General features: G+C 57.4%; 85 protein-coding genes, 1 tRNA gene and 1 pseudogene (1 of these 87 cut by a window edge). 39 read left to right on the top strand and 48 right to left on the bottom strand.

Annotation, left to right across the window (positions count from 1 at the left end):
* The coding region (locus BJ917_RS30275) for an RHS repeat domain-containing protein (protein WP_147432596.1) at nt 1-1204 on the top strand (1204 nt) is incomplete at its 5' end.
* Complete coding sequence (locus tag BJ917_RS30270) at nt 1204-1620, top strand: hypothetical protein (RefSeq protein ID WP_121105949.1); 417 nt, start codon at nt 1204-1206, stop codon at nt 1618-1620. The genes BJ917_RS30275 and BJ917_RS30270, both read left to right, overlap by 1 nt.
* A 389-nt stretch (nt 1621-2009) precedes the next feature.
* Here BJ917_RS30270 and BJ917_RS30265 read toward each other — a convergent pair whose 3' ends face one another.
* Together BJ917_RS30265 and BJ917_RS30260 are read right to left on the bottom strand one after the other, a co-directional pair.
* Nucleotides 2010-3800, bottom strand: a complete 1791-nt coding sequence (locus BJ917_RS30265) for a bifunctional diguanylate cyclase/phosphodiesterase (RefSeq protein ID WP_096509689.1) — start codon at nt 3798-3800, stop codon at nt 2010-2012.
* Nucleotides 3801-3946: 146 nt separating this feature from the next.
* Nucleotides 3947-6028 (bottom strand): carboxy terminal-processing peptidase, encoded by a 2082-nt coding sequence (locus tag BJ917_RS30260; protein ID WP_177435624.1) that lies wholly within the window; start codon nt 6026-6028, stop codon nt 3947-3949.
* A 138-nt stretch (nt 6029-6166) separates the two neighbouring features.
* Here BJ917_RS30260 and BJ917_RS30255 point away from each other — a divergent pair, with 138 nt between their 5' ends.
* The gene (locus BJ917_RS30255) at nt 6167-7129 is read left to right on the top strand and encodes an NAD(P)H-quinone oxidoreductase (RefSeq protein ID WP_121105945.1); all 963 of its coding nucleotides are present in this window, start codon (nt 6167-6169) and stop codon (nt 7127-7129) included.
* Between the two features lie 112 nt (nt 7130-7241).
* Here the strand turns inward: BJ917_RS30255 and BJ917_RS30250 are convergent, their stop codons facing one another.
* The 6 genes from BJ917_RS30250 to BJ917_RS30225 form a co-directional block, all read right to left on the bottom strand.
* Nucleotides 7242-7895: an HAD family phosphatase gene (locus BJ917_RS30250; protein WP_096509692.1), complete on the bottom strand. Its 654-nt coding sequence runs from the start codon at nt 7893-7895 to the stop codon at nt 7242-7244.
* A 34-nt stretch (nt 7896-7929) separates the two neighbouring features.
* The gene (locus tag BJ917_RS30245) at nt 7930-8919 is read right to left on the bottom strand and encodes an ABC transporter ATP-binding protein (protein ID WP_096509693.1); all 990 of its coding nucleotides are present in this window, start codon (nt 8917-8919) and stop codon (nt 7930-7932) included.
* Entirely contained in the window at nt 8916-9716 is an 801-nt protein-coding gene (locus BJ917_RS30240; protein WP_096509694.1) for an ABC transporter permease, read from the bottom strand. The genes BJ917_RS30245 and BJ917_RS30240 overlap by 4 nt, the downstream gene beginning before the upstream one ends.
* Nucleotides 9703-10539: an ABC transporter permease subunit gene (locus BJ917_RS30235; protein WP_177435625.1), complete on the bottom strand. Its 837-nt coding sequence runs from the start codon at nt 10537-10539 to the stop codon at nt 9703-9705. The genes BJ917_RS30240 and BJ917_RS30235 overlap by 14 nt, the downstream gene beginning before the upstream one ends.
* A 5-nt stretch (nt 10540-10544) precedes the next feature.
* Complete coding sequence (locus BJ917_RS30230; RefSeq protein ID WP_121105941.1) at nt 10545-11351, bottom strand: alkaline phosphatase family protein; 807 nt, start codon at nt 11349-11351, stop codon at nt 10545-10547.
* A 138-nt stretch (nt 11352-11489) separates the two neighbouring features.
* Nucleotides 11490-12554, bottom strand: a complete 1065-nt coding sequence (locus BJ917_RS30225; RefSeq protein ID WP_121105939.1) for an ABC transporter substrate-binding protein — start codon at nt 12552-12554, stop codon at nt 11490-11492.
* A 361-nt stretch (nt 12555-12915) separates the two neighbouring features.
* Here BJ917_RS30225 and BJ917_RS30220 point away from each other — a divergent pair, with 361 nt between their 5' ends.
* Complete coding sequence (locus BJ917_RS30220; RefSeq protein WP_096509698.1) at nt 12916-13629, top strand: UTRA domain-containing protein; 714 nt, start codon at nt 12916-12918, stop codon at nt 13627-13629.
* Nucleotides 13630-13742: 113 nt separating this feature from the next.
* On the opposite strand, the gene BJ917_RS30215 is transcribed toward BJ917_RS30220, so the two are convergent.
* From BJ917_RS30215 to minC, 7 genes are all read right to left on the bottom strand, one after another.
* Nucleotides 13743-15899: a mechanosensitive ion channel family protein gene (locus BJ917_RS30215; protein ID WP_096509699.1), complete on the bottom strand. Its 2157-nt coding sequence runs from the start codon at nt 15897-15899 to the stop codon at nt 13743-13745.
* 76 nt (nt 15900-15975) lie between these two features.
* Entirely contained in the window at nt 15976-16152 is a 177-nt protein-coding gene (locus BJ917_RS32055) for a hypothetical protein (RefSeq protein ID WP_172901572.1), read from the bottom strand.
* A 192-nt stretch (nt 16153-16344) separates the two neighbouring features.
* A complete protein-coding gene (locus BJ917_RS30210) occupies nt 16345-17634 on the bottom strand; it encodes a M18 family aminopeptidase (RefSeq protein WP_096509700.1) in 1290 nt (429 codons plus the stop codon).
* Nucleotides 17635-17848: 214 nt separating this feature from the next.
* Nucleotides 17849-18484, bottom strand: coding sequence for an RluA family pseudouridine synthase (locus BJ917_RS30205; RefSeq protein WP_121105937.1), 636 nt, complete (start codon nt 18482-18484; stop codon nt 17849-17851).
* 116 nt (nt 18485-18600) lie between these two features.
* Nucleotides 18601-18855 (bottom strand): cell division topological specificity factor MinE, encoded by a 255-nt coding sequence (minE, locus tag BJ917_RS30200; protein WP_007974947.1) that lies wholly within the window; start codon nt 18853-18855, stop codon nt 18601-18603.
* 3 nt (nt 18856-18858) lie between these two features.
* Nucleotides 18859-19671, bottom strand: a complete 813-nt coding sequence (gene minD / locus BJ917_RS30195) for a septum site-determining protein MinD (RefSeq protein ID WP_060541535.1) — start codon at nt 19669-19671, stop codon at nt 18859-18861.
* A 200-nt stretch (nt 19672-19871) separates the two neighbouring features.
* Nucleotides 19872-20609 (bottom strand): septum site-determining protein MinC, encoded by a 738-nt coding sequence (minC, locus tag BJ917_RS30190; protein WP_121105961.1) that lies wholly within the window; start codon nt 20607-20609, stop codon nt 19872-19874.
* Between the two features lie 118 nt (nt 20610-20727).
* Here minC and BJ917_RS30185 point away from each other — a divergent pair, with 118 nt between their 5' ends.
* Together BJ917_RS30185 and BJ917_RS30180 are read left to right on the top strand one after the other, a co-directional pair.
* Entirely contained in the window at nt 20728-21660 is a 933-nt protein-coding gene (locus BJ917_RS30185; RefSeq protein ID WP_096509701.1) for a lipid A biosynthesis lauroyl acyltransferase, read from the top strand.
* A gap of 150 nt (nt 21661-21810) precedes the next feature.
* Nucleotides 21811-22974: a patatin-like phospholipase family protein gene (locus BJ917_RS30180; RefSeq protein ID WP_121105935.1), complete on the top strand. Its 1164-nt coding sequence runs from the start codon at nt 21811-21813 to the stop codon at nt 22972-22974.
* Between the two features lie 131 nt (nt 22975-23105).
* On the opposite strand, the gene BJ917_RS30175 is transcribed toward BJ917_RS30180, so the two are convergent.
* From BJ917_RS30175 to puuE, 9 genes are all read right to left on the bottom strand, one after another.
* Nucleotides 23106-23891, bottom strand: a complete 786-nt coding sequence (locus tag BJ917_RS30175) for an outer membrane protein OmpK (RefSeq protein ID WP_096509703.1) — start codon at nt 23889-23891, stop codon at nt 23106-23108.
* A gap of 26 nt (nt 23892-23917) precedes the next feature.
* Nucleotides 23918-24265: a hypothetical protein gene (locus BJ917_RS31830; RefSeq protein WP_147432593.1), complete on the bottom strand. Its 348-nt coding sequence runs from the start codon at nt 24263-24265 to the stop codon at nt 23918-23920.
* Nucleotide 24266: 1 nt separating this feature from the next.
* The gene (locus BJ917_RS30170; protein WP_121105933.1) at nt 24267-25052 is read right to left on the bottom strand and encodes an outer membrane protein OmpK; all 786 of its coding nucleotides are present in this window, start codon (nt 25050-25052) and stop codon (nt 24267-24269) included.
* A gap of 161 nt (nt 25053-25213) precedes the next feature.
* A complete protein-coding gene (locus BJ917_RS30165; RefSeq protein ID WP_096509705.1) occupies nt 25214-26563 on the bottom strand; it encodes a nucleobase:cation symporter-2 family protein in 1350 nt (449 codons plus the stop codon).
* Between the two features lie 154 nt (nt 26564-26717).
* The gene (locus BJ917_RS30160; RefSeq protein WP_121105931.1) at nt 26718-28019 is read right to left on the bottom strand and encodes a urate hydroxylase PuuD; all 1302 of its coding nucleotides are present in this window, start codon (nt 28017-28019) and stop codon (nt 26718-26720) included.
* A gap of 50 nt (nt 28020-28069) precedes the next feature.
* A complete protein-coding gene (locus tag BJ917_RS30155) occupies nt 28070-28573 on the bottom strand; it encodes an ureidoglycolate lyase (protein WP_007988150.1) in 504 nt (167 codons plus the stop codon).
* A gap of 117 nt (nt 28574-28690) precedes the next feature.
* Nucleotides 28691-29686 carry an allantoicase gene (gene alc / locus BJ917_RS30150; protein WP_121105929.1) on the bottom strand — a complete coding sequence of 332 codons (996 nt, stop codon included), beginning with the start codon at nt 29684-29686 and terminating at the stop codon, nt 28691-28693.
* Between the two features lie 90 nt (nt 29687-29776).
* Complete coding sequence (gene uraD / locus BJ917_RS30145) at nt 29777-30292, bottom strand: 2-oxo-4-hydroxy-4-carboxy-5-ureidoimidazoline decarboxylase (protein ID WP_096509708.1); 516 nt, start codon at nt 30290-30292, stop codon at nt 29777-29779.
* Entirely contained in the window at nt 30289-31215 is a 927-nt protein-coding gene (gene puuE, locus BJ917_RS30140; protein ID WP_096509709.1) for an allantoinase PuuE, read from the bottom strand. The genes uraD and puuE overlap by 4 nt, the downstream gene beginning before the upstream one ends.
* A 431-nt stretch (nt 31216-31646) precedes the next feature.
* On the opposite strand from puuE, the gene uraH reads away from it, so the two are divergent.
* Entirely contained in the window at nt 31647-32000 is a 354-nt protein-coding gene (gene uraH / locus BJ917_RS30135) for a hydroxyisourate hydrolase (RefSeq protein ID WP_121105928.1), read from the top strand.
* Nucleotides 32001-32095: 95 nt separating this feature from the next.
* On the opposite strand, the gene BJ917_RS30130 is transcribed toward uraH, so the two are convergent.
* The 10 genes from BJ917_RS30130 to BJ917_RS30085 all read right to left on the bottom strand — a co-directional run bounded on the left by BJ917_RS30130 (nt 32096) and on the right by BJ917_RS30085 (nt 44243).
* On the bottom strand, nt 32096-33715 hold the full coding sequence (locus BJ917_RS30130) for a hypothetical protein (protein ID WP_121105926.1): 1620 nt from the start codon (nt 33713-33715) through the stop codon (nt 32096-32098).
* 88 nt (nt 33716-33803) lie between these two features.
* The gene (locus BJ917_RS30125; protein ID WP_121105924.1) at nt 33804-35069 is read right to left on the bottom strand and encodes a hypothetical protein; all 1266 of its coding nucleotides are present in this window, start codon (nt 35067-35069) and stop codon (nt 33804-33806) included.
* Between the two features lie 514 nt (nt 35070-35583).
* Nucleotides 35584-38838 carry a calcium-binding protein gene (locus BJ917_RS30120; protein WP_121105922.1) on the bottom strand — a complete coding sequence of 1085 codons (3255 nt, stop codon included), beginning with the start codon at nt 38836-38838 and terminating at the stop codon, nt 35584-35586.
* 186 nt (nt 38839-39024) lie between these two features.
* Complete coding sequence (locus tag BJ917_RS30115; protein WP_096509714.1) at nt 39025-39654, bottom strand: LysE family translocator; 630 nt, start codon at nt 39652-39654, stop codon at nt 39025-39027.
* A 67-nt stretch (nt 39655-39721) separates the two neighbouring features.
* Entirely contained in the window at nt 39722-41071 is a 1350-nt protein-coding gene (locus tag BJ917_RS30110) for an NCS2 family permease (RefSeq protein WP_096509715.1), read from the bottom strand.
* Nucleotides 41072-41468: 397 nt separating this feature from the next.
* Nucleotides 41469-41840, bottom strand: coding sequence for a glutathione S-transferase N-terminal domain-containing protein (locus BJ917_RS30105; RefSeq protein WP_096509716.1), 372 nt, complete (start codon nt 41838-41840; stop codon nt 41469-41471).
* 103 nt (nt 41841-41943) lie between these two features.
* On the bottom strand, nt 41944-42489 hold the full coding sequence (gene folE, locus BJ917_RS30100) for a GTP cyclohydrolase I FolE (RefSeq protein ID WP_007988130.1): 546 nt from the start codon (nt 42487-42489) through the stop codon (nt 41944-41946).
* Between the two features lie 77 nt (nt 42490-42566).
* Nucleotides 42567-43124 carry a Smr/MutS family protein gene (locus BJ917_RS30095; RefSeq protein WP_121105921.1) on the bottom strand — a complete coding sequence of 186 codons (558 nt, stop codon included), beginning with the start codon at nt 43122-43124 and terminating at the stop codon, nt 42567-42569.
* Nucleotides 43125-43200: 76 nt separating this feature from the next.
* Nucleotides 43201-43521, bottom strand: a complete 321-nt coding sequence (locus BJ917_RS30090) for a hypothetical protein (protein WP_096509718.1) — start codon at nt 43519-43521, stop codon at nt 43201-43203.
* A 131-nt stretch (nt 43522-43652) separates the two neighbouring features.
* On the bottom strand, nt 43653-44243 hold the full coding sequence (locus BJ917_RS30085; RefSeq protein ID WP_096509719.1) for a cysteine hydrolase family protein: 591 nt from the start codon (nt 44241-44243) through the stop codon (nt 43653-43655).
* A gap of 239 nt (nt 44244-44482) precedes the next feature.
* Between BJ917_RS30085 and prmB the strand changes: the two genes are divergently transcribed.
* The gene (gene prmB, locus BJ917_RS30080; RefSeq protein WP_096509720.1) at nt 44483-45391 is read left to right on the top strand and encodes a 50S ribosomal protein L3 N(5)-glutamine methyltransferase; all 909 of its coding nucleotides are present in this window, start codon (nt 44483-44485) and stop codon (nt 45389-45391) included.
* 110 nt (nt 45392-45501) lie between these two features.
* Here the strand turns inward: prmB and BJ917_RS30075 are convergent, their stop codons facing one another.
* Entirely contained in the window at nt 45502-46293 is a 792-nt protein-coding gene (locus tag BJ917_RS30075; RefSeq protein WP_121105919.1) for a hypothetical protein, read from the bottom strand.
* A gap of 98 nt (nt 46294-46391) precedes the next feature.
* Nucleotides 46392-47390 carry an alpha/beta hydrolase gene (locus BJ917_RS30070; RefSeq protein ID WP_096509722.1) on the bottom strand — a complete coding sequence of 333 codons (999 nt, stop codon included), beginning with the start codon at nt 47388-47390 and terminating at the stop codon, nt 46392-46394.
* An 84-nt stretch (nt 47391-47474) separates the two neighbouring features.
* Between BJ917_RS30070 and aroC the strand changes: the two genes are divergently transcribed.
* Genes aroC through mtnC form a run of 5 tightly spaced genes read left to right on the top strand, consistent with a single transcriptional unit; the run spans nt 47475 to nt 51607 of the window.
* Complete coding sequence (gene aroC / locus BJ917_RS30065) at nt 47475-48566, top strand: chorismate synthase (RefSeq protein ID WP_121105917.1); 1092 nt, start codon at nt 47475-47477, stop codon at nt 48564-48566.
* A 29-nt stretch (nt 48567-48595) separates the two neighbouring features.
* On the top strand, nt 48596-49744 hold the full coding sequence (locus tag BJ917_RS30060) for an MFS transporter (protein ID WP_121105915.1): 1149 nt from the start codon (nt 48596-48598) through the stop codon (nt 49742-49744).
* Nucleotides 49741-50361: a methylthioribulose 1-phosphate dehydratase gene (locus BJ917_RS30055; RefSeq protein WP_121105913.1), complete on the top strand. Its 621-nt coding sequence runs from the start codon at nt 49741-49743 to the stop codon at nt 50359-50361. Before BJ917_RS30060 ends, BJ917_RS30055 begins: the two co-directional genes overlap by 4 nt.
* Before the next feature lie 12 nt (nt 50362-50373).
* Nucleotides 50374-50919, top strand: a complete 546-nt coding sequence (locus BJ917_RS30050) for an acireductone dioxygenase (protein ID WP_121105911.1) — start codon at nt 50374-50376, stop codon at nt 50917-50919.
* Between the two features lie 4 nt (nt 50920-50923).
* Entirely contained in the window at nt 50924-51607 is a 684-nt protein-coding gene (mtnC, locus tag BJ917_RS30045; RefSeq protein ID WP_121105909.1) for an acireductone synthase, read from the top strand.
* 86 nt (nt 51608-51693) lie between these two features.
* Here mtnC and BJ917_RS30040 read toward each other — a convergent pair whose 3' ends face one another.
* Nucleotides 51694-51969 carry a DUF3509 domain-containing protein gene (locus tag BJ917_RS30040; protein WP_095196811.1) on the bottom strand — a complete coding sequence of 92 codons (276 nt, stop codon included), beginning with the start codon at nt 51967-51969 and terminating at the stop codon, nt 51694-51696.
* A 343-nt stretch (nt 51970-52312) separates the two neighbouring features.
* On the opposite strand from BJ917_RS30040, the gene BJ917_RS30035 reads away from it, so the two are divergent.
* The 10 genes from BJ917_RS30035 to BJ917_RS29985 all read left to right on the top strand — a co-directional run bounded on the left by BJ917_RS30035 (nt 52313) and on the right by BJ917_RS29985 (nt 61423).
* Nucleotides 52313-54151, top strand: a complete 1839-nt coding sequence (locus tag BJ917_RS30035) for a long-chain-acyl-CoA synthetase (protein WP_121105907.1) — start codon at nt 52313-52315, stop codon at nt 54149-54151.
* A 96-nt stretch (nt 54152-54247) separates the two neighbouring features.
* Nucleotides 54248-54766 carry an ankyrin repeat domain-containing protein gene (locus BJ917_RS30030; RefSeq protein ID WP_095196809.1) on the top strand — a complete coding sequence of 173 codons (519 nt, stop codon included), beginning with the start codon at nt 54248-54250 and terminating at the stop codon, nt 54764-54766.
* 170 nt (nt 54767-54936) lie between these two features.
* Complete coding sequence (locus BJ917_RS30025) at nt 54937-55467, top strand: hypothetical protein (protein ID WP_121105905.1); 531 nt, start codon at nt 54937-54939, stop codon at nt 55465-55467.
* Nucleotides 55468-55548: 81 nt separating this feature from the next.
* Entirely contained in the window at nt 55549-55740 is a 192-nt protein-coding gene (locus BJ917_RS30020; RefSeq protein WP_077044645.1) for a PLDc N-terminal domain-containing protein, read from the top strand.
* A gap of 265 nt (nt 55741-56005) precedes the next feature.
* Nucleotides 56006-56881 (top strand): polyamine aminopropyltransferase, encoded by an 876-nt coding sequence (gene speE / locus BJ917_RS30015; RefSeq protein ID WP_096509730.1) that lies wholly within the window; start codon nt 56006-56008, stop codon nt 56879-56881.
* A 214-nt stretch (nt 56882-57095) separates the two neighbouring features.
* Nucleotides 57096-57329, top strand: coding sequence for a hypothetical protein (locus BJ917_RS30010; protein WP_096509731.1), 234 nt, complete (start codon nt 57096-57098; stop codon nt 57327-57329).
* A 212-nt stretch (nt 57330-57541) separates the two neighbouring features.
* A complete protein-coding gene (locus BJ917_RS30005) occupies nt 57542-57886 on the top strand; it encodes a ribonuclease E inhibitor RraB (RefSeq protein WP_053157306.1) in 345 nt (114 codons plus the stop codon).
* Between the two features lie 358 nt (nt 57887-58244).
* A complete protein-coding gene (locus BJ917_RS29995; protein WP_096509732.1) occupies nt 58245-59654 on the top strand; it encodes a circularly permuted type 2 ATP-grasp protein in 1410 nt (469 codons plus the stop codon).
* A 12-nt stretch (nt 59655-59666) separates the two neighbouring features.
* Entirely contained in the window at nt 59667-60617 is a 951-nt protein-coding gene (locus BJ917_RS29990; protein ID WP_008061804.1) for an alpha-E domain-containing protein, read from the top strand.
* Complete coding sequence (locus BJ917_RS29985; protein ID WP_096509733.1) at nt 60614-61423, top strand: transglutaminase family protein; 810 nt, start codon at nt 60614-60616, stop codon at nt 61421-61423. The genes BJ917_RS29990 and BJ917_RS29985 overlap by 4 nt, the downstream gene beginning before the upstream one ends.
* Nucleotides 61424-61539: 116 nt before the next feature.
* Here BJ917_RS29985 and BJ917_RS29980 read toward each other — a convergent pair whose 3' ends face one another.
* Nucleotides 61540-62361, bottom strand: a complete 822-nt coding sequence (locus BJ917_RS29980; RefSeq protein WP_121105903.1) for a cytochrome c — start codon at nt 62359-62361, stop codon at nt 61540-61542.
* Between the two features lie 603 nt (nt 62362-62964).
* Here BJ917_RS29980 and BJ917_RS29975 point away from each other — a divergent pair.
* From BJ917_RS29975 to BJ917_RS29965, 3 genes are all read left to right on the top strand, one after another.
* Nucleotides 62965-64170 carry an acetyl-CoA C-acetyltransferase gene (locus BJ917_RS29975; protein WP_121105959.1) on the top strand — a complete coding sequence of 402 codons (1206 nt, stop codon included), beginning with the start codon at nt 62965-62967 and terminating at the stop codon, nt 64168-64170.
* Between the two features lie 24 nt (nt 64171-64194).
* The gene (locus tag BJ917_RS29970; protein ID WP_121105901.1) at nt 64195-66339 is read left to right on the top strand and encodes a 3-hydroxyacyl-CoA dehydrogenase NAD-binding domain-containing protein; all 2145 of its coding nucleotides are present in this window, start codon (nt 64195-64197) and stop codon (nt 66337-66339) included.
* Between the two features lie 94 nt (nt 66340-66433).
* The gene (locus BJ917_RS29965) at nt 66434-67162 is read left to right on the top strand and encodes an amidotransferase (protein WP_096509737.1); all 729 of its coding nucleotides are present in this window, start codon (nt 66434-66436) and stop codon (nt 67160-67162) included.
* A gap of 103 nt (nt 67163-67265) precedes the next feature.
* Here BJ917_RS29965 and BJ917_RS29960 read toward each other — a convergent pair whose 3' ends face one another.
* The 3 genes from BJ917_RS29960 to BJ917_RS29950 all read right to left on the bottom strand — a co-directional run bounded on the left by BJ917_RS29960 (nt 67266) and on the right by BJ917_RS29950 (nt 70007).
* Nucleotides 67266-68237, bottom strand: coding sequence for a magnesium and cobalt transport protein CorA (locus tag BJ917_RS29960; RefSeq protein ID WP_096509738.1), 972 nt, complete (start codon nt 68235-68237; stop codon nt 67266-67268).
* 143 nt (nt 68238-68380) lie between these two features.
* Nucleotides 68381-69103: a 1-acyl-sn-glycerol-3-phosphate acyltransferase gene (locus BJ917_RS29955; RefSeq protein WP_096509739.1), complete on the bottom strand. Its 723-nt coding sequence runs from the start codon at nt 69101-69103 to the stop codon at nt 68381-68383.
* A gap of 214 nt (nt 69104-69317) precedes the next feature.
* Nucleotides 69318-70007, bottom strand: a complete 690-nt coding sequence (locus BJ917_RS29950) for a crotonase/enoyl-CoA hydratase family protein (RefSeq protein ID WP_096509740.1) — start codon at nt 70005-70007, stop codon at nt 69318-69320.
* Between the two features lie 307 nt (nt 70008-70314).
* On the opposite strand from BJ917_RS29950, the gene BJ917_RS29945 reads away from it, so the two are divergent.
* From BJ917_RS29945 to BJ917_RS32460, 7 genes and pseudogenes are all read left to right on the top strand, one after another.
* Nucleotides 70315-70404: transfer RNA gene (locus tag BJ917_RS29945), tRNA-Ser, on the top strand.
* 581 nt (nt 70405-70985) lie between these two features.
* A complete protein-coding gene (locus BJ917_RS29940) occupies nt 70986-71708 on the top strand; it encodes a hypothetical protein (RefSeq protein WP_121105899.1) in 723 nt (240 codons plus the stop codon).
* 984 nt (nt 71709-72692) lie between these two features.
* Nucleotides 72693-73034 (top strand): annotated as a pseudogene (locus BJ917_RS32470) (cell envelope integrity protein TolA); the annotation flags it as partial.
* 197 nt (nt 73035-73231) lie between these two features.
* Nucleotides 73232-73447, top strand: coding sequence for a hypothetical protein (locus BJ917_RS29930; protein WP_121105897.1), 216 nt, complete (start codon nt 73232-73234; stop codon nt 73445-73447).
* A 132-nt stretch (nt 73448-73579) separates the two neighbouring features.
* On the top strand, nt 73580-74200 hold the full coding sequence (locus tag BJ917_RS29925; protein WP_121105895.1) for a recombinase family protein: 621 nt from the start codon (nt 73580-73582) through the stop codon (nt 74198-74200).
* A gap of 182 nt (nt 74201-74382) precedes the next feature.
* Nucleotides 74383-75561, top strand: coding sequence for a hypothetical protein (locus BJ917_RS32465; protein ID WP_256658586.1), 1179 nt, complete (start codon nt 74383-74385; stop codon nt 75559-75561).
* A complete protein-coding gene (locus BJ917_RS32460) occupies nt 75513-76889 on the top strand; it encodes a hypothetical protein (RefSeq protein WP_256658585.1) in 1377 nt (458 codons plus the stop codon). Before BJ917_RS32465 ends, BJ917_RS32460 begins: the two co-directional genes overlap by 49 nt.
* Nucleotides 76890-77414: 525 nt before the next feature.
* On the opposite strand, the gene BJ917_RS29915 is transcribed toward BJ917_RS32460, so the two are convergent.
* The 5 genes from BJ917_RS29915 to phbB all read right to left on the bottom strand — a co-directional run bounded on the left by BJ917_RS29915 (nt 77415) and on the right by phbB (nt 83317).
* A complete protein-coding gene (locus BJ917_RS29915; RefSeq protein ID WP_121105894.1) occupies nt 77415-78899 on the bottom strand; it encodes a site-specific integrase in 1485 nt (494 codons plus the stop codon).
* Between the two features lie 239 nt (nt 78900-79138).
* Nucleotides 79139-79405, bottom strand: a complete 267-nt coding sequence (locus BJ917_RS29910; protein WP_096509741.1) for a hypothetical protein — start codon at nt 79403-79405, stop codon at nt 79139-79141.
* Nucleotides 79406-79464: 59 nt separating this feature from the next.
* Nucleotides 79465-81168, bottom strand: a complete 1704-nt coding sequence (gene phaC / locus BJ917_RS29905) for a class I poly(R)-hydroxyalkanoic acid synthase (protein ID WP_096509742.1) — start codon at nt 81166-81168, stop codon at nt 79465-79467.
* Nucleotides 81169-81328: 160 nt separating this feature from the next.
* Complete coding sequence (locus BJ917_RS29900; RefSeq protein WP_096509743.1) at nt 81329-82507, bottom strand: acetyl-CoA C-acetyltransferase; 1179 nt, start codon at nt 82505-82507, stop codon at nt 81329-81331.
* A 63-nt stretch (nt 82508-82570) separates the two neighbouring features.
* On the bottom strand, nt 82571-83317 hold the full coding sequence (phbB, locus tag BJ917_RS29895; protein WP_096509744.1) for an acetoacetyl-CoA reductase: 747 nt from the start codon (nt 83315-83317) through the stop codon (nt 82571-82573).
* 270 nt (nt 83318-83587) lie between these two features.
* Here phbB and BJ917_RS29890 point away from each other — a divergent pair, with 270 nt between their 5' ends.
* Nucleotides 83588-84715, top strand: coding sequence for an AraC family transcriptional regulator (locus BJ917_RS29890; protein WP_096509745.1), 1128 nt, complete (start codon nt 83588-83590; stop codon nt 84713-84715).
* Between the two features lie 14 nt (nt 84716-84729).
* Here BJ917_RS29890 and BJ917_RS29885 read toward each other — a convergent pair whose 3' ends face one another.
* Nucleotides 84730-87108 (bottom strand): DUF3141 domain-containing protein, encoded by a 2379-nt coding sequence (locus tag BJ917_RS29885; RefSeq protein ID WP_121105892.1) that lies wholly within the window; start codon nt 87106-87108, stop codon nt 84730-84732.
* A gap of 251 nt (nt 87109-87359) precedes the next feature.
* On the opposite strand from BJ917_RS29885, the gene phaP reads away from it, so the two are divergent.
* Nucleotides 87360-87923, top strand: a complete 564-nt coding sequence (gene phaP, locus BJ917_RS29880) for a TIGR01841 family phasin (protein WP_096509747.1) — start codon at nt 87360-87362, stop codon at nt 87921-87923.
* 34 nt (nt 87924-87957) lie between these two features.
* Here phaP and phaR read toward each other — a convergent pair whose 3' ends face one another.
* Complete coding sequence (gene phaR, locus BJ917_RS29875; protein ID WP_121105890.1) at nt 87958-88479, bottom strand: polyhydroxyalkanoate synthesis repressor PhaR; 522 nt, start codon at nt 88477-88479, stop codon at nt 87958-87960.
* A 403-nt stretch (nt 88480-88882) separates the two neighbouring features.
* On the opposite strand from phaR, the gene BJ917_RS29870 reads away from it, so the two are divergent.
* From BJ917_RS29870 to BJ917_RS29855, 4 genes are all read left to right on the top strand, one after another.
* Nucleotides 88883-89236 carry a YbjQ family protein gene (locus BJ917_RS29870; RefSeq protein WP_121105888.1) on the top strand — a complete coding sequence of 118 codons (354 nt, stop codon included), beginning with the start codon at nt 88883-88885 and terminating at the stop codon, nt 89234-89236.
* Nucleotides 89237-89350: 114 nt separating this feature from the next.
* Complete coding sequence (locus BJ917_RS32455) at nt 89351-89539, top strand: hypothetical protein (RefSeq protein ID WP_096515244.1); 189 nt, start codon at nt 89351-89353, stop codon at nt 89537-89539.
* Nucleotides 89540-89877: 338 nt separating this feature from the next.
* The gene (locus BJ917_RS29860; RefSeq protein ID WP_096509750.1) at nt 89878-90246 is read left to right on the top strand and encodes a bacteriocin; all 369 of its coding nucleotides are present in this window, start codon (nt 89878-89880) and stop codon (nt 90244-90246) included.
* Between the two features lie 356 nt (nt 90247-90602).
* Nucleotides 90603-90834: the 5' portion of a hypothetical protein gene (locus BJ917_RS29855; RefSeq protein WP_096509751.1), read on the top strand. It continues 77 nt past the right edge of the window; only the first 232 of its 309 coding nucleotides appear in the window; the start codon lies at nt 90603-90605; the stop codon falls past the right edge of the window.

Genomic DNA, 90834 nt, shown 5'->3' with positions numbered 1-90834 from the left:
CGCCTACGACGCCTTCGGCAACCTGAGCCGCGAACGGCGGGGCGACCGCGTCACCGAGTACCGCTACGACAGCCAGCACCGCCTGATCGGCATCACCCTGCCGGACGGCCGCCACGCGGCCTACCGCTACGACGCCTTCGGCCGCCGCATCAGCAAGACCGTCGACGGCCACACCACCAGCTTCTTCTGGCAAGGCGACCAGCTCGTCGCCGAAAGCAGCCCGAGCCACTACCGCAGCTACCTCTACGAACCCGGCAGCTTCCGCCCGCTGGCCCTGCTCGACGGTAAAGGCCCGACAAAAACCTGCCCGTTCTACTACCAACTCGACCACCTCGGCACCCCGCAGGAACTCACCGACTACGGCGGCGAAATCGTCTGGTCGGCCCGCTACACGGCCTACGGCAAACTGCGCCAACTGACCCACGGCGGCGGCGAACAGCTCGAGCAACCACTGCGCTTCCAGGGCCAGTACTTCGATGCTGAGAGCGGGCTGCACTACAACCGCCATCGTTATTACCAGCCGGATAGTGGCCGTTATCTGACGCCGGATCCCGTGAAGCTGGCGGGTGGCTTGAATGCCTATCGCTATGTGCCGAACCCGACGGGGTGGGTGGATCCGTTGGGGTTGAGTGGGACTTGTCCGGGGGCGAATAAGGCAGGTTGCTTGGTGCCGGATGGTGTAGTTGATGCCGTAGTCGACCACGGTGAGCCGCAGTTGCCGAAAGTGACGAGGACGCAGCGGAGGGAGAAAATTGATGAGCTAGCGGAGGCGAATGCTAAGCGCCGAGTTCTTGAATATGAGAAAAAATACAAAATGCACACGGTTGAAAAGCACAGCTCAGAAATATCTGATGTTGCTCTCAAACAAAGGGCTATAAACGGAGCTAATCCTCACACGGGTAAAGTTCCGAAAGGCGCAAGCGGGAGTTTAAGTTCGCAGTTCAGCAATTGGCGTGTTCATTTAAATGCGTTGAATAAGGCAATGACTAGGGAAGGGTTGGGATTGAGTCCGCATACAGGGAAAGACCATAACAAGGATCCAATTGTAAGAATGGAGCTCCCAGGTGCTGGCCGAGGCTACCGACCGAACAAAAAAGACTCGAATAATCCGAAGTTGAACGAAGATCTGAATTGGTTTGAAGTAAAGTTCGATCAAGAAAATACAAAACGTCCCTATACAGGTTTTCCAGCGGAGAGAAGGTAATGTTGAGAGATCCGTTCGTAGACGAGGAATTTGAACCTGATTTGATGTGGTTTATTGGAGCATTTAATGTTTATGACCGTGAAGAAACACGGGGCATAGAGTTGGAGGTTTACGATCCTAATGACAAAAAAGACAGAGCAGAGCTAATTGGGAAGTACAGTTTGAATCTCGGGTGTTTGTCCTATAGGCATAAGCTTGTGCTGGTGGAGTCGTTAGCGGATAAATTGACTGATAAGAGCTTCGACTTCCAACGTCTGTTTGAAATCGACGAGGACCAAGCATCGAGTTGGCCTCGTAGTGAATGGTATGAGTTGGAGAACCCTCGAGAGTTTCTTCAAGACGTATATACATTGGCCCAGGAATTTTGGAAAGAAGACCTGCTCAAAGCAAGCCTTGAAGATCGGTCTACTTGGTAAAACCGCCGAAAAACAGCAAAATTTCCGGGCAAAGCCCTAGAAGACCTTCTTCAAGCTCTAGCGGTTTGCATGAACAGGTGCAAAGTGAGTTCCATGGTCTGGCCATTCGTAGTTCGATCGAGTGTGAATCTTTCATTCTCAGTGATTTTGCCTTGCTGTGCGCCATTCCGTTGCGGGATGGGTGTGATGTGTTGGATGTGGTTGGGCGGCGGTTGCGGGGGCTGTCCTCAGGGGTTTAGTGACGGATCAATGATGTCGGACATTTGAGTTGTCTGAGCGGGCGTCATCGCGGGCAAGCCATGCTCCCACAGGGGGACATGTCGTTCACAAAAATGACGTGCGACACGGACCTGTGGGAGCGTGGCTTGCCCGCGATGGCGTCAGCTCAGTCAGCGTTGTCCCGTCAGCCAGGCCCCTTCAGGCTCAGGCACCGCCAGGCTATCAATCACATGCACGCTGTAGCCCGGCACATTTTTCGCGTGGTGCTTGGCTTGTGACGCCATTTCTGCCAACTGGCTGGCATCGATTTCCCCACAGGCCTCGGGATGCAAATGGACCACGCCGATGGACAGGGACAGCAACGGGAATTCCTGGCGCACGCCCTGGCGGTTGGGGGCGATGAAGCAGCCGGCTTCCAGGTGTTCGCTGCGGTAAAAGCGTCGGCATTGGCTCTGGAAGTCGTCCAGTAGCTGGTTCAAACGTTTGCCCCAGTCTTCCGGACCGAGCACCATCAGGAAATCGTCGCCGCCGATATGGCCGACGAAGTCGCGGGACGGGTCGACGCGGTCGTTCAGGCATTGCGCCAGGCAGAGAAGGACTTCGTCGCCCCGGCCGTAGCCGTAGATGTCATTGAAGGGTTTGAAGCTGTCGATGTCGACGTAGCAGATCACCGATTCGCGCTTCTGTTGCAGTAGCCGCGTGAGGCATTGCTGGATCGGCACGTTGCCGGGCAGCAGGGTCAGCGGGTTGGCGTAGCGGGCTTGCTGGATTTTCAGTTCGGTAATCAGTTTCAGCACATCGATTACCCGGCCCAGGCCCAGATAGCTGCCGTTGAGGGTGATGATGAAATCTTCTTCGATGCGTTGCCGGGCGCGGCTGGTGATCAGGCGGCTGACCTGTTGCAGCGATTGGCTCATCTCGACGGCCAGGAAATCATCGTTCATCAGGCGGCTGATGGGCTTGCGGGCAAACAGGTCGGTGGCAAACGGCTTGAGCAAGGCGTCCGAAAGCGAATGCCGATGGACGATGCCACACGGCTGGCCTTGCTCGTCCAGCACCGCCAGTGAGTTGAGGTTGGCCTGACGGCGGAAAGCCTCGAGGACGTTAGCGGTCGGGGTATCGCGGCCCATCGCGGGCTGGTCGTTGAGCAGGGCACTGAGGTCGCTGGCTTCATCGTTCAGTACAACGGCGGTACTGTCCTGCCTCGGCATCAGGGTCCGGGCATCCCGGGGTGGATGTTCCTGAGGGCGGCAGAGCAGATAGCCCTGGACCAGATCGACGCCCATTTCCGTCAACACCGCCAGCTCTTCCGGCAACTCGATGCCTTCGGCGATCACCTGCGCCCGAGACGCCTTGGCGATCTGCAGAATCGAGCCGACGAATTCGCGCTTGAGGGCATCCTGGTGGATGCCATCGATGAAATGCCGGTCGATCTTCACGTAGTCCGGACGCAACTCGGACCACAGGCGCAGGCTCGAATAGCCCGCACCGAGGTCATCCAGGGCAATGGAAAACCCCATCGCCCGATAGTGATGCAGGGCGGTTTGCAACAACTGGAAGTCGTCGATCGGCGTTTGCTCGGTGAGTTCGATCACCACCTGGCTCGGCGGGATGCCGAAGTCCTGCAACAGTTGCAGGGTGCGGCCCGGCTGGTGCGCAGCTTCGAGCAGGGATTCCGGGGAAACGTTGAGAAACAGCTTGCCGGGTAGTTGCTGCTCGTTGAAACGTCGGCATGCGCTCTGCCGGCAGGCGATTTCCAGTTCACTCAAGCGGCTGGCCTGGCGGGCCACGGCGAACAACGCGATGGGGGAGTGCAGCGGACTATTGGATGGGCCACGGCTGAGGGCTTCGTAGCCAAGAATACGGCGTTCGGAGAGGCTGATGATCGGCTGGAACAAGCTGTGCAAACCGCCTTGAGTCAGGATTGAACTCAACGCACTCAGCTGTTCGGTTGTGGTCATGGCGATCTCTGGCGATAAAAAAAGGACTGGGCGGGCTCTTGGTAAAAGAGCACGCCCAGTCCTTTATTTCACGACAGAATGATGACTGTTTGATGAAGCTCCGGGGAGCATCAGCATTAAATTGCCATCATCTGGCTTGTAACCTCTTAGTGCTTGGCCACCGCGGTGTTGAGCTTGAGGTAGTCCAGCAGAATGCGCCCGGTCTCGCTCAGGTAGGCATCGTCTTCCGGCTTGGTCTTGTCCGGCTCGGCCGCCAGCGTGTCTTCGTCTTCTTTCTTCAGCTCTTTGAGTGGCTCTTCGCCCTTGGCCTTGCGACGGATGTTCTCCATGGCCAGTTGCTTGGCTTCGATGTCGGCGTGTTGGGCACGACGGTCGGCCTCGTTGAGGCTGACGGTTTTCTCCGTCATCAGCTTCTGCGCCAGGGCCAGTTTGTCGCGGATGAACACGAACTCCGCGTCTTTGGCCGTGCGCACGTCATGCTCGGACTTGAGCTGGGTGATGTATGGCTTGAACGGATCGAGCGCAGGCTTGATGGCCGCTTTGATGGTGTCCCACGGCATGGCTTCCGGCAGGGCACTTTCGCCGATTTCCTTGGTGTCGATGATCGACGGGTAATCGATGTCCGGCAGTACGCCCTGGTGCTGGGTGCTCTGGCCGGAAACCCGGTAGAACTTGGCCAGGGTCAGTTTCAGTTCGCCATGGTTCAGCGGCTGAATGGTCTGCACGGTGCCTTTGCCGAAGGTCTGGCCACCGATGATCAGTGCGCGGTGGTAGTCCTGCATGGCGCCGGCAAAAATCTCCGAAGCCGAGGCGGACAAGCGGTTCACCAGCAATGCCATCGGGCCTTTGTAGAACGCGCCCGGGTTTTCATCTTCCAGTACATCGACACGGCCATCGGCGTTACGCACGAGCACGGTCGGCCCTTTGTCGATGAACAGGCTGGTCAGCTCGGTGGCTTCCTGCAAGGAGCCGCCGCCATTGTTGCGCAGGTCGATGACTACGCCGTCGACCTTGTCTTTCTGCAACTCGGTCAGCAACTTCTTGACGTCACGGGTGGTGCTCTTGTAATCCGGGTCGCCGGCTCGGAACGCCTTGAAGTCCAGATAGAAGGCCGGGATCTCGATGATGCCGAGCTTGTAGTCCTTGCCATCCTGCTTGAGGTTGAGCACCGACTTCTTCACGGCCTGGTCTTCAAGCTTCACCGCTTCGCGGGTGATCGGCACGATCTTGCTGGTCTGGTCGTTCGGCGCATTGCTGGCCGGGATCACTTCCAGGCGCACCACGGTGCCTTTCGGGCCGCGGATCAGCTTGACCACTTCGTCCAGGCGCCAGCCCACCACGTCGACCATCTCTTTGTTGCCCTGGGCAACGCCGATGATCTTGTCGGCCGGAGCGACCTGCTTGGTCTTGTCCGCCGGGCCTGCCGGCACCAGGCGCACGACTTTCACCTGATCGTTATCGCTCTGCAACACGGCGCCGATGCCCTCCAGGGACAGGCTCATGTTGATGTCGAAGTTTTCCGCGTTATCCGGCGACAGGTAGTTGGTGTGCGGGTCGTAGGACATGGCGAAGGTGTTGATGTACGCCTGGAAGATGTCTTCCGCGCGGGTCTGGTCCAGACGCACCAACTGGTTCTTGTAACGCTTGGTCAGGGTTTCCTGGATTTGCTTGGAATCCTTGCCAGCGATCTTCATCCGCAGGACTTCATCCTTGACGCGCTTGCGCCACAGGTCGTCGAGTTCCGCGGTGGATTTGAGCCAAGGGGCGTCCTTGCGATCGATCAGCAAGGTTTCCTTGGTGGTGAAGTCGATTTTGTCGACGCCCTTGTTCAGCTCGGCAAGGGCGAAGTCCAGACGCGCCTTGACGCGGTCCAGGTAGCGCTTGTAGATGGTGAACCCGGCGTTGAGGTCGCCGCTTTTGAGGAAGTCGTCGAACTGGGTCTTCCACTTGTCGAATTCGGCAATGTCGCTGGCCATGAAGTAGCTGCGCGACGGGTCGAGCAGCTTGAGGTAGCTGTCGTAGATGATCACCGAGCGCGCGTCATCGAGCGGTGGTTTGCTGTAGTGGTGGCGCTTGAGCAACTCCACGACATTCAGACTGGCGATGACTTCGTCGCGATCGGGTTGAAGCTTGTCCCAGCTATTGGCTGCGAATGAACTGCCGGACAGCGGCAAAAGGCCGATACCGATGAAAAGGGTGAGGGCGGTGCTGGGGAACAAACGCTTCATGTTGATTCGACGCGGGGACAATTGATAACGCATATTAGGCCGTCTTTGAAGTCGCCGGTTCCACAAGGGCCGGTCGCATAATGCAAAAAGCCCGGCGCTACCGCTTCGGGCTCAGTCCAGACTCACTATGGAGGCACTGTGAAAGCATTGCAAGGCGTTGACGGTCAAGTGGAGTGGGTTGAAGAGCCGAGTCCTGCTTGTGATGTAGGACAAGTTCGCATTCGCGTGGCGGCTGCGGGCCTCAATCGCGCCGATTTGTTGCAGAAAGCCGGTCTTTATCCACCGCCGCCGGGGGCCAGCCAAGTGCTCGGTCTAGAGTGCTCCGGGGTGATCAGCGAGGTCGGTCCGGGCGCTTCGTGGAAGGTAGGGGATCGGGTTTGCGCCTTGCTGGCCGGGGGCGGGATGGCCCAAGAGGTGGTTGTCGACGGACGGCATGTGTTGCCGGTACCCGACGAAATGTCGTTGGCCGAAGCCGCCGCGCTGCCGGAAGTGTATGCCACTGTCTGGTTGAATTTGTTTCAACTCGCTGCGCTCAAGCCGGGTGAGAAAGTTCTGTTGCACGCCGGCGCAAGTGGAATCGGTTCAGCGGCCATTCAGCTGTGCAAGGCGTTTGGTAACCCGTGCTGGGTCAGCGTCGGCTCCGCCGAGCGCCTGGCCTACTGCGAAGCGCTCGGAGCCCAGGGCGGGGTGGTGCGCACCGACGATCTGGAGAGCCTGAGCGATCTGGGGCCGTTCGATGTCATCCTCGATCCGGTGGGTGGCAACTATGCGGCGCTGAACCTGAAACTGCTGGCCGGTGACGGTCGTTGGGTGTTGATCGGCCTGATGGGCGGCCGCGAGGCCAGGCTGGACCTGGCACAGGTGTTGGCCAAGCGTGTGCAATTGCTGGGTTCGACCTTGCGTAGCCGTGACGATCAATTCAAGGCGGATCTGTTCAGCGATCTGAGCCAGCATGTCTGGCCGCTGTTTGCCGAAAAACGCCTGAGCCCGCAACTGGCCAAGGCCTTTCCGATCAAGGATGCCGAAGCGGCGTTTGCGGAGTTGGCGAGTAACAAAGTGGCAGGGAAACTGGTGCTCTTGATCGACGAAAGCCTGACCTGACAACGCAAAACCTGTGGGAGCGAGCCTGCTCGCGAAGGCGGATTTTCAGCAACAGATGTGTTGAATGATACACCGCTTTCGCGAGCAGGCTCGCTCCCACAGGGGATCTGGGTTATTTCCAGAGATGGATCGGCCAGCCGGCCTTTTCGGCCTGCTCACGTAACACCGGATCCGGGTTGACCACATGCGGGAAATCCACCTTCAGCAACAACGGCAGATCATTGCGCGAGTCTGAATAGAAACTCGCGCCCTCCAGGTTTTCCTCTTCGGCATCCAGCCACTCCAGCAATCGGGTGATCTTGCCTTCGCGGTAGGTCAGGGTGCCGACGGTGTTGCCGGTATAAACCCCGTGCGCCACTTCCAGTTCGATCCCGAGAATCTCGTCGATGCCCAGGCGCTCGGCAATCGGTCCGACCAGGTGCGTGCCCGAGGCGGAGATCACCAGAATGCGGTCGCCCGCCTTGCGGTGGGCGGCGATGGCTTTGGTGGCGTCGCTGAAGATGATCGGTTCGATGAAGTCTTCTACCCACGGACCGACCAGGTGATCGACTTCGGCCGGCGTACGACCGATCAACGGTTCGAGGCTGAATGCCATGTAATCCTCCATGGCCAGATGGCCCCTGCCGTAGGCGTCCATCAATTCCTTGTCGCGTCGCAGGAAGGATTCGCCATCGACCCAGCCGAGGCGGACCATTTGCTCACTCCACAGCGAGGCGCAATCGCCGTGGATCAGGGTTTCGTCCAGATCAAAAATTGCCAGGGCCATCAGTGCAGTTCTCTCTTCAACATCAGCAAGGGCATCAGGCTACCTCACACAGGGCAGTCGGATCGATGGAAAGTGCCAGGCGCTGACCATCGGGGTGCAGATCGCTGGCCGAGCGGTTGAGTACGTCCACCACCAATTCCACGCCCCGGGCTTCGATCCGGTAACGAATCACGTTGCCCAGCAGGCTGTGGCTGCGCACTTGTGCATCGAGTTCGCCGTTCAGGCTCAATTCGATGGCCTCCGGTCGAATCGCAATACGATGATTGACCGGCCGCTGCAGCAGTTTCGTCGCGCTCTCGGCGTCCAGCAGGTTGTAATTACCAATGAATCCGGCGGCGAACACATCCACGGGGGCGGTGTACAAGGTTTCGGCGTCACCGCTCTGTACGATTTTTCCCTGATTCATCAGGAAAATCCGGTCAGACATGGTCAGGGCTTCTTCCTGATCGTGTGTGACGAAAATGGTGGTCAGGCCCAGTTCGCGCTGGATCTGACGGATCTGTTCACGCAGGTGCTTGCGGATTCGCGCATCGAGGGCCGACAGCGGTTCATCCAGCAACAATAGGCGTGGTCGGGTCACCAGCGAACGGGCGAGGGCAACACGCTGGCATTGGCCGCCTGACAGTTGATGCGGATAGCGGGCGGCAAAATCATGCAGCTCCACCAGTTTCAGCACTTCGGCGACACGTTTCTGACTATCGTCGGCGTTGACCTTCTGCATGCGCAGGCCGAAAGCGACGTTCTGCTCGACGGTCATATTGGGGAACAACGCGTAACTCTGGAACACCATGCCGATCCCGCGTTTCTGCGGGCTCAACGGCACGATATCGGCATCATCGAGCAGGATCTTGCCGCCATCCACCGAGGTCAGGCCGGCGATGCAACGCAGCAGCGTGGATTTGCCGCAACCGGACGGGCCGAGCAAGGTGACGAACTCACCCTTTTGAATTTCGCAATTGATGTCGCTGAACACCGTGGTGCCCGCGTAGTCCTTTTTAAGATGTTGGACGCTGACATAGCTCATTCGCTTTTGTCCTTGTTCAAGATATTGGCCGCCCAGGTCAGAACCAGCACGAAAAAGAAGTAGGAAATCACCAGCGCACTGGTGAAGTGGCCGCTGCTGTTGCGCATGTTGTTGAGGTAGACCTGCAAGGTTTCGTAGCGGGTGCCGACGAGGATGTTGGCGAACACGAACTCGCCGAACAGGAACGAGAACGACAGCAGCAAGGCCACCATCAAGCCCTTGCGCAGGTTCGGCAGCACCACCAGGAGCGCTGCCTGGAAGGTGCTGGCACCGAGCAGTTGGGCGGCGTCCATCAGGTCGCGCAGGTTGATCGCTTGCAGGTTGTTGGTGATCGCCCGGTACATGAACGGCAGCGCCACGGTGAAGTAGCAACCGATCAGGATCCACGGCGTGCCGACCATGGCGAACGGCCCGGATCCGTAGAGTTGCAACAGCCCCACCGACGACACCACCGGCGGTACGGCGAAGGGCAGCAGGATCAGGATGTTCATCAGCGCATCGAGTTTCGGGAAGTGGTAATGCACCACGAACAGCAACGGCAGAATCAGCACCACCGACAGTATCAGCGCGCCGATGCAAACCACTAGAGATTGGCCAAAAGCGCTCAGGAAGCGCGGATCGCTCCAGAGTTGCAAGTACCATTTGGTGCTGAAACCGCTGGGCAGGATGGTGGCCGACCAACTGCTGGAAATCGAGTAGATAAAGGTGCCGAGCAACGGCAATAACAGGATGGCAAACAGCAGATAGACCACTACCCGATGGTAGATACCGGCGGGCCCCAATTCAGCGCGAGACATGGTAGCTCCTCTTCAACAGCAGCTGATGCACGATGGTCACCAGGGTCATCAACGCCACCAGCACCACAGCCAGGGCGCTGGCCAGGTTCGGGTCCAGGGAAATGTCACCCGAAACCATCGCCGCGATGCGGATTGGCATCACGTTGAAGTTGCCGGTGGTCAGGGCATACACCGTGGCGTAGGCGCCGAGTGCGTTGGCCAGAAGGATCACGAAGGTGCCAAGCAGGGCCGGGGTCAGCACCGGCAGACCGATGTGGCGCCAGAACTGCCAGCCGTTGGCGCCGAGCAGCGCGGCTGACTCGCGCCAGTCTTCGCGCAAGGCATCAAAGGCCGGGTAAAGCAGCAACACGCCCAGGGGAATCTGGAAGTAGGTGTAGAGAATGATCACTCCGGTTTTCGAATACAGGTTGAAGTCCTGAATGATCCCGGCCTGCTTGAGCATGATGGTGAAGGTGCCGTTGAAGCCCAGCAAAATGATGAACGCAAAGGCCAGGGGCACGCCGGCGAAGTTGCTGGTCATGTTGGCGAAGGCGTTGACGAAGTTGCGCAGTTTCGAGTCGACCCGGCGCAGGGAGTAGGCACCGAGCACGGCAATGATGATGCCGAACACGCTCGACCAGAAACTGATCTCGAGGCTGTACTGGATCGCCTGGAGATAGAACTTCGAATTGAAGATCCTGGTGAAGTTCGCCAGGCCCCAGCCGAACTCTTCCGATTCCAGGCTGTTGATCATCACCCACACCAGCGGGGCGATTTCGAACACGATAAAGAATAGGGCGAAGGGTACCAGGCACAAGGCTGCCAGCCATTTGCCGCGCGTCATGGAGGTCACTTGAGCAGCTCCCGGCATACGGGTTTGTCGTGGGGTACGCCCAATAACTCGCAGACGGTGCCGCAGATTTCGATCTGTTTCGGTGCGGCGCCGGCATTGAAGCTGAAGGCATCGCCGAGCACGAACAGCGGCACTTCGCGTTCTTCGGGCAGCAGGCCGTTATGGGAGCGGTCGTTGTTCATGCCATGGTCGGCGGTCACCAGCACCTGATAACCGGCGTCGAGCCAGCCTTGCAGGTAGTCGGCGAGGATGATGTCCGCCGAGCGGGCGCTGTTGCGGTATTGCGGGGTGTCGAGACCGTGCTTGTGCCCGGCGTCGTCGATGTTCATGGGGTGCACCAGCAGGAAATTCGGTGCATGGCGCAGGCGCAGGTTTTCGGCGTCGGCGAACAGGTGCGAGTCGGGGTAGTGATCGCTCCAGTAGAAATGCCCGTGCTGGATTGGCAGGGCAGGGTCGTCGGTGTGACGATCCCGGGCCGCCACGAATGGCGAGCGGTTGTACAACTCACTGACCCAGTGATACGCCGCTGCCGCGGTCTTCAGGCCGGCGTCGGTGGCGTAGTGGTAGATGCTGCGCTGGTTGGACAGGCGCGAGACGTTGTTATGAACGATGCCGCTGTCGATCGGCGTGACGCCGGTCAGGATGCATTCGTAAAGCGGTCGGGACAGGGCCGGCAATGCACACTCCAGTTTGTAGAGCGCTGCGCGTCCTGCGTCGACGTAAGCCTGCAGGTGCCCCATGGCGTGGCGCGCGACTTCGTAATTGAGGCCGTCGAGCACGACAAGGATGACATTGTGCTTCATAGGGGCGGTGACTCCAAAAACAGAGGGATCGATGAAACCTGTGGGAGCAAGGCTTGCCCGCGATGGCATCACCTCTGGTCTATCGGATAGACCGAGTTGCCTGCATCGCGAGCAAGCTTTGCTCCTACAGATGAAGCATTACTTCATTTCTACGATGACTTCTTCGTTCCACTTCTGAGGCAGTGCCTTGGAGGTTTTTTCCCAGGCATCCGCGTCCTTGATCGGCGTGACCTTTTTGTACTGCTCGTTCGGCAGCAGCTTGGCCTGGACATCGGCCGGCAGGGTCAGGTGCTCGGCGCGGATCGGACGGGCGTTGCCTTTGGCCAGGTTGATCTGGCCGGCGTCGCTGAAGATGTACTCACGCGTCAGCTTGGCGGCGTTCGGGTTCTTGGCGTATTTGTTGATGATGGTGGTGTAGCCGGAAATCACCGAACCGTCGGATGGAATCAGTACGGTGTAGTCATCCGGATTGGCCATCTTGTCCTTGTAGCTCAGGCCATTGAAGTCCCAGACCACGCCGACCTCGATCTCGCCTTTTTCCATGGTGGCGATGGTCGGGTTGGCCATCGACAGGCGACCCTGTTTGGCGATGTCGGCGAACAGATCCAATGCAGGCTTCAGATTCTTCTCGTCGCCACCGTTGGCCAGTGCGGCGGCCAGTACGCCGTTGGCGGCCTGGGCGGCGGTGCTCACGTCGCCAATGGACACCTTGTATTTGCCGTCCTTGAGGTCAGCCCACTTGGTGGGGGCTTCGGAACCGTGCAACAACTTTTTGTTGACGATGAAAGCGATGGTGCCGGTGTAGGCCAGGGCCCAGTGACCGTCCTTGTCTTTAGCCCAGGCAGGCACTTGGTCCCAGGTGGATGGCTTGTAAGGCTGCGTAACGTTCTGTTTCACCGCGATCGGGCCGAAGGCTGCACCGACGTCGCCGATGTCGGCGCTGGCGTTATCTTTTTCAGCAGCGAATTTGGCGATTTCCTGAGCCGAGCTCATGTCGGTGTCGATGTGTTTCAAACCATAGGTCTTGGCCAGGTCTTCCCAGGTGCCTGCCCAGTTTGCCCAGTTGTCGGGCATGCCGACACTGTTGACCGCGCCTTCCGCTTTCGCAGCGGCTTCAAGGGTTTTCAAATCATCAGCCGCCATGGCGGCGGTGCACATGGCAATGGTCGAGCCTAACAGTGATGCCAGGAAAAGCTTTTTCATTCCGAAGCTCCTATGGGCGTTTTCAACGCTGCGATTGCGGTTGTGTTGGTCTAGGTCAGCAATACCTGAGCCAATCTAAGGGGGCTCGATGACACTTTGATGTCGTTCGTCGGCCGGCTGAACGTTAATTTGCCCGGTATTGGAGGGTGCCTGATAAGCGTAGACCATCATCGAAGGCCCGCCGTACAAGGACTTGGCCGAGGTATTGCACGTTTTTTTCTGATTTGTTGGCGTAACCGTTCGGTCGCTTGTCATCGCTCAGTCATGTGCACTGCCTACGCTTGCAGGATGTTGATCGAGCCGATTAGTCGTGCGGTTCTGCCCCGAAACAGTGCTGGTCTAGTCCAGATAGGTAACGTTGATGCGTGATGAGGCAACAAAAGCGGTGACAGCCATTGGCCAGGTGCTTCAGGAGCAGCTCGATCACGGGTTGCTCGCGCCCGGAAGCAAATTGCCCGCCGAGCGCAAGCTCAGTGAGTTATTCGGGACCACACGGATCACTGTGCGCGAGGCGTTGTTGCAACTGGAGGCTCAGGGGCAGATTTATCGCGAGGAGCGACGTGGCTGGTTCGTTTCGCCACCGCGCCTGGCCTATAACCTGATGCAGCGCAGTCACTTTCACGCGATGGTCAGCGCCCAGGGGCGAGTGCCCTCCACCGAGGTGATTTCTGCGCGTTTGCAACCGGCGTCGGCGGCGGTCTGTGCCTGGTTGCAGTTGCCGGCGCTGTCGAGCGTGATTCAGATCTGCCGTTCACGACGCATCGACGGGCGACTGGTGTTGTACGTGGAGCACTACCTGAACCCGCAGTATTTTCCGGGGATTCTGGAGTTCGATTTGAATCAGTCGATCACCGAGTTGTATGCGCGGCACTACGATCTGCACTACGGGCGGGTGCGTTTCGAGATCGTGCCGACGGCGTTATCGGTCGATGCGGCGGCGGCGTTACGGGTGTCGGTGGGGAGCCCGGGGTTGCGCATTGCGCGGGTCAATTATGATCAGCATGAGCGCTTGATCGACTGTGACCTGGAGTTTTGGCGGCATGATGCGATTCATGTCGGGGTGGATGTGGTCTGAGCTTTTGACTTTCTGTGGGAGCAAAGCTTGCTCGCGATGCAGACGCCGCGGCCTATCGCAGGATTGCGTCGATGCTATCGCGAGCGAGCTTTGCTCCCACAAAAGCCGTGGTGCTATTCCTTCTGCGGGCCACCACCGGCGGTGATGACTTGCACACTCATCCTTGGCGTCGCCAGGTCCATCCCCGCTTCGTCCATATGCCGTTTCAGCGACAGGTTGAACGCCCGTGAAACCTCCCACTGCTTGATCGGCGCGGTCTTGAAGCGGGCGCGAAGAATCGCGTTGCCGGATTCGAAACTTTCCACACCCTGAATCTCCAGCGGCGACCAGATGTTGCGCCGTTGCAGTGGGTCGGTGCGCATTTTCTGGCCGACTTCGCGCATCAGTTTGATCGCGTTGTCGATGTCCATGCTGGCCGGTACGGCGACCCGGAAGATCGCGTAGCCGAATTCCCGGGAGTAGTTCTTGATGCTTTTGATTTCGCTGAACGGAATGGTGTGGACGATGCCGTCGATGTCCCGCAGGCGTACGGTGCGAATGGTCAGGCCTTCGACGGTGCCCAGGTGCCCGCCGACATCCACGTAGTCGTCGATGGCCAGGGAGTCTTCGATGATGATGAACAGGCCGGTGATCAGGTCGGCCACCAGCGATTGTGCGCCGAAACCGATGGCCAGGCCGATCACGCCGGCACCGGCCAGCAGTGGCGTGACGTTCATGCCCATGTTCGCCAGGGCGACGATCAGCGCAATGATGAAGATCGCCACGAACAGTACGTTACGGATCAGCGGCATCATCGTCTGTGCGCGGGCGTTGGCCAGGCCTTTGCGCGAGCGGGTGAGGGCGTGGTGCACGGCGGTGTCGCTGAGGATCCAGATCAGCCAGGCGAAGATCAGCGTGCCGCCGAGGCTGAACAGTTTGACGCTGATTTCATGGCCTTCGCCTTCGGTGAAGCTGATCAGCGACATACCCCAGACCCGCAGGCCGAGTTCGATGAACGCCAGCCAGACCAGCAGATGCGCGAGGGTGTAGAAGAAGCTTTTCAGGCGTTCGGAGTACAGCGCGTGGCGCTTCACGCCGCGTTGTGGCTTGAGGGCATGGCGGCGCACCAGGCCGTTGATGACCATGCACAACACCAGCAGCACGGTGCAGATCAGCGACTGACGCAGGGCGGTGCTGGTATCGCCGGCCGAAACGAAGGTGGCGAACAGCGAAATGCCCACCAACACCAACGCCGGCACGAACCAGAAGGTGCCGAGAATTTCGATCGTGTCGCTGAGGGCGCGGCGGGTCAGGCGTCGTGACAGTGGCTGGTTGCGGATCAGATGCGCGACCGGGCGCCGGAAGCGCAGGATGAACAGCCCCGTGGACAGCGCCGCCAGGACGTTGGCCACCGTGGCGGCGGAATGCGCCAGATGCACGCCCAGGCTTTCGATCAGGCGTGGGTCGTTCAGGGCTTCACCGAACGCGGCAAAGCTGCCGATCAGCCACAGCGGCCGAAAGGCCTGATGGCGCAGGATGTACAAGGCCCGGTGACGGTGCGGACCGTCGAGCAGGGAAAAGGCGATGACGCAGACTGCGGAAAAACAGGTGCCCACCACCAGCGCATACGCCAGCACCATGGCCAGGCTTTTACCCAGCGACGATGGCAGGGCGTAGCTCATGTACACCGTGATGACCAGGGCGATCAGCCATGGTCCGAGCTTGCGCAGGGCGAAGCGCAGCATGTCCAGGGCCCTGGGATGTTGCGGCAGCTCTTCGGTCAGGCCGAAACGCATGCGTACCCGATGGCTGAGCCAGATCAACGCGGCCGCCAGCAGGCTCCAGACCATCAAAATCATGGCGAAGGCGAAAATGATCGGCAGCCATTCGTTGGCTGGCAGCACCAGCTCGATCAGTTCGTCCCTGGCCAGGTTGAATTCGTCGGACCAGCGCGTGATCGGGCTGTCGGCACCGGAAAACTGTTTTTCGAAACTGGCCAGGGTGCCGCCGATCAGGCCCAGCACGCCTTCTTCGGTGGTCGGCTGGGCCTTTTTCGTGACATCGCGCAGTTTCTTCAAATCCGCCAGCAGCTTGGTGCGCTGTTGATCGTTTTCCAGGGACTTGATCACTTCGTCGAGGGATTGACCGAGGGGTTCCTGCGCCTCCGGCTGGGCTTTCGCCGAACTGTTGAGAAGGCTCGGCAAACCGGCCGCCTGGGCTGGCACTATCGGCAGCAGCGTCATCAGACAGATGAGGAAAAAACACGGCAAGGCAAAAAGACGAGCGAACACTGGGCGGTCAACCTCGGGGTGAGCGGGTCGACCGAGTGTACGAGCCCGTCAAATTCAATGCGAGTCGGGGGAGGATTTATTCGTTGAGTTTGGCGAGGATCTTGAACACCACGGTGGCGAGGATCAACAGCATGCCGATCCACATGGCGAATACGCCGGCGTTCTTGTCGCGAAAGTTGAAGCCGATTGCCAGCAGGATCATCCCGGCGAGGATCGGGATCAGCATGCCGTGGAAGGAGGACATCGAAATCATGGTGACTGCCTTGTCAGGGGGAGTAGTTGAAGTCTAGGTGGGAATTGGATGGGCGGTGCAAAGGTGTATCAGAAATGAGTTACCAACATCATGAGTTGGTATTGGCTGTGCTGCCGTCTTCGCGAGCAGGCTCCCACATTGGAATGCATTTCAACTGTGGGAGCGAGCCTGCTCGCGAAGCTTTTTTAAGGTTTACGGTAACTCACGGCAGGCGTAGAAGGCGCTCAGCACTTTGACCAGATGTGCCAGGTCATGGCTGCCGCACAGTTCGCGGATCGAGTGCATGGCGAAGGTCGGCAGGCCGATGTCCACGGTGCGCACACCCAGATGGCTGGCGGTGATCGGGCCGATGGTCGAGCCGCAGCCCATGTCGCTGCGTACCACGAAACTCTGCACCGGCACTTCTTCGGCCATGCACAGGTGACGGAAGAACCCGGCGGTTTCGCTGTTGGTGGCGTAGCGCTGGTTACTGTTGACCTTGATCACAGGGCCGGCGTTGAGTTTCGGGCCATGGTTGGCGTCGTGCTTGTCAGCGTAGTTGGGGTGCACGCCGTGGGCATTGTCGGCCGAGACCAACAGGGATTTCTGAATGGTGCGCACGAACTCATCACCTTCGGGCAACAGGCGACGCAGCGTCTGCTCGAGCATCGGGCCATCGGCCCCGCAAGCCGAGCACGAACCGACTTCCTCGTGATCGTTGCAGACCAGTACGCAGGTTTCGTCGGTCTCGGCAGTCAGCAGCGCTTGCAGGCCGGCGTAGCACGACAGCAGGTTGTCCAGGCGTGCGCCGGCGATGAAGTCACCATGCAGGCCGATCACCGCTGCGCTCTGCGTATCGTAGAAACTCAGCTCGTAATCCAGCACCACGTCGGCATTCAGGCCATGTTCACGGGCCAGTTGATCGGTGATCACCGCGCGGAAATCCACGCGCTCGTCGCCGGCAAATTGCGCGAGCACCGGTGGCAGTTCGGTTTGGGCATTGATCGCCCAGCCCATATTGGCTTCACGATTGAGGTGGATGGCCAGGTTGGGGATGATCGCGATGGGTGCCTTGAAGTCGATCAACTGGCTTTCGACCTTGCCGTCACGGCGGAAGGTCACGCGCCCCGCCAGGGACAGGTCGCGGTCGAACCACGGTGCCAGCAGGGCGCCGCCATAGACTTCCACGCCCAGTTGCCAGAAGCCCTGGCGTTGCAGTTCCGGCTGAGGCTTGACCCGCAGGCACGGGCTGTCGGTGTGGGCGCCGACCAGGCGGATCCCGCCATGCAGCGGCGAGTGGCGGCCCATCTTGATCGCGACGATCGAAGAGTCGTTACGGGTGACGTAGTAGCGACCATTGGCTTCGGTATTCCACGGCTCGCGCTCGTCGAGACGCTGATAGCCCGCCGCTTCTAGACGTTGAACAAGGCTGGCGGTGGCATGGAACGGGGTAGGGGAGGCCTTGAGGAAGTCGATCAGGCCTTGGTTCAACTCTTCGCGCATAAGTAGCTCCAGACAGCAATGACGCCAGTTTAACGTATTGGTTGGAGAATTGGCGGTGGGCTGATGGTGGGGATGCCGCCGAGATTAAATCTTGAGAAGACCCCTTGTGGGAGCGAGCCTGCTCGCGAAGGCGGAGTGTCAGTCACCATTGATGTCGACTGACACTCCGCCTTCGCGAGCAGGCTCGCTCCCACAGTTTTTATTGTGTTGACCGTTAAAACGGTGCAGGGCACTCGAAACGCAGGCGTTCGCCGGTCTGGGGATGAGTGAAGGTGAGCATGCTGGCGTGCAGGCACAGGCGTGGCCAGGCCGCCAGGGCCTGTTCGTGGGCATAGAGCCCGTCGCCCAGCAACGGGTGGCCGATGGACAGCATGTGTACACGTAATTGGTGCGAGCGGCCGGTGATCGGCGTGAGCTCCACGCGGCACCAGTCGCCGCAACGCTCCAGCACGCGCCAGAACGTCAGGGCATGTTTGCCGAATTCATGGTCCACCACATGGCGCGGCTTGGTCGGCGGATCGTAGCGCAAAGGCAGGTCGATGCTGCCACTGTCCAGCTCGGGTTGACCCCAGCACAGTGCGGTGTAGGCCTTTTCGGTCTCGCGGTCGTGAAACTGCCGGGACAGTTCGCGGTGCGTATCGGGATCACGGGCCAGCAGGATGATGCCGGAGGTTTCCCAATCCAGCCGATGGACGATTCTTGCTTCCGGGTAGCCGTTTTCTTGCAGGCGGGTGATCAGGCAGTCCTTGTTGTCATCGGCCCGGCCAGGGACGGAGAGCAACAGGGTCGGTTTGTTCACCATCAGCACGGCGGCGTCCTGATGGATGATGTGGACGTTGGACAACGGCATTAAAACAGCCTCGTAACAAACGCCAACGGCGGTTCAGGCCCCCCGCTCTGTGGGAGCAAGCATTGCTCCCACAGAGTACAGACAGCCTGAACCGCCGTGGCTCCCGCCGGATCGACTCAGCGATCTGGCAGGGTGATGTTGAGTTCCAGAATCGAGCAGCTGCCCTGGCTTTCCAGTGCGACGTGCACGTCATCGGACCCGATGTTGACGTACTTGCGGATCACCTCGACCAGCTCCTTCTGCAAGGCCGGCAGGTAGTCCGGGGTGCTGCGTTGGCCGCGTTCGTGCGCCACGATGATCTGTAGACGCTCTTTCGCTACCGACGCGGTGCTTTGCTTTTTGTTGGCACGAAAGAAGTCAAAAAGGTTCATTGCTTAGTTGCCTCCAAACAGGCGCTCGAAGAATCCCTTCTTCTGTACATCGAGGAAACGATGGTCCACGGTCTTGCCCAGCAGGCGATCAACGGTATCGCTGTAGGCCTGGCCGGCATCGCTCTGGTCGTCGAGGATCACCGGAACGCCCTGGTTGGATGCCTTGAGCACCGCCTGGGATTCAGGGATCACGCCGAGCAGCGCCACCGAGAGGATTTCCTTGACGTCTTCTACGCCGAGCATTTCGCCTTTGCTCACACGTTCCGGGTGATAACGGGTAATCAGCAGGTGTTCCTTGATCGGGTCTTCGCCGCGCTCGGCGCGACGGGACTTGCTGGCCAGCAGGCCGAGCATGCGGTCGGAGTCACGAACCGAAGACACTTCAGGGTTGGTCACCACGATCGCTTCGTCAGCGAAGTACATGGCCAGGTGGGCGCCTTTCTCGATGCCCGCCGGGGAGTCGCAGACCACGAACTCGAAGTCTTCCTTGAGTTGCATCAGGACTTTTTCCACGCCCTCGACGGTCAGTGCGTCTTTGTCGCGGGTCTGGCTGGCGGCCAGTACATAGAGGTTTTCCAGGCGCTTGTCTTTGATCAGGGCCTGTTGCAGGTTGGCTTCGCCGTTGACGACGTTGACGAAGTCGTACACCACGCGGCGCTCGCAACCCATGATCAGGTCGAGGTTACGCAGACCGACGTCGAAGTCGACGATAACTGTTTTGTGACCGCGCAGAGCGAGGCCGGTACCGATAGCGGCGCTGGTGGTGGTCTTACCCACACCACCCTTGCCGGATGTAACCACGAGAATCTTGGCCAAGGTGTTTCACCCCTAAGGAAAAAGGACTTTTAGCCCCTGAAAAACATCTCTTGAAAACTACTGCAGTCGGACAGCCTTGGCTGGAATTCGGTTCTTGGCGGCGTTTACCCCCGGTAAACACTGCTTTTGGCCTGTTTCCTACTTCGTTTGAGCCGTTTTCGCTACGTTTTAGAGATGTTTGGAAAATGCGGCAGTATCCGTTAAAGCCGAATGATGTTCAACACATCGCCCGACAGGCTGACCTGAACGCCTGAACCCCATAAAGGGTCGCGACGCAGATCTTCGGACACCTTGTAATGACCGGCAATGGAGACCAGTTCAGCGCTCATTTGCTGACAGAAAATCCTGGCTTTCGTATCGCCTTTGACCCCGGCCAGCACACGACCACGCATGGGGCCGTATACATGGATGTTGCCATCGGCGAGAAGTTCCGCCCCCGGGCTGACCGAGGAAATCACCACCAGATCGCAGCCCTGGGCATAAATCTGCTGGCCGCCGCGTACTGGCGAAGTGATAATTTTTGTCGGTTTGATCGTCGGTTCCGGCGGCTTTTCGGGTTTTTTCGCAACGACGCCTTCACTCAGGTCCAGCGGGCGCTCACGGGCGCCGGACGGTGGCAGCACCGGCAGGTCGACTGCGATGGCAGCCGCGATGTCTTCGATACGGCTGGCACGGATCGCCAGGGTGCGCAGGCCGTGCTGGCGGCAGACGCGCATCAGGCCCGGCAGATCGACCACGCCTTCGTTGGGCGACAGCTTGTCCAGGGCCAGTACCAGCGGTGCATTGCTGAAAAAGTTGGGTGCCTGGGCGACCTTGGCGGCCAATTGCCGATCGAGGCTTTCGAGGTCGTTACGGGCCAGTTCCAGCACCGTAATGGCGAGCATGCTGCCCTTCAGCTGGAACACGGGATCTTGGTCTAGCGGTTCGGTTTGGCTCATGGTCGGCATACAACGACTTGTCACTAAAAGTGCCGAGACTTATAACGAGAACGCCCGCGGGCCGCAAGCCGGGTCGAACGATGTAGAATGCGCGGCCATTGTCTTTTCGGAAGCTTTAATGGATCGCCCGCGTTTTCGAACAACCTTTCTGTCTCCACGTTTCTGGCCGCTGTGGCTGGGCCTTGGGCTGTTGTGGCTGATTGTCCAGTTGCCGTACCCGGTCTTGCTGTGGATCGGCCGTGCGCTGGGTGCCTTGATGTATCGGGTGGCCGGCGACCGACGGCGCATCGCCAAGCGCAATCTGGAGCTGTGCTTCCCTGAAAAGACCGCTGCCGAGCGCAAGCGTCTGCTCAAGGAAAACTTCGCCTCCACCGGCATCGCCTTTTTCGAAATGGCCATGAGCTGGTGGTGGTCCCGTGAGCGCCTGGCGAAGCTGGCCCACGTCGAAGGGCTGGAGCATTTGCAGCAGGCCCAGCGCGAAGGCAAGGGCGCGATTCTGATGGCGGTGCATTTCACCACCCTGGAAATCGGCGCCGCACTGCTTGGCCAGCAGCACACCATCGACGGCATGTACCGCGAGCACAAGAATCCGTTGTTCGACTATGTCCAGCGTCGTGGTCGCGAGCGGCACAATGCCGATTCACTGGCGGTGGAGCGAGAAGACGTGCGTGGCATGCTCAAATTGCTGCGCTCGGGCCGGGCGATCTGGTATGCACCGGATCAGGACTACGGCGCCAAGCAAAGCATTTTCGTGCCGCTGTTCGGCATTCAGGCCGCGACCGTCACCGCCACCAGCAAGTTTGCTCGGCTGGGCAAGGCGCTGGTGGTGCCATTCACCCAGGAACGCCTGGCGGATGGCAGCGGTTATCGCCTGGTGATCCATGCGCCGCTCGAAGGCTTCCCGGGGGAAACCGAGGAAGAAGACTGCCTGCGCATCAATCAGTGGGTCGAAGGCGTGTTGCGCGAGTGTCCGGAGCAATACCTCTGGGCCCATCGTCGCTTCAAGAGCCGCCCACCCGGCGAGCCGAAGTTGTACGCCAAGCGCGGTTGATCAATCGAACCCTGTAGGAGCGAGCATGCTCGCGATGGACTCGAGAACGCCGCGGGGTGTCAGGCTGCCAGCGTTATCATTGACGACCATCGCGAGCAGAGCTCGCTCCTACAAGGGAAGGTCCCCATCAAAGAGCATGGAGCGTTGTATATGAATCCCGCTGAACCGGTCACAGGGTTGATTCTTTCCGGCGGCGGGGCTCGGGCGGCCTATCAGGTCGGTGTGCTGGCGGCGATTGCCGAGCTTTTGCCATTGGGTGCGGACAATCCGTTTCCGGTGATCGTCGGCACCTCGGCCGGTGCGATCAATGCCGTCAGCCTGGCCAGCGGGGCGATGGATTTTCGCGCGGCCATCGAACGGCTCACGGCCTTCTGGCAGGGCTTTCGCAGTCATCTGGTATTGCGCAGTGACTGGCCCGGAGTGATCCAGCAGGCCAGTCGATTTGTCGGTCACAGCCTGCTGGGCCTTGGCGCTCAGGTCCCGGTGGCGTTGCTCAATAGCACGCCACTGCGCCATTTGCTCAACCACAAGTTGCACATGACCGGTATTGCAGAGGCCATCTCTCGAAAGCAGTTACACGCAGTGGCCGTCACAGCGTTTGGTTACGAATCCGGTCAGGCGGTGACGTTCTATCAAGGCGGCGGCACCATTGACGCCTGGTTGCGCCATCGACGAATTGGCGTTCCTACCCAGTTGTCCGTTGAACATCTGCTCGCCAGTTCGGCCATTCCGCTGTTGTTTGCCCCGGTGAAAATCGGCGAAGAGTATTTCGGTGATGGCGCGGTGCGCCAATCGGCACCGATCAGCCCGGCACTGCACCTGGGGGCGAGTCGTGTGTTGGTGGTGGGGGTCAGTGGCAACCCGAGGGGCATCGATCCGGAGCAGCCGTTGCAGCGCGCGTACACCGGTCAGCAACCGACCCTGGCGCAAATCGGTGGGCACATGCTCAACAGTACGTTCATTGACAGCCTGGAAAGCGACATCGAGTTGTTGCAGCGCTTGAATCAGTTCAGTCGCCTCATGCCCGATGGCACACCGATCCGCACGCTGGGCGTGGCGCCGGTGGAGGTGCTGGTGATTTCGCCGAGTCAGCCGATCGACGAGATTGCCGCACGCCATCGCCAGGAATTGCCGGCGGCGCTGCGATTGTTTTTGCGCGGGCCAGGAGCGACCAAGACCAGTGGGGCGGGGGTGTTGAGTTATCTGTTGTTCGAGGCGGGGTATTGCAGCGAGTTGATTGATCTTGGGCGGCGGGATGCGTTGGCCAAGAAGGATGAGTTGTGCCGGTTTCTGGGATTGGCGGTTTCGGCTTGAGATTGACGGTGCGGCATTCGCGAGCAAGCTTTGCTCCCACAGGTTTTGTGTCGTTCGCATAAGTGGCGAACAATATAAAACCTGTGGGAGCAAAGTTTGCTCGCGATGGCGTCCTTACAGACGCCGCCGAATCAGAAGTGAACCTTGACCAGTAAGCTGGTCGCGCTCTGATCGGTCTTGAAGCCCTGGCTGTCTTCGATACCGTACTTGTTTTTCCAGTAGTCGTATTCGACACCGACGTACAACTGTTTTTCACCCAGATTCAGCGCCTTGCCCAGGTCGTACTTGATCTGCGGATTGAAGTGCAGGTTGGCGTGGTATTCGCCTTTTTTGTTGACGTCGTTGTCAACCACCCAGTCCATGAAACCGTCGATCAGGATGCTCGAGTCGCCCACCGGAATGGTGTAGGACCAGACCGGCGTGACCTGCCAGATGTTGTCGCCCGGGCGGCTGCCTTCGGTGTGACGGTTGTAGAAGTTCAACTGGAAGTAGTCGAAGCCCGGGATGGCCAGGTCGAAGCCTGGACCGATCAGGTACGACTCGGTGTCGTTCTCGCCGAACTCATAGGTCATGGCCAGCAGGACGTCCTTGACCGGGCCGAATTCCAGCTTCTGATCGAAGATCTTGCCGAACGACAGGCGCGGGCTGAATTCGCCGTAGTAAGAGTTATTACCCGCGAAGGCGTCTGGCTTGCCGTTGTAGAAGATCTTGTCGACGAAGAAGAAGTTGTCGCCGTATTTCCAGCCATCGGCGTGTTCGAAGGTCACTGTCTGCTGGATGCGTGGGTTGACCTGGAAGTCCTTGCCATACAGGTAGGTCAGGCTGTTGTTCTGCCATTGCAGCAAGTCGCCGGCCATGGCCTGGCCCCCTGCCAGCATGGATCCCGCGAGCATCAGGCTAGTGCACGTGCGTTTCATTCGGTTGCTCCCAAAAAGTAGTGGTTTCACGTTTTTTTTTTAAGGTCGACGCTCTGGTGTGGCGTCTTTTCCTGTAGCTGTAAAAAATCTTCCATTCGGTCAGCTTGAGTGCTGTCAGCAAGTGCTGCGCCAAGGTTTTCTGAAAACAAAAAAACTCCCGTTCGGCTGCTCTGCAACAGTCGATTGAGAGGGTTTTGGGGATGCCTTGGTACCGTCCAGTGCCGGGATAAGTTGGCTTTCTGGTCAGGAATTAAATCCGGGCTTTTTTTTAAAGCGGATTCAGGCGGCCGCGGAGAATACTGACTCCTTGGCCAGGTCTCAAGTGCCCCGCAACAGCGCACCGACGACAGGTTTGAAGCGCGGTTGCGGGTCATCTTAAAAATGCACCTTCACCAGCAGGCTGGTGGTGCTCTCATTGGTGTCCAGTCGAGTGCTGTCTTCAATGCCGTACTTGTTTTTCCAGTAGCTGTATTCGACGCCGACATACACCTGTTTCTCCCGCCAGCCCAAGGCCTTGCCCAGGTCGTATTTGACCTGCGGGTTGAAGTGCAGGTTGGCGTGATAGGTGCCATGGGCGTTCTGGTCGTTGTCCACGACCCAGTCGATGTAGCCGTCAATCAACAGGCTCGAATTGCCCAATGGCAGGGTGTAGGACCAGGCCGGGGTGATCTGCCAGACATCATCGCCGGGGCGCGAGCCTTCGGTGTGGCGGTTGTAGAAGTTCAGGGTGAAAAAGTTGAAGCCGGGCACCTTGAGATCAAAACCGGGACCGATCAGGTAAGCCTCGCTGTCGTCTTCGCCATTCTCGTAGGTCATGGCCAGCAGCACGTCCTTGATCGGGCCGAATTCGAAACGGCGGTTGAGGATTTTGCCGAAGGACAGACGCGGGCTGAATTCGCCGTAGTAGGCGTGAACGCCTTTGTTCCGGTCTTGCGCGCCGTTGTAGTAGGTGCTGTCGACGAACAGGAAGTTATCGCCGTACTTCCAGCGGTCGGCGTGTTCGAAGGTGATCGTCTGCTGGATCGGCGGATTGACCGCGAAATCCTTGCCGTACAGATAGCTCAGGCTGTTGGTTTGCCACAGCAGCAGATCGCCGGCCATGGCCTGGGTCGCGGCCAGAAGCCCACCGCCCAACAGTATGTTTGTCTGTGTCCGAATCATCTGTTGCTCCTTCTTGTTTTTATTTTTCAGGCGCAGGCAGTCCCCGACCTGTGGAAGCGAGCCTGCTCGCGAAAGCGGTTTGCCAGTCAACATTGATGTTGGATGTGACGACCTCTTCGCGAGCAGGCTCGCTCCCACAGGTTCTGTGGTGTCTTTACCTGTCAGTGGGCGTGGCAGTTGGCGGCAGCGCGTTCGGCGCCGCCAAGAATGTTGAACAACAGGTTCAACGTCAGGGCGCTGAGAGTGGCCATGGCGATGCCGCTGTGGGTGATCGGGCTCATCCATACGGGCAGGTGGGCGAAAAACTCCGGACGCACCACCGGGATCAGGCCCATGCCGATGCTCACCGCCACCAGCAGCTGGTTGCGGCGGTCACCGATGTCGGCTTCCTGAAGAATCTTGATGCCGGTGGCGGCCACCATGCCGAACATCGCAATCGCCGCGCCGCCCAGTACCGCTGGCGGAATCGAGGCCACCAGGAACGCCGCTTTGGGCAGCAGGCTCAGGACGATCAGCAAGCCACCGGCAACGATGGTCACCGAGCGGCAGCGCACGCCGGTCATCTGCACCAGGCCGATGTTCTGGGCGAAGGAGGAGTGGGTGAAGGTGTTGAAGAAGCCGGCGAAGAACGAGGCGCCGGCATCGCACAGCAAGCCGCGACGCAACATGCGCGGGCAGACTTCCTGGCCGGTGATCTTGCCCAGGGCGAGGAACATCCCGGTGGACTCGACGAAAATGATCACCACCACCAGGCACATCGAGAGAATCGGGGCGAGTTCGAATTTGGGCATGCCGAAGTGCAGCGGGGTGACGAATTGCAGCCAGGGCGCATTGGCCATGCCGCTGAGGTCGACCATGCCGATCAGGCCGCAGAGCACGTAGCCCAGGCACATGCCGATCAGTACGGAAATATTGACCCAGAAACCACGCATGAAACGATGCACCAACAAAATGGTACCCAGCACCAGCGCAGCAATGGTCAGGTAGATCGGCGAACCGAATTGCGCGGCCTGAGCGCCGCCGCCGGCCCAATTCACCGCTACGGGGAACAGCGACAAACCGATCGAGGTGATGACCGTGCCGGTCACCAGCGGTGGGAAGAAGCGTACGACTTTGGACATGAACGGCGCGATGATCATGCCGAAGAAACCGGCGGCGATGGTGGCGCCGAAGATTCCTTGCAGGCCGATGCCGGGCATGCCGGCCATGGCAACCATGCTGCCGACCGCAGCAAAACTGGCGCCCATCATCACCGGCATGCGGATACCCAAGGGGCCGATGCCGAGGGACTGGACGATGGTGGCAATACCGGCCACCAGCAGGTCGGCGTTGATCAGGAAGGCGATTTCTTCACGACTCAGGCCTGCGGCCTGTCCGATGATCAGCGGCACCGCGATGGCTCCGCCGTACATCAGCAGAACGTGTTGCAGGCCAACCAGGATCAGTTGCAAAAGGGGTAAACGCTGAATGGCGGGTGCGTCGGGGATGCGCGCTTCGGATAGCTCGGACATGCAACACCTCGGATCATTTTTATTCTTGTGATTATTTGCATCAGGGCGACCGCGTCGCGGCCAATCGCTGGCAAGTCGAATCGTCGCACCGCAGCTCCCACAGGATTTAGGTGATCCCTGTGGGAGCTGGCTTGCCAGCGATACTTTTTGCTACTTAATTGGTCGGGGCACCCTGAACAATCCAGGCGCCGATCAGGTCACGTTCCTGCTGGGTCATCTGCGTGATGTTGCCCAGTGGCATGATCTGGCTGGTGACGGCTTGCGCCTGGATGCGCGCAGCGTTCTGGCGGATCTGTTCGGGGGTATCGAACATCACCCCGGCCGGAGCTGCGCTGAACAGCGGGCTGGTCGGTTTGGCTGAGTGGCAAACGGCGCAACGCTCTTGAATCACGCTGTGCACCTTGTCGAAACCAGGACCGGCATTGGACGCTTGCGCTGGCGCCGCTGCCGGAGCTTCGGCAGGTTTTGCCTCAGCCGGTTTCACACCACCGCCCAATGCTGTTTCCGGCAGCGGCTGGTATTCGATCTTCGCAGGCGCCTTGGCCACTTCAGGGCTGTTCATCGGTGCGGGGCCGGTGACGTAAGCCAGGCTGATCATGCCCACCGCTGCCACTGGCAGGGTCCAGGCAAACTTGTGGCTGTCGTGACGGGTGTTGAAGTAGTGACGCACCAACACCGCCAGTACCGCGATCCCCGCCAGGATCAACCAGTTGTACTGGCTGCCGTAGGTGCTCGGGAAGTGGTTGCTGATCATGATGAACAGCACGGGCAAGGTGAAGTAGTTGTTGTGACGCGAACGCAGCAGGCCTTTGGCCGGCAGTGCCGGATCGGGCGTGCGGTTCTCGGCGATTGCCGCCACCAGTGCGCGCTGTGCGGGCATGATGATGCGGAACACGTTGCCGACCATGATGGTGCCGATGATCGCGCCGACGTGCAGGTAGGCACCACGACCGCTGAACACCTTGCTGAAGCCGTAGGCGGCGCCGATGATCAGGACGAACAGGATGAAGCCGAGCAGGGCAGGGCGTTTGCCCAGGGCCGAGTCGCAGAGGAAGGAGTAGATGAACCAGCCGATGAACAGCGAGCCGATACCGATGGCCACGCCTTCAGGGCCGCTCAGGGTGCTGCCCGGAGCCAGCAGATAGAGCGTCGGGTTGGAGTAGAACACCACGCACAGCAGCGCGATACCCGACATCCAGGTGAAGTAGGCTTCCCATTTGAACCAGTGCAGGTTGTCCGGCATGGTCGGTGGGGCCAGTTTGTATTTTTCCAGGTGGTAGATGCCGCCGCCGTGGATCGCCCACAAATCACCGGCCAGACCGCTTTTCGGGTTGACCCGATTGAGGTTGTTTTCCAGCCAGACGAAGTAGAACGACGCGCCGATCCAGGCCACACCGGTAATCATATGAACCCAGCGCACGCTCAGGTTCAGCCATTCCAACAGATGTGCTTCCACAGTCTTTACCTCTCGCCTGTCACTCTGTTGTCGAGTGATCAGACCTTCTCTTATTGGTGGGGGGCGAGGATCAAACGCTCATCCTCTTTGAAAAAATGCTCATCGCAGTTATTGCCTGTGCCACTGCGATCAACCACCAGGAAGTCATCCCGCTTTTCGATCGTCAGCACCGGGTGGTGCCAGACGCCGCGATGGTAATTAATGCCCTGCCTGCCGTTGGTGACGAAGGCGCGGACCAAGCCTGATACAGGTTCATCGCCAAGTGGCGCGACCACGATCAGAAAGGGGTTGCCGAGCAGCGGAATGAAAGCCTGGCTGCCCAGCGGATGGCGCTCCAGCATGCTGACGGTCAGCGGCATGTCCTGCGCGTCGGCGCGGAAAATGCTGATGATCGCCTTGTCCTCTGGCGTGGCGGTTTCCACCGTCGCCAGTTTGTGAAAGCGCATGGTCGAACCGTTGTTGATCATGAAGTGATCGCTGCCGTCGGTTTCGATCACGTCACCGAAAGGGGCGAAGGCTTCTTTGGTCAGCGGTTCAATCGTCAATGTGCGCATGCTGTTCTTATCCGAATTCTGTGTTGTTGGATCTGACGTCTTCGCGAGCAGGCTCGCTCCCACAGGGGAATGCATTTCAAATGTGGGAGCGAGCCTGCTCGCGAATGGCCTCACTGCTTATTTAGCGACCTTGCCCAGGACGCGCAGGCGGCTCACACCACCGTCCGGGAAGACGTTCAGGCGGATGTGGGTGATTGGGCCCAGCGCCTTGATCTGCTCGGCGAAGGTGTGTTCGGCGTGCATTTCCAGCTTCTGGCTTGGCAGCAGTTCGCGCCAGAACAGCGATTGGGTTTCGATCTGGCTGTCAGTGCCGCCTTTCACGAACGCGCCCTGGATCGAGCAGCTGTCCGGGTAGTTGCCCTTGAAGTGCAGGGTGTCGACGATGACTTTCTCGACTTCGCCGGCATGGCCCAGGGCGACGATCACCCAGTCATTGCCCGGGGTACGACGACGTGCGGTTTCCCAGCCGTCGCCCATGTTGATACCGCGGCCGGGGTTGAGGATGTTGCTCATGCGGCCGAAGTGCTCATCGGAGCAGGCCAGGGCACGACCGCCGTTCAGGGCAGCAGCCAGGTCGACCTGTTCGTTGTCGCCAACCGCCGACCAGTCGCGGAACGGCTCGCCGTAAACGCGCAGACGGGCCACGCCACCATCCGGGTAGATGTTGAAACGCAGGTGGCTGAAGGCCTGATCGTTTTTGATTTCGTGGTAGTGGTGGCTGTTGCCTTGCAGCTCGACGGCGGACAGCACTTCAACCCACTGGGTGTTTTCGTTCGGCTCGCCTTCGGCCAGGAAGCAGGCTTCCAGGGAAGCCGACGGCGGGAAGTTGCCGGTGAAGAATGAAGTGTCGATGTCCACGCCCTTGATCGAACCCGGTACGCCCAGGCGAATCACCGCGCTGTCGAAGCCTTCGAAGCGTTTGCGACGCGATTCCCAGCCGTCCATCCACTTGCCGTTGTCATCGAACACGCCCTCCTTCCATACGGCCGGGGTCGGTTGGAACAGACGGTTGGCGTCTGCGAACCAGTCATCGGTGACCGAGATGATTTTGGTGCCCAGGCGGGCGTCGGCCAGGTTGACGAACTTCTCGAAAGGTACGGCGTAAGCTTTCATTCTTCTTGTCTGCCTTTAAATAAGTGGCTTGGGATGCTCTCAGGGCCCTGGGCGTGTTCGGCGTTCTTGAGCACGCTCGGGCCAGGATCGCTATAGGGTCAGTAATCGGAACAGGGCGATCTTGTTGATCTCCGCCAGCGCGCACTTGAACTCGGTGTCGACCGGGTTATGGATGCGCGTTTCGAACGCTGCGAGGATCTGATGCCGGTTGCTGCCTTTTACCGCCATGATGAAGGGAAACTTGAACTTGGCCTTGTAGGCGTCGTTCAGCTCGGTGAAGCGCTGAAACTCTTCGGCCGTGCATTGGTGAATACCGGCGCCAGCCTGTTCATTCGTGCTGGCTTCGGTCAACTGGCCCTGGACGGCAGCTTTACCGGCCAGGTCCGGGTGAGCGTTGATCAGTGCCAGCTGACTGGCGTGATCGGCGCTCAACAGGATGTCGCTCATGCGTTGGTGCAGGGTTTCGATCTGGTCGATCGAAGCGTCCTGGCCCAGCTCGAAAGCCTTTTCGGCCACCCATGGCGAATGTTCGTAGATATCGGCGAATACGCTGACGAAAGCGTCGCGGCTCAAGGTCGAGGGTTTGATCGATTGAAAGGTGCTCATTTGGCAGCCCCTTGGTACGGGTGGGTTTCCTGCCAGTGGCGCGCGATGTCAACGCGACGGCTGAACCACACCTGTTCATGACTTTTAGCGTATTCGATAAAGCGCTTGAGCGAGGCCAGACGCGCCGGACGGCCAATCAGGCGGCAGTGCAGGCCGATCGACAGCATCTTCGGGGCTTCGGCGCCTTCGGCGTAGAGCACGTCGAACGCGTCCTTCAGGTATTCGAAGAAATCGTCGCCCTTGTTGAAGCCCTGGACCTGGGTGAAGCGCATGTCGTTGGTGTCCAGGGTGTACGGGATCACCAGGTGCGGCTTGCCGGTCGGGTTGTTCGGTTCCCAGTAGGGCAGATCGTCGTCGTAGGTATCGCTGTCGTAGAGAAAACCGCCTTCTTCCATCACCAGGCGACGGGTGTTCGGGCCGGTGCGGCCGGTGTACCAGCCCAGCGGGCGTTCGCCAGTGATTTCGGTGAGGATGCGGATCGCTTCGAGCATGTGCTCGCGTTCCTGGGCTTCATCCATGTACTGGTAGTCGATCCAGCGGTAGCCGTGGCTGCAGATTTCATGGCCGGCATCGACCATGGCGCGGATCACGTCCGGGTGACGCTGGGCGGCCATGGCCACGGCAAAAATGGTCAGCGGAATGTCGAATTCCTTGAACAGCTTGAGAATCCGCCAGACGCCGGCGCGGCTGCCATACTCGTAAAGGGATTCCATGCTCATGTTGCGCGCGCCTTGCAGCGGCTGCGCCGAGACCATTTCCGAGAGGAAGGCTTCGGATTCCTTGTCGCCGTGCAGGATATTGCGCTCGCCACCTTCTTCGTAATTGAGCACAAAGGACAGGGCGATACGGGCATTGCCCGGCCAATGTGGGTGAGGAGGGTTACTGCCGTAACCGGTCAGGTCGCGTGGGTAGTCAGCGCTCACTGCAGTCTTCCTTCTTATTCGTGGTAGCAGATTGTGTGGCGCGCCTGGATGGGGTGGCAGGCTGGCGTCACAGCGATGGGCTGATTGTATACAACTTTATATTCACTTTGTAAGCCTGATTTTTTGCATTTTTCGCTAACGGTCATCTTCGCGTGCTATCGGGAGGAGCCTGCAAGAAATTTGCCTGGTTGGTCAGCTAATGGCTGCGGGGTTCAGATTCTTGGTGCTTTCGCCGTAAATCGCCTGGAAATCCCTGGGTGGCGTAGAGGGTCGTAAAAATGTCGCTTTTATTGTGTACAATTTTTTTGAAAAATGTCTTAATCAATCGCTCGCCGCAGCTTTTCGCGTTCTGAAACGGTGCGGTCTCCTTTTAACTGACTTCGGGAGGCGCGAGGTCTGACTGCTTCCACGCAGGCAGGCGCGCAGAATCAATGGGACGTTTGACTACACATGTTTTGGACGCTGCACACGGTTGCCCGGGCAGCTCGATCAAGGTCGAGCTGTACCGCGTTGAAGGATCGCAGCTGGAATTGGTCGCCACTGCGACAACCAACAGCGATGGCCGTGTCGATGCACCGCTGCTGCAGGGTGATGACTACCGCACCGGTGTCTATCAGGTTCAGTTTCATGCGGGCGACTACTACCGCGCCCGTGGGGTCCAGTTGCCTACGCCTGCGTTCCTGGATGTCGTGGTGCTGCGTTTCGGCATCTCGGCGGAACAGGATCACTACCACGTGCCGCTGCTGATTTCGCCCTACAGCTATTCCACGTACCGCGGCAGCTGATCCCCCAAGCAGCTGCCTCACCCTGGAAGCGACTGCGCATATAGCTTCTTTGGTCTTTCGCCCGCTCACACTGCGGGCTTTTTTTCGCGCCGTGCTTAGGCCCTTGGATCATCCGATCGCACAATAAAGACAGCGTCGGGGCGATCCTTTGAAATCTGGCTCCCGCCTTTGAGCCAGACCAGCTTGTTCGCCGCTTGGGCGTCTTGAACGGCTTGCATGGCCGACGGGCCAATCATTTCCGGCCACCTGTTCGAGGAGAATCCCTGGTCACGGGAAGGTGGAATATGAATTTTTTTACCGAGCACACGATGCAGGGTCATGAAGAACACAAAATCATGCCCTGTTCGCCGGAACACCAACACGGGATAGGACTGGGCTACGGTGGGCTCAAACACGGTGTATCCATTGCGGCTCAAAAGGTTGGCCATGAACAGCTTGAGGTCGACAGCATTTTGGGTGGTGGTGAAGTATCGCCACTCGTTGCGGAACTTTTGCGGATCAAATTCCAGTCGCTGTAATTGCGCTTGATCGGAAAGCAGGGGAAGTTCCATAACCCGGGACATCCCCTCGCCTGCAGTCATTGGCGACACGGGGAGCATGAGCAGTGGATCAGCCAACTCGGGCCGTGGTGTGATGTTCAGGGACCTCCAGTCATTGAACACTTGCCTGAGGGTCGTCAGCCCGGCGCTGGTTGCGACTTCGGAGCCGTTGGCGAGGTGAAACTGTTTTCTGGCGACATTCAGTAAAGAGAGTTCCGAGAGCTCGGGAAAGTAAGTGGCGACATAGTCGGTCAGCGCTCTGACGAAGGGTAGATGCGGATCGACTTCCCAGTGGTGGTTCGGCGGCACCTGGATAGCGCCACGGGGTTGTTGTTCGGGCTCTCGCCTGAGGGTTGCTTGCAATAAATCAAAGTCGTAGATCAGGTGTGTCGGGTTCTTGATGTAAACAATGGGATGGTCCGGCGACTCACCGCGCGGCACGGTCTTGTACAGAACACCCGCGATGGTGACATCTTCGGGCGACGCATGTTGAGCGGGGATTTCCCAGTTTTGCCATGGCTCGGATGGTGGATCGGCTTCGGACATCCGCAGAACGGATGACGCAGCATCCTCGTTTTCTTCTTCATTCCGGCGTGGCCGCTTGGAGGGACCTGCTTCCTCATTCGGATCGCCCGGCTGTCGGTTGACTGTCACAATCAGTTCTGAATCCACCATGTCACTGTTGTCGGGTCGAAACTGACGCCATTTGAGCATTCCTTCCACACGTTCAAGCCGCGGGCCGGAAGGCACGAGCTCGGTGATCTGTTTTGCCCTGAAATGACCTTGCGCGTCGTGGCCTACAGATACCGTCCCACCCTCTACAAGATCGACATACTGGCGCCCGGAGACAATTGATCGGAGTCCGGTCGCCGGGTCGGGATCGGGTAACCGCTCTACCAGCCCAGGTGCCAGATAATAATTGCCCAATGGGAAGTCAGTGATGGTACGACTGATGTGCAGATCGGCAGGGAGGTCGATGATCTCAATGGGCGGAGGCTGGACCTCAAGTGTTTGTGCGTGCTCCGGGAATTGATGCCCTGGCTGCGAATCGGGTTCATGGCCTTGTGGGGTGACAGGACGCCTGGGCAAAGTGTCCGCGGCCGTGTCGCGTATGCCTGAAGGGCCATCGTTTGGGGGGCCGGGGAATTTGGGGCGAAGGGGATGTTTTGGGCTCATTGAAAACCTTTTTGGAGTCGTATGAAATTTATGTGCCTGAAATGCGCGGTCAGTTCTCGCCGGCATGACCGGCGAGATGAGGCGTCTGTCAGCGTTCCCTGATAATGAAAACCGACTGCCATCCCGAGGCGGTTATCTGGGTTCCACCAAGCAGCCACACCACTTTGTTCTGGTCGTGAGCAGTCAGCAGTGCTGTTCGTGCTTGTTCGCCGATACGGGCTGTCAGATGCGGGTCGGAAAGTTCATTGCCCGGTGGGGTGATGTCTCTGATTGCGTGGCCCTCCACACGACCCAGTTTCAGGAAAAAAACGGCATCGTGGTTGGCGCGGGTGAAAACGAGCGTTGAGCCTTGGTGTTCGTTTGTTAACGGAAAAACACTGTACCCATTGCGCACCAGCACGGTTGCCACCAGCCGCTTGAGGTTGAAGTTGGAAGGGTTGGCAGAAAAGTTTCTCCATTCCTCAGGGAAACGATGCGGGGCAAAGTCCAGCCGTCGCAACGTTACGGCAGCATCGGAAGGGGGCAGCGCCAACCAGCCAGTATTGGTGGTTCTGGTGATGACGGGAAGCATGAGCAGCGGGTCGGCCAGTTCTCGTCGAGGTATTGTGGCGCTGCTGGCATTGGCCCAGTTACGAAAGGTCTGCTTCAAGACCATAAGGCCACGGCTGTTGATAACCTCCGAATGATCGGCGCGATTAAATAGCGTTCTTGCAACGGTATTTAATGTCTCATCCGAGTAGTCCCTGAAAGTTTCGGCGATGTAACCGGTCAAGCTCTTGTCGAATGGGTAGAGGTTGTCCGGCACTTTCCACTCGCCGTTCTGTTTGACTGCCCACCTGGGTTGCAGTGATAGATCGTCCTGCAGCATCTCTTCGAAGGCTTCATAGCGTGAAGGTGAAAACCGGGGATGTTCCATTAAAGCAACTTCAGTGTTCGCCAACGATCCTTGAGGTACGACGCGATAATGAAGCCCTTCGATTTCAATGGAGTTCGCCGATTGAGGCTTTGTCGAACTTCCCCAGTTCTTCCATAACGCAGAAGACAGATCTATAGGAGAGGCGGGCTGCGTGAGAAGGTCTGAGAGGAGGGGGTGTGCTTGGGCTAAATCGCTGTCGTCTTCATCCAGGCGCGGCCGCTTGTTGGTGCTTGGGCCGGGTTGTTCGTCCGTCGAGCTTGACGATTGTGGGTTGCGCCCAGGGGCGTCTGTGGTTTTCCTGCGCCAGAACACCGTTCCGGCAATTCTTTCGAGTACCGGACCTGTGGCGGTCAGCTCATTGGCGGATGACGCCTGGTACTCGCCGTCATCTCGGCGTCGCACCAGCGTGACGCCTTCATTTTCGATTTCTGCATACATCGTGTTGCGTTGGCCATGGCGTAATCCGTCGGTAAGTGGGGCGGGTAATCTCGATATCAGAGCGGAGGGCAGAAAGTTGATGTCGGATGTTATGCCAGAGGGGCTGATTACAAGTGGCCCGGGCGTGGAAATGTCCACCACCACAATCGATGGTCCTTGCGGGGAATTGTCCGATTGCCCTTCAGGCCGTTGGTTCCCCGGCAAGTCGATGGCAGGTCCGGGAATGTTGGGATCAGGCAAGTGGTGCCAAGGAGTTCTCCCGTCCTCGCCCTGGTTGTTTCTAATAGATGGGTCAGTTTCCGGAGTACCGGGTTTTGGTTTTCTTGGTGGCTTCATGCCTATGTCACTCCAGTAATAGATATCGCTCGTTTGGATAGATTCACACCTGCCAGTTGGGAGCGAGTCGCCCGATCAGACAGGTTTATAGTATTAATTACGCTTACTGCAGAGGGTGATAGTTATGTTGGTGCAAAGTGAATGGGTTTGTTGAGGTTTAAGTAGTCTCTGGCTGTTTTTAACTTGTTGCGTGGAGATAGATTAATCCGAAAATAAGATCAACTTTATGTAAGGTGCCAGAAGCGCTCACCAGATATACATCCTCGATAGGTGTGTCTTCATTGTTGTATTCGGGGAGGTAGATAATGGTTTGCCCGATCAGAAGTTTATTTTCCGATAGTTTTTTTATGGAAGGGTCCAGAAACCGTGTGTAAAAATACCAGGTCGATGCGTTGGATGTTTTAGCGAGTGCGCCCGGTGTAGATATTCGAAGTTGGGTGTGTGTTTCGAACCGGACATGATAGGTCGAGCCTTTCCCCTCGAGTGATAGTGTCGTTTTTGACAAGCGCCCAGGGAGATCGACAATCTGCGGGTGTGAATCAAGTATGAGGGCCTTGCTATCTTCAGGGGTAAGAAAGTGGTAGCGTCCTGTCCGTCTTTTAAGCATGCACTCGCCATCTATCTTTACAAGACCCGGAGTGTCTCCGTAAGCATGGTTATGCGCTGGAGGAGGGATTATTCGATAGGACACTCCGTCGCGCATTGTTACGATTAATGCCTGATTCAATTTCATTTCTTTGCTCATGTAATTCGAGTGGGAAATGTTTGAATAGGTGTAATGTCCATCGGATATAAACTCTTCGAGTGTTAAAGTTTTGCTGGTAAAGTTAAGTTTTAGGGAGATGTTGCTGGCGGTTGCATTGTGATGGGCATACTGACTGTCAGCTTGAATCGTATAGGTGGCTTGAGCTGAAACCATTTCCTTACTGTCATAATCGATAAAAATAGTGTTTACGGCGTTATTGTCTTTTTTTGTGATTGTGAAGCGTGTTTCGGGTGTGTCCCTATTAATGAAATAATTTGGGTGTGTGGTGGAGGACACTTCATGCTCAGGGCTGTTGAGAATCAATGGGGACGGCCTTCTCCCCTTCACCAGAATCAAGACTTCAACACTGTGGTTATCAAGGCCTTCCAATTCATCGGGGAAGTCAGGGGAGAGTTGAAACCCGTCCAGGGTCAAGAAACGTAGTATCTGTTCCTGGAACAGGCGTTTGTTTTCCGTTGTTTTATAGACGCCCTTGATGACCAGCTTTCTTTCCGGTAATTCTCCATCGGGTCCACACCGCGACGAAACCACAAGTGAAGTGCCTTCAATGGACCACCGCTCAATGGCTTCAAATGGCCAGTCCAGGATAATCACGCTTTCTTCCTGCGGGTCCTCGCTGATGATGACAGTGCCGCTTTTGTGGGTAACGTAATACTGGTCTAGGCCTGCGCCACCTGCAGCACTTCCATACCTCCCCATCAGATAAATCGTGTCATCACCACCACCTGCATCGATCTCGTCGTGGCCTCTGGAAACGATACGGTTCGCACCGGCGGATCCCTTCACGATGTTTCTCGCACCGGAGAGCGTTTCGACGTTTTCAATACTTTCCAGCGCTGTCAGGTGGACAGGAGGCATCGAACCGATATTGCTCAGCAGGCGGATCCGGCCGTTCTCCAAATCAATTTCATAGCCGGTGTGTGGAGAAACGTCCCGGCTTTCCAGCTTGCCTTGGAAAACCAGCGTGTCGTTACCGTCGCCACCTAGAAGTTGCGCATCTGTCTGGACAGGCGCGGGCGCTTTGAGCGTCTGTACGGCACCTTCAAACAGGAACTGATCATCCTGATCACCACCGGTCAGGTGCTTTGAGCCTGTGCCATAGATGAAATGATTGGGTTTCTTTTCGACACCGATGACGGTGTCTTTCCCGCCTCCCAGCAGCCAAAGCGTTGCTTTGGTTTCACCGTCGGTTCCCTTCACTACTCCAGGGAGATCCGAAGGAATTCCGTTGCGCGCGTCGATGGTATCGTTTTCGTCCTGAATCTGTGGCGCCTTGATTTCCGTGGAGCCCATCGATTCGCGGCCTTCGGAATCCTCCTCGAACCAGAACACTTGGTTGGCTTTCAGGGAAACAGTCACCTTGCCATTTACGATGGCCTCGACACTGCCTTTCAATTGTCCATCGAGCCAGTTACGCGCTCTCTTGGTGAGCATTTTCGAGTGCTGATCTTTAGTCAAAGCGATGCTGTATCGGTCCTCGATACGTTGCGGCGGACTTTGGTTGAGAAAGGCAAGAAAGCCGGTAACGAGACGTTCATCGACACTCAGCTCAATGTAATCGTCGATGTCGTCCACATAGCGAACGGCGCTGTAGATCTGCGATCCCGTAATCAGAATGGCTGCCGCCGCGATTCCCAGCGGACCGGCATGTGCGAAGCCGGCCAGGGCCGCGGTGCCGAGAATCAGGGTCAATGCGGCGCTGGTCAGGTTCAAGCCGGCTGCGACGTAATGATCCAGGGCCTGCTTGCCGGTGGTTTGAGAGGCATCGTTCAGCGCTTTGATCGCCAAGTAGATGTCGAAGGGCAGGGTCAAGGCGCCTGCGATCAAACCCGCTCCACGCGACAGGTGTAGACCAAAGTGAGTCCTGGAAAAACCCTGGTAGACCAGCGCACTGTTTTCAATCATCTCTTGGGCGGTTTTAACCAGGCCGCGCTCGATGATCAGCGAACCGAGCTCCGTCACCACCGCCCCGGCATTGATCGTCGCTTCGGTACGATCACCGCTTTTGATCGCGTCGCAAATGCCCATCAAACCGCTATAGATACCAAACGCCTGTAACCCGACGCCCATGCTGTTAACGACTTTGCTTTTCTGTTTGTTGACCCAGCCAGGCACATTTTCGGGTAAGCGGGTATCGCGGATATCCAGTTTCTGGGCTGATTGTAAAAGCCTGTCGATCTTTTGCGTGTGAGTGCCTTGTGCCTCGCTGAACAGCGGTGATGCGTCGACCGAGCGATGGGTTGCAATCTCGAACAACAGGGTCGGGATCGTATAGTCGCCAACAGTGCCGCTCGCCCGGATGCGATTTTCGACATCAGCGGGGTTCAATTGTATGTCGTCGATAAATGCCTGGGGGGGCCGGCGAAAGTTGGTGTTGCCGATATCCAGCGGCTCACCATCAATGGTGGCATTCATCAGGTGAAGTTCTATGCGGCTGACTGTGAATTGGCCAACTATCAGCGGTCCATAATGCTGATCCAGGGCCCGCAGCACCCGTTCCCGTTTCCTGGCGGATCGAGGGCGCTGGTCCCCGGCAGTCGAGGCTCCGTTGCTGCGGATAAAATCCGCGATTTCCTGATCGGCTCCAGCCAAAGAAGGCGGATCAATGTCCGACACTTTGATGGCGTCGTAGTCTGTTGCGTCGGAAGGCGTGAAATTGTGCGCCATACATACTTCCTGGTCGGGCTGTTTGGAAAAACGTTGGCCCGAACTGTAGGGAAGCGTGATATGCGTACAGCGATAAATATGTATGACGTGTGTTTCTGCCGATGACGTTGCGTCCGACGCTGTATCACGTGAAGCGTGCGAAAGCCCATCCGCGGCTTCAATCTGCCGGGATGGGCGGTGGGGGGATCAGTGCCCACTCAAGAGGGAGGCAGCGCCAGCGCCACCAAACAAACCGGCACTGACCCGGTTGAACCAGCTCTGGCCCTTGCCCGAACGCAAATACCTGGCTGCACCGTGGGCGCCGAGTCCGTAGGCGACTTTGCATAGCAGATCCAGCACGGTCCAGGTGGCGATCATCACCAGCAGTTGCGGCAGGAACGGCTGCTCGGCACTCAAGAACTGCGGCAGAAACGCGGCGAAGAACAGGATGTCTTTCGGGTTGCTGGCCCCCAGCATGAAGGCGCGGCCGAACAGTGCACGAAAACGCGGCACCGGCGCCGCCTGAGGCACTTCGGCACCATGGGAAGGCTGACGCGATTGCTGCCAGCTCTGCCAGGCGAGATAGAACAGGTACAGCGCGCCGACGATTTTCAGGGCGCTGAACAACTGTTCCGATGCCAGCAGCAGCGCGCCCAGGCCCAGTGCCGAAGCACTCAATAGACAAATAGACGCGATCACACCGCCGAGAAATGCCGGGTAGGAACGGCGCAGGCCGTAGTTCAGGCTGTTGCTGATCATCAACAACGACAGTGGTCCCGGGATCAGGATCACGACCAACGCAGCGCCGCTGAACAGCAGCCAGGTTTCCAGACTCATCACTTTCCTCCATTTGCACAAAAGCCTCACCCGACGGGGTGAGGCTGTTTTCGAATCTGTACCGCGGTTACAAGAAGATGAACTTGGCGATGAAGATCGCGCAGAGCACCCACAGGCTCACGGAGATTTCCTTGTACTTGCCGGTACCGGCCTTCAGCGCCACATAGGTGATGAAGCCCAGCGCAATACCGTCGGCCACCGAAAAGGTCAGCGGCATCATGATCGCGGTGACGATCGCCGGAATGCTGTCGGTCGCTTCGTCCCACTCGATGTGGGCCATGCCGCCCATCATCAGCATGGCCACATAAATCAGCGCACCGGCGGTGGCGTAAGCAGGGATCATCCCGGCCAGCGGCGCGAAGAACATGGCCGCGATAAATAGCACACCCACGGTCACGGCGGTAAGACCAGTCCGACCACCCGCCGCTACGCCAGCGGCACTTTCCACGTAGCTGGTTACCGGAGGGACGCCGACCACGGCGCCAAATACGCTGGACGCACTGTCGGCTTTCATCGCGCGGGAGAGGTTTTCGATGCGGCCGTCAGCGCCCACCAGGTTGGCGCGTTGGGCCACACCCATCAGGGTGCCGGCGGTGTCGAACATGTGTACGAAAAGAAAGGCCAACACCACGCTGATCATGCTGACGTTGAACACGCCGGCGAGGTTCATCGCCATCCAGGTTGGTGCAAGGCTTGGTGGGGCAGACATGATGCCCTCGTAGTGCACCAGGCCCAGACCCCAACCGGCCAGCGTCACAGTGATGATGCTGATGAGGATCGCGCCGAACACCTTGTGGTAGCTGAGGATGGCAATCATCAGGAAGCACACGGCGGCCAGCAGCGGGCCAGGCTCGCGCAGGGAACCGAGCTTGATCAGCGTCGCTGGACTATCGACGACGATGCCGGCGGTTTTGAGGCCGATCAAGCCCAGGAACAAACCTACACCGGCGCCCATGGCGAAGCGCAGGCTCACTGGAATACTGTTGAGCAGCCATTCACGGATCCTAGAAAAGGTCAGGATCATGAACAACACACCGGACACGAATACCGCACCCAGGGCGGTTTCCCAGTTGTAGCCCATGGTGCCGACCACGGTGTAGGTGAAGAACGCGTTCAGGCCCATGCCCGGTGCCAGGCCGACCGGCCAGTTGGCGTACAGGCCCATCAACAGGCAGCCCAATGCCGCGGCAATACAGGTGGCAACGAATGCCGCGCCATGGTCAATTCCGGCGTCAGCCATGATGTTGGGGTTGACGAAGATGATGTAGGCCATGGTGATGAAGGTTGTCAGACCGGCAATCAGCTCGGTCTTCACCGTGGTGCCATGCAAGCTGAGTTTAAAGATGCGCTCCAGCCAGCCATTGCGTAAAGGCGGCGAGAGATCCAGCGTCGATGCTTCGGATTTGCGGCTTTCCACAGCGAGTACTCCTCAAGAGTTTTATTTTTATTTCCAGGGCCGGACCCGAGGGGGTGGCAGCGGCCCTTTGAGGCACTTGCGAATTTGTTGACTGCTTGGTCAGGAACTCGCACGAAGTGGATTATGCTTTTGTATACAAAGAAAGCAAATAATGTTTTTGATTTTGTGGACGAAAAGTTTGGCAATTGCGGTATATCGCCAAGGAGGGCGTCATCGCGAGTAGGCTCAAGGGACGCTGAAAACAAAAAAACCGGCTCAAGGGCCGGTTTATTTTTGTCTGGAGTTTGTGGTGCCTGGAAGGGACTTATCGCGAGCAAGCTCGCTCCTACAGGGGATTGCGGTCAACTGTGGGAGCGGGCTTGCCCGCGATGAGGCCGGTACTGACACCGCAAAACCATCAGACCGCCGCGAAACGCTGATCCAGATAATCAATGATCACCTTGGACTCGTACATCCAGGTGGTCTGGCCGTTCTCTTCGATGCGCAGGCATGGCACCTTGATCTTGCCGCCTTGCTCCAGCAAGGTCTGGCGGTCTTGCTCGTTGTTCTTCGCATCGCGCAGGGCCACCGGCACATTCAAGCGACGCAGGGTGCGGCGGGTTTTGACGCAGAACGGGCAGGCGTGGAATTGATACAGGGTCAGGCCCTTGGCGGCGGTTTCGACCTGGGCCTGGGCGGCGGCGGGGCGCTGCTTCTTGCCGGGGCGAGTGAGGAAGTCGATGAAGATGATCAGTTGGCCGAGGCCGACACGAAGCGCTTTGACGAACACGTTGTAAGCCTCACTGGGCGAATGAAGAAAGTCGCGCAGCTTACCTGATTTTTCACAGGCGAAAAAAAACCGGCGATGAATGCCGGTTTTCCTGTGTTGCGAATTACTTGATGAGGCTGAGGAATTCGCTGCGGGTCGCGGCGTTCTCACGGAACTCGCCGAGCATCACCGAGGTGATCATCGTCGAATTCTGCTTTTCCACACCACGCATCATCATGCACATGTGCTTGGCCTCAATCACCACCGCAACGCCCAGGGCGCCGGTGACCTGCTGGACCGCATCGGCGATCTGGCGGCTGAGGTTTTCCTGGATCTGCAGGCGGCGGGCATACATATCGACGATCCGCGCGACCTTGGACAAACCCAGCACCTTGCCGCTCGGGATGTAGGCGACATGGGCCTTGCCGATGAACGGCAGCAGGTGGTGTTCGCACAACGAGTACAGCTCGATGTCCTTGACCAGCACCATTTCGCTGTTGTCGGAGCTGAACAAGGCACCGTTGGTGACTTCTTCAAGCGTCTGTTCATAACCGCGGCAGAGGTACTGCATGGCTTTGGCGGCACGTTTTGGCGTGTCGAGCAGGCCTTCGCGGGACACGTCCTCGCCCAATTGGCCGAGGATCGCGGTGTAATTCTGTTCCAGGGACATGAAACTACCTGTGGGATTTTACGCAAAGAACAAGGGTACGGTGGCGGACACGGCGCTGCAAGCGTGACGCATCAGCTTTACTCGTCGCGACCTTCCATCATGGTGCGTTTGAGCATCACATAAACCGCACCGGCACCGCCATGTTTGGCCTGGCAGGAAGTGAAGCCAAGCACTTGCGGATGCTGGCGCAGCCAGGTGTTGACGTGGCTTTTGATCATCGGTCGCTTGCCGTCCAGGCGTACGGCCTTGCCATGGGTGACGCGCACGCAGCGGATTTCGAATTTGGTGGCTTCCGCCAGGAAGGCCCAAAGGGTTTCCCGGGCCTTTTCCACATTCATGCCATGCAGGTCGAGGCTGCCTTCGAACGGAATCTGTCCGATCTTGAGCTTGCGCATCTGGCTTTCCTGCACGCCGTCGCGGGCCCACATCAACTCGTCTTCAGGGCCGACGTCGATGACAAACTGATCGGACAGCCCATCGACGGTGGAGGCATCGGTACGCACGGTAGCGGCCTGTCGCAGCTTGGCGATCTGCGCTCGGTCAGCCTTGGGTTTGCCGGTGTCGGCGCGATCGTGCTTGATCGGCTTGACGCCTTGGATCGCGCTTTTGAACAGGGAAAAATCGTCGTCTTGCATGTCAGCCTCCGCGAAGGGCGGCCAGTTTACCCAACTCGAGGCGAATGGGGGCGCGACAAAACGCGCTGCGTTCGGCTCAGTCGTGTTTTTTCATCAAGTGCGGAGACATGTTCAGCTCCATCGACTGCCGTGAGCGGCGTCGGCAGCGACGCCACAACCACACGCCGAGGTACAGCACGAACAGCCCGATCGCCAGGATCACCGCCGCTCCGGCGCGGTTGGTGTTCAACTCGCCCAGGGCTGGTGCATGGCCCAGCAGGCTCGCGACGCCGGCCATGGCGAGCAGCACGCCACAGGTTGCCAGCAACGCAGCGAATGCTGCGCCGATTCGAAAACGCCAGTTGCGTTGGCCTTTGGGCCGCAAGCGGCGAGCGTCAAAACCATCGGATAACTTCATTCCGACCTTCCTCAATGGGTATCGGCCCTTCGACCGGAAGTTGACCGGGATGTTCCTGAGGCTAAGACAATTACGGCTAATGAGAGGCTTTTACGGATGAGCGGCGGTATGGACCGCTCATCAAGCGTCGATCAGACCAGGTCGTTGGTCTGGGCGACGGCGGCAAAGTTGTCCGCCATGATCGCCATTTCGGTCCGCTGCACATCCTCGGCGCTCAGGACACCGCCTTTGTACGGCAGATCGCGGGTGGCGCAGGCGTCTTCCACGAGGGTGCAACGGAAGCCCAGGTTTTTCGCTGCCCGAACCGTGGTACTGACGCTGGAATGACTCATGAAGCCGCACACCACCAGGTCCACTGAACCCAGATCTTCCAGGCGTTTTTTCAGATCCGTGCCATGGAATGCACTCGGCAGGATCTTTTCAATCTTGATCTCGCCGGCAAGCGGCTCCAGCCCAGGTATGAATTGCCCGCGCTCACCGCGTGGGTCGAACAGCCCACCGACAGTGCCGAGGTGGCTGACATGCACGATCGGCCGGCCGGCCGCACGGGCAGCAGTCACCAATTTCTTGATGTTCGCGACAGCTGCATCCATGCCGCTCAGGGCCAGGGGACCGCTGAGGTATTCTTTCTGGGCATCGATGATGATCAGGGTCGCATGACTCAGTTTGGCGGCTGCATAACCGCGGCCGCTGAGTTGAAACATCGTTTGTGGAACGGACATTCTGGGGCTCCTTGGAGTGGGGCTTTTGCGACATTGTCCTCTGGCTGAGCGCTTCTGTGAATCGCTACCATCGTAGGCACCGTCGTTACTGGCGTGCAGCGTTGTCAAGTGGCCCGTTTTGTTCAATGCCCAGCTGTAAAAAGAGATTAGTCCTACATCTGCCGTAGTGTATTTCCCGCGTCGTCGTGGGGACGTTAGGCTGTTAGAATCGCCCGTCGATTTTTCTGGAGTTTGCCGTCGTGATCACTTCCCGCCTTCGTACCCTGCGTGACCATATCCGTTGGGCCGTCAGCCGCTTCCATGGGGAGGATCTGTTTTTCGGCCATGGGACCGACAATGCCTGGGACGAAGCCCGTCAACTGGTGTTGGGTGCACTGCACTTGCCGTGGGAAATCGCTGACAGCTACCTCGACTGCAACCTGGAGGAAGACGAACTCGTCCACCTGCAGCAGTTGCTCAAGCGCCGCATCGAAGAGCGCGTACCGACCGCTTACCTGCTGGGCGAGGCCTGGTTCTGCGGCATGTCGTTCATTGTCGATGAGCGCGTGCTGATCCCGCGTTCGCCGATTGGCGAGTTGATCGAAAACCGCTTTACCCCATGGCTGGGTACCGAGCCTGCGCGGATTCTCGACCTGTGCACCGGCTCGGGCTGCATCGGTATCGCCTGCGCCTACGAGTTCCAGAACGCTGAAGTGGTACTGGCCGATCTGTCGTTCGAAGCGCTGGAAGTGGCCAATCAGAACATCGAGCGTCACGGCGTCGATGAGCGGGTGTACACAGTGCAGGGTGATGGTTTCGATGGCTTGCCGGGGCAGCGTTTCGACCTGATCGTGTCGAATCCCCCGTACGTTGACGCCGAAGATTTCGCCGACATGCCGGACGAGTACCAGCATGAACCGGAACTGGGCCTGGCCTGCGGTGACGATGGCTTGAACCTGGTGCGACGCATGCTCGCCGAAGCGGCGGATCACCTGACCGAGAAGGGCTTGCTGATTGTCGAGGTGGGCAACAGCCAGGTGCACGTCGAAGCGTTGTACCCGGAAGTCGATTTCGCCTGGCTGGAGTTCGAGCGTGGCGGGCATGGCGTGTTCATGTTGACGGCCGAGCAGTGCCGGGATCATCAGGCGTTGTTCGCTTCCCGCGTTTAACCGTCAAAAGCTTCGCGAGCAGGCTCGCTCCCACAGGGGATTTGTGAACGACGCAGATCCAATGTGGGAGCGAGCCTGCTCGCGAATAGCCGCGCCACGGTTTCAAGCTGTTAGCGGTGCGTCGCAATCCAGATCAACAACCCTGCCTGAAATACCGCGAACGCTACCAGGCAGGTAATGGTGAAACGCAGCCCGGCGTCTTCACGTTTGTACTTGCTGACCTTTTCTTCGTGCTTCTTGAGTTTGACTTCCTGCTCGGCCAGGTTCTGTTCGGCCTGCTGGAGCATCTGTGCGGCTTCAAGAATTTCCACGATTTGCAGTTTTTCCGTGTTCCAGTCACCCAGCAGGTCGCTGACTCGCACCTCTTTGACGCTGCCCTTCAAATGCTGGGCGTCGGCGTAGACCACATCGAAACCGTGCACGCGCAAAAAGTGGTCGCGGCGCAGCCGCGTGTCTTCGTTCAGCGCGTCCTTGTTCTTGAGATCGCTGCCGTCGACGGTGTAACCCGGCCAGCGCGCCTTCACCCAGTTAATGCCTTGTGCCGCCATGAATCGGCCGATGCCGCGATTGAGCGGTTCGATCTGCAGGCCGCTTTCCGGCGCGAAATGCACGCGTTTTTCAGTGTGGTCGACCCACACGTCCAGATGGTTCTGTTCCTTGCGCACCCGCTGGGCGGGCAGGGAGATGGTCATGCGCAACAGGCTGCGCTGATGGTCGTTGCGTTCGGCGTAACCGAATTCGACAAAACGCAAGGGCCGCCCACCGGTGTTGCGATCGGTCTGCAACGGTGCCAGGCGGAGCATCTTGTGGTGCTCGACGTGGACGTCCGCCCATGGCAGCTCGACCGCTGGCGGAGCGTCTTGTTCAGCGGTGGTGTCGGGTGAAGTCTGGGTATCAGTCATAACGGCGAGATCCTGTCCAAGCTCTGCTGCCGCCAGCTATTGCGCTGGCGACAATGGCTTATCGGCCGTTTTTTTCAGGACTGGAGGGCAAAAAGAGGTTAACTGGAGCGAAGTCCGTCAATAAACCCGAGGATTCGCGCGCCCAGTTCCGCCGCCAATGGCAAATTCGGATCTTTGTAGGAGGCCAACTGGCGTTTCACGTCGTTGGGGACGATGCGCATGACGTGGTTCATGCCTTCGATCAGCGCCAGTTCGGCGTCCGGTTTGGCCGCCTTGAGCAGGCGGGCATCATTGACCCCGACCTGGATATCGTTGCTGCCCTGGATGATCAGCGCCGGCATTTTCAAGCGGGCGAAGGCCGCCGCCGGGTCCTGGCGGAACAGTGAAATCAGGTACGGTTGCACGCTCGGGCGGAAAATCACTTGCAGTTGCGGCGGCACATTGTCGTCGGTTTTCCCGGCCTTGAGGCTATCGAGCAGCTCATTGCTGCGCAGCATCAATGGCGGCGGCAGGCGATTGCCCAATTGCTGGCGCAATACCTGATCGATCGGCCGGGCGGTGCCGGACATGGAAATCACCGCCGTCGCATCGATGCTCGGTGCGGCGAGGCTGGCGATCAATGCGCCTTCGCTGTGCCCCAGCAGGATCAGTTGGCCAAAGCGCGGATCGGTTTTAAGCTTCTGGCCCCAGGCCTCGGCGTCGGCAACATAGGCCTCCACCGTCAGGTTTCGCTCGTCCGGCGTGGCCGCGAGGCTGGCCGCCACGCCACGTTTGTCGTAACGCACGCTGGCGATGTTGTGTTTGGCCAGGACCCAGGCCAGGCGCTTGAGGCTGTCATTGCGTCCGCCGTCGGGGTTATTGCCGTCGCGGTCCGTAGGACCGGAACCGGAAATGATCAGGACAACCGGTACCGGTTTGTCGGACTTGGGAAGCAACAGCGAGCCGAAAAGCTCGCCGGTGCCGGTGTCCAGGGTGATCGGCCGTTGCAGGACAGTGGCCTGGGCGAAGCCGGAAATCAGGGTAAGGCTCAAGATCAAAACTCGCAGCATCATCACGCCATTATCAACAGAATGCCGGTTGGACTCCCGGGCACCCATAAGGTTCGAGGATGAACTACTTGGGTAGCCTGCGTATACTGGCGCGCATTACGTATTTGGGTTCGATTTCACGGAGCGTCCTGCATGTCCGGCAATACCTACGGCAAGCTGTTCACTGTCACCACCGCTGGCGAAAGCCATGGGCCGGCGTTGGTCGCCATTGTCGATGGCTGCCCGCCGGGCCTGGAGATCTCCCTGGAGGATCTGCAGCACGACCTGGACCGCCGCAAGCCCGGCACCAGCCGTCACACCACCCAGCGCCAGGAAGCCGACGAAGTCGAAATCCTTTCCGGCGTATTCGAGGGTCGCACCACGGGTTGTTCTATTGGCCTGTTGATCCGCAACACCGACCAGAAGTCCAAGGACTATTCGGCGATCAAGGACCTGTTCCGCCCGGCCCACGCCGACTACACCTACCACCACAAATACGGCGAACGCGATTACCGCGGCGGCGGTCGCAGTTCGGCCCGTGAAACCGCCATGCGCGTGGCCGCTGGTGCGATTGCGAAAAAATACCTGGCCACCCAGGGCATCATCATTCGCGGTTACATGAGCCAGCTGGGCCCGATCGAAATCCCGTTCAAGACCTGGGATTCGGTGGAGCAGAACGCATTCTTCAGCCCGGACCCGGACAAGGTGCCGGAGCTGGAAGCCTATATGGACCAGTTGCGTCGCGACCAGGATTCGGTCGGCGCGAAGATCACGGTGGTTGCCGAAGGCGTGATGCCGGGCCTCGGCGAACCGATCTTCGACCGTCTCGACGCTGAATTGGCCCATGCGCTGATGAGCATCAACGCGGTCAAGGGCGTGGAAATCGGCGCCGGTTTCGCCAGCGTCGCCCAGCGCGGCACCGAGCACCGAGATGAAATGACTCCGCAAGGTTTCCTCAGCAACAACGCTGGCGGCATTCTGGGCGGCATCTCGTCCGGTCAGCCGATCGTGGCGCATCTGGCGTTGAAGCCGACGTCCAGCATCACCACGCCGGGCCGTTCCATCGACATCCATGGCAATCCGGTGGAGGTCATCACCAAGGGCCGTCACGACCCGTGCGTCGGCATCCGCGCCACGCCGATTGCCGAAGCGATGATGGCCATCGTGCTGATGGACCACCTGTTGCGTCACCGCGGGCAGAATGCCGATGTGCGCGTGAGTACACCGGTGCTGGGTCAGCTCTGAATGGCTGACTTGAATAACGCCGCAGTCTGATGGCTGCGGCGCTCCCGTACTGGCGGCTTTCCAGTTTCTACCTCTTCTATTTCGCCTTGCTCGGTTCGACAGCGCCGTTTCTGGCGCTGTACTTCGATCACCTGGGGTTTTCCGCCGCGCGTATCGGTGAACTGGTGGCGATTCCGATGCTGATGCGTTGTGTGGCGCCGAACATCTGGGGCTGGCTCGGTGATTACACCGGCCGACGCCTGGCCATCGTGCGTTTTGGCGCCGTCTGCACGCTGCTGACCTTCTCGCTGATTTTCGTCAGCAAGACCTACGCCTGGCTGGCGATGGTCATGGCCCTGCACGCGTTCTTCTGGCATGCGGTGTTGCCGCAGTTCGAGGTCATCACCCTGGCGCATTTGCAGGGGCAGACCTCACGCTACAGCCAGATCCGCTTGTGGGGCTCCATCGGTTTCATCATCACCGTGGTCGCGCTCGGTCGCCTGTTCGAATGGCTGAGCCTGGATATTTATCCGGCGGCGCTGGTATTGATCATGGCCGGGATCGTCCTGAGCAGCCTGTGGGTGCCGAACGCCCAGCCGGTCCAGGGCGAACGATTGGCGGGTGAGGGCTTCCTCGGCCAGTTGCGCAGCCCCGGCGTGCTGGCGTTTTACGCCTGCGTGGCATTGATGCAGATGAGCCACGGGCCCTATTACACCTTCCTGACCCTGCACCTTGAACGGTTGGGCTACAGCCGTGGGGTGATCGGCATGCTCTGGGCTGTCGGCGTGGTCGCCGAGGTGTTGATGTTCATGGCCATGAGCAAGATCCTTGCGCGCTTTTCGGTGCGTCGGGTGCTGCTGGCGAGTTTCCTGCTGGCGGCGTTGCGTTGGTTGCTTCTTGGTTCGCTGGCGGAATTTCTCTGGGTGCTGTTGTTTGCCCAGGTGCTGCACGCGGCGACGTTCGGCAGCTTTCACGCCGCTGCCATTTCCTTCGTGCAACGTAGCTTCGGCGCGCGCCAGCAAGGGCAGGGCCAGGCGTTGTACGCCGCACTGGCCGGGACTGGCGGTGCACTGGGCGCGTTGTATTCCGGCTACAGCTGGAATGCCCTCGGCGCGGCATGGACCTTTAGTATTGCCAGTCTCGCAGCCGTCGCGGCTGCCGTTATCATTGCCACACGCATGCAAGAGGACAGGCCATGAGCCTTACCCGTGAACACCTCGCCCAGGAAATCATCGACGCCGGGCGTTTTCTGTATGGCCGCGGCTGGTCGCCGGCCACCAGCAGCAATTATTCGACCCGACTGTCTCCGACCGAAGCCTTATTGACGGTGTCGGGCAAACACAAGGGGCAGTTGGGCCTTGACGATGTACTTGCCACCGACCTCGCCGGCAACAGCCTGGAACCTGGCAAGAAACCGTCCGCCGAAACCCTGCTGCACACGCAGCTCTATAGCTGGCGCCCGGAAATCGGCGCGGTGCTGCACACCCATTCGGTGAACGCCACGGTGCTGTCGCGCCTGACGCCGCAAGACTTCATCGAGTTCGAAGACTACGAACTGCAAAAAGCCTTCAGCGGCGTGACGACTCACGAGTCCCGGGTGCGGGTGCCGATTTTCGATAACGATCAGGACATTGCGCGGCTGGCCGCCAAGGTGCAGCCTTGGCTGGACGCCCATCCCGATTGCGTCGGTTACCTGATTCGCGGCCATGGCCTCTACACCTGGGGCGCGCGGATGAGCGATGCGCTACGGCAGATCGAAGCCTTTGAATTTTTGTTCGAGTGCGAGTTGAAAACCCGCTCGCTCTTTAACCGTTAAGGAGTTGCCCTGATGAGCAGCCTGTCCGTTTATCACATCTCCAGCCCTGAAGTTCCCAACAAGGTGCTGACCCATTTCGAAGACATCGCCTCGACCCTGGCCGAACAGGGCGTGCGCTTCGACCGCTGGCAAGCCGCCGCGAAAATCCAGCCCGGCGCAAGCCAGGACGAAGTGATCGCTGCCTACCAGGTGCAAATCGACAAGCTGATGACCGAGCACGGCTACATCACGGTCGATGTGGTCAGCTTGAACAGCGATCACCCGCAAAAAGCCGAATTGCGCGCCAAGTTCCTCGAAGAACACCGCCATGGCGAAGACGAAGTACGCTTTTTCGTCGCTGGACGTGGCTTGTTCACCCTGCACATCGACGATTACGTCTATGCCGTGCTCTGCGAGAAAAACGACCTGATTTCGGTGCCGGCCGGTACTAAACATTGGTTCGACATGGGCGAGCACCCGCATTTCGTGGCGATTCGCCTGTTCAACAACCCGGAAGGCTGGGTGGCCAATTTCACCGGTGAAGACATCGCCAGCCAATTCCCGCGTCTTGAGGACTGAATCGATGCCGATCAAAGCGATTCTCACCGACATCGAAGGCACCACCAGCGCGGTGAGTTTTGTGTTCGACGTGCTGTTTCCCTATGCAGCGAAACATCTGCCAGCGTTCGTGAGCCAAAACGCCACGCGCTTCGATGTGGCCGAGCAATTGGACGCCGTGCGCCGGGACAGCCACGAGCCGAACGCCGACGTCGAGCGAGTCATCGAAATCCTGCTGGGCTGGATTGCTGAAGACCGCAAGGCCACGCCGCTCAAGGCGTTGCAGGGGATGGTCTGGGAGCAAGGTTATCAGGCGGGACAACTCAAGGGCCATGTGTACCCGGACGCCGTTGAAGCACTGCAACGCTGGCACCAGGCCGGCTATCAACTGTTCGTTTATTCCTCAGGCTCGATCCAGGCCCAGCGCCTGATCTTCGGTTGCTCGGAAGCGGGGGACCTGACGCCGCTGTTCAGCGGCTACTTCGACACCACCTCCGGGCCCAAGCGCGAAGCGCAGTCCTACGCCAACATCACCCGGGCGATCGAGATCGAGGCGTCGCAGATACTGTTCCTGTCGGACATCGTCGAAGAATTGGACGCTGCGCGCGCAGCGGGGATGGTCACGTGTGGATTGGCCCGTGAGGGTGGGGAATTGGCGTGGCATGTCACCGTCGACAGCTTCGCCCTCATAAACCCCGCCACCTTCTAAACACATCTACCTCTGTGGGTCTTTGTGGGATGGGCCCTTGTGGGAGCAAGCATTGCTCCCACAAGCATGCTCCTGCAAGGGCGTGTTTATGCTGAGTGATAAGTCGGCAACGCAAACCGCTGTTGGCTTTGCAGCATGGAAATTTGCGGCAGCTCGCTGGCCTGTTCGGCAAGGTCGCGACGGATCGCGCTGATGACCCACGACAATTGATCGCCATTGTGCAATTGCTGATAGGAAATCGAGCGTTTGAAGACTTTGCCTTCGGCGCTCAGCGTCAACAGAATCCCGCCGTCAGGCCGTGCCTGGGTGGTGACTTCGAAGTTGGAGAACAAGGATGAAAACTTTTCCTGGATCAGGCTCATGTCTATCAGCTCCGTGATTACTTGATGGCAAGCGTGCACAGAGCGTTGCAGTGATTGTGCCAGTATCTTGTTTCTAGAAAAGTGCTTTAAAAACAGGTGGTTAGGATTTTTGTGAATTCTCGGTTTCGTGCAATTTGCAAGAATGGCCATCGTGCATCCTGCATTTTGCGTGGTCGTCGGCGATTCGATGGAACCATTTTGTGTGCCAGCGCTCTCGATTTCCAACACCCTGTGGCGGATACAAAACATTTCAAAAACCGCATGTACAGCTCAAGAACCGTTGACGTATTTTCGGGCATCAAACAGCGCCGCCCGACAATAAGAAGATCGAACGGGAGCAACCATGAGCCGCACCTCGAGCGACACGATTACCTGGAGCATGATGCTCCGCAAGCTGCCTTCCATTGCCAAAGCCCTGCCACGGGTGGTCAAGGGCATGAAGGTCGCCAACGTCAAGGACCCGACCCAACCGTGTGGCCTGGGCTGGAGTTTCGAACAAGCTACCTTGCGCAATCCTGATGGCCCGGCCTTGCTGTACGGCGAGGTGTCATTGAGTTATGCACAGGTCAACCGGTGGGCCAATCGCATCGCCCATCACCTGATCGAACAGGGTATCGGCAAGGGCGATGTGGTCGCAGTGTTCATCGAGAACCGCCCGGAACTGTTGGTGACGATATTGGCGGTGACCAAGGTCGGCGCGATCAGTGCCTTGCTCAATACCTCGCAGACCGGCGATACCCTGGTCCATAGCGTGAATCTGGTGGCACCGGTAGCGATTGTGGTCGGCGAAGAGCTGGTCCCGACGTTTCTGGCGGTGCGTGAGCGGGTATCGATCGAAGCAGCGCGTACCTGGTTTGTCGCTGATCAGAACACCTACAACCATCCCGGTATTGCCCCCGAAGGCTTCATCAACCTGATGACCGCCAGCGTCGACGCCGACAGCGACAACCCCGCCACCAGCCAGCAGGTTTACTTCGACGACCCGTGTTTCTATATCTACACCTCGGGCACCACCGGGTTGCCCAAGGCCGGGGTGTTCAAACACGGTCGCTGGATGCGCAGCTTCGTCAGCTTCGGGAGGGTCGCGCTGGATATGCGCCCCGCGGACGTCGTCTATTGCACCTTGCCGCTGTACCACGCCACCGGCCTTTGCGTGTGTTGGGGCTCGGCCATCAGCGGTGACTCAGGGTTTGCCATCCGCCGCAGATTCAGTGCCAGCCAGTTCTGGAGCGATGTGCGCAAGTATCGCGCGACCACTATCGGTTATGTGGGCGAATTGTGTCGTTATCTGGTCGATCAACCGCCCAGTGCCGACGACAGCAGGCACGGCGTGATCAAGATGATCGGCAACGGCCTGCGGCCCGACGCGTGGCGCGAATTCAAGACGCGTTTTGGCGTGAGCCACATCTGCGAACTCTATGCGGCCAGCGACGGCAATATCGGTTTCACCAACATTCTGAATTTTGATAACACCGTCGGTTTTTCCCTGATGTCCTGGGCGTTGGCGGCTTACGACCATGACAGTGGCGCGCCGACCCGTGCCGCCAATGGCTTCATGCGCAAGGTCGGCAAAGGCGAACAGGGGTTGTTGCTGGCGAAAATCGACGACAAGGCGCCGCTGGATGGCTACACCGATCCGCAGAAAACCGAGAAGGTCGTGCTTCACGACGTGTTCGTGAAGGGCGACCGTTACTTCAACACTGGTGACCTGTTGCGCCATATCGGTTTCGGCCATGCGCAGTTTGTCGATCGTCTGGGCGACACCTATCGCTGGAAGGGTGAAAACGTCTCGACCACCGAGGTCGAGAACATCCTCCTGAAACATCCGCATGTTTCCGAGGCCGTGGCCTATGGCGTGGAAATCCACAACACCAACGGCCGGGCCGGAATGGCGGCGATCACGCCCGCCGAATCCCTGGCGACCCTGGACTTCAGTGAATTGCTGGCGTTTGCCCGGCAGCAAATGCCGGCCTATGCGGTGCCGTTGTTTCTGCGGGTGAAAGTGAAAATGGAAACCACCGCCACCTTCAAATACCAGAAGACCCGGCTCAAGGATGAAGCTTTCGACCCCAGTCGAACGGGCGATGACCCGATCTATGCGTGGTTGCCCGGAACCGACACTTACGTGCAGGTCACCCAGCAGATGCTGAGCGACATTCAGGGTGGCCTGTATCGTTATTGAATGTGGCTATAGCTGCGCATCAGAAAAAAGAAGTGACAGTGTCGGGACTGCTCGGGAAACTGTCGGCTTTGCGAATAACTGAATGTGGAGTGCTCAATGTCAGACAAAAGCCGCCAGATGACCCCCGAAGAAGCTGCCGAGTTTGCCGAACAGGTATTCAACAAGGCGCGGGAGGGCGATGCGGCCATGATGGCTGCTCTGCTGACCAAAGGGTTGCCGCCGAACTTGCGCAATCATAAGGGCGATACCTTGCTGATGCTGGCCGCGTACCACGGACATGTGGACACGGTGAAAGTCCTGCTCGAACACAAGGCCGATCCGGAAATCCGCAACGATAACGGCCAGAGTCCGATCGCGGGGGCTGCTTTCAAAGGCGACCTGGCGGTAGTCACGGCGTTGGTTGAAGGGGGCGCGCAGGTTGAGGGTTCGTCCTTCGATGGCCGTACCGCGCTGATGATGGCGGCGATGTTCAACCGTGTCGCCATCGTTGACTACCTGATCAGCAAAGGCGCCGACCCGAAAGCCAAGGACGCCAATGGCATTACGGCGCTGGATGCGGCCAAGACCATGGGCGCCACCGATACCGTTGCGCAGTTGGAGAAACTGCTGGGCTAACCCCCAAACCTGTGGGAGCAAAGCTTGCTCGCGATGACATCATCACATTCACCATCGATGTGACAGATACACCGCCATTGCGGGCAAGCCTTGCTCCCACAAGAGCAATTGCGCGGCGCAATGGGGTATCCTTCGCGCCCTCAACATTCCCTCGCTACAGGATCCGCCCCATGAAAGCCGCACTCGTCGAACTCATCAGCAAAATCAGCTCCGGGTGCATGGGCGAAGACGAAATCCTCAAGGTCGCTGACGAAGCGGCCCAGGCCTACGCGGACCCACAGGGCTTTCTGGCAGCCAATCCGGACATCAACTACGACGATACCTTCCCGATCCCGCTGGGCGAGTGGGTTGTCGTCGGCAGCCTCCCTGAGACGGTGTTGTTCCAGGCTGACACTTACATGGACCTGTTCGCCCAAATCGTTGCCTCGTTCGGCCCGGGCGTCGAGTTCAACCTCAAGTCCAAGCAACTGGCCAAGACCGAGGCGTTGACCGCACTCAATCGCATTCAGGTGCAAATGAGCAGCCTGAACAAGGAAAACGGCGGCTATGTGCTGATGAACTTCAGCCAATTGCTCGACGACGAACTGCAAATGGTTCTGGTCTTCGGCAACGACGTACCACGGGTACTCGAGTTGTGCGCAGAGGTCGGCATCGCCGCCGCGCCCGCCCTGGAAGCCTTGAAAGTGGCCATCCACGTCTGAGGCGGCAAAGCTGTCAATAAAACGGAACCCTCGCCACGGCCGGCTATCCTAAGGGGCATACCACTCTTCGGGAGCGTCACCATGGGTTCCACCTTCAACAGCCTGGTCGGCCTGATCATTCTTGCCCTGGACATCTGGGCCATCATCAATGTGCTGAAAAGCGGCGCGGAAACCGGGATGAAAATCCTCTGGGTGCTGTTGATTGTGCTGCTGCCGGTTCTGGGCCTGATCATCTGGGCCATCGCCGGGCCACGGGGCAATGTCAGGATCTGATTGCGCCTTCGTCTACAACGCATTTCCCTGTGGGAGCGAGCCTGCTCGCGAAAGCGGTATGTCAGCCACATCCTTGTTGAATGTGCCACCGCCTTCGCGAGCAGGCTCGCTCCCACATTGTTCTGTGTGTACTCGGTCATGAAGGTTCGACCTGTCATCTTCCGCAACGTAGAATGCGCGCCTTTCCCGGGCAATCGAGGTGATCGATTGGCCATCATGGGCGGGTAACCGTCCGTTGCCACCCGCATTCATCGGAGCACTTCCCATGAGCACCACCCCAACCAGCGACTACCTGGAAACCCTCTACGAAGGCTACGGCCAGCGTTTTCGCATGGACAAACTGCTGCACGAAGTGCGCACCGAGCACCAGCACCTGGTCATTTTCGAAAACCCGCGCATGGGCCGGGTCATGGCACTGGACGGCGTGATCCAGACCACCGAAGCCGACGAGTTCATCTACCACGAAATGCTCACCCATGTGCCGATCCTCGCGCATGGCACCGCCAAGCGCGTATTGATCATCGGCGGTGGCGACGGCGGCATGCTGCGTGAAGTGGCCAAGCACCGCAGTGTCGAACATATCACCATGGTCGAGATCGATGGCACCGTGGTCGACATGTGCAAGGCGTTTCTGCCGAACCACTCCAAAGGCGCCTATGACGACCCGCGTCTGAACCTGGTGATCGACGACGGCATGCGCTTCGTCGCTACCACCACCGAAAAATTCGACGTGATCATTTCCGACTCCACCGACCCGATCGGGCCGGGCGAAGTACTGTTCTCGGAAAACTTCTACCAGGCCTGCCATCGTTGCCTGAACGAAGGCGGCATCCTGGTGACCCAGAACGGCACGCCGTTCATGCAAATCGAAGAAGTCAAAACCACTGCCGGTCGCCTGCGCAGCTTGTTCCCGGACTGGCACTTCTACCAGGCCGCGGTGCCGACCTACATCGGCGGCTCGATGACCTTCGCCTGGGGCTCGACCAATACCGCTTATCGCAAGTTGACACGTGAAGCCCTGCAACAGCGCTTCGCTGGGAGCGGCATCGTCACGCGCTACTACAATCCAGAGATACACATCGGCGCGTTTGCCTTGCCACAGTACGTACTGCAGGCGGTGGGCAAGCCAAGCAACGACTGAATGTATGCATGACCCTTGTAGGAGCTGGCTCGCCAGCGAAAACGGCGGCACAACACCCGTGTTGACTGACGATCCGCTTTCGCTGGCAAGCCAGCTCCTGCAGGTTTTGTATGTTTTTTTATGCCAACGCACGGCAACCGATTGGAACGATCAATTCGAGCTAAAGTCGAGATAGGTGTAAGCCCATTTACGGGTTTTGATTGAGGAGGCTCCGATGTCAAAGTGGAAAGTCACCTTCGTGGATGATCACGGTGAAACGATCAACGAAGTCTTCGAGTGCGAGGAATGCCCAAGTCATGAGCAGGCCGCCAAACTCATCAAGGAACGGCTCCTTCCTGTCGCCGCCAAGCTGGATCTGAACGATCTGGAAGGTCGAACCACTGACGCGAGCGTCAAAAACCTCAAGACCCAGAACAGCATTCAAATCCTCGGCATCACGCCAATCTGAACAACTCCTGTCACATTCTCAACCAGGCCTTGGCAGCGCCTCTGTCCTGAGGCTACTCTGCAATCGAGATCAGCGAACGGATCGCTAAGGTCTGGTCTTGTCAGCTACATGCTTGTTTCCCGCCGGCACATCGATTGCCGAAACGCGCGCGGCCATGGTTGCGTGCGCAGGGAGTACGGAAAGTCTATCCATCGGTTTGAGGAGGACGTTTCATGAGCACAGCCTATCAAGAAGACATCAGCAGCAGCGTGCTGCGCCGCATGAAAGAAGGCGGTTTCGACTTTTCACGGTTCCATCCCATCGAGTTCTACGCCATTTTCCCGGACGAGGAGCGGGCACGCAGGGCGGCAGGTCATTTTCATCGAGGAGAATCCCTGAATGCGCAGATCAGTGTGCGTGACGACGGCGCATGGGCGCTGGAACTCAGCAAGGTGATGTACGCCACTTACGACGATATCGGCGATTTCGAGCAGGGTTTCGAAGCGGTGGTCGAGCCGTTGGGCGGCATCATTGAAGGCTGGGGAGTCAAGCAGGAGGTACGAGGGCGACTCGCATAACCCTATGAACAGTGACAAGTATCAGTAGCGGCTGACCTTCGGGTTGGCCGTTTTCGTTTGTGCAGATGTGAAATTAAACACGGCCCCCGTAGGAGCTGGCTTGCCAGCGAAGGCTCCCCTGAGTGCAACGCATGACTTAATGGTCACTTCGCCAGCAAGCCGGCTCCTACGGACTATGCTGGTGACAGGCGTCTATTACGCCTTGCAATGAAGCGGGGGGCGATCAGGTTGGGCATTTGCCGCACAGGATTGGTGCGGTGTCTGCGTATTGATTATCCAACCGATTGATATCAAAGCGTTTATGCCGATGGCACGGGCCTTGCGATGGCCTGGATGTCCGGGTGACAAGGAGTACGGCATGATCCGCACCTATTTTGATGAGATGTACGATGCCGGCGGCCAGGTCCGCCCGCATTATCGGGAGTTTGCCCGTTGGCTGGCCGAGACGCCTGACGAGCTTCTGGCACAACGGCGACGCGAGGCCGATCTGTTATTTCATCGCGCCGGGATTACATTCACGCTCTACGGTGATGAGCAGGGGACAGAGCGCCTGATTCCCTTCGATACCATTCCGCGCAGCATTCCTGCCAGCGAATGGCGGGTGGTCGAGCGCGGCTGCATCCAGCGGGTCAAGGCGTTGAACATGTTTCTCGCCGACCTCTACCACGAGCAACGGATCATCAAGGCCGGCATCATTCCGGCCGAGCAGGTGCTGGCCAACGAGCAGTACCAGTTGGCGATGCAAGGGCTGGACCTGCACCGTGACATCTACTCGCACATCTCCGGCGTCGATCTGGTGCGCGACGGCGACGGCACCTACTACGTGCTCGAAGACAACCTGCGCACACCCAGCGGCGTCAGCTACATGCTCGAAGACCGCAAAATGATGATGCGTCTGTTCCCCGAGCTGTTCGCGGCGCAACGCATCGCGCCCATCGATCATTATCCGAACCTGCTGCTCGATACCCTGAAAAGCTCAAGTCCCATCGACAACCCGAGCGTGGTGGTGCTGACGCCGGGACGGTTCAACAGTGCGTTCTTCGAACACGCTTTTCTGGCGCGGGAGATGGGCGTGGAGCTGGTGGAAGGCGCGGACCTGTTTGTGCGTGACGACAAGGTCTACATGCGCACCACCGACGGGCCAAAAGCCGTCGACGTGATCTACCGCCGCCTTGACGATGCATTCCTCGACCCGCTGGCGTTCAACCCGGAGTCGATGCTCGGCGTGCCGGGCCTGCTGTCGTCCTACCGCTCCGGCAATGTGGTGCTGGCCAATGCCATCGGCACGGGAGTGGCGGACGACAAGTCGGTGTACCCGTTCGTCACGGACATGATCCGTTTCTATCTGGACGAAGAACCCATCCTGAAAAACGTGCCGACCTGGCAGTGTCGTAATCCCTCCGAGCTTTCCCACGTACTGGCCAATCTGCCGGAGCTGGTGGTCAAGGAAACCCAGGGCTCCGGCGGTTACGGAATGCTGGTGGGGCCAGCGGCAACCGCCGCGGAAATCGAAGCCTTCCGCGCGCGGATCATCGCCAAGCCCCATGCCTACATCGCACAACCGACGTTGTCGCTGTCGACCTGTCCGACCTTTGTCGAAAACGGCATCGCGCCGCGCCATATCGACCTGCGTCCGTTTGTATTGTCCGGCCGTGAAACCCGGGTCGTGCCCGGCGGCCTGACCCGTGTCGCCCTGCGCGAAGGCTCCCTGGTGGTGAATTCCTCCCAGGGCGGTGGAACCAAGGACACCTGGGTGGTCGAGGATTGAAGGAAGCCTGTCATGTTAAGTAGAACTGCCTCGGATTTGTATTGGATGTCGCGTTACCTGGAGCGGGCGGAAAACCTCGCACGGATGCTCGACATCAGCTATTCGCTGTCACTGATGCCACAGGATGGCCGTGGCAACGGTCTGCATGAACTGGCCATGCCCCTGTTGATTACCGGTACCCTGGACGATTACCTCGAACGCCACGGCGAACTGCATGCCGAACGGCTGCTGCATTTTTTCGCCCTGGACGCGGCCAACCCGGCGAGCATCTACAGTTGCCTCGGCGCGGCGCGGGCCAGTGCCCATGCTGTGCGTGGGCGAATCACCGCCGACATGTGGGAAAACATCAACGCGACCTGGCTGGAAATTCGCGGGATTGCCGAGCAGGGCCTCAGTCGCTACGGCATGAGCCGCTTCTGCGAGTGGATCAAGGAGCGTTCCCACCTGTTTCGGGGCGCGTCCTACGGCACCATCATGCGTAACGATGCGTTCCGCTTCATTCGCCTGGGGACCTTCATCGAGCGCGCCGACAACACCCTGCGCCTGCTCGATGCCCGCTACGAAATGGCCGGTGATCAGGCTGAAGCGGTCAGTGATGGCACGGCCCACGCCTATTACCAGTGGAGTGCCTTGCTGCGGGCGCTGTCGTCATTCGAGGCCTACACCGAGATCTACCGTGACGCCCCCGGCGCCCGGCATGTGGCCGAGTTGCTGTTGCTGCGGGCGGATGTGCCGCGTTCGTTGCGCGCCTGTACCGAGGAAATCGACCAGATTCTCGCCCAGTTGCCGGGGGCCAATGGCCGTCCTGCACAACGCCTGGCGGCGGAAATGGACGCGCGACTGCGTTACACCGGCATCAGCGAAATTCTCGACGAAGGCCTGCACGCCTGGCTGACCGAGTTCATCCCGCTGGTGCGCCAGCTGGGCAACGCGATTCACAGTTCTTACCTGGAGGCTGCATGAGACTTTCCATTAGCCACGAGACCACCTATCACTACGAAGATCAGGTGCGGGCGAGCATCCAGTATTTGCGACTGACCCCCCACGACAGCGAGCGCCAACACGTGCTCAGCTGGCAGCTCGACCTGCCGCGCCCGGTGCGTGCGCAACTCGATCCATTCGGCAATATCCTGCATGTGCTGACCCTGGACGAGCCCCACGAGGCGATCATCATCGGTGCCCGCGGCCAGGTCGACATCGACGAGCTGCGCGAAGCCGAGCACGAGAGCCAGTCGGCGTTGCCGTTCCTGCGGTTCACCCGCCTGACTGAAGCGGATGCGGCGTTGCGTGCGTTCGCGCAGCAGGAGTGCAAGCAGCGGCGGGACCGCACCGCGCTGATCGACCTGATGCATGGCTTGAACCAGCACATGACCTACACGCCGGGCGCCACCGAAGTGGACACCAGCGCCGCCAAGGCTTTCGCCGGGCGTTCGGGGGTGTGCCAGGACCACACCCATGCCTTCCTCGCCTGTGCCCGCAGCCTGGGTATCCCGGCGAGGTACGTGTCCGGTTATCTGTACAGTGAAAACAGCGAACACCTGGCCAGCCACGCCTGGGCCGAAGCCTGGCTCGATGATGCCTGGTACAGCTTCGACGTGACCAACGAACTGGCCCGGCCCGAGCGCCACTTGAAACTGGCGGTGGGCCTGGACTACCTGGATGCCTGTCCGGTGCGCGGCATGCGTCGCGGTGGTGGCGCTGAGCAGATGCATGCCAAGGTGTTCGTCACGCCGACGCCTGCGCGGGTGATCTCCGTCCAGCAACAGTAAGGCGCTAATCCCTGTAGGAGCAAAGCTTGCTCGCGATGGCGGTGGTTCAGTTACAGAAATGTTGACTGACAAACCGCCATCGCGAGCAAGCTTTGCTCCTACAGGGCAGAAGGCAATCAGGGCTTCGCCTTACGCCCCACCATATGCTTCAAATACCCCACCAGCATCCCCAGATCCTCATCCGGCAGCACCTCGCTCGAGAACCCGGGCATTTTCGCCTGGGGCCACTGGCGCAAACCCTGTGGATCGCGGAGATAGCGCTTGAGGAAATCCGCGCCGAAGTACTCGGTCGGGTTGTACGGAATATTCAGGTCCGGCCCGAACTGCGAATCCCCGGCACCGTTCAATCGATGGCACGCCAGGCAGTTTTTCTGAAACAGCGCAAAACCCTTGTTGACCGGGTCGTCGGCCTTCAACGCAGGATCGGGCAGCAGGGCTGGAAAGCGCTCGGCCACCGGCGCCATGCTCTTGATGCTGGCGACTTCGAACGGCCATTGTTCCGGGCTGATGTTGCCCGCCCGCGGATCAGTCCAGACCAGGTAAAACGGCCCGGCGCTGTGCTTGCCTTCTGACAGGGGTGGCCACGGGTTCGCCGGGTCTTCGATCGCCAGCCAGGCCCGCGCGCCCTGGGCATTAAGCAGGGGTGCCGCTGACAATTCCGCGGCAAAACCATCGAGCGCGACAGCTTGCAAATGATCGTCGGGTTTGACCCCCGTCAACAACGCCGCCAACGGGACAGCGCGGTAGCTCATGTCCCGTTTGTAGGAAACGTCATTGGGGATGTTGATGGTCTGGACCAGCGGATGCTTGAGCAATTCCTCGGTCTGCCAGGTGCGACTGTCTGCGCCCAGCTCCAGATTGAGTTGTGCGGCGTACAGGGGCGTGCCGAGCAGCAAGGCCCCGAACAGAATGAGCGTTTTCAATTGATCGCCGTCCATGTCGTGGAAGTGCCACAAAGGTTGGCACAGCCACGCTGGCCCGGGTAGCGAGCCAGTCACATTTTTAACGTGGCGATGTAAAACTCTGGTGTCGTATTTTTTGAATACCGACTAGCCGATCACCTTGGTCAGGTTGGGCAAAATCAACAACAGCGTAGTAGCAAAGAGAATGAGACCTGCTTGACGGACTTTCGATTGTTTGAACATGGCTGACCGCCTTTTTTTTGTTATTTCCTGATGCCTGCCTGCATATATCCATGACGGCAGACGTTGCACTTCCTGTAGGACGAGCGCCTCGGCAAAACCCGACGACAACTTCGTATAACTTCACCTTAGAGCCCGCGTCACGCTTGTTTTAGATCCATTTAGTATGGTTGTCTCGGTATATGCTATTAAAAAGGCATGAGGCCTATTGCCAGCTTCTTGGGCGGCCTTTTGCTAGACACCTGCGTGTCAAGAAACGGTTTACCCGTTTGTTGACGACCGTCCGTCTGAGCGTGAGCGTCAATGCCGATGAGCGCTGCGGTCATTGAATACGGGGGGCCGCCGGCGAAGAGTGTGAGTTGTGTTTTTCATTCATTCGCACTGCGGTTCGAGGACGTCATGACCCAAGCTTTGATTTTCGATGCGCTACGTACGCCCCGTGGCAAAGGCAAGGCCGACGGCGCTTTACACAGCGTCAAGCCGGTGAACCTGGTGGCTGGATTGCTCAGGGCGCTGCAAGAGCGGACTGCCCTCGACACCCGTCAGGTCGATGACGTGGTGCTCGGTTGCGTCACCCCCATCGGCGATCAAGGCTCCGACATCGCCAAGACCGCGGTCCAGGTAGCGGACTGGGATGTCAGCGTGTCCGGGGTGCAGATCAATCGTTTTTGCGCGTCAGGGCTGGAGGCGGTGAACCTTGGGGCGATGAAAGTCCGCTCGGGTTTCGAAGACCTGGTGGTGGTCGGCGGCGTCGAGTCCATGTCGCGGGTCCCCATGGGCAGCGATGGCGGGGCCTGGGCCCTGGACCCGGAAACCAACCTGCACAGCCATTTCACCCCGCAGGGCGTCGGGGCCGACCTGATCGCCACGCTCGAAGGCTTCAGCCGTCACGACGTCGATGCCTACGCGTTGCATTCACAGCAGAAAGCCGCGCGGGCGCGCGCCGATGGATCGTTCAGCAAGTCGCTGGTGCCGGTGCAGGATCAGAACGGCATCATCCTGCTCGATCACGATGAGTTCATCCGGGCCGACTCGACCCTGGAAGGCCTGGGCAAGCTCAAGCCGAGTTTTGAAATGATCGGGCAAATGGGCTTCGACGCCACCGCGCTGCGGGTCTACAGCCAGGTAGAGCGGATCAACCACGTCCACACTCCCGGTAACAGTTCCGGAATCGTCGATGGTGCGGCGTTGATGCTGATCGGTTCCGAAGCCAAGGGCCGGGCACTGGGCTTGCAGCCACGGGCGCGGATCGTCGCCACGGCGGTGACCAGCACCGACCCGACCATCATGCTCACCGGCCCTGCACCGGCCACCCGCAAGGCGCTGGCCAAGGCCGGGCTGCGGGTTGAAGACATCGACCTGTTCGAGGTCAATGAGGCCTTTGCCTCGGTGGTGTTGAAGTTCATCAAGGACATGGCCGTCGACCCGGGCAAGGTCAACGTCAACGGCGGATCCATTGCCATGGGGCACCCGCTGGGCGCCACCGGTTGCGCGATTCTCGGCACCCTGCTCGATGAACTGGAAGCCCGGCGCCTGCGCTACGGCCTCGCGACCCTGTGTGTGGGTGGCGGCATGGGCATTGCCACCATCATCGAACGCCTCTGAGCCCCGAATCCAAGGAAACCTTTCATGACCCAAGCCATTCGTTACGAAAAAGGCCAGGACCGGATTGTCGTCCTGACCATCGACATGCCGGGCCAGAGCGCCAACACCATGAACGCGGTGTACCGCGACGCCATGGCCGACTGCGTGGCCCGCCTGGTGGCCGACCGGGACGCCATTGCCGGCGTCATCATCACTTCGGCCAAGAAAACCTTCTTTGCCGGCGGCGACCTCAATGAGTTGATCAAGGTCGGCAAACCGCAAGCCAAAGCCTTTTACGACATGGTGCTGAACCTCAAAGGGCAATTGCGCACCCTGGAAACCCTCGGCAAACCGGTGGTTGCGGCGATCAATGGCGCGGCGCTCGGCGGCGGTTGGGAAATCTGCCTGGCCTGCCATCACCGCGTGGCGCTGGACAACCCATCGGTGCAACTCGGTTTGCCGGAAGTGACCCTCGGCTTGCTGCCGGGCGGCGGCGGGGTGGTGCGCATGGTGCGCATGCTTGGCCTGGAAAAAGCCCTGCCGTATCTGCTCGAAGGTAAAAAAGTACGGCCGCAACAGGCGTTGCAGGCGGGGCTGATCGATGAGTTGGCGGCGGATCAGGACGAACTGCTGGCCAAGGCCCGCGCCTGGATTATCGCCAACCCGACCGCCGTGCAGCGCTGGGATGTGAAGGGTTACCAGATTCCCGGTGGTACGCCGTCGAGCCCCAAGGTCGCACAGATGCTGGCCATTGCGCCGTCGATCCTGCGCAGCAAAACCCAGGGTTGCATGCCGGCGCCGGAGAAGATCCTCTGTGCCGCGGTGGAAGGCGCGCAAGTGGATTTCGACACGGCGCACCTGATTGAAACCCGCTACTTCACGGAGTTAACCACCGGTCAGATCTCGAAAAACCTGATCGGTACTTTCTGGTTCCAGCTCAACGAAATCAATGCCGGAGGCTCGCGGCCGCAGGGAATCGCTCCGTACGTCACCCGGAAAGTCGGCGTACTCGGCGCCGGAATGATGGGCGCGGGCATAGCGTTTGTCAGCGCGTCGGCCGGTATCGAGGTGGTACTCAAGGACATCAGCCTGGCGGCTGCCGAGAAGGGCAAGGCACACTCGGCAGCGCTGCTGGACAAGAAAGTGGCGCGCGGTCAAATGAACAGCGAGCAGCGCGAAGCCGTTCTGGCGCGCATTCATACCACCGAAAGCGATGCCGATCTGGCCGGTTGCGATCTGATCATTGAAGCCGTATTTGAAGACCGTGAGCTGAAGGCCAAGGTCTCCCAGGCCGCACAAAAAGTCGTCGGTGCGGATGCGGTGATCGCCTCCAACACGTCGACCCTGCCGATCAGTGGCCTGGCCACGGCGGTGCCGGACCCGAGCAAGTTCATCGGTCTGCATTTCTTCAGTCCTGTGGACAAAATGCCCTTGGTGGAAATCATCAAGGGCAATCACACCAGCGATGAGACCCTGGCTCGCGGCTTCGATTTCGTCCTGCAAATCAAGAAAACCCCGATTGTGGTCAACGACAGCCGTGGCTTCTTCACCTCGCGGGTGTTCGGCACGTTTACCAATGAAGGCATCGCAATGCTGGGTGAAGGCGTCAGTGCGCCAATGATCGAGACCGAGGCGCGCAAGGCCGGCATGCCCATCGGACCGCTGGCGATCTCCGACGAAGTGTCCCTCAGCCTCATGAGCCATATCCGCCAGCAAACCGCCAAAGACTTGCAGGCCGAAGGCAAGCCGCTGGTCGAGCATCCGGCATTTGCCGTGATCGACTTGCTGCTCAACGAATACAAGCGTCCGGGCAAGGCGGCGGGAGGCGGTTTCTACGAGTATCCGGCGGGTGGCCAGAAACATCTGTGGCCTCAATTGAAAACCCGCTTTGAAAAGGCCGACGGGCAGATTTCGCCCAAGGACGTACGTGATCGCCTGCTGTTCGTGCAAGCCATCGAAACCGTGCGCTGTGTGGAGGAGGGCGTGCTGACCTCGACGGCGGATGCCAACGTCGGTTCGATTTTCGGCATCGGTTTCGCTGCCTGGACCGGCGGTGCGCTGCAGTTCATCAATCAATACGGGGTCAAGGACTTCGTCGCCCGCGCCCAGTACCTGGCCGGACAATACGGCGAGCGCTTCGCGCCACCGGCATTGCTGCTGGAGAAAGCCGCCAAAGGGGAGACGTTTTAGGGATTAGTGACGCATCGCGGGGCTTGCCTTGTCACGGTGTTTCAAGGCAGGCTCTGGGGTGTGCATTATTCCCATCACGTGTCAGGTATTTTTTATGTCGTTACGCATCTGCATTCTCGAAACCGACAACCTGCGTCCGGAATTGGTCGACCAATATCAGGGCTACGGGCAGATGTTCAAGCGCCTGTTTTCGCAGCAACCCATTGCCGCTGAATTCACTATCTACAACGTGGTACAGGGTGACTATCCCAGCGATGACCTGACCTTCGATGCCTACCTGGTCACCGGCAGCAAGGCTGATTCCTTCGGCACCGACCCGTGGATCCAGACCCTCAAGGAATATCTGCTGACCCGCTACAAGCGTGGCGACAAACTGTTGGGCGTATGCTTTGGCCATCAGTTGCTGGCGCTGTTGCTGGGCGGCAAGAGCGAACGGGCGAGCCAGGGCTGGGGTGTCGGTACCCACAATTACAAACTCGCTGCCAAGGCGCCGTGGATGAATCCTGTGCGCGAAGAGCTGACCCTGCTGATCAGCCACCAGGACCAGGTGACCTCACTGCCGGAAAACGCCACGGTGATCGCCTCCAGCGATTTCTGCCCGTATGCCGCGTATCACATCAACGACCAGGTGCTGTGCTTCCAGGGTCATCCGGAGTTCATTCACGACTATTCACGGGCCTTGCTGGAAATTCGTCAGCAAGCGCTGGGCGAGCAGGTGTATTCGAAGGGTATCGCGAGCCTGGAAAGTGAGCATCACGGCGCCACGGTGGCTGAGTGGATGATGCGGTTTGTGGCGCACAAGCCAGAATCGGTTAAAGGCTAAAAGCTTCGCGAGCAGGCTCGCTCCCACATTTGAAACTCGATCGATTGTGGGAGCGAGCCTGCTCGCGAATGAGGCGACTGTTTTTCACTGGAAGCACACAGCCCTACAGCCACCCCGATTTCTTGAAGCTCGCCCACAAAGCCACACACCCCACGGTAATAAACCCCAGCACCGCGAAATAGCCGTAATGCCAGCTCAGCTCGGGCATGTTCTGGAAGTTCATCCCGTAAATCCCCGCTACCGCCGTCGGGAACGCCAGGATCGCCGCCCACGCGGCAAACTTGCGCTGAACCACGCTCTGGCGTGACGCCTCCAGCAACACCCCGACTTCGATTGTCTGGCTGGCAATGTCCGCCAGGGTGGTCAGGTCTTCCATCTGCCGTGTGACGTGAATCTGCACATCGCGAAAATACGGGCGCATGTTCTTGTCGATGAATGGAAAGCTCAGTTTTTGCAGCTCTTCGCCGATCTCCACCATCGGCGCTGCGTAACGGCGCAGGCGCAACACATCTCGGCGAAGGCTGTGCAGGTCCTGGATATCGCGTTCGTTCAGCGTGCCGCACAGGACGTTGCGTTCCAGCTCATCGATCTCGGCATGAATCGCTTCGCCCATCGGCTGGTAGTTTTCAATCACGAAGTCGAGGATGGCATAGAGTACGAAATCTTCTCCGTGCTCAAGCAGCAGAGGGCGCGCCTCACAACGCTGTCGGACATAGGCGTAGGACGCCGAGTGACCGTTGCGTGCGGTAATGATGTAGCCCTTGCCGGCAAAGATATGGGTCTCGATGAACTTGAGTTTGCCTTCTTCCCGAATGGGGGAATACGTGACGATGAACAGCGCATCGCCGAAGGTTTCCAGTTTCGGTCGACTGTGTTTTTCCAGGGCGTCTTCGATGGCCAGTTCGTGCAGGTTGAACTGGCGTTGCAGGTTGTACAGTTCCTCGGCGCTCGGCTCTTCAAGGCCGATCCAGACAAAATGCCCCGGCTTTGCAGCCCAGGCCGCGCCTTCGTCGAGGGTAATATTGGTGACTCTCTTGCCAGCGCTGTAAACCGCAGCAGCAACAACTCTACCCATGATGGTGATTCACTTCTTATTAGCAGGCGTTCATTAGCAAAAAGTAGCGGGCGTTACTCAGCTTAGCCTTGTCTGCTGCTGGAGCGTCAGTGAAATCTGCGCGGTTTTCGGGCAAAAGAAAACCCGCACAGGGCGGGTTTCATTCAAGCGGCTTGCAGTTGCCGGTCCATCGAGTCGATGCATTCGCGCATCTGTTCGCGGCACTGGGCAATCAACATGGGCATGTCGTCCAGACTCAAGCCGGCGGTGGGAATGGCCGGCAACGAGCGAATCAGAATTTTCCCACTGCGCCAGCGATTCAAACGCATGTGTTTGACGTAACTGCTGACGCACACCGGCACGATCGGCACCCCGGCCGCGATGGCCATCTGGAAGGCGCCTTTCTTGAACGGCAACAGCTCTTCGCCCAGATTGCGCGTACCTTCCGGGAAGACCCAGATCGAGGTGTCTTGGTTTTGCAGCGTGTGGGTGGTGGTCACCATCGACTGGCGTGCTTTCTGCGCATTGCCACGGTCGATCAGCACATTACCGGCCAGCCAGAACAACTGACCGAACAATGGCACCCATTTCAGACTCTTTTTACCGATGCACACGGTACGGCGGGGCACCACGTTACCGAATACAAACAGATCGTAGTTGGATTGGTGGTTGGCAATGATCACGCAACTGTCGGGTTTATCCATCAGCGGCCCGACATCGGCCTTCACCCGTAAACGCAAAATACACATCGCCGGCCACGCATACAGACGCGCGCACAGACGACTGTTATCCGGATTGAACGGGCGGCACAGGCCGAGCATCACGCCCAGCACACCCGCGACAATAAAGTGCAGGCCCATCAATGACATACGTAAAACAAACAGCATTTTCAGGCCCCACCGGGACAAAAGGTGGCGCAGTGTACGGATGTGCACTGTTTTCGGCAATTGCCGCTAAAGAAGCGGGAGATAGCCGATGTTTAAGCACATGTTTCCGGCTGATGGGTGAGACGCGTTCTAGAGCGGTTGCCGGCTTTTCAACAGGGTAGGTACGAAAAAGCCCGACACGACGGTCGGGCTTTTCGTTGAAGCAGGTTGGGGCTTAACCCAAATGCTCCTGATCCAGAATGATCGCGTTATCCAGGGTGTCCAGCAGTGCCTTGCGGACTTTCAGCTTGGTGTTCTTGTGTGCGGTCATGTTGATCTTCTTCAACTGACGAGCCGCCGCCAATGCCGCGCCTTGCAGTTCTTCGGCCGACACCACCAGGTCAAGGAAGCCGGCATCCACCGCAGTTTGTGGATTGAACATTTCACCGTTGATCACCGAACGGTGGAATGCCGACTTGCGCAGTCGATCACGGGCCAGCTCGATACCGGCGTGGTGCATGGTCATGCCGATCTGCACTTCATTCAGGCCAATGCTGAACGGGCCGTCGACACCGATGCGGTAGTCGGCTGACAGCAGCAGGAATGCGCCTTTGGCAACCGCATGGCCGGGGCAGGCCACGATTACCGGGAACGGGTGAGACAACAGGCGGCGGGCCAGCGTCGAGCCGGCAGTTACCAGCGCCACGGCTTCTTTAGGGCCGGACGTCATCACCTTCAAATCGTAACCGCCCGAGAGAATCCCGGGCTGACCGGTAATGATCACCACCGCACGATCAGTCACCGCCTGATCCAGCGCCGTGTTGAAGGCTGCAATCACGTCCGGAGAAATGGCATTGACCTTGCCATTGCTCAGGGTCAGGGTCGCGATACCGTCTTCGAGATGGTAGGAAATCAACTCACTCATGACGCTATTCCTTTCAATAAAGTTGGGCAGAAGTTACCCACCGTCTCAGGCCAGGTAAAGCGCCATGACTGACCCGCCAGTCACCCTTTGCCCGCCCGCCAAGCGTAGCCCGCCCTGCCAGCGGCACATTGCCCTCTATATAGTCGTGTGTGCGAAGCCAGAGATTGGCCGGTTTGCCATTGCCCTGACCGGCTCGAAACGACTAATTGCGTTAAGCGCATGAAAATTCTGAAAAAATGTTTGCCATCAGAAAAGCTTTCGACTACATTAGCGCGCCTCGACAGACAGAACTTGTTTGAAGAGATACGGTGAAGTGTCCGAGTGGCTTAAGGAGCACGCCTGGAAAGTGTGTATACAGGAAACTGTATCGAGAGTTCGAATCTCTCCTTCACCGCCACATTTAGAAAAGCCCCGCAAATCAACGGTTTGCGGGGTTTTTTGTTTTCCGATTGTACTACCCATTTGTACTACTGCTTTCGGGGTGGGAATCGGATCATTTGTTTTCTAGAGGCTTTTTGTGAATGTGCCCGTCCTGGGTCATCGCAAAGGTCTTATCTGTCGGGCTTTCAGCGGCGTATCGATGTCGCATCGCATGGCTGTCTAAAAGATATTCTGCAAAGTGTTTAGAATGGGGTAGAGCGGGACGTATAATAGAGCGTATGCCGCCGCCGGGAATACGTAATCCCTAGCATTCCGTGGGGGTGGTCACATTCCCGGAAACTAATTTTATAAAATTCAAAAGCACGAATTTTTCGTGCCCGGCCATCGGCCTATTCAAGTTTGACTTGCAAACACTTAAGCACCCTCCAGGCCCATGTTTTATCTGGCATTGGCGGTATTCTGTGGGCGGGATCTTTACTACTCTTAAGGGCTCTAGGGTCGCTGGTGTAGTGTAGGGTGATTCGGCTTGGAGGTTACTGATATTAAAGGTGTTCTATTATCCATCCAACTAGGAAATGAATTTCATCGAAAACAGTTATGTCAAAAAAAGAAAAACATCACTTTCAAAATAGCTTTATGGGAGTTTCAGTTAAGTGCGCTACCGATTACCCGTCATTCATCAATATTATTGAAGCACTTTATGTGATGGTGTATGGGTGCGCTAAGGTCTACGCAAGGCAGCGTGGATATCATGTGAGGCTCAGGTTTACAGGGGAAATGGATAGCCGCAAATTCAGCGCCCGTCTTTCAACTTTCTTCAAAAGAAAATCCAACTACATACCGTTGCGCTTAACGGTTGTTGAATGCGATGAGGATGGAGAAGGCTCGCATCATCACTTCGCTATAATATTGAACGACAGGCTAGATCGGAGATCAAGCTTAAACCGTTTTATGGCAAAGCTTATGGATGGAGGGTTTTTAGCTGATTACAAAGTAATAGGTCCTGACAGTGATCCTTATGGGCATCACCTTCGAACACTTGAAGAAAAAGATAGCTATTTTGAATGGATGAGCTACCTTGCGAAAGTCGCAACTAAGGCCGATGCCGGCCAAGTTTTGAGTCAGTGTCGCGTTGTCAGTCGTGTGTTGAAAGAATGGAGGCTCGCTGGCAAACCTGATTTACGAAAGCAACTATTCGACCAACATCCGAAAGATAGCATTGCGACTGTTGATGTTTTCGAACTCATGCAATTGGTTGACTTGTCACCTGTAGTTATGTTGACACGCACAGCCTCTAGTGTGCTCTATGGGGCGATTTGAGTGACTACCCTTCGGGGTTGTACTGGTGTTGTTCTGCGCCTCCCTAAAAGTTATTATAGGGTCTGCTGGATACGCATTGAATTAGTACAGTTTATATCTGTGCTACTTCTATGATGTCATGCGGCGATTACCACTGGCTGCGAGAAAACACCAATCGAATGTTTTGGATAAATTAACAAGTAAATCATGTCTGCGACTGCAAAACGTACTTTACGGGCATTGTGCCAGCATCATATGCTGGTGGCATCATAAACCCACCAATGCTGCGGTAGAGACATGAAAGCTAAAATAATATTTTCTGGGTGCGTTATTGGCATGGCTTTGGCGACAAATTCATTTGCTGGCGTCGTCAATACCTCTGCTGGATTCGATCAGTCCACTAGCCGACTTTACCTCGCCCAAGCGCAGCTAGATACATCAGAAACTGAAGCGAGGCTATTGGCCGAACATGATGCCAAGGCTAAGGCGGCAGAAGCTGCCAAAGCTAAGGCCGAAGAATATGACAAGGTCCTAGCAGCAGAAGATGCCAAGGCCAAGATAGCTGCTTCTACTCAGCTAAAGGAGATAGAAAACGCCAACAATTTGAAGTATTCGGGGGGGCTATCAGAAGCATTACAGAACAACAAAGATAAGGGTTTAGACTGGTTCAAGAACAAGCTGTTCAAGCTAGACAAAGCCTCTGTCATCACCATGTGCGATCCAGGCATTTGCTACATTGTTGCATTTAGTGGGTTGTCGGGTCTTGGAATAACCTCAGAAAATGGAGACTTCAACGGTCGACAGCTGCAAGGGCAGCTTGTACGTGTTATTGGCACTGATCGGTTCGGGAACATTGTGGTAACTAGATTAACCACAAATGATAAACCCTCGCAAAACTCACGCCCAGCGAAACACGTGGAGGAAGTGCGACAACTACCTCTAGACAAACCCGCGCAAAATTCGCTTCCAGCGAAACACGTGGAAGAAGTGCGACAAATATCTCTAGACAAGCCTGAGCGCCAGCAAGCCCCGGCCGATGATGTTGGTGATGAAGTTGCGGGCAGTTTTGATGATCTGATTCGTGCTCGGGCATCAGAAAGCTGGGCTCGTCCACCGTCAGCAAAGAAAGGCATGAAAGTCGTACTACAGATCAGTATGTTACCGGATGGCACAATGAAGTCGGTCAGTGTAGCCAGGTCCAGTGGAGATACCCCATTCGATAGCTCAGCGGTGGCGGCGGTCAAAAACGTCGGTCGATTGCCAGAAATGCAGGGACTTAGGCCTAGTGATTTCCAACCCTACCGTTCATTCACGATGGTATTTACGACTGAGGATCTAACCTTGTGATCAATGGGCCGCAGACGTACGCGAGGAGCTTTGAGGGTTCGTGATTCATGTGTCGTCCTCAATGCTGGAATCAGCATAGCAAATGACATTGACGAGCCCCCAGCGTCTATCCGCAGGGGGCTTGGACTATCAAAAGCCGCTTGCTCGATAATCCCGGCTGCCAACATTCGATCACCACCCACTCAAGGATGACCACCATGCCAGACAACACAGATGCCAACAACGCCACAGCGGACGTACTGACCTTGCTATTGCACAACCAGCACGCACTAGCCGCAGCAATTGAAGAAGTCGCGTTGTGGGCAAGGTCAACTGGTTCGCTCGAAGCACATAACAACGCCATCACGGCGCTGGATACGCTCGACAAAAATGCCTCAGCCATCACTGCTGGGATTCTCAAGTTGAGGGCATAACCGCTATCAAATAAGTCTACTTTTTTGGTAGCTCGATAGCGGCCAGCGTGGCGCTATCAAATATCTATTTACGATAGCTATAAGATCGTATTATCATAATTCTATAAAAACTATAGCTAAAGGATAGCTAGTATGAATACTCATTTATATCTCCGAGCTTCAACTAAGGAGCAAGATGCTAATCGGGCTAAACTCGCCCTAGAGGCCTTTGCTTCAGAAAAGACCCTGAAAATTGTTGGGGTGTACGCTGAAAATATCTCCGGCACCAAACTCAATCGTCCCCAGCTGATGCATCTACTCGAAGTCGCCGCCAAGGGTGATGTTCTTCTGTGTGAATCTGTGGATCGCCTCAGTCGCTTGTCACAAGCAGATTGGGAAACCCTGAAGGCCACCATCAAAGCGAAGGGGCTCCGTCTGGTCATAGCTGATCTGCCAACTACCCACCTATTAGTCGTAGACAAGGGGGACACCGGACAAATAATGGATGTCATCAACAATATGCTCCTTGATCTCATGGCAACTATGGCCCGTTTGGATCAAGAGAAGCGCGTCGCGCGGATCAATCAGGGGTTGGCAAATAAGCGTGCAGCTGACCCTCAATGGAAGCCAGCTGGCAAAGGCAAAAATGCTGCGTTGTGGGCGAAGGTTCAAGCACTGATCATCAAGCACGCAACGATGTCTGCCGATCAGATAGCCAAGCTGGCTGATTGCGGCGTTGCGACCGTGTACAGGATCAAGCGTGAAATGAAATAGCTGTTATGGCGTACAAAACCCGCTTAGTGATTGCTTTGTCACGATGAAGCTTTCGGTGTTGGAGGAAATCTGTTCAAGATTACCAGGTTGCTCTAGTGGGTGTAGCATCTAGCTATCATTGATAAGATCGGATTTCCAGAAAAGATGTAAGCTGCGACTCTGCGCTTGATCGATCTCCTGGTTTGGCGGCTGGCGAACAATGCTCCACGGGGGGGGGGGGGGGCGCTGGTAGCGAATTGTCCAGTGATGCACAGTTGAAACGCTTTGCTAACTTAAAAATTTTAAAAAGGAAGTTTAAATTGAGCCTTTATTCCAACCTGAAAAATGCGAAAACTGAAGAGGATGTAAAAGATGCGTACATAAAGGCGTTGGGACTAAAAAGTTACACTAAAGGCTTGATTGACATCCAGACCAAAGAAATGTGGTTTGAAGCAAAAGATACTGGGAAAAATTCATGCTACGCCATGTTCACGCAACTGTTGCATTATGTTCAGTTTGCTGTTGATAAAGGTGAAACTGTTCCTCCATTCTTAGCCGTAATAGATACCGAAAAGGCTGCGCTTATGAAGCTCAGCGACGTTTTGCCGTTTCTAAAAAAGAAAACGGTTAAATGGGGGAAGTCTGCCAGTCAGTATACTCAAGAAGCTCTGGATGAGATATCCGCACATATCGGAACCCACTTTGTATCTTTTAAGATATCGACACATGAAGACGAATTTATAAGCACCGCAAAAGAAGCTATCAAGTCTGGTGACATAATTCGTATACAAATTACCCCGGATAACCTCAAGCAGGTGTTCGACAAGTGGGTTGCAATGATTGGCGTCGAAATTTCAGGGGTTGATGCTGAGGATTACGCCCTTCTTTTCTTTGCAGATATAATGCATGATGGAACGATTTCCACGCATTCTAACTTGCCAGCAGAACTTCTTCATAAGAACGGATCGCCTATTTTCAGTTTGGCAGGTAAATATTATGAACTGGGCAATCAAGATGGATATAGAGAGTTTTGGGCAATTTACCACAAGCCTCCAAAGTCCGAATATAGAGACTACCTGCTTGAACGTCGCGATAGTCTGATTCCTTTAGATGAACGCAGCTTTAAAGGTGCATTTTATACCCCTCTTCACGTAGTCGATAAGGCTTATGACCAATTGTCAGAGTCACTCGGTAAAAATTGGCAAAAAGAATACGTGGTTTGGGATATGTGTTGCGGTGTAGGGAATCTGGAAGTCAAACACAGTAATCATCGCAATATCTACATGTCTACCCTGGATCAAGCAGATATCGACGTGATGCGAGCTACCAAAACATGCGCAGCCGCAATTCGTTTCAGTACGACTATCTCAACGATGATGTAACTGATAACGGTGAAATTGACTATAACCTAACCAATAAAATTCCACCTTCTTTGCGAAAGTCCATCGCGGAGGGGAAAAAACTCTTGGTCTTGATCAATCCTCCGTATGGGGAAACTGGCGCGGGCGTTGGGCGAGGTAATAAGAATAAGATTGGAGTAGAACAAACGCGTATAAATGCTTCAATGACAAAAGAAGGGTATGCTAGCAAAGAGCTATTCGTGCAATTTCTTACGCGGATATCCAAGGAGCTGCCAACTGCTACGCTAGCAATGTTTAGTACAATGAAATATGTTAATTCACCAAATTTCGAGAAATTCAGAGATCACTGGAATGCGCAGTATTTAGGTGGTTTTGTTGTCCATAGCAAGGCCTTTGACGGTATCAATGGTGATTTTCCTATCGGCTTTCTGATCTGGAAGACCAATCAGCTTGCGACATCCAAAACACCGATTATCGACTTGGGTGTGGAAGTTCTGGATAAAAAGGGGAACCAAATTGGGGCAAAGAAATACTATAATCTCCCCAATAGCGTATTTCTTAACGCCTGGATAAAAAAGCCTAAGACTAATAAAGATCTTGCTTTGCCGTTATCCAATGCTGTAACTGTTTCAAAAAACCCGAGGATGAAAACTTCATGCGATGATATGCTCGGTTACTTCTATGCAAGCAATAACGATCTGCAGCACGCAGCGATTGAAACACTCATCACGTCTTCAATCTATACTGGAGGGAATGGCGGTGGATTATATGTTGTCGAAGACAATCTATGGCAGGTGGCTGTAGTTTTCGCGATGCGGCGAATTGTAAAGCCTACATGGTTGAACGATAGAGATCAGTTCTTGCAACCGACAGAAGAACTAAGTGATGAATTCAAAAATGACTGTCTGATTTGGATGCTCTTCAATAGTTATAATCTCACAGCTGGAGCGAACGATATTGAATGGAACGGAGAAAAATGGTCGCTAGTTAATCATTTTATTCCATTTTCTGAAGCAGAGGTAGGCGCACCAGATCGTTTCGAATCTGACTTTATGGTTCGGTATCTTGAGGGAAAAATACTTTCAAGTGAGGCCCTGGCAGTAATAGATTACGGTCGCGAGATATGGAGAAACTATTTTTCATATGTGGATGTTCGTGCCGTGCGCGAATCATATAAGTTGAATCGGCCAGATGTTGGTTGGTACCAAATAAGAAAAGCTTTGAAGGAGCGCGTCCGAAGCAGCCATAACGTGCCAGTTAGTCTTGTCCCGTTTGAGCAAGCCTATCAAAATCTTAGTGATAAGCTACGCCCAATGGTTTATGGACTCGGCTTTTTGCGCCAATATTAATTTGGTGATTAAAATTTAGAGAGTTTGTTTTTGGTTTGTTGTGGGAAGTGCAGCCATCGATAGGGTGGCTGCTTACAAAGTTACAATCTAACGCAAGTCTAAGAACATTTTGCAATGCCGTACCGGAAGGGCGGCCGGACCGGCGGGAGGTTTACTGTTGTTTAAGTTGAGTTCATGGTAGCGATAGCATGGGGCTAAGCTGTCCAACGTTAAATGCAGTTTAATATGGACTAGATGCTAAAAGGGTGGCGGGGGACTTACTACATGCTTTCACAGTCGGGCTAAAGGGGCGAATTTGAAACACTTTAAAGTTTCACCAATTAAAAAAATCCGGCTCATATTTTTTTGCTGACGAGAGTTTTTCGTTAGCTTAATTACGGCCACCCCATATTCAAAGCTGTGTCACCCTCACGTTGGCGTAGGGCTTTGAATTTTAAACCTCTTTAATTCCCTCCCGCATTTATAATTCTTCAGGTCATCCAAGCACCCAAGCAACGATCTTACAGCAAAGGTGCTGACTGATACCTAGAATAGAGCGGGAAGTTTGGAAATCGCGGCCAGCTTTTGAACGGTACTCGCGCCTTTCGAGTAAACGTCATGTGTTACCGAGCCAGTTGCGTGTCCGACCAATTCTTTAGCTAACGCATCTTGCACGTCGGCCCGGATGAGCTCGGTGACGACGGTATGCCGAAAGCTATGGAACACATGGAGTTTGCTGAAGCCAGAGGCTGTACGTAATCTGCCGAAGGCCTTAGATATTGCATGTGAGCGCTTGCCGTACTGATTGGCGGATTGTGTGGGGATTAGGAACGTGTCTACCGTAGCCTTTAAAAGGCGGTCTACGTCGGGCAGTAGGCTATTGTGAATCGGCACCACACGTTTACTAGCCTTACTTTTGCTACGTCGGAAGTCAAAACACAGGACACCATCCACTGTGATGACGCTTTCTTTGTCGAGTTGACATAGTTCTTCGATCCGGGCTCCGGTGTACCAGCCGAGCGTGATGAGGTCGGCGAGCGGTCTATCACCACCATCTAACGCCGCCTGATGCAGCTTTACTGTGTCGTCCCGTGTGTAAATTTTCCTGTCTTGGCCCGCTGTCTCGGACCCACCACCTTGTGGTAAATGATGTCCTACGAACGGGTTTACCTTGTCTTTGTATTCTTCACGCCAAGCCGTGTCGTATTTCATCGCCCACTTCCAAAACGCAGTACCAGCCATGAGGTACTGACCTAGCGTAGCTGGTGCCCGATCCAATGAGCCGAGCCACGCATCTACGGTGTCGAAATTCAACGCCAGTCCTTCGTCTTTGAGGAATGTCGACAGTCGGTCCATCTTTCCAACTTGTTGATCAACGTGTTTTGGCGCCCCGCCGCGATCTTCCCGAAACTTTCTGTATGCTTCCAATCGATTTTTCGTAATTGGTGATTTGCTTCTGTGGCTTGCAGGGTCAGCAATCAGCGAAACGAGTTCAGCTTTTTGCTCCTGGGAGACGGTGTGCCTACGGGTCACCAGCTTCTCAGCAAGCCGTCTGTGAACTTCCGCAAGCTCGTCTTGGAGTTGTAGCTTGCCTGATAGACCCTCGCCCAAGCGTTGTTTAACGTGGGTCTCGAATGCCTCTACCAGTCGCGGATTGCCACGTAGGCGAGCTTCTAATTCACGATTAATGGGGGGTAAAGCTGGGATGGTTTCGCCGATGATCGCTCGTTTCTGGTCCTGAAATATTGAGTTGACTGTTTCAATCGCAGCAACAACATTGGATTGCCAGCCCTCTGGCAATTGTCTGCTTTTTCGAGCTGCCTCGATTTGTGCCCACCATGTGGTGAGATGCACGCCTCGGCGCCGTTGTGCTTCAGTTAAAGATGCGGTCTGAAGCGATTTGATAAACACCTTGCGACCGATGACCTTCTGAACATCCACAGGGACAGCAAGTCGAACGTACCACGTAGATTCGCCCGCTTTCTGGATCAGGTTCTTGGTGTCTCTGATGGTGTTGTTGGGTTTAGCCATTTCAGCGCCGAAATGAGGGAGGACGAATGCAGATTGTACTACCTTTTTGTACTACTAATCCTTCTGAAAGCCTTGAATTACAGCGGTTAATGGTTCGACTGGTCTTAAAATTCGAATCTCTTCACCGCCACATTTAAACGAAAAAGCCCCGATTATTCGGGGCTTTTTCGTTTCTGCGTTTCTGAAAAAAATCCAGTTCATACCTTGGGCGGATCACCGGTAGTAATCCGCGAAAGTGCTTACTCTGGCATCGTCCAGGATTGTAGCGTGTAGCCTTCCTGGCTCAACTTGGCGCGCACCTCTTCCAGCAGGCTTTCCAGCTGCGCCGGGTCGGAATAGGCGCTGCTTGGTATCTGTTTGCGACAAATACGTGTGTTGGCCCGGTCGACGACAGTCAGGCTCAGTTCGCCATTACCGTCTTGCGGAGCCCAGGCGACGCATTGAAAAGGTTCGAGTGCGTGGCCTGCAATCAAAAGTGCTTCGTTGATGCGCAGCGGGGTGCTCATCAGTCGTCTCTCCTTGTACCCAAACAAATGATGTGCCGAGCTCTGGCCCATAGCAGTCTTCACTGTTTTACATACCTGCCTGGCGCCGGTTCCAGAGGCGGGAATTTGTCATTCCCTGTGTGCGCTACCGCGGGTTGGCGCTCGCCGGAGTGTCCCTCCAGCCAGTTGAACCAATCATTCCACCAGCTACCGGGTTGCTGCTCGGCATTCTTGAACCAGGTCTCCGGGTTTTTCGTGACCCGATTATTGGTCCAGTAATGGCGCTTCTGCTTGGCCGGTGGGTTGATGACGCCGGCGATATGCCCTGAAGCGCCCAATACGAAACGCTTGGCACCGGAGAGCAGGTTGGTGCTGGCGTAGGCGCTTTTCCAGGGCACGATGTGATCGTCATGGGTGGCGAGGATGTAAGCGGGAGCATCAATTGCACGCAAATCCAGCTTGACCCCGCAGCATTCCAGCTCGCCTGATTTCAAATCGTTTTGCAGATAGGTGTGGCGCAGGTACCAGCAGTACATCGGGCCCGGAAAGTTGGTGCTGTCATTGTTCCAGTACAGCAGATCAAGGGGGATCGGCTTTTGTCCCTTGAGGTATTTGTCGACGTTGTAGTTCCACCACAATTCGTTGGGGCGCAGCAGGGAGAAGGTATTGCCCATGTCCTCGCCACGAAACAGACCGATAGGGCCATTCTTGCCGCCGATTGTGCGCTCGCGGTAGGCCACTAGTTCTTCATCGACGAAGACGTCGATGGGGCCGGTATCGAGGTAATCAAGGAACGTGGTGAGCAGGCTCACGCTGGCGATCTCTCTGTCGCCACGTGCAGCGAGTACGGCCAGTGCAGTGCTCAACAGGGTGCCGCCGATGCAGAAACCCACGCAATTGAGTCGCTGCTGGCCACTGATCTCGCGGGTCACTTGCAGGGCGTTGATCACCCCGTGCTCAATCATGTCATCCCAGGTGGTGCCAGCGTGTTCCTGGTCAAAGTTGCGCCAGGACACCAGGAATACGGGATGTCCCTTTTCCAGCAGGTGGCGGACCATCGAGTTGTCCGGACGCAGGTCAAGGATGTAGTACTTGTTGATCGAAGGCGGTACGACGAATACCGGGTGCCGGTACTGGGTTTCGCTTTGCGGGTAGTACTGAATCAGCTGGAACAGGTGATTCTCGAAGACGACTTCACCAGGGGTGTTGGCCAGATCGATGCCAACCTTGAAGGCATCTTTATCACACTGACGCATTTTGCCTTCGTTCATGTCGCTGGCCAGATGCTGCATCCCTGTGAGCAGGCTGGCACCTTGAGTCTCGACCACACGCTGCAGCGCGTCAGGGTTACTGACCAGAAAATTGCTTGGCGCACTGACGGCAATGGCTTGCTCGACCAGATAGCGCAGGCGTTGGCGCGGTTTCTTTTCGTTGATCAGCAGTTTGTCGAGCAGTTTCAGGAGAAAGCTGGAGTTGAGCAGGTAAAACGCAGCGAGGGAGCCGAACAGTGGGTCGCTCCAGTTGCCGCTGGCGAAGCGTCGATCATCGAAACTGAAGGGTTGGCCGGTCAGCAATTTTTGGCCGAGTTGGCCCCATTGAACCTGGTAGTCCATTTGCAGGCTGTCCAGGGTTTCGCGAGGCAGGTCGAACCAGGCACCGTGCTCATGCCCGGAAAACCAGGGATTGGTGCTGACCCACAGGCGCAATTGTTGCACTGCATAGGACGCGATGAACGGAACCTGGCCTGACCAATAGGTGGTGAATGTATGCGCGTTATTGTCCATAAAGTTCCTTGCCCCTACCGATGAGCCGGGCAGAAAAAAGCCGCGCTTTGCCGGACTCCGGCATTGCGACGGCAGGAATGCGGGCTGCATTGTTTGACGCCAATCTGATGCGCGGAGCAAGGGTCGCAAGCCCGCGCATTGGCGATTCAGATGCCGTTGGTTAGCGCTCGATGGCCAGGCTTACGCCTTGTCCGCCACCGATGCACAGTGTGGCCAGCGCCTTCTTTCCATCGCGACGGACCAGTTCGTGCACCAGCGACACCAGAATCCGTGCCCCCGACGCGCCGATCGGATGACCAAGGGCGATTGCACCGCCGTTGACGTTGACTTTGCTGGTGTCCCAACCCATCTCTTTGCCAACCGCCAGCGCCTGGGCGGCGAAGGCTTCGTTGGCTTCGATCAGGTCGAGGTCCTCGACACTCCAGCCGGCTTTTTGCAGGGTCAGGCGTGTAGCCGGGACCGGACCGATGCCCATGATTGACGGGTCCACACCGGCGCTGGCATAGGCTTTGATCCGTGCCAGTACCGGAAGGCCAAGCGCTTGTGCTTTAGCGGCGCTGGCCAGTAACAGTACGGCCGCACCATCGTTGAGGGTCGACGCGTTGCCGGCGGTCACGCTGCCGTCTTTCTGGAAAGCAGGTTTGAGTTTCGCCAAGGCTTGCGCAGTGCTGTCGACACGTGGCTGTTCGTCGGTGTCGAAGACCAGCGGTTCGCCCTTGCGCTGAGGAATCAGGATCGGGGTGATTTCGCTCTGGAAACGCCCGCCCTCAATGGCGGCGGCGGCCTTCTGTTGCGAGGCGGCAGCGAAGGCATCCTGTGCTTCACGAGAGATCTCGTACTTCTGCGCCAGATTCTCGGCGGTGATACCCATGTGGTAGTCGTTGAAAGCGTCCCACAGGCCATCCTGGATCATGCTGTCCTGCAGTTGCGCATGGCCCATGCGCAGGCCGGTACGTGCCTTGGGCAGAACATAGGGGGCCAGGCTCATGTTTTCCTGACCGCCGGCAATCACCAGTTCCGCGTCACCGCAACGGATTGCCTGGACCGCGAGATGGACCGCCTTGAGGCCGGAGCCGCAGACCTTGTTCAAGGTCAGGGCAGGTGTGGTGTTTGGCAAGCCAGCCTTGATCGCTGTCTGGCGTGCCGGGTTTTGTCCGGCGCCGGCAGTGAGAACCTGGCCCAGGATCACTTCATCAATCTGAGCAGCATCGAGACCCGTCTGCTCCAGCAAGTTGCGAATCACTGCGGCACCCAGCTCGGTCGCGGGAATTGCAGACAAAGAACCCTGGAAACTGCCAATGGCGGTACGAGTAGCGGCAACGATTACGACTTCGTTCATGCGTGACCTCATGGAAAGACAAAATTCGTCGAGCAAACCAGGGCATTGCTGCCCTGATCAGGGTTATTGCATGTTCATGCCGCCGTTCAAGGAGAAGTCGGCACCGGTGCTGTAGGCGGACTCATCGGAAGCCAGCCACGCCACGATTGAGGCGATCTCTTCGGGTTGGCCAAGGCGACCCACCGGTATTCCCGCGATCATGCCTTCGAGAATGTCCGGGCGAATGGCCGCCGTCATGGAGGTCTGGATGTAGCCTGGGGAAACGGTATTGACGGTCACGCCCTTGCCGGAGACTTCCCGGGCCAGTGCCATGGTGAAACCATGGATGCCGGCCTTGGCGGCGGAGTAGTTGGTCTGACCGAACTGGCCGCGCTGACCGTTGATCGAGGAGATATTGATGATTCGCCCCCAACCCTGGGCCAACATGCCTTCAATGACCTGCTTGGTGGTGTTGAACAAGCCCGTCAGGTTGGTCCCGATCACGCTGTTCCAGTCTTCCGGGGTGAGCTTGCGAAAGGAGGCGTCGCGAGTGATGCCGGCGTTGTTGACCAGCACATCGATCGGGCCGAATTGTTCACGAGCCATCTCGAAAGCCTTGCGAGTGGTCTCCCAATCGGTGACGTCGCCATAGATGAACTCGAACTCATAACCGGCCTCGCGCTGGCTGGCAGCCCAGTCGTCCTTGCGGCTGGAATCAGAGCTGCAGCCGACGATTACCTTGAATCCTTCCTTGTATAGACGTTGGCTGATTGCCGTACCGATACCGCCCATACCACCCGTTACCACAGCAATACGACTACGCGATTCCATACATCTACTCCGTTTTTTTGCGCTGCAGGAGAGAGGATTGTTCGATATCGACGGGGCGTGCGGAAGTGTTTGAAGGTGACGATTTCCTGTCCATCGGTGCCACGCGGGTGTTCTGGCTTGCTGGCAAAAAATGACGGGTTACCCTACTTGGATCAATTTCTGAAACTCAACGGATAGTTAATATTTGTGAAACATTATTGAAATATGTTCAACGCATGTCAGTATCGGCTCCGAACAGGACGTTCGGTTCCACAGGTCAATGAGGACGCCATGTATAAAATGAGTTCAGGTTATGCCAGCATGCTGGCGAATACGTTTTTGGCCCAAGGACTGGACGTTGCCCGTCTGTGCGAGGAGGCGGGGCTGGATACCAGGTTCGTGAATAAACCGGGAGCATGCTGGGATCGAAGTACGATCTATCGTCTTTGGGATCTGGCTGCTCAGGCTTCGGATGACCCGAACATCGGTTTGAAAGCCTACGGGAATTTCCATCCCAGCAGTTTTCAGATCGTGGGCTACACGATGATGTCCAGTTCGAACCTGAAAAGGGCGCTTGAGCGTCTGGTTCGTTTCAGCCCGTTGATCAGTACCGGATTCAGCCTTTTCCTGGTCCAGGAGCAGCAGCATTACCGACTGGCCAGCCTCGAGCATCAGCAACCGGGCTCGGTCAAACCCCGGCAATATACGGATGCAGGTTTGTCTTCGCTGCTGGGTTTCTGCCATTGGCTGGCAGGTGGCAAGTCACCGCGACCTTTGAGTGTGGAGTTCGCGTATCCCGAACCTGAAGACACGTCGGAGCATCAGCGGCTTTTTGGCTGTCCGCTGAGGTTCGGGGCGGCGTATGACAGCATCTTGTTCGATGGCCAGGAGCTTCTGAGTCCTTTGAGCATGGCCAACGAGGCGTTGGCCACCCTCCATGACAGTTATGCCGTGGCTCAATTGGACCTGTTGTCCGGTTGCTCTATCGTTGGCAGGATTCGCGCGCTGATTACCGAGCGCTTGAGTCAGGGGCAAGGCCAGGGGCAATGTGATATGGAATCGATTGCGGCGGCACTGAACATCAGCAAGCGAACGCTTCAGCGAGGCCTTGAGAAGGATGGCACGCAATTCAAGGACGTCCTGAACGATGTGCGCCGGCAGATGGCTGACTTCTATTTGCGCCATTCTCATTTCAACTTGAAGCATGTGACAAGCCTGCTCGGCTTTCATGATCACAGCAGCTTCCATAAGGCATGCATCCGTTGGTTCGGTATGACCCCCGGCCAGTATCGAACCGACGAGTTGTCGCCTGTGGTCGAAGAAGTCGCGCCGGTCCGCCCCATAAACCCCGTCGACCTGTACAGGGATCATACGGTCGCAGGTTTCGCCAACGTTTACGCCGAACGGATACACCGCTAATCCCTTGTGAAGGTTTATTGAGGTTTGGGGCCTTTTGTCTTTCTGCTCGCTTTGTGTTTCGGGGCTTTAGCGACGATGGCGGGAGCGGGCCTCGGGGTGACAACTGTTTTACTGGGCGGTTGGGTCAGGCCAAAGCCCGGCAGGGGGACTTCGAGCAGCGCGTGGAGCTCACGCCAGAGTTCGCCTTTTGCTCCAGTGGTTGCCAGCAGTTCAGGCATCATTTGCCCAACGGCTGTCAGGACCTGTTGGCGTTCCTTTGCCTCTGGGAGCAACAAGGGGAGGGTGCGCAAACTTTCTTGCGGGTGAGCAAAAACCAGCAGGTTCTGCAAGCGGATGGCCTCACGCAGGGCCGTGGGCTCATCGCTGTAGTCCTGGACCAGCCGATGCACCTGCTGGATCAGCTTTTCGATGCTTTCCTTGCCCGCCTTGTCGCTGTCGCGGCCCAGCAAAAACAGAATCCTCACCAAGGCTTCCAGGGGGCCGCCATGGGGTAGCGAATCCTGCAGGCGTTCGATCAGGGCCTGGTCCTGCCGGTCGGCATGCGCCTGGAGATTTCGCGCAGGCTTGTTGCCGGTGAGGGCATTCAGTGCGCCATAAACTCCGTAAAAACACAGCTCCTGAGTGGCATCACGCGCATCGCGGTACGCATTCAGGGTGTCCTGCATCTGGTTGGAGAACAGTTCCTGCCAAGCCAGCAACGGGTTGTCTTTGCGTGCGGGACGACGATCACTGGTGACTTTGGATGTGCTCCCGGCCAACCACCACAGCGCCGGATTCAGGCTGCTCCATAGCAACCGCTGCTGTTGGAAGGGGTGCGTCCTGCGCATCAATTCGGCAACGGGTTCATTGACCATCGGACGCAGCCATGGACGTATGAACCCGTCGTAAAACGCGCTGTTGATTTCAGAGATGCGCTCTACCAGAGAGAATTCGCGATCGTCATCACGGGCCGGCTCGATGTCGTCGTGTATATCGGCGATTCGCCTTGATTCGAATTGCACTCGGTATTGCACGTCATGGCTGTCTGAAGGGGCCGGCAGATCGTCAATCAGCATCTCATACAGACCTGCCGGCAGCGCATTGATGGCTTCGACCGCGCCGAGCAACTCCCGGTGTTCACGCCGCGCCACCTTGCCGGAGACGAAAATACCTAAATGACCGATGCTGGCGTGCCGAAGATAGACGATGGTGCGGCCTGCCTCATGCAACGCGAGATCGCTGGGATAGACATCTGTGATCCAGTTCAATGCCTGCTGGGGAGGGGTGATGTTGTCGCCGTAGGAGCAGAACACCACCACCGGTACTTCGATCCGTTTCAGGTCGATACCGCTGCTCTTGCGATCGAGTCCGCCGGACAATTGGTTGCCAATGAAAAGATCGTCGACAATCATCTCGATTTCTTCGCCATTGAGCAGGGTCGGGCTGCCCCACCAGCGTTCGAAGTCGAGAAAGCGCGCAGCCTCGCTGTCGACCTGGCTGAACAACTGGTAGTACTTGCCCGAATAAGTGTTGGCCGGGTCCAGGTTTTCGAAATTGCTGACCAGCCAGCTACCGTCAAAACGGCCGTTGCCCAGGTCGCTGCCCAGGCGAGCCAACCAGCCACCACCCAGCAGGCCACCGGTATAGCGCATCGGATTGCGTCCATTGACACCGGCCCAGTACGACAGGGGGGCACCATTGATAATGATCAATCCCGGCAGTTCCGGTCGCGTTGCCGCCAGTCCCATCAAGGCCCAGCCGGCTTGGCAGTTACCAATGATAATCGGCTTGCTGTTGGCCGGGTGTAGGGCGCCGACGACTTCGATGAACCGGGCCTGGGCTTCGGCGATATGGGCCAGGGTTTGCCCAGGCTGTGGTGAGTGACTGAAAGAGATGAAATAGGTGGGGTGGCCGGCTCTGAGGCTTTCACCTAATACCGAATCCTGTTTGAAGCCGCCGATCCCCGAGCCGTGGCCGCCGCGTGGGTCAATGATGATCACCGGCCGGGCGTTGCTGTCGATTTCTTGCCCGGGTCCGGGGAGGATGCGCAGCAGTGAATAGTTGACCGGGTGCGGGAGCTCGGAGCCTGCGATCAGGGTTTCATGAGCGAACTTGAGCAGCAGCGGATACCCGGCGCGTTCATGGGCCAGCGTATTGTCGCCGCGTTGGCGCAGGGTGTCCCAAAACAGCAGGCAACGTTGGCCGAAGTCCGTGACATATTCCTGCCATTCAGCGGGCGTAGGTTGTCTGAGTTGACCCCGCTTCAGAGGTGCGAGGGTTTTTTCCTGGCGCTGACGACAAGCAATAAGGAAGTTCAGCGTATTGAGGCGCTGCAGATGAATCAGGTGTTCGAACAGGCCGCGTTGAGAGGAAAGTCTGTCATATTGCGATGCAATAATATCTTCCTGGCCCATGGTGATCTCCTGGTTTTATGCATGAGAAGCAGCTTGCCTGCCTCTCATCATCAAAGAGCGCTTGGCCGGCCGTTTGCCTTTCAGGAGTCTATAGCGAATAGCGGCGGGAGGGAAAAAGTTTTTGTGCGGCGCACAAAAAACATTGCCAAACGAATTTGTGCGCTGCAATATAAAAGCTAACGCGATGACCGGCAGGATCGCTATCGCGTCCTCAGGCCTACGTCGGCCTTTCAGAATCAGGAGATTCAAGCATGTCTTTTTTCAACTTGGAAAAATTGCAAGACGCTCAGAAAGCCAACCTCGACCTCCTGCAGCAAATCAGCGGCAAAATCTTCTCCAGTGTTGAGCAGCTCAGCCAATTGCAGTTCAAGACCTTGCAGGCCACAACCGAGGAGCAGTTCGACGGTTTCCGCAAACTGCTGGCGGTACGTGATCCACAAGGCTTCGCTGAGCTCCAGGCTTCTTTCACCCAGCCGAATGTGCAAGCCGAACGCCTGGCTGAGTTCAATCGCCAAGTGCACGCGCTGATTGTTGGCACCCAATCGGAAATTGCCCAACTGACCACGCGTCAGGTCGAGGCGGGCACCAAGCAGGTGCAAGAGTTCGTTGAAGTGATCAGCAAGAATGCACCGGCTGGCTCCGAGTCTGTCGTGGCCGGATTCAAGTCATCGCTGGCGAATGCCAGTACCGTATTTGAAAGTGCACAGAAAGCCGTAAAACAGGCTGCTGACGCTGCTCAGAGCGGTTTTGGCGCAGCAACCGCCGCAGCCGGTAAAACCGCTCCTGGTGCCAAGGCTACTAGCGAAAGCAAATAAGTCGGATCAGAACGGTTACAGGATGACGATGGGTTTATTCCCCATCGTCATTTTTTTTTGGCCCGCCGCCGGCCCCCGGCTTGCTCCCGAACAGGCCGAAGAGGTTCTGAGTGTTCATGTAGAGGGCTTTTGACTGGTCGACATACTGGCGCATCAGATCCTGCATGACCGGTGCTTGCTGGTGCATGAATGTACTCCAGGCTTCAGACGACTGAGCGCCGGTCTGAGACTGGATGTCGATGACCGTCTGGATGCTTTTATCCAGGTAGCTGCCAAGGACACTCTGGTAGGGACCGTAGAACTGGATAATCCCCATGAGCATCTCACTGGAGAAGATCGGCTCACCGCCACTTTCGGCCTCCAGGATGACCTGCAGCAAAATGCTTCGGGTCAGATTCTCGCCAGTCTTGGCGTCGACCACCTCGAACGGGATTCTATCGACGACCAATTGGCGTATATCCGCAAGGGTCAAATGACTGCTGGTGTGCGTGTCATACAGACGGCGATTCGGGTACTTCTTGATCAGACGGGGGGTGTTCCGACTGTTATCTGTCATGCGGGGCTACTCACAGCAAGCCTGGTTTGGAGGCATCTTATCGTACTCTGGCCACTGCGACTCCAGCGCGTCGCTTCACGCGGCACGCGCAGGGGGGAGCGTAAGGACTTCTTTCATCTTTTGAGCGCTGAGCCCGCAAGCGCAGAGGAGAGGGCGCTTCCGAAACTTATGTAGGACAAAGGAGCGCAGCGTAGGACGCAGCTTTTATAGCGCTGTTTTTTGGATTTGCGTAACCGGTGAGGTTCACCCGGCTTCGCGATCTATTCAGTGTGGGCAACGCTGTCCAACCTTCGAACGAATCGACCCCCCATGTCCCAGCCTCGCGCCGCTTTTCACGGTGTATCCATGCCCATCGCAGTTGTATTGATACACCGGCTCACTCTCTGAACGACAAGGAAATCCCATGATCACCACCACGACCCACGCTATCGAAGGCCGACAGATCACCGCCTACCTGGATATTGTCAGCGCCGAGTCGGTACAGGGCGTCAACGTCATCCGCGATGTGTTCGCCGGGATGCGGGATTTTTTCGGCGGGCGCTCCCAGACGCTGGAGCGGGCATTGAAGGAGGCGCGTATCCAGGCCACCGACGAGATCAAGGAGAGGGCGCGGGCGCTTCAGGCGGATGCGGTGATAGGGCTCGATTTTGAAATCAGCATGCCGGCCGGCAAGGGTGGAATGGTGGTGGTATTTGTGACTGGAACGGCCGTCAAACTGAGGCGATCAGGTCAGGTCCATTCGTCGGGCATTGGGTAATCTGAACTGCAAGTCCATTAATGACCGGCTAGTCTCGATGGCCTTGGTGATCGATATTTTTTTTGGCAAATGGGCTTGCCGGTGTCGGTCCCGCTTTTGAAGAGGGGTGAAGAGATGGCTGATCCGTATATCGAAGACGACGGTGCAGAATTTCCGATCAACAACTGCGTACAGTGTGGGCAGACGGCGTACGTAGCCAGCTTCGGCGAAGACCAGACCGAGGTCGACAAAATCAAGACCAGGGCGTGTCGGGTACAGAAGGGAAAATTTCTGCCCAAGGTGACAGCCCCTGTCAGGAAGTAATGAACCAGCAAGCGAACCCCGTCATTGAGCGGGGTTTTTTGAGCCTGGGATTCGTGTTGTTTTTTATTTTTTGAGGACGGTGCGAACGAATATTCAGCCGGTTTTTTTTTTCACAAAGTTTTCACGAGATCCTACGTAGGCTCAACTCATCCGTTAGAAAGCAACACCCTGCCCGTTCCCCAGCGGGCTTTTTTTTGCCTGGCATAAAACCTTTTCCAAAATTGCTGTCCAAACGTCGCTAACTACGAGGTTGAGTGCGCGCATGTCTGGACTTTGTCTCCTCTAAAGCTTTCAATCTCGACCCTTTTGATTTTCATCCCTATTTTGAGGTTTTTGTCATGCGTTTCACTCTGCCTGCTTTGGTTCTGGGTCTTCTGGTTGCTCAAGGTGCAATGGCTGGCGACGGTACTGCCGCAATCGGCGGCGGTTTGGGCGGCGCGCTGGGTAACGTCGTGGGCCAGAGCATGGGTGGCAGCACCGGTGCAGCGATTGGTGCGGGTGTGGCAGGCGCGGCGGGTAGTGCTGTTGCTGCCAAAAAAGGCCACCGTACCAGTGCTGCGATCGGCGGCGGCGTGGGTGCTGCTGGCGGTTCGGTTATCGGTAACAGCCTGGGCGGCAAGACTGGTTCGACCATCGGCGCAGGCCTGGGTGGCGCATTGGGCGGCGGCGTAGGCAGCAACCTGGCCAACGGTCACAAGCGTCACTGATCCCGAGCGATCCATTCAAAAGCCCGGCTCGCTCAACAGGCTGGCCGGCTAGAGGAAATGCCCGTATCGCAAGATACGGGCATTTTTTTATGCGCCCTATCCAGAATACGGGGCGGATTGCCTTTCATAGGGTCTGATTGCGCGGTCTTTTTTGTTATTCGTCATTCTTGACACTGTCCAGTCAGCTTCTCTAGGATGCTGCTCATGCGCCGATTTAAACAGCTACTTGCGGGGCGCCAGGTGACTCGATCAGTTGCCGATAGAAGCCTGGAGCAGGCTTCGAAATACCGCTAAAGCGCTGGTTCGGTGTTGCCTCTCACCTGCCATGCAGACTTTTGAGGCAGAGACACGACACGATGAATGCACTAAGCCCCGTTGTACGTCCCGCGCCGATCACGGCACATCTCACCCAGCGCAATCCAAAAATCCTGCTTGGCGGTAAACATCAGCCAACGCTCTTGCGTTACCTCGATGGCTGGCCGCGTCGCACCGGTGGGCCGGCAGCCTTTCTGATTCAGTTTGTCGAAGACGGTGAATCCCTGGCTCGATTTGCCAGCGACAGTTTTGATCTGGCGGTGATTCAATCGC

It is taken from the genome of Pseudomonas sp. WPR_5_2 (assembly GCF_003634475.1).
Taxonomy (GTDB): Bacteria; Pseudomonadota; Gammaproteobacteria; order Pseudomonadales; family Pseudomonadaceae; genus Aquipseudomonas; species Aquipseudomonas izuensis.
This window is presented reverse-complemented; position numbering and strand designations above follow the sequence as displayed.

Excerpts from the sequence above, each read along its gene's own strand:
- BJ917_RS30270 (WP_121105949.1), top strand. The coding sequence starts at position 1,204 with ATGTTGAGAGATCCGTTCGTAGACGAGGAATTTGAACCTGATTTGATG.
- BJ917_RS30265 (WP_096509689.1), bottom strand. The coding sequence starts at position 3,800 with ATGACCACAACCGAACAGCTGAGTGCGTTGAGTTCAATCCTGACTCAA.
- BJ917_RS30260 (WP_177435624.1), bottom strand. The coding sequence starts at position 6,028 with ATGAAGCGTTTGTTCCCCAGCACCGCCCTCACCCTTTTCATCGGTATC.
- BJ917_RS30250 (WP_096509692.1), bottom strand. The coding sequence starts at position 7,895 with ATGGCCCTGGCAATTTTTGATCTGGACGAAACCCTGATCCACGGCGAT.
- BJ917_RS30245 (WP_096509693.1), bottom strand. The coding sequence starts at position 8,919 with ATGAGCTATGTCAGCGTCCAACATCTTAAAAAGGACTACGCGGGCACC.
- BJ917_RS30240 (WP_096509694.1), bottom strand. The coding sequence starts at position 9,716 with ATGTCTCGCGCTGAATTGGGGCCCGCCGGTATCTACCATCGGGTAGTG.
- BJ917_RS30235 (WP_177435625.1), bottom strand. The coding sequence starts at position 10,539 with ATGACGCGCGGCAAATGGCTGGCAGCCTTGTGCCTGGTACCCTTCGCC.
- BJ917_RS30230 (WP_121105941.1), bottom strand. The coding sequence starts at position 11,351 with ATGAAGCACAATGTCATCCTTGTCGTGCTCGACGGCCTCAATTACGAA.
- BJ917_RS30225 (WP_121105939.1), bottom strand. The coding sequence starts at position 12,554 with ATGAAAAAGCTTTTCCTGGCATCACTGTTAGGCTCGACCATTGCCATG.
- BJ917_RS30220 (WP_096509698.1), top strand. The coding sequence starts at position 12,916 with ATGCGTGATGAGGCAACAAAAGCGGTGACAGCCATTGGCCAGGTGCTT.
- BJ917_RS32055 (WP_172901572.1), bottom strand. The coding sequence starts at position 16,152 with ATGATTTCGATGTCCTCCTTCCACGGCATGCTGATCCCGATCCTCGCC.
- BJ917_RS30210 (WP_096509700.1), bottom strand. The coding sequence starts at position 17,634 with ATGCGCGAAGAGTTGAACCAAGGCCTGATCGACTTCCTCAAGGCCTCC.
- BJ917_RS30205 (WP_121105937.1), bottom strand. The coding sequence starts at position 18,484 with ATGCCGTTGTCCAACGTCCACATCATCCATCAGGACGCCGCCGTGCTG.
- minE (WP_007974947.1), bottom strand. The coding sequence starts at position 18,855 with ATGAACCTTTTTGACTTCTTTCGTGCCAACAAAAAGCAAAGCACCGCG.
- minC (WP_121105961.1), bottom strand. The coding sequence starts at position 20,609 with ATGAGCCAAACCGAACCGCTAGACCAAGATCCCGTGTTCCAGCTGAAG.
- BJ917_RS30185 (WP_096509701.1), top strand. The coding sequence starts at position 20,728 with ATGGATCGCCCGCGTTTTCGAACAACCTTTCTGTCTCCACGTTTCTGG.
- BJ917_RS30180 (WP_121105935.1), top strand. The coding sequence starts at position 21,811 with ATGAATCCCGCTGAACCGGTCACAGGGTTGATTCTTTCCGGCGGCGGG.
- BJ917_RS30175 (WP_096509703.1), bottom strand. The coding sequence starts at position 23,891 with ATGAAACGCACGTGCACTAGCCTGATGCTCGCGGGATCCATGCTGGCA.
- BJ917_RS31830 (WP_147432593.1), bottom strand. The coding sequence starts at position 24,265 with ATGACCCGCAACCGCGCTTCAAACCTGTCGTCGGTGCGCTGTTGCGGG.
- BJ917_RS30170 (WP_121105933.1), bottom strand. The coding sequence starts at position 25,052 with ATGATTCGGACACAGACAAACATACTGTTGGGCGGTGGGCTTCTGGCC.
- BJ917_RS30165 (WP_096509705.1), bottom strand. The coding sequence starts at position 26,563 with ATGTCCGAGCTATCCGAAGCGCGCATCCCCGACGCACCCGCCATTCAG.
- BJ917_RS30155 (WP_007988150.1), bottom strand. The coding sequence starts at position 28,573 with ATGCGCACATTGACGATTGAACCGCTGACCAAAGAAGCCTTCGCCCCT.
- alc (WP_121105929.1), bottom strand. The coding sequence starts at position 29,686 with ATGAAAGCTTACGCCGTACCTTTCGAGAAGTTCGTCAACCTGGCCGAC.
- uraD (WP_096509708.1), bottom strand. The coding sequence starts at position 30,292 with ATGAGCACCTTTCAATCGATCAAACCCTCGACCTTGAGCCGCGACGCT.
- uraH (WP_121105928.1), top strand. The coding sequence starts at position 31,647 with ATGGGACGTTTGACTACACATGTTTTGGACGCTGCACACGGTTGCCCG.
- BJ917_RS30130 (WP_121105926.1), bottom strand. The coding sequence starts at position 33,715 with ATGAGCCCAAAACATCCCCTTCGCCCCAAATTCCCCGGCCCCCCAAAC.
- BJ917_RS30125 (WP_121105924.1), bottom strand. The coding sequence starts at position 35,069 with ATGTATGCAGAAATCGAAAATGAAGGCGTCACGCTGGTGCGACGCCGA.
- BJ917_RS30120 (WP_121105922.1), bottom strand. The coding sequence starts at position 38,838 with ATGGCGCACAATTTCACGCCTTCCGACGCAACAGACTACGACGCCATC.
- BJ917_RS30115 (WP_096509714.1), bottom strand. The coding sequence starts at position 39,654 with ATGAGTCTGGAAACCTGGCTGCTGTTCAGCGGCGCTGCGTTGGTCGTG.
- folE (WP_007988130.1), bottom strand. The coding sequence starts at position 42,489 with ATGTCCCTGGAACAGAATTACACCGCGATCCTCGGCCAATTGGGCGAG.
- BJ917_RS30095 (WP_121105921.1), bottom strand. The coding sequence starts at position 43,124 with ATGCAAGACGACGATTTTTCCCTGTTCAAAAGCGCGATCCAAGGCGTC.
- BJ917_RS30090 (WP_096509718.1), bottom strand. The coding sequence starts at position 43,521 with ATGAAGTTATCCGATGGTTTTGACGCTCGCCGCTTGCGGCCCAAAGGC.
- BJ917_RS30085 (WP_096509719.1), bottom strand. The coding sequence starts at position 44,243 with ATGTCCGTTCCACAAACGATGTTTCAACTCAGCGGCCGCGGTTATGCA.
- BJ917_RS30075 (WP_121105919.1), bottom strand. The coding sequence starts at position 46,293 with ATGACTGATACCCAGACTTCACCCGACACCACCGCTGAACAAGACGCT.
- BJ917_RS30070 (WP_096509722.1), bottom strand. The coding sequence starts at position 47,390 with ATGGGTGCCCGGGAGTCCAACCGGCATTCTGTTGATAATGGCGTGATG.
- aroC (WP_121105917.1), top strand. The coding sequence starts at position 47,475 with ATGTCCGGCAATACCTACGGCAAGCTGTTCACTGTCACCACCGCTGGC.
- BJ917_RS30060 (WP_121105915.1), top strand. The coding sequence starts at position 48,596 with ATGGCTGCGGCGCTCCCGTACTGGCGGCTTTCCAGTTTCTACCTCTTC.
- BJ917_RS30055 (WP_121105913.1), top strand. The coding sequence starts at position 49,741 with ATGAGCCTTACCCGTGAACACCTCGCCCAGGAAATCATCGACGCCGGG.
- BJ917_RS30050 (WP_121105911.1), top strand. The coding sequence starts at position 50,374 with ATGAGCAGCCTGTCCGTTTATCACATCTCCAGCCCTGAAGTTCCCAAC.
- mtnC (WP_121105909.1), top strand. The coding sequence starts at position 50,924 with ATGCCGATCAAAGCGATTCTCACCGACATCGAAGGCACCACCAGCGCG.
- BJ917_RS30040 (WP_095196811.1), bottom strand. The coding sequence starts at position 51,969 with ATGAGCCTGATCCAGGAAAAGTTTTCATCCTTGTTCTCCAACTTCGAA.
- BJ917_RS30035 (WP_121105907.1), top strand. The coding sequence starts at position 52,313 with ATGAGCCGCACCTCGAGCGACACGATTACCTGGAGCATGATGCTCCGC.
- BJ917_RS30030 (WP_095196809.1), top strand. The coding sequence starts at position 54,248 with ATGTCAGACAAAAGCCGCCAGATGACCCCCGAAGAAGCTGCCGAGTTT.
- BJ917_RS30025 (WP_121105905.1), top strand. The coding sequence starts at position 54,937 with ATGAAAGCCGCACTCGTCGAACTCATCAGCAAAATCAGCTCCGGGTGC.
- BJ917_RS30020 (WP_077044645.1), top strand. The coding sequence starts at position 55,549 with ATGGGTTCCACCTTCAACAGCCTGGTCGGCCTGATCATTCTTGCCCTG.
- speE (WP_096509730.1), top strand. The coding sequence starts at position 56,006 with ATGAGCACCACCCCAACCAGCGACTACCTGGAAACCCTCTACGAAGGC.
- BJ917_RS30010 (WP_096509731.1), top strand. The coding sequence starts at position 57,096 with ATGTCAAAGTGGAAAGTCACCTTCGTGGATGATCACGGTGAAACGATC.
- BJ917_RS30005 (WP_053157306.1), top strand. The coding sequence starts at position 57,542 with ATGAGCACAGCCTATCAAGAAGACATCAGCAGCAGCGTGCTGCGCCGC.
- BJ917_RS29995 (WP_096509732.1), top strand. The coding sequence starts at position 58,245 with ATGATCCGCACCTATTTTGATGAGATGTACGATGCCGGCGGCCAGGTC.
- BJ917_RS29990 (WP_008061804.1), top strand. The coding sequence starts at position 59,667 with ATGTTAAGTAGAACTGCCTCGGATTTGTATTGGATGTCGCGTTACCTG.
- BJ917_RS29985 (WP_096509733.1), top strand. The coding sequence starts at position 60,614 with ATGAGACTTTCCATTAGCCACGAGACCACCTATCACTACGAAGATCAG.
- BJ917_RS29980 (WP_121105903.1), bottom strand. The coding sequence starts at position 62,361 with ATGGACGGCGATCAATTGAAAACGCTCATTCTGTTCGGGGCCTTGCTG.
- BJ917_RS29975 (WP_121105959.1), top strand. The coding sequence starts at position 62,965 with ATGACCCAAGCTTTGATTTTCGATGCGCTACGTACGCCCCGTGGCAAA.
- BJ917_RS29970 (WP_121105901.1), top strand. The coding sequence starts at position 64,195 with ATGACCCAAGCCATTCGTTACGAAAAAGGCCAGGACCGGATTGTCGTC.
- BJ917_RS29965 (WP_096509737.1), top strand. The coding sequence starts at position 66,434 with ATGTCGTTACGCATCTGCATTCTCGAAACCGACAACCTGCGTCCGGAA.
- BJ917_RS29960 (WP_096509738.1), bottom strand. The coding sequence starts at position 68,237 with ATGGGTAGAGTTGTTGCTGCTGCGGTTTACAGCGCTGGCAAGAGAGTC.
- BJ917_RS29955 (WP_096509739.1), bottom strand. The coding sequence starts at position 69,103 with ATGCTGTTTGTTTTACGTATGTCATTGATGGGCCTGCACTTTATTGTC.
- BJ917_RS29950 (WP_096509740.1), bottom strand. The coding sequence starts at position 70,007 with ATGAGTGAGTTGATTTCCTACCATCTCGAAGACGGTATCGCGACCCTG.
- BJ917_RS29940 (WP_121105899.1), top strand. The coding sequence starts at position 70,986 with ATGTCAAAAAAAGAAAAACATCACTTTCAAAATAGCTTTATGGGAGTT.
- BJ917_RS29930 (WP_121105897.1), top strand. The coding sequence starts at position 73,232 with ATGCCAGACAACACAGATGCCAACAACGCCACAGCGGACGTACTGACC.
- BJ917_RS29925 (WP_121105895.1), top strand. The coding sequence starts at position 73,580 with ATGAATACTCATTTATATCTCCGAGCTTCAACTAAGGAGCAAGATGCT.
- BJ917_RS32460 (WP_256658585.1), top strand. The coding sequence starts at position 75,513 with ATGCGCAGCCGCAATTCGTTTCAGTACGACTATCTCAACGATGATGTA.
- BJ917_RS29915 (WP_121105894.1), bottom strand. The coding sequence starts at position 78,899 with ATGGCTAAACCCAACAACACCATCAGAGACACCAAGAACCTGATCCAG.
- BJ917_RS29910 (WP_096509741.1), bottom strand. The coding sequence starts at position 79,405 with ATGAGCACCCCGCTGCGCATCAACGAAGCACTTTTGATTGCAGGCCAC.
- phaC (WP_096509742.1), bottom strand. The coding sequence starts at position 81,168 with ATGGACAATAACGCGCATACATTCACCACCTATTGGTCAGGCCAGGTT.
- BJ917_RS29900 (WP_096509743.1), bottom strand. The coding sequence starts at position 82,507 with ATGAACGAAGTCGTAATCGTTGCCGCTACTCGTACCGCCATTGGCAGT.
- phbB (WP_096509744.1), bottom strand. The coding sequence starts at position 83,317 with ATGGAATCGCGTAGTCGTATTGCTGTGGTAACGGGTGGTATGGGCGGT.
- BJ917_RS29890 (WP_096509745.1), top strand. The coding sequence starts at position 83,588 with ATGTATAAAATGAGTTCAGGTTATGCCAGCATGCTGGCGAATACGTTT.
- BJ917_RS29885 (WP_121105892.1), bottom strand. The coding sequence starts at position 87,108 with ATGGGCCAGGAAGATATTATTGCATCGCAATATGACAGACTTTCCTCT.
- phaP (WP_096509747.1), top strand. The coding sequence starts at position 87,360 with ATGTCTTTTTTCAACTTGGAAAAATTGCAAGACGCTCAGAAAGCCAAC.
- phaR (WP_121105890.1), bottom strand. The coding sequence starts at position 88,479 with ATGACAGATAACAGTCGGAACACCCCCCGTCTGATCAAGAAGTACCCG.
- BJ917_RS29870 (WP_121105888.1), top strand. The coding sequence starts at position 88,883 with ATGATCACCACCACGACCCACGCTATCGAAGGCCGACAGATCACCGCC.
- BJ917_RS32455 (WP_096515244.1), top strand. The coding sequence starts at position 89,351 with ATGGCTGATCCGTATATCGAAGACGACGGTGCAGAATTTCCGATCAAC.
- BJ917_RS29860 (WP_096509750.1), top strand. The coding sequence starts at position 89,878 with ATGCGTTTCACTCTGCCTGCTTTGGTTCTGGGTCTTCTGGTTGCTCAA.